The 114,009-nt window shown below is 71.6% G+C and carries 101 protein-coding genes and 1 pseudogene (1 of these 102 cut by a window edge); 46 read left to right on the top strand and 56 right to left on the bottom strand.

Annotation, left to right across the window (positions count from 1 at the left end; translation table 11 throughout):
- The 3 genes from atpD to ACH4TL_RS01960 form a co-directional block, all read left to right on the top strand.
- Positions 1-969, top strand: the 3' portion of a protein-coding gene (gene atpD, locus ACH4TL_RS01970; protein WP_398313408.1) for a F0F1 ATP synthase subunit beta. The gene continues 474 nt to the left of window position 1, outside the view; only the last 969 of its 1,443 coding nucleotides appear in the window; the start codon falls outside the window, past its left edge; the stop codon is at positions 967-969.
- Between the two features lie 112 nt (positions 970-1,081).
- The gene (locus ACH4TL_RS01965) at positions 1,082-1,459 is read left to right on the top strand and encodes a F0F1 ATP synthase subunit epsilon (protein WP_398313410.1); all 378 of its coding nucleotides are present in this window, start codon (positions 1,082-1,084) and stop codon (positions 1,457-1,459) included.
- A gap of 121 nt (positions 1,460-1,580) precedes the next feature.
- The gene (locus tag ACH4TL_RS01960) at positions 1,581-2,030 is read left to right on the top strand and encodes a DUF2550 domain-containing protein (protein ID WP_398313411.1); all 450 of its coding nucleotides are present in this window, start codon (positions 1,581-1,583) and stop codon (positions 2,028-2,030) included.
- A 9-nt stretch (positions 2,031-2,039) separates the two neighbouring features.
- Here the strand turns inward: ACH4TL_RS01960 and ACH4TL_RS01955 are convergent, their stop codons facing one another.
- Together ACH4TL_RS01955 and ACH4TL_RS01950 are read right to left on the bottom strand one after the other, a co-directional pair.
- Positions 2,040-2,708, bottom strand: coding sequence for a response regulator (locus ACH4TL_RS01955; protein WP_398313413.1), 669 nt, complete (start codon positions 2,706-2,708; stop codon positions 2,040-2,042).
- A gap of 31 nt (positions 2,709-2,739) precedes the next feature.
- Positions 2,740-3,945 (bottom strand): sensor histidine kinase, encoded by a 1,206-nt coding sequence (locus ACH4TL_RS01950; protein ID WP_398313415.1) that lies wholly within the window; start codon positions 3,943-3,945, stop codon positions 2,740-2,742.
- Positions 3,946-4,104: 159 nt separating this feature from the next.
- Here ACH4TL_RS01950 and ACH4TL_RS01945 point away from each other — a divergent pair, with 159 nt between their 5' ends.
- The gene (locus ACH4TL_RS01945) at positions 4,105-4,659 is read left to right on the top strand and encodes a hypothetical protein (protein WP_398313417.1); all 555 of its coding nucleotides are present in this window, start codon (positions 4,105-4,107) and stop codon (positions 4,657-4,659) included.
- 455 nt (positions 4,660-5,114) lie between these two features.
- Here the strand turns inward: ACH4TL_RS01945 and ACH4TL_RS01940 are convergent, their stop codons facing one another.
- Genes ACH4TL_RS01940 through ACH4TL_RS01930 form a run of 3 tightly spaced genes read right to left on the bottom strand, consistent with a single transcriptional unit; the run spans position 5,115 to position 7,263 of the window.
- Positions 5,115-5,687 carry a cob(I)yrinic acid a,c-diamide adenosyltransferase gene (locus ACH4TL_RS01940; protein WP_398313419.1) on the bottom strand — a complete coding sequence of 191 codons (573 nt, stop codon included), beginning with the start codon at positions 5,685-5,687 and terminating at the stop codon, positions 5,115-5,117.
- Between the two features lie 23 nt (positions 5,688-5,710).
- Entirely contained in the window at positions 5,711-6,466 is a 756-nt protein-coding gene (locus ACH4TL_RS01935; RefSeq protein WP_398313421.1) for an ABC transporter permease, read from the bottom strand.
- 14 nt (positions 6,467-6,480) lie between these two features.
- Positions 6,481-7,263: an ABC transporter ATP-binding protein gene (locus tag ACH4TL_RS01930; protein ID WP_398313423.1), complete on the bottom strand. Its 783-nt coding sequence runs from the start codon at positions 7,261-7,263 to the stop codon at positions 6,481-6,483.
- A gap of 80 nt (positions 7,264-7,343) precedes the next feature.
- Between ACH4TL_RS01930 and ACH4TL_RS01925 the strand changes: the two genes are divergently transcribed.
- The 4 genes from ACH4TL_RS01925 (at position 7,344) to ACH4TL_RS01910 (ending at position 12,123) form a co-directional block, all read left to right on the top strand.
- Positions 7,344-7,985 (top strand): TetR/AcrR family transcriptional regulator, encoded by a 642-nt coding sequence (locus ACH4TL_RS01925; protein ID WP_055547663.1) that lies wholly within the window; start codon positions 7,344-7,346, stop codon positions 7,983-7,985.
- 89 nt (positions 7,986-8,074) lie between these two features.
- Positions 8,075-8,923, top strand: coding sequence for a 3-hydroxyacyl-CoA dehydrogenase family protein (locus ACH4TL_RS01920; RefSeq protein WP_398313425.1), 849 nt, complete (start codon positions 8,075-8,077; stop codon positions 8,921-8,923).
- Between the two features lie 158 nt (positions 8,924-9,081).
- On the top strand, positions 9,082-9,405 hold the full coding sequence (locus ACH4TL_RS01915) for an STAS domain-containing protein (protein ID WP_398313427.1): 324 nt from the start codon (positions 9,082-9,084) through the stop codon (positions 9,403-9,405).
- Positions 9,406-9,546: 141 nt separating this feature from the next.
- A complete protein-coding gene (locus ACH4TL_RS01910) occupies positions 9,547-12,123 on the top strand; it encodes an ATP-binding protein (protein ID WP_398313429.1) in 2,577 nt (858 codons plus the stop codon).
- Between the two features lie 309 nt (positions 12,124-12,432).
- Here ACH4TL_RS01910 and nucS read toward each other — a convergent pair whose 3' ends face one another.
- On the bottom strand, positions 12,433-13,095 hold the full coding sequence (nucS, locus tag ACH4TL_RS01905) for an endonuclease NucS (protein ID WP_039937600.1): 663 nt from the start codon (positions 13,093-13,095) through the stop codon (positions 12,433-12,435).
- A gap of 211 nt (positions 13,096-13,306) precedes the next feature.
- On the opposite strand from nucS, the gene ACH4TL_RS01900 reads away from it, so the two are divergent.
- Entirely contained in the window at positions 13,307-13,699 is a 393-nt protein-coding gene (locus ACH4TL_RS01900; RefSeq protein ID WP_398313431.1) for an SCO5389 family protein, read from the top strand.
- Between the two features lie 37 nt (positions 13,700-13,736).
- Here ACH4TL_RS01900 and ACH4TL_RS01895 read toward each other — a convergent pair whose 3' ends face one another.
- On the bottom strand, positions 13,737-14,768 hold the full coding sequence (locus tag ACH4TL_RS01895; protein ID WP_398313433.1) for an LLM class flavin-dependent oxidoreductase: 1,032 nt from the start codon (positions 14,766-14,768) through the stop codon (positions 13,737-13,739).
- 206 nt (positions 14,769-14,974) lie between these two features.
- Between ACH4TL_RS01895 and ACH4TL_RS01890 the strand changes: the two genes are divergently transcribed.
- Positions 14,975-15,292: an ATP/GTP-binding protein gene (locus ACH4TL_RS01890; RefSeq protein ID WP_398313435.1), complete on the top strand. Its 318-nt coding sequence runs from the start codon at positions 14,975-14,977 to the stop codon at positions 15,290-15,292.
- Between the two features lie 27 nt (positions 15,293-15,319).
- On the opposite strand, the gene ACH4TL_RS01885 is transcribed toward ACH4TL_RS01890, so the two are convergent.
- The 6 genes from ACH4TL_RS01885 to mce form a co-directional block, all read right to left on the bottom strand.
- Positions 15,320-16,330 (bottom strand): ABC transporter permease, encoded by a 1,011-nt coding sequence (locus ACH4TL_RS01885; protein ID WP_398313437.1) that lies wholly within the window; start codon positions 16,328-16,330, stop codon positions 15,320-15,322.
- Positions 16,330-17,568 (bottom strand): ABC transporter ATP-binding protein, encoded by a 1,239-nt coding sequence (locus tag ACH4TL_RS01880; RefSeq protein WP_398313439.1) that lies wholly within the window; start codon positions 17,566-17,568, stop codon positions 16,330-16,332. The genes ACH4TL_RS01885 and ACH4TL_RS01880 overlap by 1 nt, the downstream gene beginning before the upstream one ends.
- A 68-nt stretch (positions 17,569-17,636) precedes the next feature.
- Positions 17,637-18,398 carry a hypothetical protein gene (locus ACH4TL_RS01875; protein ID WP_398313441.1) on the bottom strand — a complete coding sequence of 254 codons (762 nt, stop codon included), beginning with the start codon at positions 18,396-18,398 and terminating at the stop codon, positions 17,637-17,639.
- Between the two features lie 114 nt (positions 18,399-18,512).
- Positions 18,513-19,451 carry a cellulose-binding protein gene (locus ACH4TL_RS01870; protein WP_398313443.1) on the bottom strand — a complete coding sequence of 313 codons (939 nt, stop codon included), beginning with the start codon at positions 19,449-19,451 and terminating at the stop codon, positions 18,513-18,515.
- Positions 19,452-19,647: 196 nt separating this feature from the next.
- Positions 19,648-23,649 (bottom strand): polarized growth protein Scy, encoded by a 4,002-nt coding sequence (gene scy, locus ACH4TL_RS01865; protein WP_398313445.1) that lies wholly within the window; start codon positions 23,647-23,649, stop codon positions 19,648-19,650.
- Between the two features lie 251 nt (positions 23,650-23,900).
- Positions 23,901-24,341: a methylmalonyl-CoA epimerase gene (gene mce, locus ACH4TL_RS01860; protein ID WP_398313446.1), complete on the bottom strand. Its 441-nt coding sequence runs from the start codon at positions 24,339-24,341 to the stop codon at positions 23,901-23,903.
- A gap of 155 nt (positions 24,342-24,496) precedes the next feature.
- Between mce and ACH4TL_RS01855 the strand changes: the two genes are divergently transcribed.
- The 4 genes from ACH4TL_RS01855 (at position 24,497) to ACH4TL_RS01840 (ending at position 28,795) form a co-directional block, all read left to right on the top strand.
- Positions 24,497-25,672, top strand: coding sequence for an acetyl-CoA C-acetyltransferase (locus ACH4TL_RS01855; RefSeq protein ID WP_398313728.1), 1,176 nt, complete (start codon positions 24,497-24,499; stop codon positions 25,670-25,672).
- A 59-nt stretch (positions 25,673-25,731) separates the two neighbouring features.
- Positions 25,732-26,697 carry a methylmalonyl Co-A mutase-associated GTPase MeaB gene (meaB, locus tag ACH4TL_RS01850; protein WP_398313448.1) on the top strand — a complete coding sequence of 322 codons (966 nt, stop codon included), beginning with the start codon at positions 25,732-25,734 and terminating at the stop codon, positions 26,695-26,697.
- Between the two features lie 63 nt (positions 26,698-26,760).
- Entirely contained in the window at positions 26,761-27,417 is a 657-nt protein-coding gene (locus ACH4TL_RS01845; RefSeq protein ID WP_398313450.1) for a response regulator transcription factor, read from the top strand.
- Positions 27,410-28,795, top strand: a complete 1,386-nt coding sequence (locus ACH4TL_RS01840) for an ATP-binding protein (protein WP_398313452.1) — start codon at positions 27,410-27,412, stop codon at positions 28,793-28,795. The genes ACH4TL_RS01845 and ACH4TL_RS01840 overlap by 8 nt, the downstream gene beginning before the upstream one ends.
- 6 nt (positions 28,796-28,801) lie before the next feature.
- Here ACH4TL_RS01840 and ACH4TL_RS01835 read toward each other — a convergent pair whose 3' ends face one another.
- From ACH4TL_RS01835 to ACH4TL_RS01815, 5 genes are all read right to left on the bottom strand, one after another.
- Complete coding sequence (locus ACH4TL_RS01835) at positions 28,802-29,278, bottom strand: MarR family winged helix-turn-helix transcriptional regulator (protein WP_398313454.1); 477 nt, start codon at positions 29,276-29,278, stop codon at positions 28,802-28,804.
- Positions 29,279-29,391: 113 nt separating this feature from the next.
- Positions 29,392-31,029 carry an IS200/IS605 family accessory protein TnpB-related protein gene (locus ACH4TL_RS01830; RefSeq protein WP_398313456.1) on the bottom strand — a complete coding sequence of 546 codons (1,638 nt, stop codon included), beginning with the start codon at positions 31,027-31,029 and terminating at the stop codon, positions 29,392-29,394.
- Positions 31,030-31,200: 171 nt separating this feature from the next.
- Positions 31,201-31,881 carry an AIM24 family protein gene (locus ACH4TL_RS01825; protein WP_398313458.1) on the bottom strand — a complete coding sequence of 227 codons (681 nt, stop codon included), beginning with the start codon at positions 31,879-31,881 and terminating at the stop codon, positions 31,201-31,203.
- On the bottom strand, positions 31,878-32,528 hold the full coding sequence (locus tag ACH4TL_RS01820) for an AIM24 family protein (RefSeq protein WP_398313460.1): 651 nt from the start codon (positions 32,526-32,528) through the stop codon (positions 31,878-31,880). Before ACH4TL_RS01820 ends, ACH4TL_RS01825 begins: the two co-directional genes overlap by 4 nt.
- Positions 32,528-33,166 (bottom strand): AIM24 family protein, encoded by a 639-nt coding sequence (locus tag ACH4TL_RS01815; protein ID WP_398313462.1) that lies wholly within the window; start codon positions 33,164-33,166, stop codon positions 32,528-32,530. Before ACH4TL_RS01815 ends, ACH4TL_RS01820 begins: the two co-directional genes overlap by 1 nt.
- 138 nt (positions 33,167-33,304) lie before the next feature.
- On the opposite strand from ACH4TL_RS01815, the gene ACH4TL_RS01810 reads away from it, so the two are divergent.
- From ACH4TL_RS01810 to ACH4TL_RS01785, 6 genes are all read left to right on the top strand, one after another.
- Positions 33,305-33,649 (top strand): DUF3817 domain-containing protein, encoded by a 345-nt coding sequence (locus tag ACH4TL_RS01810; protein ID WP_398313464.1) that lies wholly within the window; start codon positions 33,305-33,307, stop codon positions 33,647-33,649.
- Positions 33,646-33,939, top strand: coding sequence for an MTH1187 family thiamine-binding protein (locus ACH4TL_RS01805; RefSeq protein WP_398313466.1), 294 nt, complete (start codon positions 33,646-33,648; stop codon positions 33,937-33,939). The genes ACH4TL_RS01810 and ACH4TL_RS01805 overlap by 4 nt, the downstream gene beginning before the upstream one ends.
- Positions 33,940-33,985: 46 nt before the next feature.
- Positions 33,986-35,296, top strand: coding sequence for an MFS transporter (locus ACH4TL_RS01800; protein WP_398313468.1), 1,311 nt, complete (start codon positions 33,986-33,988; stop codon positions 35,294-35,296).
- Between the two features lie 21 nt (positions 35,297-35,317).
- A complete protein-coding gene (locus ACH4TL_RS01795) occupies positions 35,318-35,827 on the top strand; it encodes a MarR family winged helix-turn-helix transcriptional regulator (protein ID WP_398313470.1) in 510 nt (169 codons plus the stop codon).
- Between the two features lie 213 nt (positions 35,828-36,040).
- Positions 36,041-36,379, top strand: a complete 339-nt coding sequence (locus ACH4TL_RS01790; protein ID WP_398313472.1) for a DUF3817 domain-containing protein — start codon at positions 36,041-36,043, stop codon at positions 36,377-36,379.
- 104 nt (positions 36,380-36,483) lie between these two features.
- Positions 36,484-38,220: a methylmalonyl-CoA mutase gene (locus ACH4TL_RS01785; protein WP_398313474.1), complete on the top strand. Its 1,737-nt coding sequence runs from the start codon at positions 36,484-36,486 to the stop codon at positions 38,218-38,220.
- Here ACH4TL_RS01785 and ACH4TL_RS01780 read toward each other — a convergent pair.
- Complete coding sequence (locus ACH4TL_RS01780; RefSeq protein WP_398313476.1) at positions 38,196-38,885, bottom strand: TetR/AcrR family transcriptional regulator; 690 nt, start codon at positions 38,883-38,885, stop codon at positions 38,196-38,198. The genes ACH4TL_RS01785 and ACH4TL_RS01780 overlap by 25 nt on opposite strands.
- A gap of 135 nt (positions 38,886-39,020) precedes the next feature.
- On the opposite strand from ACH4TL_RS01780, the gene ACH4TL_RS01775 reads away from it, so the two are divergent.
- The 7 genes from ACH4TL_RS01775 to ACH4TL_RS01745 all read left to right on the top strand — a co-directional run bounded on the left by ACH4TL_RS01775 (position 39,021) and on the right by ACH4TL_RS01745 (position 46,596).
- Entirely contained in the window at positions 39,021-39,983 is a 963-nt protein-coding gene (locus ACH4TL_RS01775) for a tetratricopeptide repeat protein (protein WP_398313478.1), read from the top strand.
- Between the two features lie 565 nt (positions 39,984-40,548).
- Complete coding sequence (locus tag ACH4TL_RS01770) at positions 40,549-41,166, top strand: DUF6230 family protein (protein WP_398313480.1); 618 nt, start codon at positions 40,549-40,551, stop codon at positions 41,164-41,166.
- Between the two features lie 142 nt (positions 41,167-41,308).
- Entirely contained in the window at positions 41,309-41,839 is a 531-nt protein-coding gene (locus ACH4TL_RS01765) for a DUF6114 domain-containing protein (RefSeq protein WP_398313482.1), read from the top strand.
- Positions 41,817-43,169: a hydrogenase expression protein HypF gene (locus tag ACH4TL_RS01760; protein ID WP_398313484.1), complete on the top strand. Its 1,353-nt coding sequence runs from the start codon at positions 41,817-41,819 to the stop codon at positions 43,167-43,169. Before ACH4TL_RS01765 ends, ACH4TL_RS01760 begins: the two co-directional genes overlap by 23 nt.
- A gap of 188 nt (positions 43,170-43,357) precedes the next feature.
- On the top strand, positions 43,358-43,714 hold the full coding sequence (locus tag ACH4TL_RS01755) for a hypothetical protein (protein WP_398313485.1): 357 nt from the start codon (positions 43,358-43,360) through the stop codon (positions 43,712-43,714).
- A gap of 2 nt (positions 43,715-43,716) precedes the next feature.
- A complete protein-coding gene (locus ACH4TL_RS01750) occupies positions 43,717-45,018 on the top strand; it encodes a tetratricopeptide repeat protein (RefSeq protein ID WP_398313487.1) in 1,302 nt (433 codons plus the stop codon).
- A 3-nt stretch (positions 45,019-45,021) separates the two neighbouring features.
- The gene (locus ACH4TL_RS01745) at positions 45,022-46,596 is read left to right on the top strand and encodes a Clp protease N-terminal domain-containing protein (RefSeq protein WP_398313489.1); all 1,575 of its coding nucleotides are present in this window, start codon (positions 45,022-45,024) and stop codon (positions 46,594-46,596) included.
- 50 nt (positions 46,597-46,646) lie between these two features.
- Here ACH4TL_RS01745 and pyk read toward each other — a convergent pair whose 3' ends face one another.
- From pyk to pta, 3 genes are all read right to left on the bottom strand, one after another.
- The gene (gene pyk / locus ACH4TL_RS01740) at positions 46,647-48,074 is read right to left on the bottom strand and encodes a pyruvate kinase (protein ID WP_398313491.1); all 1,428 of its coding nucleotides are present in this window, start codon (positions 48,072-48,074) and stop codon (positions 46,647-46,649) included.
- A 67-nt stretch (positions 48,075-48,141) separates the two neighbouring features.
- The gene (locus tag ACH4TL_RS01735; RefSeq protein WP_398313493.1) at positions 48,142-49,287 is read right to left on the bottom strand and encodes an acetate kinase; all 1,146 of its coding nucleotides are present in this window, start codon (positions 49,285-49,287) and stop codon (positions 48,142-48,144) included.
- On the bottom strand, positions 49,284-51,410 hold the full coding sequence (gene pta, locus ACH4TL_RS01730) for a phosphate acetyltransferase (protein WP_398313495.1): 2,127 nt from the start codon (positions 51,408-51,410) through the stop codon (positions 49,284-49,286). Before pta ends, ACH4TL_RS01735 begins: the two co-directional genes overlap by 4 nt.
- A gap of 200 nt (positions 51,411-51,610) precedes the next feature.
- Between pta and ACH4TL_RS01725 the strand changes: the two genes are divergently transcribed.
- From ACH4TL_RS01725 to ACH4TL_RS01715, 3 genes are all read left to right on the top strand, one after another.
- Positions 51,611-52,636 carry an ATP-dependent 6-phosphofructokinase gene (locus ACH4TL_RS01725; RefSeq protein WP_398313497.1) on the top strand — a complete coding sequence of 342 codons (1,026 nt, stop codon included), beginning with the start codon at positions 51,611-51,613 and terminating at the stop codon, positions 52,634-52,636.
- 75 nt (positions 52,637-52,711) lie between these two features.
- Entirely contained in the window at positions 52,712-54,010 is a 1,299-nt protein-coding gene (locus ACH4TL_RS01720; RefSeq protein WP_398313499.1) for a hypothetical protein, read from the top strand.
- Positions 54,001-55,128 (top strand): hypothetical protein, encoded by a 1,128-nt coding sequence (locus ACH4TL_RS01715; RefSeq protein WP_398313501.1) that lies wholly within the window; start codon positions 54,001-54,003, stop codon positions 55,126-55,128. The genes ACH4TL_RS01720 and ACH4TL_RS01715 overlap by 10 nt, the downstream gene beginning before the upstream one ends.
- Here the strand turns inward: ACH4TL_RS01715 and ACH4TL_RS01710 are convergent.
- The 3 genes from ACH4TL_RS01710 to ACH4TL_RS01700 form a co-directional block, all read right to left on the bottom strand.
- Positions 55,118-55,942, bottom strand: coding sequence for a carbohydrate ABC transporter permease (locus ACH4TL_RS01710; protein WP_398313503.1), 825 nt, complete (start codon positions 55,940-55,942; stop codon positions 55,118-55,120). The genes ACH4TL_RS01715 and ACH4TL_RS01710 overlap by 11 nt on opposite strands.
- Before the next feature lie 118 nt (positions 55,943-56,060).
- Positions 56,061-57,503, bottom strand: coding sequence for an LCP family protein (locus ACH4TL_RS01705; protein ID WP_398313505.1), 1,443 nt, complete (start codon positions 57,501-57,503; stop codon positions 56,061-56,063).
- Positions 57,504-57,621: 118 nt separating this feature from the next.
- Positions 57,622-59,706, bottom strand: coding sequence for a glycosyltransferase (locus ACH4TL_RS01700; protein WP_398313507.1), 2,085 nt, complete (start codon positions 59,704-59,706; stop codon positions 57,622-57,624).
- A 433-nt stretch (positions 59,707-60,139) separates the two neighbouring features.
- Here ACH4TL_RS01700 and ACH4TL_RS01695 point away from each other — a divergent pair, with 433 nt between their 5' ends.
- Positions 60,140-61,009 carry a serine hydrolase gene (locus tag ACH4TL_RS01695; protein ID WP_398313509.1) on the top strand — a complete coding sequence of 290 codons (870 nt, stop codon included), beginning with the start codon at positions 60,140-60,142 and terminating at the stop codon, positions 61,007-61,009.
- A gap of 64 nt (positions 61,010-61,073) precedes the next feature.
- Here the strand turns inward: ACH4TL_RS01695 and ACH4TL_RS01690 are convergent, their stop codons facing one another.
- The gene (locus tag ACH4TL_RS01690; RefSeq protein ID WP_398313511.1) at positions 61,074-62,015 is read right to left on the bottom strand and encodes an RNA polymerase sigma-70 factor; all 942 of its coding nucleotides are present in this window, start codon (positions 62,013-62,015) and stop codon (positions 61,074-61,076) included.
- Positions 62,016-62,150: 135 nt separating this feature from the next.
- On the opposite strand from ACH4TL_RS01690, the gene ACH4TL_RS01685 reads away from it, so the two are divergent.
- Positions 62,151-62,639, top strand: a complete 489-nt coding sequence (locus ACH4TL_RS01685; RefSeq protein WP_398313513.1) for a carboxymuconolactone decarboxylase family protein — start codon at positions 62,151-62,153, stop codon at positions 62,637-62,639.
- Between the two features lie 20 nt (positions 62,640-62,659).
- Here ACH4TL_RS01685 and ACH4TL_RS01680 read toward each other — a convergent pair whose 3' ends face one another.
- A complete protein-coding gene (locus tag ACH4TL_RS01680; protein ID WP_398313515.1) occupies positions 62,660-63,304 on the bottom strand; it encodes a dihydrofolate reductase family protein in 645 nt (214 codons plus the stop codon).
- A gap of 82 nt (positions 63,305-63,386) precedes the next feature.
- A complete protein-coding gene (locus tag ACH4TL_RS01675) occupies positions 63,387-63,962 on the bottom strand; it encodes a TetR/AcrR family transcriptional regulator (RefSeq protein WP_398313517.1) in 576 nt (191 codons plus the stop codon).
- A 70-nt stretch (positions 63,963-64,032) separates the two neighbouring features.
- On the opposite strand from ACH4TL_RS01675, the gene ACH4TL_RS01670 reads away from it, so the two are divergent.
- The gene (locus ACH4TL_RS01670) at positions 64,033-64,623 is read left to right on the top strand and encodes a dihydrofolate reductase family protein (RefSeq protein WP_398313519.1); all 591 of its coding nucleotides are present in this window, start codon (positions 64,033-64,035) and stop codon (positions 64,621-64,623) included.
- Between the two features lie 79 nt (positions 64,624-64,702).
- Here ACH4TL_RS01670 and ACH4TL_RS01665 read toward each other — a convergent pair whose 3' ends face one another.
- From ACH4TL_RS01665 to ACH4TL_RS01655, 3 genes are all read right to left on the bottom strand, one after another.
- Positions 64,703-65,164, bottom strand: coding sequence for a hypothetical protein (locus ACH4TL_RS01665; RefSeq protein ID WP_398313521.1), 462 nt, complete (start codon positions 65,162-65,164; stop codon positions 64,703-64,705).
- Between the two features lie 149 nt (positions 65,165-65,313).
- Positions 65,314-66,126 (bottom strand): DUF1963 domain-containing protein, encoded by an 813-nt coding sequence (locus ACH4TL_RS01660; protein WP_398313729.1) that lies wholly within the window; start codon positions 66,124-66,126, stop codon positions 65,314-65,316.
- Positions 66,026-66,505, bottom strand: a complete 480-nt coding sequence (locus tag ACH4TL_RS01655) for an ATP-binding protein (RefSeq protein WP_398425157.1) — start codon at positions 66,503-66,505, stop codon at positions 66,026-66,028. The genes ACH4TL_RS01660 and ACH4TL_RS01655 overlap by 101 nt, the downstream gene beginning before the upstream one ends.
- Positions 66,506-66,794: 289 nt before the next feature.
- Here ACH4TL_RS01655 and ACH4TL_RS01650 point away from each other — a divergent pair, with 289 nt between their 5' ends.
- Both ACH4TL_RS01650 and ACH4TL_RS01645 read left to right on the top strand, forming a co-directional pair.
- The gene (locus ACH4TL_RS01650) at positions 66,795-67,676 is read left to right on the top strand and encodes a helix-turn-helix domain-containing protein (protein ID WP_398313525.1); all 882 of its coding nucleotides are present in this window, start codon (positions 66,795-66,797) and stop codon (positions 67,674-67,676) included.
- A gap of 3 nt (positions 67,677-67,679) precedes the next feature.
- Positions 67,680-67,895, top strand: a complete 216-nt coding sequence (locus ACH4TL_RS01645; RefSeq protein WP_398313527.1) for a DUF397 domain-containing protein — start codon at positions 67,680-67,682, stop codon at positions 67,893-67,895.
- Here the strand turns inward: ACH4TL_RS01645 and ACH4TL_RS01640 are convergent.
- The gene (locus ACH4TL_RS01640; protein WP_398313529.1) at positions 67,874-68,668 is read right to left on the bottom strand and encodes a leucine-rich repeat domain-containing protein; all 795 of its coding nucleotides are present in this window, start codon (positions 68,666-68,668) and stop codon (positions 67,874-67,876) included. The two genes, ACH4TL_RS01645 and ACH4TL_RS01640, sit on opposite strands and share 22 nt — an antisense overlap.
- 708 nt (positions 68,669-69,376) lie before the next feature.
- On the opposite strand from ACH4TL_RS01640, the gene ACH4TL_RS01635 reads away from it, so the two are divergent.
- Positions 69,377-70,090 (top strand): Tn3 family transposase, encoded by a 714-nt coding sequence (locus ACH4TL_RS01635; protein ID WP_398313531.1) that lies wholly within the window; start codon positions 69,377-69,379, stop codon positions 70,088-70,090.
- Positions 70,091-70,152: 62 nt separating this feature from the next.
- Here the strand turns inward: ACH4TL_RS01635 and ACH4TL_RS01630 are convergent, their stop codons facing one another.
- A complete protein-coding gene (locus ACH4TL_RS01630) occupies positions 70,153-70,788 on the bottom strand; it encodes a TetR/AcrR family transcriptional regulator (RefSeq protein ID WP_398313533.1) in 636 nt (211 codons plus the stop codon).
- Positions 70,789-70,855: 67 nt separating this feature from the next.
- Between ACH4TL_RS01630 and ACH4TL_RS01625 the strand changes: the two genes are divergently transcribed.
- Complete coding sequence (locus ACH4TL_RS01625; protein WP_398313535.1) at positions 70,856-71,875, top strand: NAD-dependent epimerase/dehydratase family protein; 1,020 nt, start codon at positions 70,856-70,858, stop codon at positions 71,873-71,875.
- An 18-nt stretch (positions 71,876-71,893) separates the two neighbouring features.
- Here the strand turns inward: ACH4TL_RS01625 and ACH4TL_RS01620 are convergent.
- Positions 71,894-71,995 (bottom strand): annotated as a pseudogene (locus ACH4TL_RS01620) (IS5/IS1182 family transposase); the annotation flags it as partial.
- Positions 71,996-72,398: 403 nt separating this feature from the next.
- On the opposite strand from ACH4TL_RS01620, the gene ACH4TL_RS01615 reads away from it, so the two are divergent.
- On the top strand, positions 72,399-73,091 hold the full coding sequence (locus tag ACH4TL_RS01615) for a recombinase family protein (protein ID WP_398313537.1): 693 nt from the start codon (positions 72,399-72,401) through the stop codon (positions 73,089-73,091).
- A 272-nt stretch (positions 73,092-73,363) separates the two neighbouring features.
- Here ACH4TL_RS01615 and ACH4TL_RS01610 read toward each other — a convergent pair whose 3' ends face one another.
- The 5 genes from ACH4TL_RS01610 to ACH4TL_RS01590 form a co-directional block, all read right to left on the bottom strand.
- Positions 73,364-73,756 (bottom strand): glycosyl hydrolase, encoded by a 393-nt coding sequence (locus ACH4TL_RS01610; RefSeq protein WP_398313538.1) that lies wholly within the window; start codon positions 73,754-73,756, stop codon positions 73,364-73,366.
- Positions 73,757-73,847: 91 nt separating this feature from the next.
- Positions 73,848-75,326 carry a rifampin monooxygenase gene (gene rox / locus ACH4TL_RS01605; RefSeq protein WP_398313540.1) on the bottom strand — a complete coding sequence of 493 codons (1,479 nt, stop codon included), beginning with the start codon at positions 75,324-75,326 and terminating at the stop codon, positions 73,848-73,850.
- A 207-nt stretch (positions 75,327-75,533) separates the two neighbouring features.
- A complete protein-coding gene (locus ACH4TL_RS01600) occupies positions 75,534-76,298 on the bottom strand; it encodes an alpha/beta fold hydrolase (RefSeq protein WP_398313542.1) in 765 nt (254 codons plus the stop codon).
- A gap of 118 nt (positions 76,299-76,416) precedes the next feature.
- The gene (locus ACH4TL_RS01595) at positions 76,417-77,583 is read right to left on the bottom strand and encodes an alkaline phosphatase PhoX (protein ID WP_398313544.1); all 1,167 of its coding nucleotides are present in this window, start codon (positions 77,581-77,583) and stop codon (positions 76,417-76,419) included.
- Between the two features lie 161 nt (positions 77,584-77,744).
- Entirely contained in the window at positions 77,745-78,659 is a 915-nt protein-coding gene (locus ACH4TL_RS01590) for an NmrA family NAD(P)-binding protein (RefSeq protein ID WP_398313546.1), read from the bottom strand.
- Between the two features lie 81 nt (positions 78,660-78,740).
- On the opposite strand from ACH4TL_RS01590, the gene ACH4TL_RS01585 reads away from it, so the two are divergent.
- Positions 78,741-79,529: a TetR/AcrR family transcriptional regulator gene (locus ACH4TL_RS01585; RefSeq protein ID WP_398313548.1), complete on the top strand. Its 789-nt coding sequence runs from the start codon at positions 78,741-78,743 to the stop codon at positions 79,527-79,529.
- 12 nt (positions 79,530-79,541) lie between these two features.
- On the opposite strand, the gene ACH4TL_RS01580 is transcribed toward ACH4TL_RS01585, so the two are convergent.
- On the bottom strand, positions 79,542-80,423 hold the full coding sequence (locus ACH4TL_RS01580; RefSeq protein ID WP_398313550.1) for an NAD(P)H-binding protein: 882 nt from the start codon (positions 80,421-80,423) through the stop codon (positions 79,542-79,544).
- A 95-nt stretch (positions 80,424-80,518) separates the two neighbouring features.
- On the opposite strand from ACH4TL_RS01580, the gene ACH4TL_RS01575 reads away from it, so the two are divergent.
- From ACH4TL_RS01575 to ACH4TL_RS01565, 3 genes are all read left to right on the top strand, one after another.
- On the top strand, positions 80,519-81,235 hold the full coding sequence (locus ACH4TL_RS01575) for a TetR/AcrR family transcriptional regulator (protein WP_398313552.1): 717 nt from the start codon (positions 80,519-80,521) through the stop codon (positions 81,233-81,235).
- Positions 81,236-81,320: 85 nt separating this feature from the next.
- A complete protein-coding gene (locus ACH4TL_RS01570; protein ID WP_398313554.1) occupies positions 81,321-81,953 on the top strand; it encodes an RNA polymerase sigma factor in 633 nt (210 codons plus the stop codon).
- Entirely contained in the window at positions 81,950-83,017 is a 1,068-nt protein-coding gene (locus tag ACH4TL_RS01565) for a CU044_5270 family protein (RefSeq protein ID WP_398313556.1), read from the top strand. The genes ACH4TL_RS01570 and ACH4TL_RS01565 overlap by 4 nt, the downstream gene beginning before the upstream one ends.
- A gap of 137 nt (positions 83,018-83,154) precedes the next feature.
- On the opposite strand, the gene ACH4TL_RS01560 is transcribed toward ACH4TL_RS01565, so the two are convergent.
- The 5 genes from ACH4TL_RS01560 to ACH4TL_RS01540 form a co-directional block, all read right to left on the bottom strand.
- Positions 83,155-84,063, bottom strand: a complete 909-nt coding sequence (locus ACH4TL_RS01560) for a carbohydrate ABC transporter permease (protein WP_398313558.1) — start codon at positions 84,061-84,063, stop codon at positions 83,155-83,157.
- Positions 84,063-85,427, bottom strand: a complete 1,365-nt coding sequence (locus ACH4TL_RS01555; RefSeq protein WP_398313560.1) for an extracellular solute-binding protein — start codon at positions 85,425-85,427, stop codon at positions 84,063-84,065. The genes ACH4TL_RS01560 and ACH4TL_RS01555 overlap by 1 nt, the downstream gene beginning before the upstream one ends.
- 132 nt (positions 85,428-85,559) lie before the next feature.
- Positions 85,560-86,576, bottom strand: coding sequence for a chitinase (locus ACH4TL_RS01550; protein ID WP_398313562.1), 1,017 nt, complete (start codon positions 86,574-86,576; stop codon positions 85,560-85,562).
- Positions 86,577-86,703: 127 nt separating this feature from the next.
- The gene (locus tag ACH4TL_RS01545) at positions 86,704-87,417 is read right to left on the bottom strand and encodes a response regulator (protein WP_398313564.1); all 714 of its coding nucleotides are present in this window, start codon (positions 87,415-87,417) and stop codon (positions 86,704-86,706) included.
- A gap of 161 nt (positions 87,418-87,578) precedes the next feature.
- Positions 87,579-89,198, bottom strand: coding sequence for an ATP-binding protein (locus ACH4TL_RS01540; protein WP_398313566.1), 1,620 nt, complete (start codon positions 89,196-89,198; stop codon positions 87,579-87,581).
- 164 nt (positions 89,199-89,362) lie between these two features.
- Here ACH4TL_RS01540 and ACH4TL_RS01535 point away from each other — a divergent pair, with 164 nt between their 5' ends.
- Positions 89,363-90,808 carry a cation:dicarboxylate symporter family transporter gene (locus tag ACH4TL_RS01535; RefSeq protein WP_398313568.1) on the top strand — a complete coding sequence of 482 codons (1,446 nt, stop codon included), beginning with the start codon at positions 89,363-89,365 and terminating at the stop codon, positions 90,806-90,808.
- Between the two features lie 142 nt (positions 90,809-90,950).
- Here ACH4TL_RS01535 and ACH4TL_RS01530 read toward each other — a convergent pair whose 3' ends face one another.
- On the bottom strand, positions 90,951-91,145 hold the full coding sequence (locus tag ACH4TL_RS01530) for a hypothetical protein (protein ID WP_398313570.1): 195 nt from the start codon (positions 91,143-91,145) through the stop codon (positions 90,951-90,953).
- A 146-nt stretch (positions 91,146-91,291) separates the two neighbouring features.
- Between ACH4TL_RS01530 and ACH4TL_RS01525 the strand changes: the two genes are divergently transcribed.
- Positions 91,292-94,162 carry an AfsR/SARP family transcriptional regulator gene (locus ACH4TL_RS01525; RefSeq protein ID WP_398313572.1) on the top strand — a complete coding sequence of 957 codons (2,871 nt, stop codon included), beginning with the start codon at positions 91,292-91,294 and terminating at the stop codon, positions 94,160-94,162.
- Here ACH4TL_RS01525 and ACH4TL_RS01520 read toward each other — a convergent pair.
- The 9 genes from ACH4TL_RS01520 to ACH4TL_RS01480 form a co-directional block, all read right to left on the bottom strand.
- Positions 94,155-95,585, bottom strand: a complete 1,431-nt coding sequence (locus tag ACH4TL_RS01520) for a glycoside hydrolase family 16 protein (RefSeq protein WP_398313574.1) — start codon at positions 95,583-95,585, stop codon at positions 94,155-94,157. The genes ACH4TL_RS01525 and ACH4TL_RS01520 overlap by 8 nt on opposite strands.
- A 99-nt stretch (positions 95,586-95,684) precedes the next feature.
- Entirely contained in the window at positions 95,685-97,877 is a 2,193-nt protein-coding gene (gene glgB / locus ACH4TL_RS01515) for a 1,4-alpha-glucan branching enzyme (RefSeq protein ID WP_398313731.1), read from the bottom strand.
- Between the two features lie 382 nt (positions 97,878-98,259).
- Positions 98,260-99,750 carry a maltokinase gene (locus ACH4TL_RS01510; protein WP_398313576.1) on the bottom strand — a complete coding sequence of 497 codons (1,491 nt, stop codon included), beginning with the start codon at positions 99,748-99,750 and terminating at the stop codon, positions 98,260-98,262.
- Between the two features lie 648 nt (positions 99,751-100,398).
- Positions 100,399-102,138: a maltose alpha-D-glucosyltransferase gene (gene treS / locus ACH4TL_RS01505; protein ID WP_398313578.1), complete on the bottom strand. Its 1,740-nt coding sequence runs from the start codon at positions 102,136-102,138 to the stop codon at positions 100,399-100,401.
- A complete protein-coding gene (locus tag ACH4TL_RS01500) occupies positions 102,135-104,129 on the bottom strand; it encodes a maltotransferase domain-containing protein (protein WP_398313580.1) in 1,995 nt (664 codons plus the stop codon). The genes treS and ACH4TL_RS01500 overlap by 4 nt, the downstream gene beginning before the upstream one ends.
- A gap of 338 nt (positions 104,130-104,467) precedes the next feature.
- A complete protein-coding gene (locus tag ACH4TL_RS01495) occupies positions 104,468-105,664 on the bottom strand; it encodes a S8 family peptidase (RefSeq protein ID WP_398313582.1) in 1,197 nt (398 codons plus the stop codon).
- Between the two features lie 147 nt (positions 105,665-105,811).
- Complete coding sequence (locus tag ACH4TL_RS01490) at positions 105,812-106,624, bottom strand: pectate lyase (RefSeq protein WP_398313584.1); 813 nt, start codon at positions 106,622-106,624, stop codon at positions 105,812-105,814.
- A gap of 131 nt (positions 106,625-106,755) precedes the next feature.
- Positions 106,756-107,547: a pectate lyase gene (locus ACH4TL_RS01485; protein WP_398313586.1), complete on the bottom strand. Its 792-nt coding sequence runs from the start codon at positions 107,545-107,547 to the stop codon at positions 106,756-106,758.
- A gap of 53 nt (positions 107,548-107,600) precedes the next feature.
- Entirely contained in the window at positions 107,601-109,526 is a 1,926-nt protein-coding gene (locus ACH4TL_RS01480; protein WP_398313733.1) for a rhamnogalacturonan lyase, read from the bottom strand.
- Between the two features lie 146 nt (positions 109,527-109,672).
- On the opposite strand from ACH4TL_RS01480, the gene glgP reads away from it, so the two are divergent.
- On the top strand, positions 109,673-112,312 hold the full coding sequence (gene glgP, locus ACH4TL_RS01475) for an alpha-glucan family phosphorylase (protein WP_398313588.1): 2,640 nt from the start codon (positions 109,673-109,675) through the stop codon (positions 112,310-112,312).
- A gap of 116 nt (positions 112,313-112,428) precedes the next feature.
- A complete protein-coding gene (locus ACH4TL_RS01470; protein ID WP_398313590.1) occupies positions 112,429-113,127 on the top strand; it encodes a hypothetical protein in 699 nt (232 codons plus the stop codon).
- 202 nt (positions 113,128-113,329) lie between these two features.
- Here ACH4TL_RS01470 and ACH4TL_RS01465 read toward each other — a convergent pair.
- A partial coding sequence (locus ACH4TL_RS01465) for a DivIVA domain-containing protein (protein ID WP_398425128.1) occupies positions 113,330-114,009 on the bottom strand: 680 nt, incomplete at its 5' end.

Below are 114,009 nucleotides of genomic sequence, written 5' to 3'. Positions count from 1 at the left end.
GGCGGCAAGATCGGTCTGTTCGGCGGCGCGGGCGTCGGCAAGACCGTCCTCATCCAGGAAATGATCATGCGTGTGGCCAAGCTGCACGAGGGCGTTTCCGTGTTCGCCGGTGTCGGCGAGCGCACCCGTGAGGGCAACGACCTGATCGAGGAGATGGCCGAGTCCGGCGTGCTCCCGCAGACCGCGCTGGTCTTCGGCCAGATGGACGAGCCCCCGGGCACCCGTCTGCGCGTCGCCCTGGCGGGTCTGACCATGGCGGAGTACTTCCGCGATGTGCAGAAGCAGGACGTGCTGTTCTTCATCGACAACATCTTCCGCTTCACCCAGGCCGGTTCCGAGGTCTCGACGCTGCTCGGCCGCATGCCCTCCGCGGTGGGCTACCAGCCGAACCTGGCCGACGAGATGGGCATCCTCCAGGAGCGCATCACCTCGACCCGCGGTCACTCGATCACCTCGATGCAGGCGATCTACGTCCCCGCGGACGACCTCACCGACCCGGCCCCGGCGACCACCTTCGCGCACCTCGACGCGACCACGGTGCTCTCCCGGCCGATCTCGGAGAAGGGCATCTACCCGGCGGTGGACCCGCTGGACTCGACGTCCCGGATCCTGGACCCGCGCTACATCTCGCAGGACCACTACGACTGCGCCTCGCGCGTGAAGTCGATCCTCCAGAAGTACAAGGACCTCCAGGACATCATCAACATCCTGGGCATCGACGAGCTCGGCGAGGAGGACAAGCTCACCGTCTTCCGCGCCCGCCGCATCGAGCGCTTCCTGTCGCAGAACACCCACGCGGCGAAGCAGTTCACCGGTCTCGACGGATCGGACGTGCCGCTGGACGAGTCGATCGCCGCGTTCAACGCGATCGCCGACGGTGAGTTCGACCACTTCCCGGAGCAGGCGTTCTTCATGTGCGGTGGCCTGGACGACCTGAAGGCCAAGGCCAAGGAGCTGGGCGTCTCCTGAGCCCTGTGCTCATGGGAGAGGGGTGGGCCCGGTCCCGCCCCTCTCCGCACGCCCGTTATTCTTTGACGAAAGCCCTGTCGTTCCCGGCAGGTTTCAGACCCGAGGAGCCACGTTGGCTGCTGAGCTGCACGTCGAGATGGTCGCGGCGGACCGTAGTGTCTGGTCCGGCACGGCCACCTTGGTCATCGCGCGCACCACATCGGGTGACATCGGCGTCATGCCCGGCCACCAGCCGCTGCTCGGTGTGCTGGAGTCCGGCCCGGTGACCATCCGTACGAGCGACGGCGGGACGGTCGTCGCCGCGGTGCACGGCGGGTTCATCTCCTTCTCGGACGACAAGCTCTCGGTGCTGGCCGAGGTCGCTGAGCTGTCCGACGAAATCGATGTCAAGCGCGCGGAGCGGGCGCTGGAGCGCGCCAAGTCGGCGGCGGACGCCGCCGCCGAGCGGCGCGCCGACGTCCGGCTGCGTGCGGTGACGGGAGTGCGCTGAGCCTGTCACGTTACGGTCGTAAAGCCTCAGCCGCGGACCTCGCTGGAGTTCCCCTTCAGCGGTCCGCGGCTGAGGCGATGCAGGTGCGGTTTTTCCGGATGAGGCGAGGAGGTCGGTGAAGATGGTCCTCGCTCTGCTCGTGAGCGGCGTGGTCGTCGCGCTGGTGGTGGCGGGACTCTTCGTCTTCGGACTGCGGCGGCGGCTGATCCAGCGGTCCGGCGGCACCTTCGACTGTTCGATGCGCTGGGGCGCGCCCGGATCCGAGGCGGAGCCCAGCGGCAAGGGGTGGGTGTACGGGATCGCCCGCTACAACGGTGACCGGATCGAGTGGTTCCGGGTCTTCTCGTACGCGTTCCGCCCCCGGCGGACGCTTGAGCGCGCCTCGATCGAGGTGCTGGAGCGGCGTACGCCCAAGGGCGAGGAGGAGCTGGCCCTGCTCTCCGACGCGGTCATCCTGGCCTGCCGGCACAGCGGTACGCGGCTGGAGCTGGCGATGAGCGAGGACGCCCTGACCGGGTTCCTGGCCTGGCTGGAGGCCGCCCCGCCCGGCCAGCGCGTCAACGTGGCCTGAGGGTTTCGTTCACACACCCAACTCCTGCGCCAGCACGGCCGCCTGCACCCGGCTGCGCAGCTCCAGCTTGCCGAGCACCCTGCTGACGTGGGTCTTCACGGTTGCCTCCGCCATGGTGAGGTGCGTGGCGATCTGCGCGTTCGACATCCCCCGGCCCAGGCAGCCCAGCACCTCCCGCTCGCGCGGGGTGAGCGCGGCGAGCACCGCCGGATCGGCCGTCGCCGGGCCTTCCGTCCGGGCGAACTCCGCGATCAGGCGGCGGGTCACCGCGGGCGCGATCAGCCCCTCGCCGCCCGCGACCGTACGCACCGCCTCGACCAGCCGTGCCGCGTCGCTGTCCTTGAGCAGAAACCCGGCCGCCCCGGCGCGCAGCGCCCCGAACACGTACTCGTCCAGGTCGAAGGTGGTCAGCACCAGCACGTCCGCCAGGCCCTCGGCGACCACCTGCCGGGTCGCGGAGACCCCGTCGAGCCGCGGCATCTGGACGTCCATCAGCACCACGTCGGGCCGCAGCTCCCGGGCCAGCGCCACGGCCTGCTCCCCGTCGACGGCCTCGCCGACCACCTCGATGCCGGGCGCCGACCGCAGGATGAGCACCAGCCCCGAGCGCACCGCGGCCTGATCCTCGGCGACGAGCACCCGGACGGGCTCCTCGGGCGTGTGCTCTACCTGGTTCACCGCGGCTCCTGTGTGCTGTGTGCTGTGTCGGTCATGGCTGGTGGTCCCCCAGCGGCAGCGCGGCCCGTACCCGCCACACCGTGCCGGAGGGGCCGGGGACGGGGCCCGCGTCGAGGGTGCCGCCGAGCAGCGTCACCCGCTCCCGCATCCCGATCAGCCCGGTGCCCGTCCCGGGCACCCGTGGCGTGGGGCGGTCGTCGCCGTACGGACTGGTCACGCTGACCTCCAGCGCGCCGTCCGCACCGTCTGCGGGGTGGGTCAGCGTCACGTCAACCCTGCCGGGTGCGGCGTGCTTGAGGGCGTTGGTCAGGGACTCCTGGACGATGCGGTACGCGGCCAGCTCGACCGGTGCGGGCAGCGGGGCGGAGCCCGCCGGGCGCTCGTCGTACAGCACGAAGTCCTGCCCACCGGTCCGGGGGCTGGTGCCCCTGGCCCGCTCCAGCAGGGCATCCAGCGCACCGAGGGTGGGCGCGGGCGCCGGCTGGTCCTCATCGTCACGCAGCAGGCCGATCAGCCGCCGCATCTCGGCCAGCCCGCGCACGCTGTTCTCCCGGATGACGCCGAGTGCCTCCTCCGTCGCGGCCGGGTCCTTCAGGGACTGGGCGGCGGTGGAGTGGATGGCGATCGCGGAGAGGTGACCCGCCACCATGTCGTGCAGCTCGCGGGCCATCCGGGCCCGCTCCGCGGTGACCGCCTCCCGGCGGTCCAGCTCGGCCAGCAGCGCGACGCGTTCCGCCTCCAAGCGGGCGGCCTCGGCTTCCTCCCGATGGTTGCGCACCAACACCCCGGTCCAGGCGGGGCTGATGGTGAACACCGCGACGAGCATGCCGATCAGCAGCGCCCAGGCTTCGCGGACCACCGCCAGCGGTACGACCGTCGCCACCGCCGTGGCCAGCACGCACAGCCGGGGCAGACGACGGGCGGTGGCGGGGCTGCCGTACATGACGCACGCGTAGATCAGGTCCGTGTACATCAGCAGCGTCGACGCGAGCCCCCCGCTGCACAGGTCGGCGGCCACGGCCGCGGTTCCGGCGCAGAGCCCCGTGACCGGTGCCGTACGCCGCAGCAGTTCGGCCCCCGAGACGACGACCATGGCCACGAGGCCGAGCCACTGGGGCGTACCGAAGAACGGCGGGTTGTTGTGCAGCCCCAGCGCCCACAACAGCCCCCCGCCGAGCACCCCGGCGAGGCCGATGAGCATGTCGTCGCGGTGGGGGCGCGGCAGGCGGTGCGGCATGCCCCCATCACAGCACGCCCCGCGCCCTGGGCCCTCCCCCTCCGGACCGGTCCTCCTCGCCCCCGTCGTACATCGAACGATGCACCCGGGTCTCGTCACGGACGACGAGGCGAACGCCCGGATCGCACGGGACGGTGAGGGGGAGCGAGAGGAGAGACCGTGATTGTCGCGCTGATCATCGCCTGTGAGGTCGGCTTCTGGGTACTGCTGGCCGTGGGGCTGGCACTGCGGTACGTGGCGAAGATGCCGCGGGCGAGCGTGGCGGTGCTGCTGTGCGAACCGCTGCTGGAACTGGTCCTGTTCGTGGCCACCGCGATCGACCTCAAGAACGGCGCCGAACCGGACTTCAAGCACGGCATCGCCGCGGCCTACATCGGCTTCTCGATCGCCCTCGGCCACCAGACGATCCGCTGGGTCGACGAGCGGGTCGCCCACCGCTTCTTCGACGGCCCGCCGCCGGTGAAGCCGCCGAAGTACGGCATGGCGCGCGCGGCCCACGAGTGGAAGACCGCCGCCCGCTGGATTCTGGCCGCGGCCATCGCGATGGCCCTGCTCCAGGGTGCGATCTGGTACGTCGGCGACGACGGTGACATCGGTTCGCTGCGCGACTGGCAGGGGAAGATGCTGTTCGTGATGGGCATCAACGTGATCATCGCCCTGACGTACACCCTCTGGCCGAAGCGCGACCCCGCCGCGTCAGACGTGCGGTCGTAGCCTCCGGCGGAATTTCCCCACCCCGCCCCTACCCGAACCGGGGGACACCCCCGGCCCCCCACGGGACCGCGCGCCCCGAACCCCGGTTGGGGGCACGCACCCCCGGCCCCCGCAGGCGCCAGGGGCCTCGTGGGGTTGCCTCCCGCGCCCCGATTCGGCGGTCGCGTCCCCGGTGTCCGGCTCAGGGTTGCGCTCCCGAACTCGGCGGGGGCGCCCGGACCCAGCCCGGGGCTCCGCCCCGGACCCGGCGGGCTGCGGTGTGCCCCGTTCGGAGTCCCCGGTCCGCCTGGGGCAGTGTTCTCGCTCCGGCTGGGGTGGTCCCCGGGCTCCTCGTTGGGCTTCTGGCCTGGCAACTCAGCCGCCGCAGCCTGGGCTGCGTGGGGTCCGGGGCTTGCCCCGGGTTCGGGAAGGGGCGGGGTGGGGGAGGCTCCGCGCAGCGGGGCTTGGCGGGGGTGTCAGCGGTTTTCGCCGGGGACCCACAGGACGTCGCCGACGGACTTGTTGGCCGTGCGGGCCAGGATGAAGAGCAGGTCGGACAGGCGGTTGAGATAGGTCGCGGTGAGCGGGTTCATCGTGTCGCCGTGTCCGGCGAACGCCGCCCACGTCGCGCGCTCGGCGCGCCGCACGACCGTGCACGCCTGGTGCAGCAGCGCCGCGCCGGGCGTGCCGCCGGGGAGGATGAAGCTGCGCAGCTTCTCCAGGTCCGCCAGGAAGCGGTCGCAGTCCGCCTCCAGCTTGTCGATGTAGCTCTGCTCGACCCGAAGCGGCGGATGCTCGGGGTTCTCGACCACCGGGGTCGACAGGTCGGCGCCCACGTCGAACAGGTCGTTCTGGACCCGGGTCAGCACCTCGGTGATCTCGTCCGGCAGCGAGCCCAGCGCGATGGCCACCCCGAGCGCGGCGTTCGCCTCGTTCGCGTCGGCGTACGCGGCGATCCGCAGGTCGGTCTTGTCGGTGCGGCTCATGTCGCCGAGGGAGGTGGTGCCCTTGTCCCCGGTGCGCGTGTAGATGCGGGTGAGATTGACCATGGGTCCGAGCCTACGCGCAGCCCCTACGCCCCGGCCTGCCGGAACAGGCGCGTGCCGAGCGTGACGGCGACGGCGGCGAGCCCGGTGGCGACCAGGCAGGCGAGGCCGATCTTGCCGTCGCCGTAGTCCCCGGCGAAGGCGGCCCGTACGCCGTCCACGAGGTAGCGGAACGGCACGAAGTGCGAGGCGATGTCGAGCCAGCGCGGGCCGAGCGACATCGGCAGCAGGATGCCGGAGAGCAGCATCGCGGGCATGGTGACGGAGTTGATGACGGGCCCGAACCCCTGCGGCGACTCCACCCGCATGGCCAGCGCGTACGAGAGCGACGCGAGCGAGACGGTGAGCGCGGCGACGAAGGCGAAGCCGATCAGGATGCCCGGCACCGGCGCGCGCAGCCCCATGGCGACGGCGACGAGGACGACCACCACGGACTGGAGCAGGAGCTGGACGACGTCCTTGAGCACCCGGCCCATGAGCAGGGCCAGTCGGCTGACCGGCGTGACCCGCATCCGCTCGACGACGCCCAGGCGCTTTTCGAAGATGATGCCGACCCCGGCGAACGAGGCGCTGAACATGCCGAGCTGGATGAGGATGCCGGGGACGATGGTCTGCCAGGAGTTGCCCTCGCCGCCCAGCGGTATGTCGGTGAGCAGCGGGCCGAAGAAGACGAGGAACAGCAGCGGCTGGACGAGGCCGAAGAGCATGGCGGGTCTGGAGCGCAGGGTCGCGCGGACGTGACGGCCGAAGATCAGGGCCGTGTCGGAGATGACGTGAGGCATGAGGGGTCCCGGGGTCAGACGGCGAGCGGGGCGGGGTCGCGCGGTGCGGTGCGGCGGCCGGTGATGGCGATGAAGGTGTCCTGGAGCGTGGCGTCGGGCGAGCCGCCGTACTCGGTCTTGAGCTGCGCCGCGGTGCCCTCGGCGGCCACCCGGCCCTGGTCGACGACGACGAGCCGGTCGGCGAGGGCGTCCGCCTCGTCGAGGTAGTGGGTGGTCAGGAAGACGGTCGTGCCGTGTTCGGCGCGCAGCCGCCGGATCAGGTCCCACAGGTCGGCGCGCCCGGCCGGGTCGAGCCCGGTCGTCGGCTCGTCGAGGAAGAGGATGCCGGGCCGGTGGACGAGGCCGAGCGCGATGTCCAGGCGCCGCCGCTGCCCTCCGGAGAGGGCGGCGCACGGCCGGTCCAGCAGCTCGGTCAGGTCCAGGTCGTGGGCGAGTTCGTCGGCGCGGGCCCGGGCTTCGTCCTTGGGGAGCCGGTAGAGGCGGCCCTGGGTGACCAGTTCCTCCCGTACGGAGACGGTGGGGTCGACTCCGCCGGACTGGGCGACGTACCCGATGCGGCGGCGCACCCCGGCCGGGTCGGCGGCGAGGTCGTGACCGGCGACGGTGGCGCTGCCGCCGGTGGGCGGGAGCAGCGTGGTGAGCATGCGGAGCGTGGTGGTCTTGCCCGCGCCGTTGGGGCCGAGGAAGCCCAGGATCTCCCCGGCCTCGACGGTCAGGTCGATGCCGCGGACGGCCTCCACGGGGCCGCGTTTGGTCCGGAAGGTGCGGGCGAGCCCGCTCGTGGTGATGAGTGGCATGCCACCAAGAAAAGCAGGGTCGCTTAAAGTTTGCAATGACTCCAAAAATAAAGTCAGCCCAGCGAAGCTAGGATGAGGGCATGGCGGAAGGGCTCAGGGAGCGGAAGAAACGGCAGACCAGGCAGTACATCTCGGACGTGGCGACCGGGCTGTTCATGGAGCGCGGCTTCGACGCGGTCACGATCGCGGAGATCGCCGAGGCGGCCGAGGTCTCGGTCAACACGGTCTACAACTATTTCCCGACCAAGGAAGACCTCTTCGTCGACCGCGAGGACGAGGTCGTCGACCGCCCCTCCCGCCTCGTACGGGAGCGCGCGGTCGGCCAGTCGGCGGCGCGGGCGCTGCTGGAGCAGCTGCGCCAGGACATCCGCGAGCGCCAGCCCTATGTCGGGCTGAGCGAGGGCTACGAGCGGTTCCGTCAGGTCATGGTGGACTCGCCGACGCTCATGGCCAGGCTCTTCACCATGCAGGGGAAGACGGTCGGCCATCTCGGAGTGACCCTGCGCGAGGAGGCGGCCGCCGCGCCGCAGGACCCGACCCCCGAGTTCATCGCCCACCAACTCGTCGGACTCCAGAACGCCGTTCAGCGCTCCATCATCCGCGCCCTCGCGGAAGGCGGCGGGACCGACGAGGTCGCCGAGGACGCCCTGCGGGCCGTCGACGTCATGGAGTCGCTTCTCAGCGACACGGTGCTCAACTATGCGGTGAAGAACACACCGTGACGCGCCTTACTAAGGGCTGCCCCAAGGGGTGAACGGGCGTTAAGGTCCACGCACACCGAATACCGAATGCCGACGAAAGGGTGTGTGTCGTGGCCAAGAAGCTCGCGGTCATCGGAGCCGGACTCATGGGGTCCGGCATCGCGCAGGTCTCGGCCCAGGCGGGCTGGGACGTCGTGCTGCGCGATGTGACCGATGAGGCGTTGCGCCGCGGCACCGACGGCATCCGCGCCTCCTACGACAAGTTCGTCTCCAAGGGCAAGCTGGACGCGGGCGACGCCGAGCAGGCGCTGGCCCGCATCACCACCACGACCGACCTCGACGCCGCCGCCGACGCGGACGTCGTGGTGGAGGCCGTCTTCGAGAAGATCGAGGTCAAGCGGGAGATCTTCCGCACCCTCGACGGACTGGTCAAGGACGACACCATCCTCGCGTCCAACACCTCCGCCATCCCGATCACCAAGATCGCCTCGGCCACGGAGCGCCCGGAGCGGGTCGTCGGCACCCATTTCTTCTCGCCGGTGCCGATGATGCAGCTGTGCGAATTGGTGCGCGGCTACAAGACGAGCGGTGAAACGCTCGCCGCGGCACGGGAGTTCGCGGAGGGCGTGGGCAAGACCTGTATTGTCGTCAACCGTGATGTCGCGGGCTTCGTCACCACGCGCCTGATCTCGGCACTCGTGGTCGAGGCCGCCAAGCTCTACGAGTCCGGGGTCGCCACGGCCGAGGACATCGACATCGCCTGCAAGCTGGGCTTCGGCCACGCGATGGGACCCCTCGCGACGGCCGACCTCACCGGCGTGGACATCCTGCTGCACGCCACCGACAACATTTACACCGAGTCCCAGGACGAGAAGTTCGCGCCACCGGAGATCATGCGCCGGATGGTCGACGCGGGTGACATCGGCCGCAAGAGCGGTGGGGGCTTTTACCGCTACTGAGGGCCCTGGTGCGGCGCCAGGCCCGTAACTCACCCTGACGGGTGAATTCGGTATCGGTTCGCTTACAGACGGCAACTTCCTCGGGTGCGAGGCAGTCAGTTCTGTAGAGAGAAATGGCGCATTGACGACATGACGACGCACCATCCAGGGGAGCGCATATGCACATCAGGGGCGACCACGCCGAGCTGGTCGTCGGGGGCCGACTGGACGTCCGGAGCGCGGCGGACGCCCGTACGGCCCTGCACACCGCCGTTGATTCCGGCGGCGGAGACCTCGTACTCGACCTGAGCGAGCTGGACTCCTGGGACGCCACCGGACTCGGCGTGATCATGGAGGCGCACCGGAGAGCGGGCCGGGCGGGCAGGCGGCTCGTCCTGCGCGGGGTGCCGCCCCAGATGCAGCGGCTGCTGGTGGCCACCCGGCTGCACCGCATCCTGGCGATCGAGGGCGGGCTCGAGGCGGAGACACTGCCGCGCGTCTGAATGCATGCCCTGAATCCCCGGGGTGGCGCGGGCCGTTCCGGGGCCGGTGGATACTGTGACGAGGTCTTGTCCGGCACTCGCCGGACATCATCCCTACGGCGGCACACACGGGCGCGCCACGCATCTGGGGGGCACAGGGCCATGGAGCAGCACAACCGCGCACCGCACGAGCACGGTCACGACGACCCGGGCCCGCGTTCCGCGGACGCCGCCGCCGCGCCGCAGCCGCCGCGGGACGCGGACGGGCCCGCGGCGCTGCCCGCCGTGCCCGCGCCCCGGCCCGCCCTGCCCGTCCGGGGCGGCGGTTCGGCCGCGCCGGAGGGGGCGGAGGACACCGCGGAGCCCGGGCCCGTCCGTACCGTACGCATCGTCACCGGCGACCATCTGCTGACCGTCAACCCGGTCGACGGCAGCGAGATAGAGCCCTGCCCGCCCCGTGAGCGCCCCGCCAGGCCCGAGCGGCACACCCCCGACCAGCGCGCCGAACTGCGCCGCGCCGCGGCCGCGCCCCGGCCGTCCGGCACGGTGGTGCCCGACCTGCCGATGCTGGAGCGGGACGAGGAGCGCGAGCGGCTGGCCCGGCTGCTGGCCCGCGGCCGCTCCGTACGGGTCACCGGGCCCTCCGGCGCCGGGCGCAGCGTGCTGCTGGAGGCCGTCGCCGCCGACTGCGAAAGCCTGGCGCCCGACGGCGTCGTACGCCTCTCCGGCTACCACCGCACCCCCACCGACCTGCTGTACGACCTCTACGCCGCCGTCCACCGCGCCCCGCTGTACCGGCCCGAGCGGGCGGAACTGCTGGAGGCGGTGCGGGAGATCGGCGCGGTCGTCGTCCTCGACGACATCGAGTTCGGCGGCACCGCGCTCGACGAGTTCCTCGACGCGACGCCCGAATGCGCCTTCCTGATCTCCGCCACGCCGGACGTCGCGGCCCCGTCCGCCGATTCGCACCTCGAAGAGGTCTTCCTGCCGGGGCTGAGCCGCACCGCCGGTCTGGATCTCCTGGAGCGGGCCCTGCGGCGCCCGTTGGCGGAGGACGAGGCGAGCTGGGCGGCGGATCTGTGGTTCGAGTCGGAGGGGCTGCCGTTGCGGTTCGTCCAGGCGGGGGCGCTGCTGAGGGCGCGCGAGGCGGCCGCCGCGGGGTCTGACGGCGCCGATGCCGAGGATGCCGGGCCGCGCGACGCCGAACCGCATGACGTGACCCCCCTGCCCTCGATCCCCGAGGCCGCGGCTCCGGCCGCGCTGCTCGCCGCGGGGCTGGGCGAAGCGGCCCGCGACGCCCTGCGGTTCGCGGTCGCCCTCGGCGGTGAATGCCCGCACCCGGCCCATCTGCCCGCCCTCACCGACGATCCGCACGCCGACGCCGCCCTCGGCGAACTGCTCGCCCACGGCCTGGTCACCACCGTCGGTCCGCACTACCGGCTGGCGGCCGGGGTGGCTGCGCAGCTCGCGGCGGACGGGTACGCGGGCGATGCGGCCGAGTCCGCCGGGCGCGCCCACACCGTGGCGACGCACTACACCTGGTGGGCCGGTCACCCCTCGGTGGCCCCCGAGCGGGTCGCCGTCGAGGCGGACGCGGTACTCGCCGCGATGGCCGCCCTGGTCTCCGACCGGGAGGCCGGGCACGCCGACGCCGCCGTGGCGCTGGCCCGGGCCGCCGCCCCCGCCTTCGCCGCCGCGCTGCACTGGGGCGCCTGGGAACGCGCCGTCCGGCACGGCCAGGAGGCCGCGCGGCTGGCCGGACAGGTCGCCGACGAGGCGTACTTCCACCACGAGCTGGGCGTCCTCGCCCTGTGCACCGGCAACCTCGACCGGGCCCGCGCCGAACTGGAGGCGTCCATCGGGCTGCGCGGCGCCCTCGCCGACAAGCGCGGCACGGTCGCGGGGCGCAGGGCGCTGGCGCTGGTGAGCGACCGTACGGGCGCGGCGATGACCGACGCGTTCGGCCCCGGCGTCGTACGGACGCGTCCGGCCGCTGCCGAGACCGAGCACGCGACCACGGTCGTCACGCCGGCCGTGGACGAGCCCGAGACGACGAAGATACCCCCGGTCGCCGTCACGACGGCGCTCCCGGCCGTGCCCGCGGCGGAGGCCGAGCCGCAGGTCAAGTCGTTCGCCGTGCCGCCCGCCGACTCGCCCGCCAAGCGGAAGGGGCTGCGCGCTCTCGCGCTGACCGGCGCCCGCCGCAACCTGGTCGCCGCGGGGGCGGGGGCGCTGCTGGTGGCGGTGCTCGGCGTCGTGGTCACGCTGGGCGCGCTGGGCGGTGACGACGGCAAGGACAAGCCCGACCGGGTCAAGCCGCGCGAGTCGTCCTCGCGGCAGGACGACAACAAGGATCTGACGGCGGACGAGCCGTCGGAGGCCCCGAGTAACGGGGCGCCGCAGCCGGGGCTGAGCAATGTGCCGCTGTCGTCGCCGTCCTCGGTGCCGACGAACGGTGGGACCCCGAGTGGTCCGGCGGATCATCCGTCCACGAGCGGTGGAACGTCGCAGCCGCAGAGCCCGTCGGCCCCGTCGTCGCCGCCGACCACCGATGGCCCCACGCACCAGCCGACGACCCCGCCGACGGGTGGTCCGACGACCGGCGGCCCGACGACACCGCCTCCGTCTCCCACGCAGACCAGGCCCACCACCCCGCCCACGACGGCAACGTCCACCTCCACCACGGCCAGCGGCACGCCGTCGGCGGGCAACTCGGCGTCGTCGACCGTCTCCACGTAGCCGGGCACCTTTCCCCACCCCGCCCTTCCCGAAACCGGGGGCTTGCCCCCGGCCCCCCGGGCCGCGCCGCGGCCCCGTACGCCCTCCGGGCGTGTCCTCAAACGCCGGACGGGCTGGAATTTCCAGCCGGTCCAGGGGGCACCTCCCAGCGGTAGCTGGGGGAGTTTGAGGACCGGGGTCCGGGGCGGAGCCCCGGCGGGGGTCGGGGGCGGAGCCCCGCGTATCGGGAAGGGGCGGGGTGGGGGACAGGCGCCGGAAACCGGCCAGGGGCTCATGGGCACCGTGGCCGGAATGGGTGGGTCCGGGGTGTCAGAAGAGGCGGAGCTTGTCGTCCTCGATACCGCGCAGCGCGTCGTAGTCGAGGACCGCACACCCGATGCCACGGTCGGTGGCGAGAACCCGGGCCTGCGGCTTGATCTCCTGGGCCGCGAAGACGCCCTTCACCGGGGCCAGGTGCGGATCCCGGTTGAGCAGTTCGAGATAGCGCGTGAGCTGCTCGACGCCGTCGATCTCACCACGCCGCTTGATCTCGACCGCGACCGTCGTGCCGTCCGCGTCCCGGCAGAGAATGTCCACGGGGCCAATGGCAGTGGGGTATTCACGCCGAATAAGCGTCCAGCCATCGCCCAGTGTCTCGATACGATCGGCGAGCAGCTCTTGGAGGTGGGCCTCGACGCCGTCCTTGATCAACCCGGGGTCGACGCCGAGCTCATGCGAGGAATCATGGAGAACGTCCTCCATGGTGATGATGAGCTTCTCGCCCGCTTTGTTCACGACCGTCCACACATTGTCATCGCCTTCCTTCAGCGTGCACGGCGGAGACATCCAGTTGAGGGGTTTGTAGGCCCTGTCGTCCGCGTGGATGGACACACTGCCGTCGGCCTTGACGAGGATCAGGCGGGGTGCCGAGGGAAGGTGGGCGGTGAGGCGGCCGGCGTAGTCCACGGAGCACCGGGCGATGACGAGACGCATGGTCCGCAACGCTACTCGACCACGGAGGCTCCACGCGATTCGTCCGGCGATGGACCCGTTCAGCATTGGCTGGTTGTGTGCCCGTATCGGTGGTGCGGGCACAGTGGCCGGAATACCTTTGAAGCGGGCGGTCGCCGGGCGCGTACGCTGCGTCGCCGTCCGCCCATCCCATCCCTGAGACCCCGCACACGGGGTCGCGAGAGGAGAACCCATGTCGCTCGACGTCTCACCGGCCCTTCTCGAACAGGCCGAGCGAGGCGAGGTCGACGAAGCCGAGTTCGTCGACTGCGTCCGGAACTCCCTACCGTACGCATGGGAGATGATCAGCTCTCTGGTGGCCCAGCTGAAGGTCGACGGCGGGGAGTTCGCCGACAACCAGACGCCGCCGCCGGACGAGCAGGCCCGCGGGCAGCTGCTCCGCGCGCTGGCGAGTGACGCGATACGGGGCGCGCTCCAGCGCCACTTCGGGGTGCGGCTGGCCTTCCAGAACTGCCATCGGGTGGCGGTCTTCCCGCTCGACGCTTCGGCCGACGACCGCCTGGCCCGCTTCACCTCGGTCCGGGGACAGCTGCTGAACCAGTCGCCCACGCTGCGCGACTGCTGACGCGATGTCCGCTGCCGCTCCACCAGGGGGAGGTGTGTCAGAGCAGGAGCGGCAGCACTTCACCACCGAGCCGCCGCACGTTCTGCTCCGTGGCCGCCAGATCGCCCGAGCCCTCCACCATCAGCGCGAAGCGCGTGATGCCGGTGCGCTCCGCGGTGGCCGCCAGCCGGTCGGCGCACAGCCGGGGCGGGCCGACCGGATGCAGTGAGCACAGCAACTCCGCGTAGTCGAGCGGGTCGCGCATCCGGCGCTCCCGGCCGTCGACGGTGACATGGGCGCCGAGGCCCTGGCGCAACCATCCCGGCATCGCCTTGGTCAGGGTCTCCGTCGCCGCGGGGCGCGCGTCCTCGATCTGCACCACCCCGGCGGAGACGTGCTCCGCCGCCAACGCCGCGACCTCGTCCGGGGAACGGCCCGTGGCCAGCGCGGACTTCTTCCACAGCGCGACCGCCTCGGCCTTCTCCTCGTCCCCGCAGTGCATGCCGAGCAGCATGGGCAGTCCGCGCTCGGCGGCCATCCGCACGCTGTGGGGCGAGATGCACGCCATGACCATGGGCGGGGTGCCGGTCGCGGCGGGGTCGTCCGGGCGCGGTACGACCGGGACCTCACGGAAGGCGAAGCGCTCGCCGTCCGCCCCCACCCGGGACTCCCGCAGCCAGCGCAGCAGCAGGTCGAGTGCTTCGGGATAGCCGTGTTCGTACGCCCCGAGACCGGTGCCGAAGACCTCCAGGTCCACCCAGGGCCCGCCGCGGCCGACGCCGAGGGTGAACCGGCCACCGGAGCTGAGATGCAGCAGTGCCGCCTGCTCACCCAGCGCGACGGGGTGGACCGTTGGAAGTACGCTCACCGCAGTACCGACGCCTATGCGCCGGGTGCGCCCCAGCAGCAGGGCGGCCAGGGTGACGGCGGACGGGCATACGCCGTACGGCACGAAGTGGTGCTCGGCGAGCCAGACCGCGTCCAGCCCGGCGTGCTCGGACAGTTCGGCCGAGCGGACCGCCCGGTGCAGCGCCTCCTCCTGTCCTTGGCCCGGAAATTGAGCGGCCAGAATGAAAGCCCCCACACGCATTGCCATCTGCCTCCTTGTCGCGGCTCCATCGCCGACATGGGCATCCCCCTCACTGGCAATAACGTCTGACACGTGCCAAGGGCACGGCCTGGCAAGTATTTTTCATGATGATCTGAGAGTGGTTGTGGACGACGACTTACCGAGTGCGTGACCGTAGCGCGTACGCTGGTCACAGTCAGTAGCTCCCAGCCCTGTCGAGGTGCCCCGTGTCTCCACGCCGAAACCGCCCGCGAGGTGGCGAGAAGCCAGTCGACCGCCCGGGCACGGACCGTTACGGGCTGGAGCGCACCGAGACCTGGCAGGGCGAGGAGTGGGTGGTGCGGCTGGTGGGCGGCGGGGCCGCCGCCAAGCACTACCGGTGCCCCGGATGCGACCAGGAGATCCCGCCCGGGGTGCCGCATGTGGTGGCCTGGCAGCAGCACATGGGCGTGGACGACCGGCGCCACTGGCACAAGGCGTGCTGGAACGCGAGGGACCGCCGGAGCGCCAGGCTCCAGCGGTCCCGTAACGCACCGCGGTACTGAGCCCGCGGGTCCTGTCGAGCGCTGCCGTTACACGTCCCGCTTCTCCAGCAGCACGAACGCCCCGACGAACGCCGCCGCGGTGATGCCGCCCAGCACGCCCAGCTGCGACCAGCCGGAGCCCACCGAGTCGTCGATCTGGAAGAGCGCGGCCAGCGCGAAGGGCGAGGAGTACTTCTGCATCTGCGTCCCCAGATCCGCCAGGCTCGGCGACATCATCAGGAACGCCGGGAGGATCGACGGGAGCAGCACCACACCCAGCATCGTGGTGATCGCACCGGCCGAGTGCCGCAGCATGCTGCCGACCGCGAGCGAGAGCAGCCCGAGCAGGGACACATAAAGCCCGACGCCGAGGGTCGCGCCGATCAGCTGGTCGTTGTTCGGCTGCGTGACCCCCGGGCCGCTGTGCATCCCGGAGCTGATGAAGGCCACGAGGGCGAGCGAGAGGGTCGTGGTGACGAACGAGAGCGTGAAGAAGACCAGCGCCTTGGCGGTCAGCACCCGGGAGCGGGCCGGGGAGGCGGTGAAGGTGGTGCGGATCATGCCGGTGCCGTACTCGGACGAGACCACCAGCACACCGAGGGTGACGATGCACAGCTGACCGAGCAGGGCGCCGAAGAACCCGGGGAGGGTGGTGGGGGCGCTGGAGTAGTCGCTGTCGTTGGTGCTCGCCGACGTCAGGAAGCCGATCCCGACGACGAGCGCGGCCATGACGCTCAGCGTCCAGATCGTCGAGCGCACCGACTTGATCTTGGTCCACTCGGAGGCGATGGCGTTCCCGAGGTGGGTGCGCTGGATCGGGATCGGCGAGGTGTAGGTGCCCACGGCGGCGTACGGCTGCGCGGGGGCGCCGGGCGGCGGCGAGACGTACCCCGGCGGGATGTGCGGTGCCTGGTGCTGCGGCGGCGGCTGCTGCGCGTGGGGCGCCTGCTGTGCGTGGGGCTGCTGCGCGTGCGGCGGCGGGGGCGGTGCCTGGGGCGCCTGGGGCGGAGTCTGCGGCGGGACGGGTGCCTGGCCCTGCTGCTGGTACGGCGTCGTCATCAGGCGTCCTCGTTGTCGCGCTTGGTCAGGTCGGCGGGTGCGGAGGCGGGCGGCCGCGCCGGGGCGGCGGGCGGCTGGACCGGGGGAGCGGCCGGGGGCTGCGCGGGCGCGGCGACGGGCGGCTGCGCCGGGGCGGCGCCCTGCGGCGGCGCGGGCGGCTCGGCGTACCCCGGCATCACGGTCCCGGGCGGGTAAGGACCGGGCTGCTGCCCCGGTACGCCCGGCTGTCCCGGTGCACCGGGCGCGCCCTGCGCGTAGCCGTACGCCCCACCCTGCGGCCCGTACCCGGCGGGCGGCTGCTGGAGCCCGGTGCGCTGGTCGGCCGTCGAGCGGTAGTCCACGGCGCCCTGCGTCATCCGCATGTACGCCTCCTCCAGCGACGCCTGGTGCGGGGACAGCTCCCACAGCCGGACGTTCGCCGAATGCGCCAGGTCGCTGATGCGCGGCAGCGGCAGCCCGGTCACCCGCAGGGCGCCGTCCTGCTCCGGCAGCACCTGGCCCCCGGCCTCGCTCAGCGCGGCGGTCAGCTTCTCGCGCTGCTGCGGCTCGCTGTCGGGGGTGCGGACCCGGGCGAAGTCCGCGGAGTTGTACGAGATGAAGTCCTTGACGCTCATGTCAGCCATCAGCTGCCCGCGGCCGATCACGATCAGCTGGTCGGCGGTGAGCGCCATCTCGCTCATGAGGTGGCTGGAGACGAAGACCGTGCGGCCCTCGGAGGCCAGCTGCTTCATGAGGTTGCGGACCCACAGGATGCCCTCGGGGTCCAGGCCGTTGACCGGCTCGTCGAAGAGCAGCACCTGCGGGTCGCCGAGCAGCGCGGCCGCGATGCCCAGGCGCTGGCCCATGCCGAGCGAGAAGCCCTTGGAGCGCTTGCGGGCGACGTTCTGGAGGCCGACCACACCCAGCACCTCGTCCACCCGGCGGGCCGGGATGCCGGACAGCTGGGCGAGGCACAGCAGGTGCTGGCGGGCGCTGCGGCCGCCGTGCACGGCCTTGGCGTCGAGGAGCGCGCCGACCTGGCGCGGGGCGTTGGGCAGCTTGCGGAAGGGGTAGCCGCCGACCGTGACGTGTCCGGCGGTGGGCTCGTCGAGTCCGAGGATCATGCGCATCGTCGTCGACTTGCCGGAGCCGTTCGGCCCAAGGAAGCCGGTGACCGTGCCGGGCCGCACCTGGAACGACAGGTTGTACACGGCCGTCTTGTCGCCATAGCGTTTCGTCAGGCCGACTGCCTCGATCATGCTCCGCCCCTCGTGCGAATGGGTCGGGGCGCCTCGCCCCCGTGAGACTTAGGAGCTTAACGGCCGGGTTACGGTTCCCGTGAAAGCAGGGTTGAGAGCGGATCGTGACTCCGCGGCCGGGCCCAGCCCTCCTCGTGGAACAGCCGGGTGCCCGCCGTCCGCACCGCCGCGTCCGAGCCCGCCCGGCCGACCCAGGCGGCGGGATCGGGCCCGAGGAGGTCCCGCAGCCGCGCGGACGAGGCGAGCAGCCGGGCCAGCAGCGCGCTCTGGTCCCCGCCGCCGGGCAGCGGCAGCCCGCCGTCACCGGGCGCGGTGAGCACGCCGTGGGTGCTGACGTAGAGGTACGCCGCGTCCAGCCGCTCCCCGGACGGCATCACCATCGGGAAGTCCGTCCCGGGCAGCCGGACCCGGCGGTAGTTGGGCACCTCGGTGCGGTCGACGGCGTCGAGCTGCGCGTCGTCGAACCAGCTGACGACCAGCGGCGTGCGGGCGGCGGGGTCGCCGTACGGCGCGGAGGCGACGTACCCGTACCGCCCGATGTGTGCCGAGCAGCCCACCGCGACGCCGTGCACCCGGACCGGCACCATGGGCACGGTGGCGGGCCGCCCGGGGCGGCTGAGCTTGTGGTGCAGCTGGGCGGGGGAGGCGTTGGACCCGACCGCGATGACGGGGTGCCGGTCCCGGTACCGCTCCAGCAGCCCCGGATCCAGCGGGTGCAGCTCACCGCCGGTCAGCAGCGAGGGCGTGGTGACGGGCCGCCCGGGATAGCACAGCGGCGCCTTCGCGGGCACATCACCGAACCCGAGCGCGGCAAGGCTGAGGTCGTCCACGCTGCCGACCCTACGCGACCGCCCCGGCCCAACGGCGGGGACCCGGACGTGCGGGTGCCCCGCGCCGCTCTTGCTGGCGGCACGGGGCACGGAGCGCTAAGTCGTGACCGAGGGTCACCGGGTCTGCTGGGCCGGGACGCCGCGGGTGGCGGCCTCTTCCTCGCCCGGGTTCCCGGCCGCGGCCACCGCCGCACCGGTCAGCGTGGCCAGCATCTCGCGGACGTTGGTCAGCTGGGCGTTGATGCTGTCGCGGCGGTTGGTGAGCGCCGCCAGCTCGCGCTCGGACTCGCTGCGGATGCGGTCGGCCTTGGCGTTGGCGTCGGCCACGATGTCCTCGGCCTGGCGCTGGGCGGTCTCCACCGTCTGGCGGGCCCGGCGCTCGGCGTCGGTGCGCAGCTTCTCGGCCTCCAGCCGCAGCTGCTCGGCGCGGTGCTCGATCTCGGCGAGCCGCTTCTCGGCCTTGGCCTGACGGGAGGCCAGGTCGCGCTCGGACTGCTCGCGGCGCTTGGCCAGGTTCGTCTCGAAGTCGGCGGCGGCCTGCGCGGCCTTGGCACGGGTCTCCTCGAAGAGGGAGTCCGCCTCCTCGCGCTTGGACTGGGCGTCCTTCTGCGCCTCCTGACGCAGCGTGGCGGCTTCGCCCTTCGCCTTCTCGACGATCCGCGCGCCCTCGTCCTCGGCCTTGGCCTTGCGGTCGGCGGCGAACGCCTCGGCGTCGTTGCGGACCTGCTGGGCGGAGGACTCGGCCAGCTCGCGGTGCTGTTCGGCGGCCCGGCGGGCCTCCTCGCGCAGGTCCTTCGCCTCTTCCTCGGCGAGGCGGAGGATCTTCTCGACCCGGGCGCCGAGCCCCGCGTAGGACGGCTCCGCGTCGTTGATCTGGGCCTGCGCGTTCTGCGTTTCGAGGTGCAGCTCCTCGATGCGCTTCTCGAGCGAGGTGATGCGGGACAGCGCGCTGTCACGGTCGGCGATGAGCTTGGTAATGCGGTCGTCCACCTGACCGCGGTCGTACCCACGCCGCACGAGCTCGAAGCCGAAGGGGGAGGAAGTGTCGCTCATGGGGTTCCTGTCGAAAGAGACCGGTGAGGTGATAGAGCAAATCCTAGGGGGCCGGACGGCGTGTCATCGAGTCAACGTCCGTTTGATCTGGAGAATGTCCAGCCTTTTGAGTGGACGTAAGACGGAGACCTTGTCACTCGTCGGGATGATACGGACACGACACGCCGCGTGCAGCTAGCCGTCGGACCGTGTTCCCCTACCCATCGGACCGCTTTCCACTCGACCGCGTCGCCCCGGCACCCGCCCCCGTCTTCACCGCGCCGTTCTCCTTGCCGCCCGCGCCGCCCGACGCGGGGGTCTCGAAAGATTCCAACGCTTCCAGGACGTCCTGGACACGGGTGATTTCCGCGTTGATGTCCTCGCGGCGCCGCTTGAGCAGTTCCAGCTCGCGCTTGCCCTCGTCGACGATCTCCTTGGCCTCCGCCGTGGCCTCGGACTTGGTGCGCTCGGCGTCCTTGTCGGCCTCGACCCGCTTCTGCTCGGCCTCCTTCAGCAGCCCCTCGGCCTTCTTCACGGCCTGGATCCGCACCCGGCTGGCCTCCGACTCGGCCTCCGAGACCAGCGACTTCGCCTTCTCCTCGGCCTTCATCAGCTGCGCGGTCGCCGCCGCGACGAGCTTGTCGACCCGCTCGCCGGTCGCCTTCATCTGCTCCGCCGACTCCCGGCGGGCCCGCTCGTGCAGCTCCTCCACCTCGGCCGCGGTCGTCGCCCGCAGCTCCTCGGCGCGCTCCCGGATGGCCGTCGCGTCGCCGCGGGCCTCGGCCAGCATGGTGTCGGAATCCGTACGGGCCTTCTCCACCTGGGCATTGGCCTGCGCGGTGGCCTCGGAGACCAGCCGCTCGGCCTCCTGGCGGGCCGCGCCCACCATGACGTCCGCCTGCTCCTCGGCCGCCGCGGTCGCCTGGAGCGCGGACTCCTGGGCCTCCGTGGTGAGCCGCTCGGCCTCCGCCGCGGACTCGGTGACCAGCCGGTCCGCCTGCTCGGCCGCGTCGGAGCGGCGCTTGTTGGCGTCGGTGCGCGCCTGGTCGACCAGCCGGTCGGCCTCGTTCTGCGCCTCGGTGCGGATGCGCTCCGCCTCGGCCGCCGCGTCGGCCGCGATCCGCTCCGACTCGGCGCGGGTGCGCTGCGCGTGCTGCTGTGCCGAACCGACCGTCTCCGCGGCCTCGGTGCGCAGCCGCTCGGCCTCGGCACCGGCCTCGGCGCGCAGCCGGTCCGCCTCGTGCGACGCCTCGGTGACCAGCCGGTCGGCCTGGGCCGCCGCCTCCGAGCGGATGTTGTTGGCGTCGCCGCGGGCCTGCGCCCGGGTGCGTGCCGCGTCCTGCTCGGCGGTCGCCCGCGCGTCCGCCGCCTCCGTACGCAGCGCCTGCGACCGCGCGGTGGCCTCGGCGACGATCCGCTGGGCCTCCTCCGTCGCGCCGCTGACCAGCGTGTCGGCCTGCTCGGCGGCCTCCGCGCGGGTCTTGTTGGCGCTCCGGCGGGCCTCGTCCAGCGTCTCGTCGGCCTCCGCGCGCAGCCGCTCGGCCTCGTGGTTGGCCTCGCCGAGCAGCCGGTCCGCCTGCTCCGCGGCGTCCGAACGGCGCCGGTTGGCCTCGTCGCGGGAACGGGCGCCCAGCTGCTCCGCCTCGGCGATCGCCTCCGCGACCGTGCGCTCCGCGAGCGCCTTGGCGGCCTCCGACTCCTCGTGCGCGGCCCGCCGCACCCGTGAGGCGTCGACCGAGGCGCGCTCCCGCTCCGCGTACGCGTCCGAGCGGACCCGGTCGGCCTCCTCCTGCGCGTCGGTGCGGGTGCGCTCCGCCGCGTGCTCGGCGGCCTGCCGCAGCCCCGTGATCTCCGCCTCGGCCTGCTCGTGCAGCCCCGCGACCGAGTCCCGTACGGACTGGGCGTGCTGCTCGGCGGCCGACACCAGGTCCTGCGCGTGCTGCTCGGCCTCCTCGACCAGCCGCTGCGCCTCGGCCTGCGCCTCGCTCACCCGGGTCCGGGCCGCCGCCAGCAGCTCCTCGCTCTGCTCGCGCGCCGCCGTACGCTCCCGCTGGGCCTCCTCGCGGGCGTCGCCCAGCAGCTCCTCGGCCTCGCGGCGGCGGCGCGCCGCCTCCTCCTGGGAGGCGGCCAGGGCCTCGGCGGCCTCGGTGCCGAGCCGCTCGGCGGCGCTCGCCGCCTCCGCCCGCACCCGGTCCGCGGTCTCCTGCGCCTCGCCGCGCAGCCGCTCGGCCTCCGCGGCGGCCTCGCTGCGCAGCCGTACCGCCACCGACTCGCCCTCGGCGCGCGCGTTGGACGCGTCAGCTGCGGCCTCGTCGCGCAGCCGGTCGGCCTCCTCCTCGGCCTGCTGCCGCAGGGCCTCCAGCCGCTCGGCGGACTCGGCGCGCTGGCGCTCGATGTCCTCGCCGGCCTCCCGGCGCAGCCGCTCGGCCTCGGTCCGCGCGTCGTTCAGCTCCTGCTCGGCGGAGCCGAACCGGGCCTCCGCCTCCTCGTGCCGCCGGGTCAGCTCGGCCTCGGCCTCGCTGCGCCGCGCCTCGGCGGCCTGCTCGGCCTCCTCGCGCAGCTCATCGGCGGTACGGGCCGCCTCCTCCTTGACCCGCGTGGCCTGCTCCTCGGCGGAGGTGACCAGTTCCTCGGCCTCGCCGCGGGCCCGCTTCAGCAGCTCGTCGGCCTGCCGGCGCAGCGCGTTCGCCCGCTCGATCGCCTCGGTGCGGACCCGCTCGCTCTCGGTGGTCGCGCCCGAACGCGTCTCCTCCGCGTCCTGCTTGGCCTTCGTCAGCAGGTCCTCGGCGGTGCTGGCCGCCTCCTCGATCTGCTCGACCGCCTCGCGGCGCGCCTCGGCCCTGATCCGCTCGCCCTCGGCGACCGCCTCCGACCGCTGCTGCTCGGCCTCGCCGCGCAGGCGGCGCGCCTCCTCCTGGAGCTCGGCGGTCTTGGCGCGGTACTCCTTGGTGTCGTCCTTGGCCGCGCCCTTGAGCTGGTTGGCGGTGTCGTGCGCCTCCGAGCGCAGCCGGTCGGCCTCCGTCTCGGCCTCGCGCCGGATGCGCTCCGCCTCCTCGGCCGCCGCCTTGGTGGTGGCCTGCGCCTTCTCCGAGGCGCGGGACAGCACCTCCTCGGCGCTGCGCGCCGCCTTGGCCAGCTGCGCGGCCGAGTCCTCGGCGACCCTGGCGCGGGCGTCGTCACCGGCCTCGGAGAGCAGCCGCTCGGCCTCGGCGCGGGCGTCGTCCCGCAGCTGCTCGGCCTCGGCGCGGATGACCTCGGCTTCCTTGGTGGCCTCGCCGACCAGCCGGGCGACCTCCGCCTTGGCGGTCCGGGCGCGCTGCTCATTGTCCGAATCGGTGGCCGAAACCCGCTTGGCCGCCGCGTCCTTCGCCTCGCTGAGCACCTTCTCGGCCTCGGCGCGCGCCTCGCGCAGCGCCGTCTCGGCCTCCAGCATCCGCGCCTCGGCGGCGCGGGTCTGCTCCAGGGCGTGGCGGCGGGCCTGGTCCGACTCCTGGGTGGTGGAGGTGCGCAGCTGTTCGGCGCGCTCGGTGGCCTCCTGGGCCTGTGCCCCCGCCTTGTTCAGCAGCCGCTCGGCGTCGGCGCGGGCCCGGCGCAGGATCGCCTCGGCCTCGGTACGGGCCGACTCCGCCTCCGAGCCCAGCCGGTCCCTGGCCTGGTCGGCGAGGCGCTGCGCCTCGGCGCGGGCGGCGGCCAGCGCCTGCTCGGCCTCGGCCCGGGACTCCTCCAGCAGCCGCCGGGCCTGCGCCTCGGTGCGGTTGCGCAGCTGCTCGGCCCACGCGACGTTCTCGTTGACGTGCGACTCGACGGTGGCGCGGCGCTCGGCCAGCTCCTGGTCCAGGCGCTGACGGCGGGCCACCGCCTCGGCGTGCAGCTCGGATTCGAGCCGGGCCTGCTGTTCGGCCTGCTCCTGGAGCAGGCGCTGGGTCTGGGCCCGGGTCTGCCGCAGCTCGCGCTCGGCGTCGGCGCGCACCTGCTCCGCCTGGAGCTGGGCGTCCCGCAGCAACTGCTCTGCCTGGTAGCCGATGTTGCCGCTGTCGTAGGCAGGACGGCTCGCCAGCGCGCGCCGCACCTCGTGCAGCTTGGCGCGCAGCACTTCGACCTGGTAGCCGAGGTCGTCGGCGTGCTGGACGGCCTTCTCCCGCTCGTTCTTCAGCCGCTCCATCTCGGCCTCGAACTTCGAGAGGTGATCGTCAGGCTCGTAGCGGTCGTAGCCCCGCACTGCGCGGTCCCATCCGTCCCCTGGTCGCGGTGGCAGCCGGCTCCGTACCGCGCGGTTCCTGGCAGTCCCTTGCGGTCCCTCGCGGCCCCGACCCGGCATGATGCGTGCCGGGCGGACCGGAGCTGGCCCTTCCGAAGAAATGGTGTCAGATCATCGGCTCAGCCCGGGCCGGACCCCGATCCCTTTCGATTCCGTACCCCGGCCGAGCCTGCACTCTACCGGCCGGGGAAGGGGTAGGTCAGTGGTCCGCTTCAGTGGTCACCTTCACCGGGTGTCGCCGCGGTCACGAGTTCGGTCAGGACACCGTGGCAGTCCTTGGGGTGGAGGAAGGTGATGCGCGAGTCCATCGACCCACGTCGGGGCTGTTCGTACAGGACCCGGACCCCCTTGTCGCGGATGGCCTCGGAGTCGGCGTCGACGTCGGCGGTGCCGAACGCGATGTGATGGACGCCCTCGCCGTTCTTCGCCAGCCACTTGCCGACCGCGGAGTCCTCCCGGGTCGGCTCCAGCAGCTGGAGGTACGAGGCCCCGCCGTCCGAGGTCTCGTTGATCTTGAGCATGGCCTCGCGGACGCCCTGTTCCTCGTTGACCTCGGTGTGGAACACCTCGAAGCCGTACGTGGCACGGTAGAACTCGACGGTCTTGTCCAGGTCGAAGCAGGCGATCCCGATGTGGTCGATTCTCGTCAGCATGGGCTTAGTGCACCGCTACACGGCCGGTTACGCAACGTGCGCGCGATCACACCGATGGGGCGGTGACCGGGCGGGTACTCGTCAGTACATTGACGATAACCCTCGTTAACTTCCTTCTCCCCGTGGAGGGACGCACCATGACTCGTACGACATCCGTGATTGTGGCGGGAGCCCGTACTCCCATGGGCCGCCTGCTCGGCAGCCTGCGCTCGTTCTCCGGTACCGACCTCGGCGGATTCGCGATCAAGGCCGCGCTGGAGCGGGCCGGGGTCACCGGTGACCAGGTGCAGTACGTGATCATGGGGCAGGTGCTCCAGGCCGGGGCCGGGCAGATCCCCGCACGTCAGGCGGCCGTCAAGGGCGGTATCCCGATGAGCGTCCCCGCCCTCACCGTCAACAAGGTGTGCCTGTCCGGACTGGACGCGATCGCGCTCGCCGACCAGCTCATCCGGGCCGGGGAGTTCGACATCGTGGTGGCCGGCGGCCAGGAGTCCATGACCAACGCGCCCCATCTGCTCCCCGGCTCCCGCGACGGCCACAAGTACGGCGCGATCCAGATGCTCGACGCCATGGCCCACGACGGGCTGACCGACGCCTTCGAGAACGTCGCCATGGGCGAGTCCACCGAAGCCCACAACACCCGGCTCGGCATCGGCCGCCCCGAACAGGACGAGATCGCCGCCCGCTCCCACCAGCGCGCCGCCGCCGCCCAGAAGAACGGGCTGTTCGACGCCGAGATCACACCGGTCGAGATCCCGCAGCGCAAGGGCGACCCGGTCGTCTTCGCCAAGGACGAGGGCATCCGCGGCGAGACCACCGTGGAGTCCCTGGCCAAGCTGCGCCCGGCCTTCGCGGGCGACGGGACGATCACGGCCGGGTCGTCCTCACAGATCTCGGACGGGGCCGCCGCCGTCGTCGTCATGAGCCGGGCCAAGGCCGAGGAGCTGGGCCTGGAGTGGATCGCCGAGATCGGCGCCCACGGCAATGTGGCCGGACCCGACAACTCGCTCCACTCCCAGCCGTCCAACGCGATCGCGCACGCGCTGGGCAAGGAGGGGCTGACGGTGGACGATCTCGACCTGATCGAGATCAACGAGGCGTTCGCCGCGGTCGCCGTGCAGTCAATGAAGGACCTGGGGCTTTCCGCCGAAAAGGTGAACGTGAACGGCGGCGCGATCGCCCTCGGCCACCCCATCGGCATGTCAGGCGCCCGCATCGTGCTGCACCTGGCGCTGGAGCTCCAGCGGCGCGGCGGCGGTGTCGGGGCGGCGGCGCTGTGCGGTGGGGGCGGCCAGGGCGACGCGCTGATCGTCCGCGTGCCGGGCGCCTAGCCAGGGCATGACCACGCCTGTGCAGTCCGTCCGTACGAGTGATGAGGAGCGCGGCACCCATGGCTGACGCTGATGTGCCCACGCTGGTGGAGCAGGCCCGGCAGGGGCGGCCGCGCGCCGTCGCCCGGCTCATCTCGCTGATCGAGGGCGACTCCCCGCGGCTGCGCGAGGTGATGGCCGCGCTGGCGCCGCTGGCGCAGGGCGCGTACGTGGTAGGGGTGACCGGTTCGCCGGGGGTCGGCAAGTCCACGTCGACCTCCGCGCTCGTCTCGGCGTACCGGAGGGCGGGGAAGCGGGTCGGGGTGCTCGCCGTCGACCCCTCCTCGCCGTTCTCCGGCGGCGCGCTCCTCGGTGACCGGATCCGGATGTCCGAGCACGCCTCGGACCCCGGCGTCTACATCCGCTCCATGGCCACCCGCGGCCATCTGGGCGGGCTCGCCTGGGCCGCCCCGCAGGCCATCCGGGTGCTGGACGTGGCCGGATGCGACGTGGTGATCGTGGAGACGGTCGGCGTCGGCCAGTCCGAGGTGGAGATCGCCGCGCAGGCCGATACCACCATGGTGCTGCTCGCCCCGGGCATGGGCGACGGCATCCAGGCGGCCAAGGCCGGAATCCTGGAGATCGGCGACGTGTACGTGGTCAACAAGGCCGACCGGGAGGGCGCCGAGGCCACCGCGCGCGAGCTGAACCACATGCTGGGCCTCGGCGAGGCCCGGGCGCCCGGGGACTGGCGGCCGCCGATCGTGAAGACCGTGGCGGCCCGCGGCGAGGGCATCGACGAGGTCGTCCAGGCCCTGGAGAAGCACCGGGCGTGGATGGAGGAGCACGGCGTGCTGGCCGAGCGCCGGATGCGGCGGGCGGCGGGCGAGGTCGAGACGATCGCGGTGACCGCGCTGCGCGCCCGCATCGGCGATCTGCACGGCGACCGCCGCCTGGGCGCGCTGGCGGAGCGGGTCGTGGCGGGCGAGCTCGACCCGTACGCGGCGGCGGACGAGCTGGTGGCGGGGGTCACCGAGGGCTCGTAGCGGAATCGGCGTTCCAGGGCCCACCTGAAGTTTTCTTCAGGTGGGCTCTGCGACGCTGACCCCATGCGTTTGCTGATCGTGGAGGACGAGCGCCGGCTCGCCCTGTCGCTCGCCAAGGGGCTGCGGGCCGAGGGGTTCGCGGTGGATGTGGTGCACGACGGGCGGGAAGGGCTGCACCGGGCCCAGGAGGGCGCGTACGACCTGATCGTCCTCGACATCATGCTGCCCGGGCTCAACGGCTACCGCGTCTGCGGCGCCCTGCGGGCCGCCGGGAGCGAGGTGCCGATCCTGATGCTCACGGCGAAGGACGGCGAGTACGACGAGGCGGAAGGTCTGGACACCGGCGCCGACGACTATCTGACCAAGCCGTTCTCGTACGTCGTGCTGGTCGCCCGGGTAAGGGCGCTGCTGCGGCGGCGCGGCGCCGGGGCCTCGCCCGTGGTGCGGGTGGGGGCGCTCGCGGTGGACCGGGGCGCGCGCCGGGTGGAACGGGACGGGGACGAGGTGTCCCTGACCGCCAAGGAGTTCTCGGTGCTGGAGCACCTGGCGACGAACGGCGGGGACGTCTGCTCCAAGGCGGACATCCTGGAGCACGTGTGGGACTTCGCGTACGACGGCGACCCCAACATCGTCGAGGTGTACGTCAGCACGCTGCGCCGCAAGCTGGGGCCCGGGTTCATCGAGACCGTGCGGGGAGCGGGGTACCGGCTCCGTGGGTAGGGCGTTCGGTTCGGTACGGTCGCGGGCCGCGCTGGGCGCGACCGTGGTGGTGGCCGTGGCGCTGGTGGCCGCGGGGCTCGCGGTGCTGAAGGTGCTCCAGGGCAACCTGGCGGACCAGGCCGGGCTGCACGCCCAGGTGGAGGCACGCGAGGTGGCGTCGAAGATAGCCGCCGGGACCGGCTACCGCGATCTGGACCTGGACGACGACACCCCCGTGCAGGTCGTGGACGACAAGCGCCGGGTGCGGGCCGTCAGCGAGGAACTCCAGGCCGTGACGGGGACGGCGACCCCGTCGGTGCGCCCGGTGTCCGTGGCGCCGGACGACGAGCGCGAGGAGGGCGAGGTCGACGGCGACGTGCGGTACGCCGACGGCTCGGCCCGGATCGACGGCACGACCGCCGACTACCGCTGGGCGGCCGTGGAGGCCACCGACCCGCACGGCGAGGACGTCACCGTCTACGCGGGCGCGCCGCTGGCCACCGAGCGCGACGCGGTCGGCACGGTACGGCAGGCGATGCTGATCGGGCTGCCGCTGCTGCTGCTCGTGGTGGCCGCCGTGACCTGGCTGGTGACGCGGCGCGCGCTGCGGCCGGTGGAGGGCATCCGGCGGGAGATGTCCGCGATCACGGCGAGCACGGACCTGTCCCGGCGGGTGCCGGAGCCGGACTCGCACGACGAGGTGGCGCGGCTGGCCCGGACCACCAACGAGACGCTGACCGCGCTGGAGGCGGCGGTGGAGCGGCAGCGGGCGTTCGTGGCCGACGCCTCGCACGAGCTGCGCTCCCCGGTGGCCTCGCTCCGTACCCAGCTGGAGGTGGGCGTCGCCCACCCCGAACTGCTGGACCTGCCGGGCGCGGTCGAGGACGTGGTGCGGCTCCAGCGGCTGGCGGCCGATCTGCTGCTGCTGGCCCGGCTGGACGCGGGGGAGCGGCCCCGCGCGGACACCAGGGTGGAGCTGGACGCGCTGGTGCGGGAGGCGGTGGAGCAGCGGACCGGGGACCGGGTGCCGGTGCGCACCGACCTGGCGGCGGTGGCCGCCACGGGCTCGCGCGGGCAGCTGACGCAGGTGCTGGGCAACCTGGTCGACAACGCGCAGCGGCATGCGCGCGGTGAGGTGCGGGTGTCGCTGCGGGCGGACGGCGCCGAGGGCGTGGTCGCGGTCGCCGACGACGGCGCGGGGGTGCCGGAGGCCGAACGGGAGCGGATCTTCGAGCGGTTCGTACGGCTCGACGACGCCCGCAGCCGCGACGACGGCGGGGCCGGGCTCGGCCTCGCCATCGCGCGGGACGTGGTGCTGCGGCACGGCGGCACGCTGACCGTCGGTGAGGCGCCGGGCGGCGGCGCCCTGTTCGAGGTGCGGCTGCCGCTGGCGGGCTGACGTGCTCTAGACCCGGCCGCGCTGGGTGCGCAGATGGTCGGCGACGGGCACCAGCGACCCGTACAGCGCCTCCAGGTCGGCCGGGGCGAGCAGGTCGATGAAGTGCTTGCGCACCGAATCGACATGGTGGGGCGCGACCTTGCGCATGGTGTCCCAGCCCTGCTCGGTGAGGACCGCGTACAGCCCGCGCCGGTCGGACTCGCAGTTCTCACGGCGGACCAGCCCGGCGTTCTCCATCCGGGTGATCTGATGGGACAGCCGGCTCTTGGACTGGAGCGTCGCGGACGCGAGGTCGCTCATCCGCATCCGGTGCTCTTCCGACTCCGAGAGGTTGACCAGGATCTCGTAGTCGTTCATGGTCAGGCCGAACGGCTGGAGGTCCCGTTCGAGCTGGTAGGTCAGCAGCCTGCTGACATCCAGGTGGGTGCGCCAGGCGCGCTGTTCGTCGTCGCTGAGCCAGCGCGTGCCGTTCTCGGTCTCCATGGGATGTATTCTACCTATAGAAGTTGAATTCCGAACCAATGGATGTATCGGGCTAGAGGTCACCTGTTCGACGTTACACTCCGCGTCTTCGCACTCACGAACCGGTACCGTTCCTAGAGGCGGAGCGGGAGTGAATCCTGTTGCCAGGACTCATGCTCAGCCGAACGCCCCGCACGGTGTTGAGCGTTCTGGTCGCCCGCATTCGCTCCGTATCCGGTCCGCGCGGATCGTGTCCGTCGTCCGGGAATACGGGGGCGGGTTTCCTCACGCCACGGGGTGGCTGGTCCGGCCTGGACGGTCCGATGCCCGCACCCATCGCTCTGGTGGGTGCGGGGCGGTGCCGTCCGTCGCCGGATCGGGTGTCCCAGGGCGCGTCTTCCGATCGCCACGGCTGCCGCGTGGTGGCGAGTGGTCTTCCTGGTGGTGCTGGTGAGGGGTTTCTGCCAGTGCTGGGCACCCCACCGGGAGGTGTAGGCCGGGTCCACGGCGACGACAGTTATACCCAGTTCGGCGGCCATGCTGACCAGCCGGGCCCGCAGTCCGGCGACGGGCAGGCCGGAGATCAGCTTGCGGAACCGCTTGTTGCGGCCGTGCTTCTCGCGGGTCTTCTCCGCTTGGAAGTCGAGATCCTCGACCGCGATCGCAAGGCCGTGCCGCTGGGCCCAGTGCAGCAGGTGGATCAGGGCATGCCGGACCTGGGCGTCCCGGTGGGAGGCGGTGCCGGACAGGTCGTAGCCGAAACGGAGTGGTTCACCGACGGGGTTGCCGTGCCGGTCCAGGCGCCAGGCGGCCAGGTGATCGGCGTTGGTGTCGACCCCGACCAGGCCGCCCGCACGTGCCGCTGCCAGCGGCACGGTCTGGGTCGGTGGGATCGTCCAGGACGCTGTCAGGTACCAGCGCCCACGCTGCACGTCCTCGTGGACGCGGTAGGCCACAGCCCGGTTGGCGGTAACGCGGTCGGCCCACTGCCGACCCCGGTGCGCGAACGCCACGCGTGCGGTGAGGACGTACCGGCCATTCGGGGCGTTCGCCAGGTGCACCAGCGGTGCGGGGAGCTTGAGCGAGATCTCACCGTCGGGGCTGACGCGGATGGTCTCGTTGCCGGACCGTTTGCCCGACTCCCCGTCCGCCTGCAGAAACCGGCGCCGGGCCTCCCACCGCGCACGCCACCGCTCTTCGGTGAGCTGCGCCTGCCGCAGGTGGTGGCGGGTGTTCAGCAGTCGTCTGCCGCCCCGCACCACACGCACCACCCCGGCCTCCCGGTCGGCCCGCGCCGCCCGGAGCCGGTCTTGGAGCAGGTGCAGACGGCGGGACTTGGCGAACCACTCGCTCGGGGTGCCATAGCCACCGGGAGCCTTCTTCTCGCCCTTCTCCCCGACCGGCAGGGACAGCCGGTGCGCGATCGTCCTGACACCGGCTTCCAGGCTCTGGATGTGGGCGAGTTGGCCACGCCGGGCCAGCGCCCACTGGTCGTGGGTGGCCTTCGTGATCGACCCCGCCCAGCGGGAGGAGGACTCCTCGGTCAGGACACGCTTGCGCCGCGCCCACTGCTCACTGTCGTGCCCCAGCCCGGTCGCGCACCGCGCCTTCAGGTCCCGGGATGCCAGCGAGCCCAGATGGTCACCGACCAGACGCAGGACCCGCAGGACCCTCTCCTCTGCGGCGGTCAGGCCCTTGAGCCGGGTACGGATCGCGACCCCCGAGGGGCCGGGTACCACGAACGACGCCGCCATCTCCCGCAACCCACCCACGCCCGTCACCCCCACCGGATGCAGCAGAAACCGTCACCATCATCAACGACCACAATCGGGAAAGGTCACGCAGTTCGATGCAAGAACTTCCGTTCCCATCCACGGGGCGGACCTGTCCTTGCCCGGAAACTCATTCATACGCACCAGAACACACTCATGCGCCGTCGATCCCTACCTGTTCACAGGGCCGGTCGCGCCGACGGCTATCTCCTCCATCAGCTCCTCCGTGGACTGGAGCAGCACGGTCCCCGCCCCCACGAACTCGAACTGGTGCTCCTCGCCCGACGTCCCCCCGAGCCCGGTGTGCGCCCGGATGCCGCCCATGACCCCGCGCAGATACTCGTGGTCGTAGTGGTGGTTGGGGGTCGGGCAGTCCGCCCAGCCGACCAGCGCCTGCGGATCGACCCGTATCGGCGGCTCCATGAAGACCACGGGCCCATTGGACGCCGCGACGAACTTCCCCGTGCCGATGAGCGTCAGAAAGCCCGGCACGATCGACTGCTTGAGCGCCAGCGACGGCTGGAACGCGAGCAGATTCCCCGACCGGATGGTCAGGTTCCCCTCGTCCAGGTCAAAGGAGTTGACGTCGAAGGCGCGGTGCGCGAGCACCATCTTGCCCTTGCCCTCGGCCACCACCCACTCGGCGGCGTGCAGCGGCGAGTGGAAGCTCCCCGCGACGAGCCGGTCGAGCCGGCCGAGCCCGATGCCCTGGAAGCCGATCTGCCCGTAGTAGGCGACCATCTTCCCCTTCTGGAGGAACCACTGTCCGTCCAGCTCCACGCTGAAGGCGTACGGATTGACGTTGTCGTCGGCCGGCAGAGTGTAAGCGTCGTGGATGACGGGGCCGTTCAAAGCTTCTCCTCCGATGCCTGGACGTAGACCGTGCCGGTGCCGGACAGCTCCAGCTGGAAGGCCTCCCCCGAGCCGCGGCCCACCATGTCGCGCCAGCCGAGGGCCGTCGAGAGCTTATTGCGAACATCACCCCGGTGGGCTACATAGGCTTGCGGATCGACGTGGACCGGACGGCCCGGCTGGATCGGCAGCTCGATCACGCCGCCGTGTGCCATCACCGCCGCCGAGCCCTGCCCCTCCAGCGTGGTCGTGAACAGCCCCTGTCCGGTCACCTGGCCGCGCACCATGCCCATCACCCCGCCCTGCGACCCCAGGAACACCGTGCCCTGGCGCAGCGAGCCGTCGAAGGCCAGCAGCCGGTCCGCCTCCACGTACAGGGTGTCGCCGGTCAGGTCGATCACGTGCACATGGTGTCCGCCGTGGCCGAACATCACGGTGCCCTGGCCCTCTATGGTCATCAGCGGCGTCGCCTCGTTGGCGACCCGCCGCCCGATCATGCCCATCACCCCGCGCTGGCCGCCGGTGATGCTCGGGGTGAACCGCACCTGGCCGCGGTACGCCAGCATCGCGCCGCGCTGGCTGAACAGCGTCCGGCCCGGCATCACCTGGGCCTCCACCATGCGGGAGGTGAGTGTGGTGAACGGCATCAGATCTCGCCCCCGATCGTGTTGCGCTCGCTGGGCTGCACGTACACAAGGCCCTCGCCCTCGAAGCGGATCTGGAACGCCTCGCCCCCGCTCTCGCCTATCAGCGCGCGGAAGTTCACGCCCGACTGGAAGTGCTGCCTGAGGTCGCCGGAGTGCGCCACGTACGCGCCCGGGTCGACCTGGAGCGGGGTCTGCGGGGTGACGCGCAGCACGATCGCCGTGCCGTCCGAGACGATCGCGGCCTGGCCGGTGCCCTCCACGGTCGTGGTGAACAGCCCGTTGCCCTGTGCGGAGCCGCGCAGCCCGGTGAAGGAGGTGCCGGTGCGCAGGGCCGCGTCCGTGCACAGCAGGTTCCCGGCCTCCACGTACAGCTTCTCGCCGTGCAGCGACACCAGGTTGATCTCGCTCGCCCGGTCGGCGAAGTAGCAGGTTCCGTGCCCCTTCACCTCCATGACTTCCATCTGCTCGCCGGTGAGCCGCCGGGTCACCATCCCGCGCAGTCCCTCGCCGCCGCCCGTCCTCTTCTTGAAGGTCATGTCCCCCTCGTACGCGACCATCGCGCCGTTCTTCGCCTTCACGGAGTCGCCGGTCAGGTCGACGGCGAGCACCCTGGATCCCTGGAGCCGAAAGTGAGCCACGGAGCCGACGGTATCGGTCCCGCCACCCTGGAGAAATGATCGCGGGCGGGGCTGCGACAATAGGAGGCGCTTGTGCATCGCTTCACAAGCGCCCCTTTCTGATCCGTTGTCCGTGTCTCCTCATGCGAAGGTGCTCTCGTGGACTTCAAGACCGCCACCGCGCTGCGCCGGCTCCGCCTGGTCTCCGCGCCCGAGGCCGTGTCCTTCCTGCTGCTGCTCGTCTGCTCGGTGCTCAAGCGCACCACGGACTTCAACGCGGTGCCGGTCATGGGCATGGTGCACGGGGTCCTCTTCATCCTCTACGTGGTCTTCTGGGCGGACGCCTGGAACCGCACCAAGTGGGGCTGGCAGACCGCCGCGCTCTACTTCGTCCTCTCCGTCCTGCCCACCGGCGGCTTCTTCGCCGAGCGCAAGCTCAAGCGCGAGGCCGAGGCCGGTGTGATCGCCGCGCGGGCCCGCCGCGAGGGCGTGGTCAACGTATGATCGTCGCCTTCTCGGTGACCCCGCTGGGCGTCGGCGAGGACGTGGGGGAGTACGTCGCCGACGCGGTGCGCGTGGTGCGGGAGTCGGGCCTGCCCAACCATACGGACGCGATGTTCACCTCGATCGAGGGCGACTGGGACGAGGTGATGGCCGTCGTCAAGCGCGCCGTGGCGGCCGTGGAGGCGCGCGCCCCGCGCGTCTCCGTCGTCCTCAAGGCCGACATCCGCCCGGGCGTGACGGACGGCCTCACCTCCAAGGTCGACACGGTGGAGCGCCACCTCTCGGCGTAGCGCACGCCCTCTGGAACCGGGCCGCCCGTCCGGGCAGGCTGTGCCCATGACGACGACTTCGGAGTCCGAGGCGGCAGACCCGTCCGCGTTACGCACCGGGTACGGCGCGGTCTTCGCCTTCCCCGAGTTCCGCACGGTCTTCGCCGCGCACCTGATCTCGATGCCGTGCGAGATGGCGGGCGGGATCGCGCTCTCCGTCCTCGTCTACCGGCTCACCGGATCGCCCCTCCTCAGCGCCCTCACCTTCGCGACCGCGCTGCTGCCGTACGTGATCGGCGGCACGCTGCTGTCCTCCGTCGCCGACCGCTACCCGGCCCGCCGGGTGCTCGTCGTGTGCGACCTGGTGCACGCGGGCTGTGTGACCGCCATGGCGGTGCCGGGGATGCCGGTGGCCGTGCTGCTCGCGCTGCGCTGCGTGCCCGCCGCGATCTCGCCCGTGTTCAGCGGTACCCGGGCGGCCACGCTCAACGACATCGTCGGCGAGGGCGATCTGTTCGTGCTGGGCCGCTCGGTCATCCGGATCACCGCGCAGAGCGCCCAGCTGGCCGGGTTCGCGGTGGGCGGGCTGCTGCTGACCGCCGTGTCACCGCGCACCGTGCTGGTGATCATGGCCGCGGCGCTGTGCTGCTCGGCGCTGCTGCTCCGCTTCGGCACCCGCCACCGCCCCGCGCGCCGCACGCCCGGGCAGGGGGCGGGCGGCGCGGCGCTGCTCGGGGACTCGCTGCGGGGCGTACGGCGGCTGTTCGCCGACCGCCGCGTGCGGGCGCTGCTGCTGCTCTCCTGGGTGCCGCCGATGTTCGTGGTGATGCCGGAGGCGCTGCTGACGCCGTACGCGGATGCCCAGGGCCTCGACTCGGTCGGCCTCGGGCTGCTGATGTGCGGGGCGCCGGTCGGCGCGGTGGTGGGCGAGGTGCTGACGGGCTCCCTGCTGGGGCCGCGGGGGAGGGCCCGGCTGACGCTGCCGGTGGGGGTGATCGCGGCGCTGCCCGCCGTCGGGTACGCCGGAGATCCCTCGTTCGGCTGGGCGCTGGCCCTCCAGGTGGTGACCGGCTTCGGGATCGCGTACACCCTCGGCCTCGACCAGTGGTACCTGGCGGCGGTGCCGGAGGAGCTGCGGGGCCGGGCGATGACCGTGCTGACGGCCGGGCTGATGACCGCCCAGGGCCTGGGGATGGCCGTCTCGGGGGCGGTCGCGGAGTTCGCGCCGGTGCACGTCGTGGCGGCCCTGGCGGGCGGCGTCGGCGCGCTGTGCTCGCTCCTGGTGGCGCTGGAGGTGCGGCGTACGGCGCGGGGGCGGGCGCCGGGGCCGGGGCCGGGGCCGGGTTCGAAGGGTGAGACCGGGCTGACCGCGATATGACCGGCCGGTAGGGTCGGTACCGTGCCGAAGCCGCTCAGTCTTCCGTTCGACCCCATTGCCCGCGCCGACGAGCGCTGGAAGCAGCGATGGGGGTCCGTGCCGTCGATGGCCGCGATCACCTCGATCATGCGGGCCCACCAGATCCTGCTCGGCCAGGTCGACGCGGTGGTCAAGCCGTACGGACTGACCTTCGCGCGCTACGAGGCGCTGGTGCTGCTGACCTTCTCCAAGTCCGGTGAGCTGCCCATGTCCAAGATCGGTGAGCGGCTGATGGTGCACCCGACCTCGGTCACCAACACGGTGGACCGCCTGGTCAAGTCGGGTCTGGTCGACAAGCGGCCCAATCCGGCCGACGGCCGCGGCACCCTCGCCACCATCACCGACCGGGGCCGCGAGGTGGTCGAGTCGGCCACCCGCGACCTGATGGCGATGGACTTCGGGCTCGGGGTGTACGACGCCGAGGAGTGCGGGGAGATCTTCCGCATCCTGCGTCCGCTGCGGATCGCCGCGGAGGACTTCGAAGGCGAGTGAGCCGGAGGGGCGCGCCTCTGTCGAAAAGGAGAGCGCGCGCAGGCCGCGAGGAACGAGTGGCCGAGCACGGTCGACTGTCGACAGGGGCTTTGGCGCCCCGGAGGCGAACCGAGCCCAAAAAGGAGGACACCGGGCACGAGGGCGGGCAAGGGCCCGCGTGACCGGCCGGGGGCGGCGAAGATCGCCCCGGAACGGACGGTTACGCTCAGCCGCATGAAAAAGAGCGTCCTGACCCGCTATCGGACGATGGCCTACGTCACCGGTGTGCTGCTGGTCCTGCTGACCCTCGGCGTGATCGCCAAGTATCTGCTGGACGTGTCCGGCGCGGCCGGTTTCACCAGCGTCGTCGGCATCGCGCACGGCTGGCTGTACGTCCTCTACCTGGTCTTCGCCTTCGACATGGGCTCCAAGGCGAAGTGGCCGTTCGGCAAGCTGGCCTGGGTGCTGCTCGCGGGCACGATCCCGACCGCGGCCTTCTTCGTCGAGCGCAAGGTCTCGCGTGAGCTGGAGCCCCTGATCAGCGGCTCCGAACCGCAGACCGCGAAGGCCTGACCTCCGCTCCGACCTGCGGCAACGGGCCGATCGCTCACCCGGTCGGCCCGCCCGGCGGCCGTCAGCCATCGACAATTAGTAGGACGTCCTAGTAAATTTGAAGCATGGACGTCGAAGGCATTGAGGCAGGCCGCCGTCGCTGGCAGGCCCGGTACGACGCGGCACGCAAGCGTGATGCCGCCGGGGGTTTGGGGGCGAAGCCCCCAAGGGATTGGACCCGCACCACCCTGTCCGGGGACCCGGTCGAGCCGGTCTACGGCCCGGCGCCGGGTGACACGGTCGAGGGGTTCGAGCGCATCGGCTGGCCCGGGGAGTTCCCGTACACCCGGGGCCTCTACGCCACCGGCTACCGCGGCCGCGCCTGGACGATCCGCCAGTTCGCGGGCTTCGGCAACGCCGAGCAGACCAACGAGCGCTACAAGATGATCCTCAAGGCGGGCGGCGGCGGTCTTTCGGTCGCCTTCGACATGCCGACGCTCATGGGCCGCGACTCCGACGATCCGCGCTCGCTCGGCGAGGTCGGCCACTGCGGCGTCGCCATCGACTCCGCGGCCGACATGGAGGTCCTCTTCAAGGACATCCCGCTCGGCGACGTCACCACCTCGATGACGATCAGCGGCCCGGCCGTCCCCGTGTTCTGCATGTACCTGGTCGCCGCCGAGCGCCAGGGCGTGGACCCCGCGGTGCTCAACGGCACGCTCCAGACCGACATCTTCAAGGAGTACATCGCGCAGAAGGAGTGGCTGTTCCCGCCCGAGCCCCATCTGCGGCTGATCGGCGACCTGATGGAGCACTGCGCGCGCGGCATCCCCGCGTATAAGCCGCTCTCGGTCTCCGGCTACCACATCCGCGAGGCGGGGGCGACGGCCGCGCAGGAGCTGGCGTACACCCTCGCCGACGGCTTCGGCTACGTCGAGCTGGGCCTGTCCCGGGGCCTGGACGTCAACACCTTCGCGCCCGGCCTGTCCTTCTTCTTCGACGCCCATGTGGACTTCTTCGAGGAGATCGCCAAGTTCCGGGCGGCCCGCCGCATCTGGGCCCGCTGGATGCGCGACGTCTACGGGGCGACGTCCGAGAAGGCGCAGTGGCTGCGCTTCCACACCCAGACCGCCGGGGTCTCGCTCACCGCCCAGCAGCCGTACAACAACGTCGTACGGACCGCCGTGGAGGCGCTGTCCGCCGTGCTCGGCGGCACCAACTCGCTGCACACCAACGCCCTGGACGAGACCCTGGCGCTGCCCAGCGAGCAGGCCGCCGAGATCGCCCTGCGCACCCAGCAGGTGCTGATGGAGGAGACCGGCATCCTCAATGTGGCGGACCCGCTGGGCGGTTCCTGGTACGTCGAGGCGCTGACCGACCGGATCGAGGCCGACGCCGAGAAGATCTTCGAGCAGATCAAGGAGCGCGGCCGCCGGGCCGTCCCCGACGGGCAGCACCCCATCGGGCCGATCACCTCCGGCATCCTGCGCGGCATCGAGGACGGCTGGTTCACCGGGGAGATCGCCGAGTCCGCCTTCACCTACCAGCGGGCGCTGGAGAAGGGGGACAAGAAGGTCGTCGGCGTCAACTGCCACCACGGCTCGGTCACCGGCGACCTGGAGATCCTGCGGGTCAGCCACGAGGTCGAGCGCCAGCAGGTGCGGGTGCTGGGCTCCCGTAAGGCAGGGCGGGACGAGGGCGTGGTCGCCGAGCGGCTGAAGGCGCTGATGGCCGCCGCCCGGGACGGCTCCAACATGATCGAGCCGATGCTGGAGGCGGTGCGCGCCGAGGCGTCGCTCGGCGAGATCTGCGACGCGCTGCGCGAGGAGTGGGGGGTCTACACCGAGCCCGCCGGGTTCTGACCGCCCTCGCCGCTTTCCGGTCCGCTCTCCGGTGACGCATCACAGCCGGGGAGCGCCGCCGCGGTCAGCCCGTGCAGCAGCAGCGTCGCGAAGCCCTGCGCCCACTCCGTGTCCACCGGCTCCGCGCTGACCAGCAGCCGGTGCACCACCGAGCCCGCGATCACATCGAAGATCAGGTCCGCGTTGCGGGCCGCCGTGCCCGGATCCTCCTCGCGCGGCAGTTCGCCGCGCAGCTGCGCGCGCTCCCGGCCGATCAGCACCAGCCGCTTCTGCCGGTCCACGATGGCGGACCGGACCCGGGCGCCCAGCGCCTCGTCCTGGGTGGCCTCGGCGATCACGGCCATCAGCGCCGTCTTGGTCTCGGGCAGCTCCAGCAGCTCGGCGAAGCGCACCACCACGTTCTCGATGTCGGCCCGCAGGCTGCCGCAGTCGGCCGATCGCAGATGCTCGTCGAAGACCGCCGCGACCGCGTCCACGACCAGCTCGTTCTTGCCCGCCCAGCGGCGGTAGAGGGTGGTCTTGGCGACTCCGGCGCGGGCCGCGACGTCGCCCATCGTGAGTTTTCCCCAGCCCAGCTCGACCAGGGCGGCACGCGTCGCCCCGAGGATGGCACGGTCGGCCTCGACGCTGCGGGGGCGCCCGGTGCGCCTGCTGGGCGGGCTCATGGCGCATGACCCTACTCGCAGGTAGACGCGGATGTCCCGGCCGGTTACGCTACGGCTCGTAGCGTAAGACGGGCCTGTCCGAGCGGCCGCCGAGGCGCTTTTCCATTCACCGCGCCGAGAGGGGAGGATAGGACCATGCAGCCACGGAACATGTCCATGAGTGGAGTGGTCGACCTCGCCGCGGTGAAGGCGGCCGGGGAAGCGAAGCAGAAGGCGGAGAAGGCGCGGGCCGACGCCGCCCGCACGGGCGCGCCCGCGCCCACGCGCCTGGTCTTCGACGTCGACGAGGCGGGTTTTCAGCAGGAGGTCCTCCAGCGCTCCACCGAAGTACCGGTCGTCATCGACTTCTGGGCTGAGTGGTGCGAGCCGTGCAAGCAGCTCGGACCGATCCTGGAGAAGCTGGCCGGGGAGTACGCGGGGAAGTTCGTCCTCGCGAAGATCGACGTCGATGCCAACCAGATGCTCTTCCAGCAGTTCGGCGTGCAGGGGATCCCCGCGGTGTTCGCGGTGGTCGCCGGGCAGCCGGTGCCGCTGTTCCAGGGCGCGGCCCCTGAGGCGCAGATCCGCCAGGTGCTGGACCAGCTGGTGCAGGCCGCGGAGCAGCAGTTCGGCATCGTCGGCGCGCCGGTCGAGGCGGCGGCCGCGGAGGGCGCCGAGGAGGAGGCCCCGGAGCCCGAGGGCCCGTACGACAGCGCGCTGGCCGCGGCCCATCAGGCGCTGGACGCGGGCGACCTGGGCGGTGCCGTCCGCGCGTACCAGAACGTGCTGAACGACGACCCGGCCAACGCGGAGGCCAAGCTCGGCCTGGCCCAGGCGCAGTTGCTGGAGCGGGTGCAGGGTCTGGACGCGCAGCAGGTGCGCAAGGAGGCCGCCGACAGCCCGGCGGACCCGAAGGCCCAGATCGCGGCGGCCGACCTGGATCTGGTGGGCGGTCATGTGGAGGACGCCTTCGGGCGCTTGGTCGACACGGTGCGGCGCACCGCGGGGGAGGACCGCGAGGCGGCCCGGCTCCATCTGCTCGGCCTCTTCGACGTGATCGGCGTCGACGATCCCCGAGTGGTCACGGCGCGTAGCGCGTTGGCGCGCGTCCTGTTCTGACTTCGCGGCTCTCAAACGGAACAGCGGCCGCGCTTTACCAAAACTTGGTAAACGCGGCTGCTGTTACTGCTAGTAAGGCCGCTCGGGGGCTATGTCCATTCTTGATGTCAAATCTCCCCCTCTTTTCGGGCGTTGAGTGACGACCCTGAGTGCCCGGCCTCGACCGACCTGCCGCAGATCGGTTATCGGTCCGTTACTCGCTAGTAACGAACCCCTTGTGCCCCGGCCGTGAATGGACCACGATCGGCCAAGCTCGGTCCATCTTCAACGAAGCCCGGCAACCGGTCGGTGCGGTGCTGCGGGTGGGTCCCCACCGGGCAGGCCGGCGGCAGTGGCGCCGGCCGTGGACAGGGGGGTCCCCGCCAACAGGCGGGGCCTGTCCAGGAGGTTGCGCGAGAAGCGTGGCCAGTGGTTGTCGCTCGGGGGTGATCGCCGGTGTTTCGGCGGGTGCAGTGCGCGCCTGTGAGACGTGGGCGCTCTCCTTCCCGAGGACGTAGCACTTCTCCCATCCCAGTTCGGGGCCGCGGCCCCGGCCGGAGATGTACGTCCGAGAAGGAGGAAAGTCATGGAGTCCCTGGCTCGTGGCGGGACCAGATGGAAGCGGTTCGCCGTTGTCATGGTCCCGAGCGTTGCTGCCACCGCCGCGATCGGCGTCGCCCTGTCACAGGGTGCGCTCGCGGCCTCGTTCAACGTGTCAGGCCAGCAGTTCAAGGTCGCGGTCGACCGGCTCGACGGTACGGGCTTCGCCCAGTACGGCGCGATAGACACCCAGCACGGCGGGAAGAACATCCCCGTCGCGGTGTCGGCGTTCAAGAGCGCCAAGCTCAAGGGCCTGTGCCAGTCGGTGGTCGTCCCGGTCCCGGTCTTCGGCGATGTGTCGCTGAAGCTGACGGCCGGTAACGGCAGCAAGACCGTCGAGGCGAAGAACCTCTTCATCGACCTCGATCAGCTGGACGCCGACGCGACGTTCCGCGGCATCGACATCGGTGTGGCGGCGGGTGACGCGAACAAGGGTCCGGGGATCAACAAGGGTGACAAGGCCCTTCCCGGCTCGTTCGCGCAGCAGGCCGATTCGGCGACGCTGACCGGCGTGAAGCAGACCGCCTGGGCGACCAGTGCGGGCACGTTCAAGCTCTCCGGACTTTCGATGAAGGTCAGCAAGGGCAAGAGCGAGTGCTTCTGAGGCGCTGAGCTGGAAGGGTGGGGGGCCGCGGCGCTGCCCCTCACCCGGCATCGCTCAGCAGCGCTGACGCGCCGCGCAGTTCAGTACCGCAGTAGAACGACTTGCGATCGCCTAGATCGCCAGCCCCAGGGAGCTGTTTTCAATGAGTGCCGAGTCGCCGGGGGCGCGTGACCGAACCAGCCATTGGCGGAAGACCTTCAGGGCATGGCGCTGGCAGCGCCCGTTCTGGGCGGGGCTGCTCACCACCTTGGCCGGGCTGCCGATCATGTACTTCCCGTACAACAGCCTCAACGCGGGCGGGTTCACGATCAACCTGTCCACCACTGCCGGATCCGCCTCGCTCATCATCGGCGTACTGCTGGTGATGCTGGGTCTGACCATGTGGTTCCAGCCCATGGTGCGGGTGTTCGCGGGCGTCGCCTCGATCCTGCTCGGCCTGGTGTCGCTGCCCGTGTCCAACATCGGCGGCTTCCTGATCGGATTCCTGCTCGCCCTCTTCGGCGGCGGCATGGGCGTCGCCTGGGCGCCGGGTGAAACCCCCACGGCACAGCCCGCCGAGGGGCCGGGAACCGCGCCCGAGGACGGCGCTGACGATGGCGGTGTGCCGGAGCCGGCCGGGGCCGGACCCGCGCCTGACCAGGAAGCCACGAATGGGAGGCACCGTGCGGGGTGAAGAGGAGCAGGCGGCGGACGGAAGTCCGCGCCGGGCCAGAACCGGACCGCGGCACGCGGCACCGAGAAAGTCGATGCTCACTCGCCTTCAGATGCCCGCGGGGAAGGCGATAGCGCTGGCCGCCATGCCCACGGCGGTGCTCATGGGCATGGGGCTGACCCCGCAGCTCGCGTCGGCCACCACGCGGGCCGAGGACAAGTACAAGGCCGGACCGTGCGTCTCCCAGCCGGACGAGGCCGACAAGGACGCCAAGGACAAGCAGGACGCGTCCGACAGCAAGGACAAGGACGCCGAGGGCTCGAAGGACAAGGGCAAGGGCTCCGGGGACCAGGGCGGTACGTCCGGCTCCGCGACCCCGTCCGACTCCGCCACGGGCGGTGACACGGGCGGCGACGCCGCACCGTCGAAGCCGACGCAGACCCCGAGCCCGACCCCGTCCGGCACCTCCGGTTCCGGGGACGACAAGGAGTCCGCGGAGCCCAGCGCCTCGCCGAGCCCGTCGGAGTCCGAGACCAAGAACCCGCTGGACCCGCTGGGCATCGGGGACAAGCTGCACGACATCTTCACCCCGGACGACGCCGACAAGGCGGACGGGAGCGACGCCTCGGCCTCGCCGAAGGCCACGCCCAGCCCGTCCGCGTCCTCCGCCACGCCGAGCCCCTCCGCGTCCACCGAGAAGAAGGACCCGGTCAAGGACACGGTGGACAAGGTCGGCAAGGGCGCCGAGGACACCGTTGACAAGGCGAAGAAGGCCGCCGAGGACGCCAAGGACAAGGCCGACAAGGCCCTGCCGAAGCCCTCGCCGTCCGCCAGTGACGACGCCACGGACGGCGGCAAGGTGGGCTACCCCTGCCCCGAGTTCGACGCCGACGCGTACAAGAACGCCGACGCCGAGCCGACCGCCAATCTGCTGCCCGACGACCCCTGGACGCTCCGGAGCACGCTGCTCTCGCTGCACGGCCTGGACTACAAGGGCATCGTCGAGGTCAAGACCCACAACGGCCAGACGAAGAAGGTCCTCAAGTTCACCGCCGACGGCGTGGACATCAAGGATCTCCACCAGCTGGTCAAGGGTCCGGGCGGGACCACCACCAACGTGGCGGCGCGCGAGGGTTCCACCTCGACGTTCCGCAACGGCACGGTGACCATGTACACGGAGGAGCTGAAGGGCAACCTCCTGGGCATCATCCCGATCACCTTCAGCCCGAAGACCCCGCCGCCGGTGAACATCCCCGAGGTGTTCTTCACCGATGTGACGGTCACCCAGGCCGGTCAGTTCGGCGGCGAACTGACCATCCCGGGAATGCACGTGTACGGCACCGGGGGATAACCCCGGAAAACCACATACCTGTTCGGGAGCCGCAGGCCCTCCTCGGAGGGCGCCGCCCGCGGGCACCGGGTCGAGCGCCCGGTGCCCGCGGGCGCGTTTGTCCGCGCCGGGCTCTATCATTACCTTGAGTGTTCGCGTGGACGCGCACCATGCCGCTTGGCGCGCGCCGGGGGGAAACGGGGGCAGCGGTGGAGAGCCATATTTCGGTCGGGGGCCCGGAGCCGGACGAAAGCCTGGAGCAGCTTGCCGATTGGCTGCGCGGCGAGCCCGAACTGGCCGGGCGGGTGAAGCCGAAGGCGCCGCCGCCGCGCGACGGCGAGATGGGGTCGGCCGCGCAGCTGCTCGTGGTGTCCCTGGGCGCGGGCGGTGCCCTCTCCGTCCTCGCGGGCTCGCTGCGGGCCTGGCTGTCCCAGCCGCGCCGCTCCGGCATCAAGATCACGGTCCATCGCCAGGACGGGCAGCGGCTGGAGATCGACGCCCGGCACGTCACCAAGGAGTCCGTCGAGGAGATTCTCCGGCAGGCGCTGCGCGCAGAAGAGGAATAGCCATGCGATTGCCCGATTCCCAGCGTTCCCGGGCGGTCCTGATCGGCACGAGCCGCTATTCCGATCCGGAGCTTTCGGACCTTCCGGTGGTGCGCGACACCATCGAGGACCTGGCCGCGACCCTCACCGATCCGGCGTACGGGGGCCTCGCGGACGGGCATTGCACCGTGCTGCTGGACCAGGGCGACATCCAGCGCGTGGGCCGTTCCTTACGGGCGACGGCGGCCGAGGCGGAGGACCTGCTGCTGGTCTATTACGTCGGCCACGGCCTGATCGCGCCCCGGCGGCACGACCTGTATCTGTCGCTGGTCGACAGCGAATACGGGAACCCGGAGTTCGGCTCCCTCGAATACGGCAAGCTGCGCGACGTCGTCCTCGACAGCCGCGCCACCTCGAAGGTCATCATCCTCGACTGCTGCTTCTCCGGCCGCGCGCTGAGCGGCACCATGGCCGGGCCGGAGGGCGCCGTGATGGGGCAGGTCGACGTGGCGGGCACGTACGTCATGGCGTCATCCCAGGGCAACGAGCCCTCCCTGATCCGGGACGGCGAGAAGAACACGGCGTTCACCGGCCGGCTGATCCGGCTGCTGCGGGACGGTGTGGCGGGCGGGCCCGAACTGCTCAGCATCGACGAGGTCTACCGGCGGCTCCAGACCACCATGACCGCCGAGGGCCTGCCCGCGCCCCTCCAGCGCGGCTCGCGGAACGCCGCCCTGCTGGCCCTCGCCCGCAACCGCGCCCACCGGCTCCCCGACGACCCCGCCCGGCATGAGGCCGCGGTGGCACTGTGCGAGGCGGAGAAGTACGAGGAGGCGGCCGAGGCGTTCGGCGCCCTGCTGGAGGAGCAGGAGCGCCTGCTGGGCGCCGACCACGCGGCCACGCTGCGCACCGGTCAGTGGCTCGCGCACACCCGCGGCGGTGCCGGTGCGCCCGCGGAGGCCGCGGAGCGGCTGCGGGAGATCCACGCCCGGCAGACCCGGCTGCTGGGCGATCACCACCCGGACACCCTGCGCAGCCGCCAGTTCCTCGCCGTCAATCTGGGCGAGTCGGGGCGGCGGCCGGAGGCGATACGGATACTGCGGGTGCTGCTGCTCGCCCGGCAACGTCTCCTGGGTCATGACGACGTCGCGACGATGCGCACCCGCCATGTCCTGGCCCACAACCTGGTCCGGACGGGCGAGTACGACGAGGCGGCGGCGCTGCTGCGCGAGCTGGTCGCGGACCGGGAGCGGGTGCTGGGCCCGGACCATCCGCACACGCTGCGGGCCCGGCGGGATCTGTCCGTACTCCAGGCTGTGGGGTGAGGGATGTTCGAGCGCTTCACGGACCGGGCGCGCCGGGCGGTGTGGATGGCCCAGGAAGAGGCCCGGGACCACAACCACGACTGGATCGGCCCGGAGCACATGCTGCTCGGCCTGATCCGCGGGGACCAGAGCCCCGGTGCCGAGTTCCTGGAAGGGCTCGGGGCGCCCGCGGCCGGGGTGCGCGAACAGGTGGAGCGCACCTTCACCCGGGGCACGACGACCCCGATCGGCCATATCCCCTTCACCTCCGCGGCCAAGCAGGCGCTGGCGGACGCGCTCGCGGAATCCACTGGTCTCGGCATGAACCACATCGGCCCGGAGCACCTGGTGCTCGGTCTGCTGCGGGAGCCGGACGGCATCGCCACCCGGGTCCTGGGGGCGTACGGCCTCGGATCGGAGGCCGTACGGGAGCGGATCCGCAGGCCCGCCGTCTCGGGGAGCGAGTTCTTCGAGCGGTTCACCGACCGGGCGCGCCGGGCCCTGGTGGAGGGGCAGGAGGCGGCGCGGAGGCTCAACCACAACCACCTGGGGACCGAGCACATCCTGCTGGGCCTGTTCGCGGCGGAGGGCATCGCCGCGACCGCGCTGCACACCTTCGGCATCACGCATGACGCGGTCCGGGAGCGGTTGATCAGGAGCGTCGGGTTCGGCACCAAGCCCCCGACCGGCTACATACCGTTCACGCCCCGGGCCAAGAAGGCGCTGGAGCTGGCGCTCAGGGACGCGCTGACGCTGGGCCACCACTACATCGGTACGGAGCATCTGCTGCTGGGGCTGATGCGCGAGGGCGAGGGGGACGGGGCGAAGCTGCTGAGCTCGTTCACCACGCAGAAGAAGGTGCGGGACGAGGTCATCCGCCTCCTGACCGTACCGGCCCCGGAGCCGCCGCCCGTGGTCGTCGGGCGCGAGGAGGAGATCCAGCGCATCATGCACATCCTGATGCGCAAGTCCCGTCATCACGCCCTGCTGGTGGGGGAGCCGGGCACCGGGCGCACCTCGATCGTCTCCGGGCTGGCCCAGCGCATCGCCCGGGGCGAGGTACCGGAGAGCCTGGCCGATGTGCGGCTGCGGGCCGCCGACATCGCCACGGCCGCCCAGGAGACGGTGGACGACCCGGACCGCACGGTGCTGTTCGTGGACGACATCTGGGCGGGCAATGTCGACGCGCTGCGCGCGCTCGCGCGGGGGAAGCCGCGGGTCATCGCCGTCACCGATCCGGAGACCTGCGCGGAATTCCCGGACCTCGGCGCGTACTTCCAGACGGTCCCGGTCAGTGAGCCCAGCCATCAGGAGGCCGTCGGCATCCTGCGGCAGCTGCGCCGCGAGTACGAGGCCCACCACCAGGTCACCATCACCGATGACGCCCTCGACGCCGCCGTCCGGCTCTCCGCGGAGCACATCACCGACCGCGTGCTGCCGGGGAAGGCGGTGGAGGTCCTGGACGAGGCGGGAGCCAGGGCGCGGATGACCGACGGGGCCGAACGGATCGTGGACGCTGGGGACATCGCGGAGCTGTTCGCGGGCCGGGCCGGGAGCGAGTCGTTCGTCGACGACCGCTCCATCTGGGCCATGAGCTGAGCGGCCGGGCCCCGAAGGACCCGGCCGCTCAGCTCACTTGAGGCGCGGTGTTACCGGCTCTCGCCGCCCAGGTGGTGCACCCGGACCATGTTGGTGGTGCCGGGGACGCCGGGGGGCGAACCCGCCGTCATGATCATGATGTCGCCCGCGCTGTAGCGGCCGAGCTTCGACAGCTCGGCGTCCACGAGGTCCACCATCGCGTCGGTGTGCTCCACATACGGCACCACGAAGGACTCCACGCCCCAGCTCAGCGTCAGCTGGTTGCGGGTGTCGGGCTCGGTGGTGAAGGCCACGATCGGCTGCTGGGCGCGGTAGCGGGAGAGCCGCCGCGCGGTGTCGCCGGACTGGGTGAAGGCGACCAGCGACCTGGCGCCCAGGAAGTCGGCGATCTCGCACGCCGCACGGGCCACCGAACCGCCCTGGGTACGCGGCTTCTTGCCGGGCACCAGCGGCTGGAGACCGCGCGAGAGCAGCTCCTCCTCGGCGGCCTGGACGATGCGGGACATCACCTTGACCGTCTCGATCGGGTACGAGCCGACCGAGGACTCGGCGGAGAGCATGACCGCGTCCGCGCCGTCCAGGATCGCGTTGGCGACGTCGGACGCCTCGGCGCGGGTCGGCCGGGAGTTGTCGATCATCGACTCCATCATCTGAGTCGCCACGATCACCGGCTTGGCGTTCCGGCGGCACAGCTCGATGAGCCGCTTCTGCACCATCGGGACCTTCTCCAGCGGGTATTCCACCGCCAGGTCGCCGCGGGCCACCATGACGCCGTCGAACGCCGCGACGACGTCCGCCATGTTGGCGACCGCCTGCGGCTTCTCGACCTTGGCGATCACCGGCACCCGGCGGCCGACCTCGTCCATGATCCGGTGCACATCGCGGACGTCGGCCGCGTCCCGGACGAAGGACAGCGCGACCATGTCGCAGCCCATCGTCAGGGCGAACCGCAGGTCGTCGATGTCCTTCTCGGACAGCGCGGGCACGTTGACCGCCGCGCCCGGCAGGTTGATCCCCTTGTGATCGGAGATCACCCCGCCCTCGATGACGATCGTCCGCACCCGGGGACCCTCGACCGCGGTGACCCGCAGCTCGACGTTGCCGTCGTTGATCAGGATCTGGTCGCCCTTGGAGACGTCGCCCGGCAGCCCCTTGTAGGTGGTGCCGCAGATCGTCCGGTCACCCTCGACGTCCTCGGTGGTGATGATGAACTCGTCCCCGCGGACCAGCTCGACGGGTCCGTCCGCGAAGGTCTCCAGCCGGATCTTGGGGCCCTGGAGGTCGGCGAGGACGCCGACCGCGCGCCCCGTCTCCTCGGACGCCTTGCGAACGCGGTGGTAGCGCTCCTCGTGCTCCGGGTGGCTTCCATGGCTCATGTTGAAGCGGGCCACGTTCATCCCGGCCTCGATCAGCGACTTGAGCTGGTCGTAGGAGTCGACGGCGGGGCCCAGCGTGCAGACGATTTTGGAACGGCGCATGAGGCTGATCCTATCGGTTTTGTTTCGGAGCGGAATATTTGAGCGCGAGTCGAAGCCGATCCGAAGGTTAGTCGCTGACCAGATCGAACGTCTGGCTCGCGATCTCCAGCTCCTCGTCGGTCGGCACCACCGCGACCGCGACCCGGCTGGTCCCGGCCGAGATCAGCCGCGCCGCCGAACCGCGCACCGCGTTGCGCACCGCGTCCACCTCGATGCCGAACGCGGGAAGATCGCGCAGCGCGGCCTCCCGCACCGCCGCCGAGTTCTCCCCCACACCGGCCGTGAACGCGATCGCGTCCAGCCGCCCCAGCACCGCGGTGTACGCGCCCACGTACTTCCGCAGCCGGTGGATGTAGATGTCGAACGCGAGCTGTGCCGCCGGATCACCCTCGCCCATCCGGCGTCCGATCTCACGCATGTCGTTGTCCCCGCACAGGCCCAGCAGTCCGCTGCGCTTGTTGAGCAGGGTGTCGATCTCGTCCGTCGACATCCCGCCCACCCGGGACAGATGGAAGATCGCCGCCGGATCCAGATCCCCTGAACGGGTACCCATGACCAGGCCCTCCAAGGGGGTCAGTCCCATCGAGGTGTCCACGCACACCCCGCCGCGCACGGCGGAGGCGCTGGCGCCGTTGCCCAGGTGCAGCACGATCGTGTTCAGCTCGGCGACGTCCTTGCCCAGCAGTTCCGCCGTCGCCCGGGTAACGAACGCGTGCGAGGTGCCGTGGAAGCCGTACCGCCGCACCCCGAACCGGTCGGCGGTGTCGGTGTCGATCGCGTACCGGGCCGCCGACTCCGGCATCGTGGAGTGGAACGCGGTGTCGAAGACCGCGACCTGCGGCAGGTCCGGGCGCAGCGCCCGGGCCACCTTGATGCCGGTGACGTTCGCCGGGTTGTGCAGCGGTGCCAGCGGGATCAGCTTCTCGATCTCCTCGACCACCTCGTCGGTGATCAGCGCGGGTTCGGTGAACCGGGTGCCGCCGTGCACCACCCGGTGGCCGATCGCGGCCAGCTCGGGAGAGTCCAGGCCCAGGCCCTGCCCGGCCAGCTCCTCGGAGACCTGCTTGAGCGCCGCCGTGTGGTCGGCGACGGGCCCCTCACCGATCCGCTCCACCAGGCCTGAGGAGAGCCGGGCGCCGTCCGCCATGTCCAGCAGCTGGTACTTGACGGACGAGGAGCCGGAGTTGAGGACGAGGACGCGGGAACCGTTCACGCGGACTGCACTTTCTGTGTCGGGCCCGCCGGACCGGCGGGGGTGGTCGGGGGAGTCTGGGACTGGGCCTGCACGGCGGTGATGGCGACAGTGTTCACGATGTCGGAGACCATCGCCCCGCGGGACAGGTCGTTCACCGGCTTGCGCAGACCCTGGAGCACCGGGCCGACGGCGACGGCGCCCGCCGAGCGCTGCACGGCCTTGTAGGTGTTGTTGCCGGTGTTGAGGTCCGGGAAGATCAGCACGGTGGCCTTGCCCGCCACCTCGGAGTCGGGCAGCTTGGTCGCCGCGACCGCCGCGTCCACCGCGGCGTCGTACTGGATCGGGCCCTCGACCAGCAGATCCGGGCGGCGCTCGCGCACCAGGTCGGTCGCCTTGCGCACCTTGTCGACGTCCGCGCCGGAGCCGGAGGTGCCGGTGGAGTACGACAGCATCGCGATCCGCGGCTCCACCCCGAACCGGGCGGCCGTGGTCGCCGACTGGATGGCGATGTCGGCCAGCTGCTCGGCGTCCGGGTCCGGGTTGACCGCGCAGTCGCCGTACACCAGCACCCGGTCGGCCAGGCACATGAAGAAGACGGACGAGACGATCTGCGCGCCCTCCGCGGTCTTGATGATCTCGAAGGCGGGCCGGATGGTGGCGGCGGTGGAGTGCACCGCGCCCGAGACCATGCCGTCGGCCAGGCCCTCCTGGACCATCAGGGTGCCGAAGTACGAGACGTCGGCGACCACGTCGTACGCCTCCTCGTACGCGACGCCCTTGTGGGCGCGCAGCTTCGCGTAGCTCTCCGCGAAGCGTTCCCGCAGCGGCGAGGTCACCGGATCGACGATCTGCGCCTCGGCGAGCTGGATGCCCAGCTCGGCGGCGCGCTTGCGGATCGCGTCCTCCTCGCCCAGCAGTGTGAGGTCGCACACATCGCGGCGCAGCAGCACGTCGGCGGCGCGCAGCACCCGCTCCTCGGAGCCCTCGGGCAGCACCACCCGGCGACGCCCTGACCGGGACCGCTCGATCAGCTCGTGCTCGAACATCATCGGCGTGACCCGGCCGGAGCGGGCCACCGCGATGCGGTCGGTCAGCGCGGTGGTGTCCACATGGCGCTCGAAGAGGCCGAGGGCGGTCTCGGCCTTGCGCGGCGCGCCCGCGTTCAGCTTGCCCTCGATGGCGAACAGCTCGGCCGCGGTCGGGAAAGAGCCGCCGGCCACCGCCGCCACCGGGGTGCCGGGGGCCAGCCGGCCCGCCAGCGCCAGGATGTCGGGCCCCGGCCGCTCGTCCAGGGTGAGCAGCACCCCGGCGATCGCGGGGGCGCCCGCACTGTGCGCGGCGAGCGCGCCGACGATCAGGTCCGCGCGGTCGCCGGGCGTCACCACCAGGCAGCCCTCGGTGAGGGCGGGCAGGAAGTTGGGCAGCATGGCGCCGCCGAAGACGAAGTCCCGGACGTTCCGGGAGAGTCCGGCGTGGTCGCCGAGCAGGACGTCGGCGCCGAGGGTGCGCACGATCTGGGAGACGGTGGGCGCCGACAGCTCCCCGTCCTCGGGCAGGACGTAGCCGGGCACCGGGAGCCGGGCGGCCAGCCGCTCGGCGATCTCCGCGCGGTCGCCGGGGGCGGCCCGGTTGACGACGACGGCGACGACGTCGCAGCCCTGCGCCTCGTACGCGCGGTAGGCGTTGTGGGCCTCGGCGCCGACGGCGTCGGTGTTCTGGTCCTGGCCGCCGACGACCGTGATCACGGTGGCACCGAACTCGTTGGCGAGCCGGGCGTTCAGCCCCAGTTCGTCCGGGAGGCTGGTGTCCGCGTAGTCGCTGCCCAGCACGAGGACGTACTCGTACTCGCGGGCCATCTCGTGGAAGCGGTCGACCAGCCGCGAGACCAGCTCGTCCGAGCCCTTCTCGGCCTGGAGGGCGGCCGCCTCCTCGTAGCTCATGCCGCTCGCCGAGGCGGGCGGCTGGCTGAGCCGGTAGCGGGCCCGCAGCAGATCGAAGAGGCGGTCGGGGTCGTCGTGCACCAGGGGCCGGAAGACGCCGACCCGGTCGACATGGCGGGTCAGCAGCTCCATGACCCCCAGCTCGACGACCTGGCGGCCGTCACCCCGTTCGATCCCGGTCACGTACACGCTGCGCGTCACGCGTGCTCTCCGTTTCCTCGGCGTCGTCCTTCATGCATCCTTTCGGACGCAAATTGGCCACTTTCTGCGGCCCAGTCCTCTTGACAATACCTTCGGCCGTGGTTAAGGCGCTCGGCAGCGTGCGGGACACAGCACTACCCCGCTCATGAAACAATCGGACTGGCTCACATCTACCCGTAGGGAGCAGGAGACACAGCACGATGCGCATCGGAGTTCTCACCGCGGGCGGAGACTGCCCCGGCCTCAACGCTGTGATCCGGTCGGTCGTGCACCGTGCGGTCGCCGGCCACGGGGACGAGGTGATCGGCTTCGAGGACGGCTTCAAGGGACTCCTCGACGGCCGTCACCGCAAGCTCGACCTCGACGACGTGAGCGGCATCCTGGCCCGCGGCGGCACCATCCTCGGCTCCTCCCGGCTGGAGCGCGCCCGGCTGCGCGAGGCGTGCGAGACCTCCAAGGACCACGCCCGCGACTACGGCATAGACGTGCTGATCCCGATCGGCGGCGAGGGCACCCTGACCGCCGCCCGGATGCTGTCGGACGCGGGGCTGCCCATCGTCGGCGTCCCCAAGACCATCGACAACGACATCTCCTCCACCGACCGCACCTTCGGCTTCGACACCGCCGTCGGCGTCGCCACCGAGGCCATGGACCGCCTCAAGACCACCGCCGAGTCCCACCAGCGGGTCATGGTCGTCGAGGTCATGGGGCGGCACGCGGGCTGGATCGCCCTGGAGTCCGGCATGGCGGGCGGCGCCCACGGCATCTGCCTCCCGGAGCGGCCCTTCGAGGTCGACGGGCTGGTCAAGATGGTCGAGGAGCGCTTCGCGCGCGGCAAGAAGTTCGCGGTCATCTGCGTCGCCGAGGGCGCGCACCCCGCAGAGGGCGCGATGGACTACCAGAAGGGCGAGATCGACCAGTACGGGCACGAGCGGTTCGCCGGGATCGGCAACCGGCTCGCGGCCGAACTGGAGCGGCGGCTCGGCAAGGAGGCCCGCCCGGTCATCCTCGGCCACGTCCAGCGCGGCGGCACGCCCACCGCGTACGACCGCGTCCTGGCCACCCGCTTCGGCTGGCACGCCGTCGAGGCCGCCCACCGCGGCGACTTCGGCATGATGACGGCGCTGCGCGGCACCGACATCACCATGGTGCCGATCGCCGAGGCGGTCACCGAGCTGAAGACCGTCCCCGCCCACCGCATGGACGAGGCCGAATCCGTCTTCTGAGCCACCACCTCGTACGGTCCCCGCCTGACCCGGGGGGACGGAGTCGATCAGGGGGGGTAGGGAGTCACCGGCGGGATGGGCGGGTTAACGGACCGGGCGTGGCTGCGCTACGCGACCCTCTTCGCACTGATAACGGCGCTGGTCACCGGCGCCGTCATCGCGATCGGCGGCAACGGCGGCGGCCATCTCGCCGCCAACCGCGACCAGTTACGGAGGGCCTGCGACGGCGCCCTGCCGTACGGCGACCTCGAAGGGCTGGTGCGCGACGCCCGGCCCGGTGAGCTGCGGCAGCACGGCACGATGCTCGCGCCCGGCCAGGACAGCCGCTCCCTGCTCGACTGCTCGCTCTCCTGGGGCGGCGGCAACGCGGTCCGCGTCCACGCCGAGGCGCTGGTCTCGGACGTGCCGCAGGGCATGGAGACCCGCCAGATCGTGAACCCGGGCCCCGGCGGCACGTTCACGGCACCCGGCACCACCGGCCGGTACGGCGCGCGCGGCGCCTGGCTGGTCGCCGACTGCCAGGACGGTCTTGACGGCCGGGTCCGGCCGACGACCGATCTGTACGTCACGGCCAGGATCACCGACGGAAGCGCCGGAGGCGCGGGCGACGCCGACCGCAGAACCGCGCTCACCGGTTTCCGCACCGCCGTTCATGTCGCCAACACCATCACCCGGGCGCAGCGCTGCGGCGGGCCCCCGCTGAACCCGCCGTCCCAGGTCGTGGCCACGGCTCCGGACCGGGGCGGGTACCAGGGCGGCGGCCTGACCGGACCCGCCTCGCGGCGCTGCGACTGGATCAGCCCGTCCTCGGTCCCGGGGCTCAGGCCCGGGGCGTGGACCACGCGCGGCGACGCCCAGGACTCCACCTCCTTGAGCGCCTGCACCGGCGACTGGGACCCCGACGCCCGGCCCAACCAGGGCGAGACGCCGCAGGAGTGGCAGATCACCGGGGTCGAGGCGGCCAGCTGGACGGGGGTCCTGGGCCGGTCCGCTTACGACTCGTACGAGCGCGAGGGTCATGTGCCCGGCTGGGGCGCGGACGAGGAGAACCGGCTGGCGCAGGCCGAACCCCCGGGCAACGAGGATGCGGGGGACCGGGTGGACCGCGTCCCCTCCTACCTCACCCACCCCCAACTCGCGCTGTGGGCCCAGTCGGTGTGCGGCGGCCGGGTCACCTACCACCGCGTCTCCGTCCTGCCCCGGCTGCGCATACCCGACGGCGAGACGGTCCCGCTCGGCCCCGAGCGGCGCGCCGCGCTCTCCGAGACCGCGCACACCCTGCTGGCCCGCTATCTGGGCGCCGAGGACGGCTGGCCGAAGACGGCGGGCTGCCGCGACACCAAGGTGCTCGGGGAGGTGGAGGAATGGCACTGACGATCGGGCCGCGGTCGCTGGTCACCCGGCGGCAGGTGCGCGGCTTCGCGGCGAGCGCCCTCGTACTGGCCGTCCTCGCCGGAGTGATCGTCTGGTTCGCCGGCCGCGACGACCGGGCGCTGGACCAGGCGTGCGGCGGGGCTCTCGCCGCGGACGAGGTGCGCGCGGTGCTCGGCGACAGCGGCATGGACGTCACCAGCCGCACCGAGGGCGCCTTCGACAGCCGCCGCGGCACCTCCCTGGCGGTGCGCTGCGAGGTGACCGCCGAGGACAAGGGCCGCGTCGACGTCACCATCTCCGGGGCGCCGCGCCCCCGCGCCGAGTACGGCACCGGCGAGCTGTACACGGCCGTACCCGCCCGCGACACCCTGCCCGTCCCCCTGGGCCACGGCTGGTCCGGCCTCTTCGCCACCGACAACGCCCGCCAGGGCGACCGCGGCGACGGCAAGGCGACCACCGCCGTGCTGCTCGACTGCGCCGGGGGCGGCCGCAGTCTGCTGATCACCGTCGAGACCGCGCTGAACGGCGCCACCCTGGACGACCCCGCCACCCGGCCCGCCTTCGTCCGCACCGCCCTCGCCACCGCGCGACGGGCCGACGACCACTGGAGCTGCGGCGCCCGGCTGGGCAAGCCGGTCCGCAGTGTGGACCTGCCGGTGAACGAGGACGAATACCAACCGCTGCTCGGCGCCACCGGCACCTGCGCGACCGTCCCCACCGCCGCCCGCTCCGCCGTCTCCACGGCCCGCGAGACCGCCCGGGCCCGCGCCCCGCGCGAGATCTGCGCCCTCGGCGACCGCGACGGTTCGTCCCGCTACCGGCTGGACGCGTACTACGGGCCGTACGCGGAGGACGCCCGCGCCCAGTACACGCGGAACGGCGGCGACGAGGGCGTCACCCCCGCCGAGAAGCCCGCCGGGCGGCTCGGCCAGAGCGCGTACTGGGCCGGGGCGGACTGTCCGGACGGCGCCCCGCGCGCCCTGTATCTGATCCGCGCCGACGACGCGGACGGCGATGTCCGCGTCCGCCCGGACCTCGGCTACGAACGCGAGGCACTGAAGGCGTTCGCCGCCCGGTCCGCCCAAGAGCATGGTTGTGAAGCGCCGTTCACCCCTTGACGGCACCGCCGAGCGTGAAGCCGCCGCCCAGTCGCCGGGCGATGAGCACGTACAGCAGCAACACCGGGGTGGAGAAGAGGACGGAGAACGCGGCGAGTTGCCCGTAGACGATCTGCCCGTGGTTGCCGAAGAAGGTGAAGATGGAGACGGACGCGGGGAGTTGTTCGGGCGTGAGCAGCAGCATGAAGGGGACGAAGAAGTTGCCCCACATCATGATGAAGCTGTAGATCGTCACGACCGTCATGCCCGGGCCCATCAGCGGCAGGATGACCCGCGTCAGGCTCTGCGCCCAGGACGCGCCGTCCGTCCAGGCCGCCTCCTCCAGGATCACCGGCACGCCGTCCATGAAGTTCTTCATCAGCCAGATGGCGAAGGGGAGTTGCGAGGCGGCGAGGAAGAGCGCGGTGCCGGACATGGTGTCGATCAGGTCGACCTGGACGAAGAGCCCGTAGACCGGGACCATGATCGCGGTGATCGGCAGACACGTCGTGAACAGCACGGTCATCAGATACGGCCGCACCAGCCGCGACCGGAACCGCGACAGCGGATACGCGGCGAGCGCCGCGCACGCGACCGTCAGCGCGGTGGCGCTGCCGCACAGCACCAGGCTGTTGAGCATCGGCGTGAACGTGATCTCGTCCGTCCACACCGCCGAGAAGTTGTCCAGCGTCGGGCTGCCGGGCACCGACACCCGTAACGTCGCCTCGCCGTCGACCGAGGCGAGCACCAGCCAGGCCAGCGGGAGGACGAAGGCCGCCGCGACGACCAGCAGCGCGGCGTCCGCCGCCAGCCGACGGCGTGAGTGCACGGACACCTGGGACCTCCTCGCGCGCTCGCGAGCGCAGTCGATCAGCGCCGTCGATCAGCACCGCCGATCAGCGTCCCGTCCATGAAACCGTCCGCCCCGCCGGGAGGGAAGACGGCGACACCCCCTAAGGCTGCGGCGCCGCTGCCGGGCGGCCGGGCAGCGATGAGGGCACGGACACCGGCTGGTCGTTCTGGATCTGGCCGAAGAGCCGCTTCGCCTGCGCGGTGTCCCACAGCACGGCGCTGCCCTTGGAGGTCTTGAGGTTGGTGTTGGACACCGGGACGTTGAGCTGCTTGCCCTTGCCCGAGGTGACTCCCTTCATCGCCTCGAACAGCGACATCAGGGTCTGGAGGTTCATCTTCTTGTCCACGATGAGCGTGTCCAGACCCGCGCTGACGGTCGGGAACGCCGCGAACGGGTTGGCCAGCACGCCCGGGGTGGCGGCCTTCTTCGCCAGGGCGGCCAGGAACTTCTGCTGGTTCTGGGTGCGCCCCAGGTCGCCGTTGGCCTCCTGCTTGCGCTGCCGTACGAAGGACAGCGCCTTGCCGCCGTCGAGGGTCTGGCAGCCCTTCTTCAGGTCCAGCCCGGACTTCGGGTCCTTGATGTCGCGGTCCACGCACATCCGTACGCCGCCGACCGCGTTCACGATGTCCACGAAGCCGCCGAAGCCGATCTCCGCGTAGTGGTTGATGTGGACCCCGGTGTTGCGCTCGATGGTCTGGACGAGGAGGTCGGGGCCGCCGCGCGAATAGGCCGCGTTGAGCTTGTTGTTCTCCTCGCCGTAGCGCTTGCCGGTCTCGGGGCGCACGTACGACGGCACCCGCACCCAGGAGTCGCGCGGCAGGCTCATCATCGTGGTGCCGTTGGCGCCGGTGTGCAGCACCATCATCGAGTCCGTGCGGCCGCCCTCGGCCGAGCCGGTGCTCAGGCTCTGCTTGGCCGAGGCGGACAGACCCGCACGGCTGTCGGAGCCCACGATCAGGTAGTTGGTGCCCTTGCCGAGCGGCGGGCGACCGGTGGCCTTGTCGAGGTCGACCTGCCGGTTCATCTGGGTGTCGGCCCAGACGTAGGCGCTGCCGGTCGCGACGAGCAGCGCCGACACCGCGACGAGCGCGATCCGGGTCAGGCGGCGGCGCCGGCTGAGCGGTTCCTTGGGGGCGCGGCGCCGTACGACGGGGGGCTCGGCGTCGGTCTCGTCCCGGAACAGGGGCCGCTGGTCGGGACCACCGGCCGCGCGCCTCGTCCCCGTTCTGCCCGGACCCACCCCGCCCCCGCCCGGAATCCCGCCTCCGCCCGGGACCGGCCCGGCGGCACCCGGAATCCCGCCTCCGCCCGGGACCGGCCCGGCGGTGCCCGGAGTCGGGGGCGGGGGCGGCGGTGGGTTGGGGGCGGGCGGTACGACGGGGAACGACTCGGTCGGTGCGTTGGCCGTCTCGTAGGCCCGGGCCGCTCCCGGCGTCTCCTCCGACTGCCGCGTCGGCTGCTGCCGGAGGTAGGCCGCCGTCCCCTGCTGCCGCTGCTCTCCCTGCCGGTTCGCGTCTGCCCACCCTTCCCGCCTGTCACTCACGGGGGCAGCCTCCCTTCGGATGGAAACGTCCGTATGCCTGTGCCTGCTGACTACTGATACGGCTGCGGCCGCCCGTTATCTCGATGCGAGGCCCTGTGATGTCAGGCGCTGCGAAAAGTCAGGCTCTCTGGTACGCGGCCGGGTCGCGGAGCGTCTCCCCGGCCGTCCCGGAGCGCTGGATGCGGTGCCACTTCAGCCGGGCGCCGAGCAGCAGGGCGACCACGGACTGGATGACCACCAGATACATCAACTGCCGGTAGGCGAACAGCTGGAACGGCAGCGACCACAGGGTCCGCATCCGCTCCCCGTCCAGCCGCAGCGCGTATCCGGCGCACACCGTCTGGATGCCCAGGTACGCGAGCCACACCCCGGCCGACTCCGTGGGGTCCTGGAAGAGGATGCCGTACAGCGCGAAGAGGTCGATCACGGGCGCCAGCAGCGGCAACACGACCTGGAAGAGCGCGAGATACGTCAGCCCGCGGCGGCCGAACCGGCCCATCGGGCCCAGCGAGATCATGGCGCGGCGGTGCTTCCACATGGCCTGGAGGGTGCCGTAGCCCCATCGGTAGCGCTGCCGCCACAGCTGGCGCAGCGAGGTGGGGACCTCGGTCCAGGCGACCGCGGTCTCCTCGTACACCACCTTCCAGCCGGCCCGCCACAGCGACATCGTGAGGTCGGTGTCCTCGGCGAGGGTGTCCTCGCTGACCCCGCCGACCGCCATCAGCGCCTCCCGCCGGAACGCGCCGATGGCGCCGGGGACGGTCGGCATGCACTCCAGCACCTCGAACATGCGGCGGTCGAGGTTGAACCCGAAGACGTACTCCAGGTGCTGCCACCGCCCCAGCAGGCTGCGCCGGTTGCCGACCTTGGTGTTCCCGCTGACCGCCCCGATGGCGGGCTGGGCGAGCGGCTGGATGAGCTGGCGGATGGCGTCCGGTTCGAAGACGGTGTCGGCGTCGACCATGACCACGATGTCGTGCTTGGCGTGCGCCAGCCCGGTGTTGAGCGCGGTCGGCTTGCCCGAGTTGGGCTGGCGTATCACCAGCACCCGGGAGTCGTTGCTCGCGGCGGCGATCTCGGCGGTCCGGTCGGTCGACCCGTCGTCGATCACGATGACCTGGAGCTTCTGGTGGGTGGAGGCGAGCAGGGACTGGATGGTGCCCTCGATGCCCGCCTCCTCGTTGTACGCGGGGACCAGCACCGTCACCGGGTCGTTGACGATGGGCGGCGGGTCGTCGGGCCGGTAGCGGGTGATCCGCCGGACATGGGCGCGGGCGAACACCACCAGCAGCACCAGCCGCAGCACGCCCAGCGCGCCCGCGATGCCCAGCACCCACGTCATGATGGTCACGAAGGCGCGGCCCACGGCCGCCAGCGAGATCAGGGCGGTGCCCTGCCAGCGCTCCATGGTGGACGAACGGGTCTCCACCGGCGGCACTCCGAGCCCGCCCGTCACCGTCGTGAACCGCTGCACCCGCGGGTTCTTCAGCAGCCTTTCCGTCTCCTGGTACGCGGTGTCCGTCTGCGCGAGCTGCCGGACCAGCCCCTGCGACGGCCGCCGCGTCGGCTTGTCCGCGGCGACCAGCGCGTACCCCTTCGTGGCGACCTTGCGCGCCGCCTGCCACTCGACGCCGCACAGCGTCTCCACGTCCGTGGTCAGCGGCATCCGCATCAGCCGCGGCTCGGCACCCACGGTGCCCGCGAGTGCCGACTCGGTCAGCGACAGCTCCATCGAGGAGCGGACGGAGGACGCCGTGCCCATGTCGGCGCCGGTGTAGGTGTTCGAGCCGATCTCATGGCCCTCGGCTCTGATCCGCCGCACCAGCTCCGGATGCTCGGCCGCCTTGGCGCCGTTGAGGAAGAACGTCGCACGGGCCTTGTTGCGGCGCAGCAGATCGAGGATGCGCGGCGTCCACTCGGGGTCGGGGCCGCCGTCGTAGGTGAGTGCCACCGTGCCGGGCGGCATGCTCACCGTCTTCACCTGGCCGTTGTTGATCTGCACCACCGGACCGCCGCCGACGATGCTCTTGGGCACCGGACTGGTGCACGCGGGCCGCGACTTCGCGGCGTCGACCTCATGGGTGGTCCAGCCCTGGAACATCAGCAGGCCGAACATGAGGGGAAGGCTCAGGGAGAGCAGCAGCCAGTGCGCGCGCGGGTCACGGGACCGCTTGTGTCGGCCTCCTCGGATCGGGTGGCTCATCGGCTTGATCGTCCCCCAGGGGTCAGGGTCGCATGAGCCACGGCCAACGTGGCACGTCTTCGGTCGATGGTCGGAGGAGCCGTCGCGGCGCGGGCCGTCGCCGGCGCGGCTCGGACGGTCTCACCGTAGTGAGGGCGGCTCAGCACCCCTGCCGAACCGGCGGCAACGGATAAGAATCCGCCGACGCCGCCCTGTGGGCTGCCTGATCACGTATCGTCGGTCGGCGGCCCGGCCTTGTCCGCTTCGTTTACCGGCCCCGGGGTGCCGGGCCCATCGTGGAGTGATCCCGTGAGACTCGGACGCGTCATTGAACCCAACCCCGCCTTTGACCATGGCGTCTTACCGAGCCAGAACGCCGGGTGCCGTCGGCCGACGCACGGAGCGAAGGCACCCGCGTGGCGAACCGCACCACGAACGAATGGGCAAGCACACCATGAGGCGACACCGACGTATATCCCGGCTTACCCGTACCACCCTGGCGTCAAGAGCCGTGCTGGCCGTTGGCGCGCTCGTGCCGACGCTGACCTCGGCGGGGGCAGCTCAGGCAGTTCCCCGGCAGCCGGTGAACTGCACCTCGGACAGGCCGGACCTCGCCGACCAGCTCTCCGAGGACATCGCGTCGGCACTGGACGACTCCAAGGCCACGACGGCGATCAGCCTCCACGACAGCACCACGAACACCACCTGCACCCTGGACGCGGACCGGAAGTTCGACTCCGCGAGCACCGTCAAGGTGACCGTGCTCGCCACGCTGCTGTGGGACGCGCGTAAGGACGGCCGCGCCCTGACGCAGAAGGAGAAGGAGCTGGCCACCGCCATGATCACAGAGTCCGACAACAGCGCCACCACCGCGCTGTGGGACCAGCTCGGGCCTGACGAGGTCAACGGATTCCTGCGGGCCGCCGGAATGACCGACACCACCCTCGACGGCGAGGGCCACTGGGGGCTCACCCAGATCACCGCCCGCGACGAGGCGAAGCTCCTCCAGCTCGTGACCCACGCGAACCGTGTGCTCGACGACGATTCCCGCGCCTACATCCTGAAGCTGATGGGCGAGGTCATTCCCTCGCAACGCTGGGGCACCCCGGCCGGCGCGCCGAGTGACGCCCAGGTGCATGTGAAGAACGGCTGGCTGGAGCGGGCCACGAACGCCTGGCGCGTGCACAGCCTCGGCGCCTTCACCGGCGGTGGCCACGACTACACGATCACGGTGCTCTCGCAGGGCAGCGCCACGATGGACGAAGGCGTCGCCACCATCGAGGGCGTCGCCCGCGCGGTCCACACCGACCTCAACGCGCGCTGACCGGAACGGGCCGCGGAACCGGGGACGCCCTGGTTCCGCGGCCGCCGCCGGTACGGGGCCCCCTTCAGCGTCGGAGGACGTTCGCTTCCCGCATGCGCGACAGCTTCTCGGGGTTGCGTACCGCGTACAGCCCGGTGATCAGGCCGTCGTCGATGCGCACCGCCACGACGGTGTCGACCGCGCCGTCCGGGCCGCCCTCCCGGAGGATCAGCGCCGGGTGGCCGTTGACCTGCGTGGGCGTCAGCGACCCCACGGTGGCCATCCTGCCCAGACCGGCGGCCAGCAGACGGCCCACCTTGTCCGCCCCCACGATCGGCCGCGGGACGGCCTGCTTGATGCCGCCGCCGTCACCCAGGAAGACGACGTCCGGCGCGAGGATGTCGAGCAGGCCCTGGATGTCGCCCGTGTCGGCCGCCCGCTGGAACGCGTCGAGCGCGCCGCGCGCCTCCGCCGGGGACACGGTCCCGCGCGGACGCCGCGCCGCCACATGTGTCCGCGCCCGGTGCGCGATCTGGCGCACCGCGGCCGGGCTCTTGTCGACGGCCTCCGCGATCTCGTCGTACCCCAGGTCGAACACCTCGCGCAGCACGAACACCGCCCGCTCGGTCGGCGCCAGCGTCTCCAGCACCAGCAGCATCGCCATCGACACGCTTTCGGCCAGCTCGACGTCCTCGGCCACGTCCGGGGCGGTCAGCAGCGGCTCGGGCAGCCAGGGTCCGACGTACGACTCCTTGCGGCGGCCGAGCGTACGCAACCGGCTCAGCGCCTGGCGGGTGGTGATCCGGACCAGATACGCGCGCTGGTCCCGCACCACGCCGAGATCGACGCCCGCCCACCGCAGCCAGGTCTCCTGGAGGACGTCCTCCGCGTCGGCGGCCGAGCCGAGCATTTCGTAGGCCACCGTGAACAGCAGATTGCGATGGGCGACGAACGCCTCGGTGGCCGTGTCCTCTGTGCGCTTCACCGGCTGCTCCTGCCTGCTCGTCCTCCACGATGCCACGCGCATGAGACGCCGGTCGCCGAGGCTTTGTGACACCTGTCGCCGGTGGCGCACGTCACACGGCCGCCCCTGTCACAGGGAGCGGCGCGCAGACATCTCGTGTGCATCCAGTTCCACGCCACGAGATGAGAGGACGACCTCATGACCTCCTCCCGCTTCAACCTCTTCGAGAACCAGCTCGGCGCCAAGTTCTCCAAGCGGTTCGCCAACGCCGCTCTGCTGATCCACCAGTCGTCGCTGCCACGGTCCACGCAGGAGCTGGTGTCGCTGCGCGCCAGCCAGATCAACGGCTGCGGCTGGTGCGTCGACATGCACACCAAGGAGGCCGCGGCAGCCGGAGAGACCGCGGTCCGGCTGGGCCTGGTCGCCGTCTGGCGCGAGTCCACTGTCTTCACCGAGGCCGAGCAGGCCGCCCTGGCCCTCGCCGAAGAGGGCACCCGGCTCGCCGACGCCGACCCCGGCGTGTCCGACGAGACCTGGGCCCGGGTGCGCGAGCACTACGACGACGACCAGATCGCCGCGCTGGTCTCGCTGGTCGCCCTGATCAACGCGGCCAACCGGATGGCCGTGATCGTGCACCAGCGGGGCGGCTCGTACGAGCCCGGCATGTTCGCCGCCGCGCTCAGCTGACCCGGGCCGGGCCCTTCGCGTCACTTCCGCCAGAACAGGTGGTGGATCACCCCGCTCGGGCTGGGCACGACGTCGAGGTGGAACCGGTCGCGCAGCTCGTCGGGCGACTCCCAGAGCCGTTCCCCGGCCTTCAGCTCCACCGGCGCGACCACCACGTGCAGGGTGTCGACGAGGTCGGCGTCGAGGAACGCCCGGACGGTGCTGACCCCGCCGCCGAGCCGTACGTCCTTGCCCTGTGCCGCGTCCCGCGCCCGCGCGAGGACCGAGGCCGGATCGCCGCCGACGAAGTGGAACGTGGTGTCGGAGAGCGTGAACGAGGGGCGCGGGTGGTGGGTCATGACGAACACCGGCGTGTGGAACGGCGGCTCGTCACCCCACCAGCCGCGCCACTCGTGGTCCTGCCAGGGCCCGCGCTGCGGCCCGAACTTGTTGCGGCCCATGATCTCGGCGCCGATGTTGCGGGCGAAGTCCCGCGTGAAGTAGTCGTCCAGCCCGCGGCTCCCACCGGGATCGGTGCGCCCGGGCCAACTCGCCGTGGCCATGGCCCAGGCCATCAGCTGCCCGGGATCGGCGTGGCCGAACGGTCTCTCCAGGCTCTGGTGCTCACCGGCGCCGAATCCGTCCCGCGAGACGGTGAAGTTCTGGACTCTCAGCAGCTGCGTCATGCGGCTCCTCCTGTGGGTGTCGACGACGGTTGGACCGCCCGGCCCGGAGAAACTCATCGCCGCGGCGACGACTTTCTGCGTCTCACGGCGTGACGACGCGTTCGACGGCCGCCGCGACGAGGGCGTCCCGCTCGGCCTCCGAGAGCACGTCAGGCAGCGTGAGCTGCTCGACGATCAGCCAGTTGAGCGCCAGATACAGCAGCCGGACCGCCGTCGCGTCACCGGGCAGGCCGGACTCCTCGTGATACGCCACGTTGGCCGCCAGGTCGGCGCGGACGCGCTCGGTCAGCACCGCGCGCAGGGCGGGCCGCCGGGTGGCCTCCAGACGGAGTTCGAGGAGCGCCAGATAGCCGGTGCGGAAGGCGCTGATCCGGCCGACCAGCTCGCGCATCAGCGCCGCGTACCCCTCCCGGTCCCGGGTGCTCGCCTGCTGCCGGGCGATGGTCTCCTCGTCGGGCTGGAGCCGTTCGTAGACCCGGGCCCCGGCCTGGGTGAGCAGGTCGTCGCGGTTGGCGAAGTAGTTGGAGGCCGTCCCGGCGGGCACGGCGGCCTCGGTGTCCACCGCCCGGAAGGTGAGGCCCCGCGCGCCCTCGGCCGCCAGCACCTCGATGGCGGCGTCGACGAGGGCCGCCCTTCGCTCGTCGTTCCTGCGCACCATTGACACCACTCCAGCTGTAGTACTACGTTCACACCGCCTCAAGAAGAGTACTACGACTGGAGTGGTGTGCATGCGAGAACTGGTCTACTACGTCGCCGTCAGCATCGACGGCTACATCGCCGGGCCGGGCGGGGAGTACGACTTCTACCCCTCCGGCGACGAGGCGCAGACCGCCGCGTACCGGAACTCGATGAACCAGCGCTACCCCGAGACCGTCCCCACCGCCGCCCGCGCCGCCTACGGCCTCACCGACGCGCCCAACCGGCACTTCGACACCGTCCTGATGGGCCTCGGCGCCTACCGCCCCGCGCTGGACGCGGGCATCACCAGCCCGTACGCCCATCTGCGCCAGTACGTCGTCTCCACCACCCTCGGCCCCAGCCGCGACCCGGCCGTGACCGTGGTCGACGGCGACCCGCTCACCCTGGTCCGCGACCTCAAGCGGGAGGAGGGCCAGGCCATCTGGCTGTGCGGCGGCGGCCGCCTCGCGGCCACGCTGCTGCCCGAGATCGACCGGCTGATCGTCAAGAGCTACCCGGTGGTCGCGGGTGCCGGAATCCCCGCGTTCCACGGCGCGTTCGACCCCACCGTCTTCCGGGCGACCGACCGCGAGTCCTTCGACGGCGGCCCGACGGTCACGTGGTTCACCCGCCGCCGCTGACCCGGACACCACGACGCCCCTCCGCTTCCCGTCGTCGGGGAGGCGGAGGGGCGTTCGTGCGGGCCGGGCGGCGCCGGGGTTACGCGGTGACGCTGACGGGCGAGAGGCAGGACTCCCAGTCGCCCTTGACCAGGCAGACCTTCATGGTGTGCCTGGCACCCTCGGCGAGGTTGCCGGTCTTCCAGGCGCTCCAGTAGGGCGAGCCGTGACCGCGCGTCGAGGCCACGCGACCGGTGTCGAGGCGGGCCTCGATCCCCAGGCCGTCGGCGGCGCCGTCGTAGGCGATGAGGGCGTCACCGGGGTCGGTGGCGCCGTCCCCGTTGATGTCGCCGCCCGGGTCCTGGCTCCAGATGCCCGTCCCGGCGTAGGCGCCGTCGGCGTAGATGTCCACCCCGACGTACGGGCTCTGGGCCACCTGCGATCTGAGGACGTAGGTGAGCTTGGGCTTCCCGTCGTCCGCCTGGGCGGTGGCCTGAGTGGCCGCCACGGTGCCCAGTGCGAGCAGAGCGGCAACGCCAACCTTAATGATCTTTCGAGTCATATATCCCCCTTGTGTCTTGAAATCCCCCTGCGAATCAGGGAGCACCATGCTTAACCGGGCGGTGACGTGCAACAAGTGCGATTTCGGCCGCCGGTGACGGAGGTATAGGCCATTCCGCTGTCGGCTGTGGATGGCCTATGAAGGGGCTGTCACCAGATGTCCGGGGTCGGGATCGCCTGGGTGAAGTCGCCCGCCCGCAGGGCCTCGGTGGGGATCGACCAGTGCATCCAGCCGCCGTCGCCGCCGATCCACCACTCGTCCTGGCCGGACAGCTGGAGCAGGTGGTGGTAGAGGTTCGGGTCCTCGTGGTTCGGCAGCATCGGCGAGCTGCCAGTGGGGAATTCGGGGCGGCCGAAGGCGATGTCCTCGGAGTCGAGCGCGCCGGGCCGTTGCGACCACTCGGTCAACAGGCCCTCCAGGTGCATGGCGGGCATGGCCCGGGCCATGTCGTCAACGTCGGGCCCAAGGTCGAGGGCGTTCCAGGCGGGGTCCCAGCTGTCGGGGAAGGCGAACCCGGGCGACACCGCCCACGGGACCGGATCGAAGACGCTGGACCGGGCGGGCGGGGCCGCTTCGACGGCGTGCGCCGAGCGCGCCGCGATCACCGCCCCCAGCTCAGGGGCGAGGCAGCCGTACTTCAGCGACAGCTCCATGGCTTCCGGGTCGGACCGGTCGGAGTCGCTGTCGAGGGAGAAGAAGTTGAGCAGGCCCGTCCCGGCCGGGAGGACGCCGTCGAGCCAGGGCGCGAGGGCGTCGGTGTCGAGGACGGCGAGCAGGCTCAGCGGGAGACCGTCGCAGGTCGGCCAAGGGGTGCCGGGTTCGAGCATGGCCCGCCCACCGAAACGGCTGTGCCCCGCGGCCTCACCCGGCTCGGCTTCGGTGAGTGCGAAGCCTGGACGGGCGAGGCGGACGAAGCGGTCTGCGAGGTCCGCGCCGAGACGTTCGGCGCAGAAGTCGCGCAGGGCGGTGAGCGTGGCGTTCGGTTCCATGCGGGGGATTCAAGCAGCCGGGTGTGACACCGCGGTCATGGCGTGGCCAGGTCGAGTTCGGCCCAGATCTCCTTGCCGACGTGCGCTCGCGTACGCCCCAACGGGCGGCAACCGCACGGACGATGAGCAGCCCCCGGCCGTGCCGGTCGTCGGGGGACGGCTGGCGGGGCTGGGGGAGACGTTCGCCCTTGGGGTCGGCGACGGCGATGCGCAGTGTGGTTTTCGTCAGCGTGAGGTGGACGCGGAACAGCCGCCCACGGATGCGGCCGTAACGCACGGCGTTGGTGGCCAGCTCGGAAACGATGAGCGCGGCGTCGTCGGCGACGCCGGGGTGCCCCCACTCGGCGACCATCCGTGCGGCGTGCTGGCGGGCGCGGGTCACGCTTATCGGTGCCGGGACGTAGTCGACGCGGTCCTCGTTGATGACGGGGTCTTGGGGTGCGATCGGCATCGCGTACCTCCGTGCGGGCAGGGCGGAGTGCATCCGCCAACTGACGTCCCTGTGCAAGCGGTTCATTACGGAAGGTAGTGCGACGGCTTTGATTCATTCAACCTCTGCCCGTGAAATATCCACCGATCATGGTTGCGGTGGGGCGACGGGCGCACCAAACTGGCGGCACATCACGCAGAAGGAGCGATCGGTGACAGGGGGTCCGGCCAAGCAGGGGAACAGCACATCCAGTGTCTTGGGGCGGAGGCTGGGCGGGGAGCTGACCAAGCTCCGCACCGCAGCGGGCATGACCCAACCCCAAGCTGCGAAGGCCCTCAGCGCTTCGACCGCGAAGGTCACGAAGATGGAGCGCGGTTGGGTGCCGGTGCGTGATCCGGACATCCGTGCGCTGTGTGAGCTGTACGGCGTGAAAGACCCGGCGGTCGTCGGCGGACTGCTGGAGTTGGCGAGGGTCGACCGCGAGCGCCGCAAGGCCAAGGGCTGGTGGAACGAGTTCCCGAACCTCGGGGACATGCAGGAGTACGTCGCGCTGGAGAATGCGGCGACGGCAACGAGGACGTGGCAGCTCTGCCTTGTTCCCGGTCTGCTTCAAACGCCCGGATACGCACGTGCCCTGGCGATGGGCAGTTCGACGCAGGGCCACCCCGATGACGGCGAAGCGCTGGTGGCCAGCAGGGTCGAACGGCAGCGGCGGCTCACTGAGGCGCCCACCCTGGATCTGTGGGCGGTGATCCATGAAAGCGCTCTGCGGCATCGCGTCGGTGGACCGGAGGTGATGCGCGAGCAGTTGGAAGGCCTGGAGGCGGCGACCCACCAGGCGAACATCACCGTCCAGATCTTGCCGTTCGAGGTCGGTGAGCACTTGGGCATGGGAGGCGCCTTCAACGTCATCTCGTTCGCCGAGCCGGGCGCCATGGATGTGGTGTATACAGAGACTGCCTTCGGCCAGCTCTGGGTTGAGGGAGGTGACGAAGCCGCGCAGCACCAGGAGCTGTTCGTGGGAATCGCCCGCCGCGCCCTCACCGAGCCGGAGAGCAGGTCATTCATCCAGGCGCTCCGAGGAGAGATCTGAGAAGTGGCAGCTCTTGAGTTCCGGAAGCCCAGCTTCAGCACTGCTGATCGTGAGTGCGTCGAGGTGGCCACGAACGTGCCCGGCACCGTCGCGATACGCGACTCCAAGCGGCCTGGCGGGCCGATACTCCGCCTGGCCCCCGCCGCATGGGCGGACTTCCGGGTCGCCCTCGTCGGTGGGCGGATCGCGTCGGCCCCTCACTCACCCGCACTGACGTAGCGCTGCGTGGGGCCGTTGTCATCGGCGTCTCGCTCGGCGTCGTCCTGGGCGAGGTCCACCTCGACGCCCGCGGGTTCGAGCGCTTGGCGTATGCGCTGCCGGACGGGCTCGCTCAGGTAGTTGTGGTGCAGGTCGAGCTTCGTGAGGTGGGTCAGCGGCTGGCCGCTGAGGAGGGCGGCGGCGCCGACGTCGCTCAGGGTGCCCATGGACAGGTCGAGCACCTTGAGCCGGGCGACCACCGGAGCAGACGCCACGGCGGCGGCGACCTCGTCCTGCATCTCGCTGTTGCGCAGGGCCAGGTGCCGCAGCCGGGGCAATCGGGCGCCGGTCAGGATCGGCTCCAGATCGGCGGCCTTGCAGTCGGCTCCGTACTCCGAGGTGCCCAGCCACAGATCGAGGTGCTCCAGCGCGGGCAGTTCGCTCGCCCCCACACCGCGGACGACGTTCACCGGCAGCCCGCCGCTCTGCACCGTCAGTCTGCGCAGCGCGTCGTGGCGCAGGGCGGGGAACTCCAGCCTCAAGGTTTCTCCGTCGGAGGGATCGGTGTCTTCCGGGTCGTCCCAGAGGCCGACGATCAGGGCACGGACTCGCCTGGTGTCGACCTCGGCGCAGAAGCGGCCGAAGGCGCTCTCCCACATTTCCGAGGGGTCGTACCTCATGGTGATCCGCCAGGCCACGGCGTCGGGTACGGGCAGCCCCATCGCCTCACCGGGGCCGGGAAACGTGAAGGCGGGCAGGCCGTGAAGCTCCTCGAGGTGGTCATGGAATCCCATCCGGGCTGCTCCTGTCGTGCGACGCGTCAGGGGGCGATGCGTGCGGCCGTTCTACCAACAGCGACTGACAACACACCTGTTGAGCCGGTGAGGTGGGGGCGCCGTCAGCCGCACTAGGACCGGGAGCAGCGTGTTCGTCGACCGGGTGTACGTACCGGATGGCCTGGCGCCCGGCCCTGCCGAGCGCGGGCGGTGGCCGTTCACCGTGCCTGCCGTGGTTCACCCGGCCGGTGACGTTCCTGGTGGGGGACAACGGTTCGGGCAAGTCGACTCTGGTCGAGGCGGTCGCGGAGAGCTTCAAGCTGGACGCCTACGGCGGGCGACTGGCCCGGGTCACCGGTCGGCCCGATGCGACGAAGACTCCGCTGGGTGAGGTGCTGCGGGCGGACACCACCCGGGCCGGGGCGCGGATGCTCGCCGGGCCCCGCAAGAACAAGAAGGGCTTCTTCCTCCGGGCCGAGACCGCGTACGACATGACCGAGAACCTCGGCGGCGTGCCGGGCTACTGGGCCGAGGACACCAGCCGCATGAGCCACGGCGAGGGCTTCCTCACCATGTTCGCCGCGCCCGGTTTCTACGTCATGGACGAGCCGGAGGCCGCGTTGTCCTTCACCTCCTGCCTCCAGGTTTATCGGGGCCCTTCAGAAGCGGCTGAGGGAGGCGCTGACCCGCTTCGACACGGCGCTGGAGCTGGGGACCACGGGCGGGGTGGACATCGTCAAGCGGCACGGCGAGCCGTGGATCAAGGTCTCGCCGCTGGGCAAGCAGGAGGAGCCGGAGAACCTCGTCGTGCTGAAGGCGGAGATCGAACGCCGCTGGGGCGCCATCGACCTGATCGACATCCTCAAGGAGGCCGAGTTCGCCACCGGCTTCACCGGCGAGTTCACCTCGGTCGCCACCAGGGAGGCGGTCCCGAAGGCGGTGCTGCGGCGCTTCACCCGCGGCGGGCCCAAACACCCGACCTACCAGGCGATCGAGGAGCTGGGGCGTGCTGTGAGGACGGCGTTCATCTGCGACTATCTCGCCGACGCCGAGCTGCGGCGCGAGATCCACGAGGGCCTGCAAGTCGTGGAGAACTGGAACTCCGCCAACCACGACCTGTTCTACGGCAAGGACGGCGACCTGACCGGCGACGACAAGGAGAGCCAGGGGATCTCCATGCTGGCCCTCCACCTGGTCCAGGCGGCCCTGGTCCACGTCAACACGCTGCTGCTCCAGGATGTGCTGGCCGAGCCGAAGTGGGCGGAGAAGCTCACCGACGCCGACCGGCGGGCCCTGTTCCCGCTGTTCTGGACCCACGTGAACCCCTACGGCCGGTTCGAGCCGGACATGAACAACCGGCTCGGTCTCGCCCTGCCCACCCTGCCCGGCCCGCGTCGCGCGGCCGACGACGCCGCCCGTCCTGCCGGGTCGGCATCATGAGAGCCATTGTCCAAGGCATGGACCGGCAGTTGTCCGGTGGATCAAGGCTTAGCCGCGACGGTCTACGGGTCACGGTCGGTCGGGGACACATCGAGGAGCCGCAGCATCGCGGGGAGCAAGTCGCTCGTCAATGGATCTGAGGTGTCTTCGTCGATCGCGCCCTCCAGCGCGAGGCTTGTATAGCCGTGCACGAGTGACCACACTGCGTAGCTCGGCACCAGCGCGGGGTCCGCACTGTCCGGTAGCTGCGCATCCTGGCCGCGCAGGCCACGGTCCAGGGCGCGGAGCGCCCGGTGCTTCTGCTCGACCAGGTCTGGATCGTTGAAGTCGAACTGGGTCATGCGCCACATGAGGTCGAACAGCGCGCGGTTGTCCCGGGCGAACGCAACATATTCGGCAGAGAGCGCCGCGACCCGCTCCCGCACATCGCGCCCGACGACCTCCACCGCCTCCAGCCGGTCGCAGAGCTGGCGGTAGGCGCGCGTGGCGAGCGCGCCGAGCAGCCCGCGCGCGTCGCCGAAGTGGTGCTTGGGAGCGGACTGCGACACTCCCGCCCGCCGCGCGGCCTCGCGCATGCTGAACCCGGCGACACCGCACTCGGACAGCACTTCCAGCGCGCTGTCGAGCAGCGCCGCGCGCAGATTGCCGTGGTGGTAACGATCGCCGGCCCTCGGCTCTTCGGTCATCATCAAGTCCATATCTTGACAGTGAGCAGACCCCACGTAAACTGCTCACTGTCAAGATAAGGCGATCATTGGGTTAGGCATGACAGGCACGGTCCTTGTCACGGGTGTCTCGGGGTTCATCGGCGGTCACACAGCGGCAGAGCTTCTGCGGCGCGGATACGCGGTCCGCGGGTCGGTGCGGTCACCGGCCCGCGCCGCCGAGGTGCGCGCTGCGATGGCCGAGGCAGGCGCAGACGACACGTTGTTGGAGATCCTGCAGCTCGATCTGCTGTCGGACGAGGGATGGGCGGCAGCGGCCGCGGGCTGCCGGTTCGTACTGCACGTCGCTTCCCCCTTCGTCACGACGAAGCCGAAGGACCCGGAGGACTTGATCCGCCCCGCCGTACAGGGCACGACGCGGGCAATCGACGCGGCGCTCGATGCAGGCGTGGAGCGCGTGGTCGTCACCTCCTCCCTCGCGGCGGTGCAGTACGCCCCGGCGCGCAGAGATCACCTCTTCACGGCATCCGACTGGACCCCACTCGACCGCCGCGGCCTCGGCGCCTACGCAGTTTCGAAGGTCCGGGCCGAGCGCGCGGCGTGGGACATCGCCGACCGACGCGGCGTGCGCGACCGGCTCGCCGTCATCAACCCGGGCGCGGTCATCGGGCCCCTCCTCTCCGACGACCCCGGAACCTCGGTCTCGGCGATCCAGCAGATCATGGCCGGCGCGCTGCCGATGGTCCCAGACCTGCGGCTCCCGTGGGTACACGTGCGAGACGTCGCCGACGCGCACATCGAGGCCATGACCTCCGAAACGGCGGGCGGGGCTCGCACGATCGTCGCGACCGACCCGTCCTCGCTCATCGACGTCGCCGCGGTGCTCCGCGAGAGGCTTCCCGAGGCGAGCGGGAAGATCCCCACACGGGCGATGCCGACATGGCTCACCTGGGTCGCGAGCGTGTTCGAACCTCAGCTGCGCGACAACCGGTGGCTCATCGGCTCGGCGCAGCGCTTCGACCACGACCCCGCCGAGGCGCTCCTGGCCCGCCCGCTCCACTCGGTCCCCGACACGATCGAGGAAACCGGCCGCAGCCTCGCCGAGCGCGGACTCGTCTGAGGCCGCCCCTGAAAACCACGACATGATGCGGGTTGTACTGCAGCGGGGCTTGCGCAGCAGCCGCCAGGTCTTGAGGGTAGCCATCGCTTGCTCGCCCAAGGCGGGGATCTTGGCATGGGAACTTCTTCCAGCCGGCGGCGGCATGACAGCTGAGGCGGCCTGGTGCGCCGCAGCGGCCACGGCCACCTGAACTGGCTGGTGTGGGGCACGGGTGCCGCGGTCACCACCATGCCGCTCATCACCCGCGCCACCACGGAAACGAGACCCGAGCCGGTTGAGTCGAACCGGCCCCCTGCCCCGATTCTCATAAACGATCCTTTGCGCGAGCAAGATCAATCAGCAACCGCCGAACCCCCGCCGAACTCGGATTCGTTCTCAGAACCCATTCTCACTCAAAAGCGGAACAAACCCCCTTCTGAGACTTGCGTTGTGCGAAAATCCGGGGCCATGACGGGCCCTCAGCAGCCCTACCCGACCGACCGGTCGGACGCCCACGACGTCGAGGCGCGCGCCTGTCCGAGGTGTGACGCGCAGCCCGGTTCGCCGTGCCGCTCGCGCGGCGGCGCGGTCGCCTCCGCCTACCACACCCGCCGCTTCACCCAGGTGCCCCGACGGCATCCCGAGGGACAAGATCTTCAGCGAGAAGATCAGCACCCGCGTCCGGGTCCGCCCCCGGTTCGATGAAGCGCTGCGGATCGCGCGGGAGGTCAAGGCGCACGCACCGCACTGCCGCGTCATCTTCACCGTGTGCGAGATGAAGCGCCTCGGCCGTGACGCCGCCGAACTCACCGTCCTGGCAGACCGCCTCACCGCGCACGGCCTGGTGCTGGAGATGCTCGCCGGTCCCCTACCCGGCATCTACGACCCCACCGGGCCGGGCAAGCTGCTGTTCGCGTTCTTCGCGGCGATGGCGGAGACCGAGCGGGAGAACATCCGGGAGTCGACGCTGGAGGGGGTCGACACCGCGGCCCGAAAAGGCAAGCACGGCGGCCGGCCGCCGGTCATCACCGACGACATGCTGCACACCGTGCTGCGGCGCCGTGCGAACGGCGAGTCCGCCGAGCAGATCCAGCCCGACCTGATCATCCCCACCGGCAAGCGCAAGGGACAGAGCCCGTCCGTCGCCAGCATCTACCGGGCGCTCGCCGAGCACGCCAAGCATGAGGCATACCCCGAAGCCGTCGAACAGGCCCACGCCGACTTCGCCGCCCTCTAGGCCGGCGGACTCCCCAGCCCCGCCTTGCCCTCCCTGGCCGAGCGTCACTCTGAATACGGAGAGCTACTTGTCACTTCGCCGTAGCTTCGGGAGAACAGGGCCTCCACCGGGTGCGTTGGGAGGACCTGGAGGTGGTCGACCACTGGCGTCGCTACATGAGCAACCCGAACGCCTACCTGCGGCACATCGTTCCGTGATCGCCGCCCCTGCCAAGAGGGAGGCCCGTGGTGTCCGCTCCGGCGGACGCCACGGGCCCCAGGGACTCCCTCAGGTCACCACCACCTGGTGCAGACGACGTCGGGGAAATTGCTCGCCTTGCCGCAGGCCCGCATCAGGTTGCCCTTGTTGTTGAACGCGTCCGTGTGGTTGCTGCCCCCGGTGTTGATTTTGGTGGGGCTGAGCTTTTCCCACGTCCGGCCGCGGTCGAAGCTGCGGTCGACCCAGACCTCGTCGCCCGGGGAGCCGAAGATGCGGCCCCAGGCGCAGGTGCCGTTGTAGCGCAGTTCGATGCCGCGGGAGTGGGTCGAGACGGTGGCGACCGTCCGGGCGCCGTTGGTGTTGCAGCCCTCGGCGGCCTGCGCCGGAGCCGGGGCCACGGCGGTGAGCAGGGCTCCGGTGAGACCGGCGGTGGCGAGGTTCCCGAGGAGGGCTTTACGCGTACGCATGACTGGCGTCCTTCCGGTTGATCGAATCGCTCGTCCAGCGACAAACAGGAGTAAACCGGGAGGGTGTCGGGACCGGTCCCGCCCCGCGGAATCAGCCGGCGGGCTCGCCGAACCAGCGGGAGAGGTGGTCGTCCAGGTCCTGCTGATCGTCGCCGATCCAGGCGACGTGGCCGTCGGGGCGCAGCAGGACGCAGGGGACATCGAGTGCCGCGGTGGCGTCCGGGAGGTAGTCGACCCGGTCCGACCAGGCGCCGACGGTCAGGCGTTCGGTGCGGTCCAGCAGCAGGCCGCGGCCGCGGTGCAGCAGACCGTAGAGGTGGCCGTGTTTCACGTCGATGTCGGGCAGGCGGCGGCCGAGCAGGTCGGGGCCTTCGCCGAAGTCGTAGCGGATGCCGATCGCGGTGATCTTCTCGATGAGGTGGCGGTTCACCTCGTCGAAGTCCATCAGTTCGGTGAGCAGTCTGCGCACGGCCCGCGGACCCGGTTCGGTGGAGAGCAGTTCCATCTGGGCGCGGGTGTTGTCCAGCACGTCCTCGGCGACCGGATGGCGTTCGGCCTGGTAGGTGTCCAGCAGCGTTTCCGGCGCCCAGCCGCGGATGTGTGCGGCCAGTTTCCAGCCGAGGTTGAACGCGTCCTGGACGCCCAGGTTGAGGCCCTGTCCGCCGGTGGGTGGGTGGATGTGTGCCGCATCGCCGGCCAGCAGCACCCGCCCGACCCGATAGCGTTCGGCCAGCCGGGTGGCATCCCCGAAGCGGGACAACCAGCGCGGGGAGTGCACGCCGAAATCGGTTCCGGCGATGGCGCGCAGCTGCTGTGTGAAATCGTCGAGGGTGGGTGGCTCCGTGCGGTCGCTGACTCCCGCGGCGGGGACGACGACGCTGTAGACCCCTCCGCCGAAGGGCCTGAGCCAGAACCGCTTATTGGTCGCGCCGATTTCGGCCACCTTGGCGGCGATCTCCTCCTGCGGCGCACCCACTTCCATCTCGCCCATCAGCGTCTCGGTCCGTGAGGGCTCGCCGGGGAAGCCGACGCCGAGCAGTTTGCGCACCGTACTGCGCCCGCCGTCACAGCCGACGAGATAGCGCGAACGCAGCCGTTCGCCGTCGGCCAGCTCGACGGTCACACCCTCGTCGTCCTGCTCGAAACCGGCCACCGCGCAACCACGCCGGACCTGTGCGCCCAGCTGGGTCGCATGCTCTTCCAGCAGGCGAACGATGACCGGCTGCGGGATGCCCAGCAGATAGGCGTGCGCGGAATCCAGGTCCTGGGGCGCGGGCTTGTTGATGGCGGCGAAGAATCCGCTGGCCGGACGCTGCCTTCCGTGTTCGCGCATGCGATCCAGCAGGCCGCGCATGGCCATCAGCTCGAGACTGCGAATGTGCAGACCGACGATGCGGACGAACGAAACGGGCTCGGTTTCCTTCTCCAGAACGAGTACCCGCACATCGTGCAGCCGCAGCTCGGCGGCCAGCATCGCTCCGGTCGGTCCGCACCCGGAAATGATCACGTCGAAGTCGTGCTCAACCGCATCGTTCGACGACGGCTCGGCGGTGAACTGTGGAGAGTACATAGGTGTGGCCTTTCGGGAGTGCCTGTGGTGGAGGCGCTCCCGGCGACACCTACGTCAATCGCCGGCCGTGACGGGAAAGGGGGAGCACCCACGTCGATACAGCGTTCATGGGTCTCACCTCCTCGGGCGGTGTCACAGTCAACGTGAAGCTATAAGCCCGGGCATCACCCCGTCCAATCATTTTCCCAGCCATGTGATCACCGTGGGTCAGAGACAGGCGGCGGCCGTGGCGCGGGCGAAGGCGTCGGGGTTGTCGAGCATGATGTTGTGGCCGCAGTCCGGGATCGGGACGACGGACACCCCCGCTTCGGTGAGCGCGTCGGCGCCGGGGAGGGGGCCGTCGGCCTCGGGGAGCAGGCAGGTGCGGGGGATCGTGAGGTCCAGCAGGAGTTCGCGCATCGTGGGGACCGTGCCGCGGATGAGGTTGACCGCGCTGCGGTGCAGGGCCTCGCGGCCCGCCAGGCGCATGGTGGACCACCAGTGGGGGCCGACCCGGTCGCGGACCTCTTCCCAGCCACCGGCCAGGAACTCCGGCTCGGAGTACGCGGCGATGCCGCTGCTGCCGCCGGAGGCGGGTACGCGGGGGAGCGGGTCGAGGTTGGCGTCGACCAGGACCAGGCGGGAGACGAGGCGGGGGTGGCGGGCGGCCAGGACGATGGCCACCGAACCGCCCATGCTGTGGGCGATCAGCTCGGCGCCGGTGACCCCCGCGTGGTTCAGCGCCTCGGCGAGGGCGTCGGCGTGTGCCTCCAGGGTGTAGTCGAAGCTCGTCGGGCGGTCGCTGATGCCGTGCCCGAGCAGGTCGATCAGCAGGGAACGGTGGCCCGCCAGCAGCGGGTGGACCGCGATCTCTGCGAAGTACGCGGGCGACGTGGCGCCCAGGCCGTGGACGTAGACGCGGGACGGTTCCCGCCCCGGCAGCTCGACCCAGCGGATCTGGTCACCCTCGGTCGTCACAGCGGCGTTGCGCACAGCACGGCTCCCCGTCGGTCGGCTCGATAGCTTCGATAGAGAGGATGAGCGTAGACGGCGGCACGCGAGGAGCCCGTGGCGTCCGCCTCCCCGGACACCACGGGCCACCGGATCTCGATCAGGCCGTGGCGCGGAACGGCCCCGTGACCTCGTAGGTGATGCCGCCCGATGAGCTGCCCGTCGTACCGCGCTGGCTGGAGAAGTACAGCCGCTTGCCGTCAGGGGAGAACGCCGGGCCGGTGATCTCCGAGCCCGACTGGCCGCTGATGCGCAGGAACGGCGCGACGATGTCGTCCGGGGTGATGACGCAGATCTCCATGTTGCCGCCGTCCTCGGCGACGAACAGGTCGCCGGAGGAGGAGCCGGTGACGTTGTCGACGCCGGTCAGCGGGGCGGGGCCGGGGTTGACCAGGCTGTCGTCGTAGGCCAGCTCGTAGGTGCTGTTGGCCAGGTCGAGCTGCCAGACGCGGTTGTCGCCCTTGGTGGTGAACCAGACGGTGTCGTTGGCGTAGTGGCACCCCTCGCCGCCGTTGAAGATCTTGGCGGACGCGACCTGGTCGCGGGTGGCGGTGGGCGAGCCGTCCGGGTCGGGCACGTTCGTCCAGCTGAACGACCCGGAGGTGCCGGTGCCCGCGACCAGCACCTGGAGCGTGCCGGAGGACAGGTTGCCCCAGGTGGTCGGGACGAACCGGTAGAAGCAGCCGTCCGTCTCGTCCTCGGTCAGGTAGATCACCTTGCGCGCCGGGTCGGCGGCGGCCGCCTCGTGCTTGAACTTGCCCATGGCGTCGCGGCGGACGGCGGCGTTCACGCCCCACGGGTCGGTCTCGTAGACATAGCCGAGGGACACCTCCTCGCAGGACAGCCAGGTGTTCCACGGGGTGGCACCGCCCGCGCAGTTCTGCCGGGTGCCGGACAGGATGCGGCGGGCGCCGGTGACGGTGCCCGAGGAGTTGAACGTGACGGCGCTCGCGCCGCCACTGGGGTTGATCTCCGAGTTGGAGACGTAGATCCACCCCGTGCCGTCGGCGAAGCAGGCGCCGCCGTCGGGGGCGTTGTGCCAGGTGTACGAGGTGCCGGGCACCGACTGGCCGGACCGGGCGATCACCCGGCTGGTGAAGCCGCTGGGCAGCGCGATGCCGTTGGCGTCGGCGGCTTGCAGAGCACCGTACGGGCCGGGGCCGTTCTGGGCAGGGGCCGCGTAGGCGGCGCCGCGCGTGAGCGTGCCGCCGAAGGCGGCGGCGGAGGCTCCGATGACTGCTCCGCGCAGGAAGACGCGACGTTCCACAGCTACTCCTTCGTCAAGTAGGCCGAATACACGGCTAGTTGGGCGTCGCCGACTGGTCACGGGGAAGAACCTAGGGCCACCTCACCTGGCCGATCAGGCCCCTCTTGGCGAACTCTTTACGACCAACTGGTGAGTCACATCGCGCGCAAACGATCGGTTGATCACGCGTTCAGCAGGGCCTTGAGGCGGGTCGCGCCGGACGTCGTCAGCCAGGCATCGAAGGTGAGCAGGTCGGGGTGGAGGGCGCGGAGGGGGCCGATGTCGACCAAGGGGTAGAGGCCGTCGTTGAGGGACTGGATTCCGCGGGCCGCCTCCTCGCTCCGGGCGCGTACGGCTTCGAGGGGGATGTGGACGTACGGGACTTCCTGGCCCGTGGCCCGGCTGATGGCGGCGGCGGTCTCCGGCGGGGTGAGGACGTCGCCCGCCAGGTCGAAGGCGCGGGAGCGGAAGCCGGCGGGGTCGGCGAAGGCGAGGGCGGCGAAGGCCGCGATGTCGGTGAGCGCGATGAACTGCTGGCGGGTGTCCGGGTTGAAGGGGGTGGCCAGGGCGCCGCCCTGGAGGCCCCAGGTGGGGTGGAGCAGGTTTTCCATGAAGGACGTGGGGCGCAGGACGGTCGCGGGCATGCCGATCGCGCTGATGTGCTCCTCGATGCGCCGCTTGTTCTCCAGCGTCGACAGTCCGCTGTCATCGTGGGCGCCGAACGCGGAGGCGTAGACGAGGAGTTGGGCTCCGGCGGTCAGCGCGGCGTCCGCGACGTTCCGGCCTCGCCGCACCTCGTCCTCCGGTCCGTACTCCTCGGGCGCCCCCGACACGCCGGGAGTGGGCTGGACGCTGAAGACGCCATGGGCTCCGCGGGCCGCCACGTCGAGCGAGGCGCGGTCGTCCAGGTCGCCCGCGACCAATTCGGCGCCCGCCGAGGCGAGGGCGCGGGCCGCGGGGCCGGCGGTGTCACGGGTGAGCGCGCGGACGTGCCAGCCGTCGCCGAGCAGGCGTCGCGCGGTGGCGCCGCCCTGGTGACCGGTCGCGCCGGTCACCAGGATGGTGCGTTTCGACGGGGAGGAGGTTACGGGGGTCATGGACACGGCTCCTGGATAGAATCGGAACGAGTGACCCGGTTAACGTACCGGAATGGCCGACCCGTTTGTCAATCAGGAGTGATGGTGAAGGACGCGGCAGAGGGGGAGGGGGCGCTGCCCTCGCGGGCCGACGCGCGGCGGAACAGGGCGCGGGTGCTGGCCGCGGCCAGGGCGTCGTTCGCGGCGGAGGGCCGCATGGTGCCGCTCGGTGTCATCGCCGAGCGGGCCGGGGTGGGTGCCGGAACGGTGTACCGCCACTTCCCCTCCAAGGAGGACCTTTTCGCGGCGGTGATCGCCGAAAGCGTGGCGGGCTTCGTCACGGAGGGGCGGGCGCTGGCCGCGGCCGAGGATCCGGGGGCGGCGTTCTTCGGCTTCCTGGGGCGGGTGATCAGGGAGGCGTCGTTCAACCGCGCGCTGTGCGAGGCTTTCGCGCGGGAGGCGCCCGGCCGTTCACCCGATGATGAGGCGGCGGTCGCTGCCAGGCGCGAGTTCGGCGAGGTGCTGGGCGTGCTGCTCCGGCGTTCCCAGGAGGCCGGGGCGGTGAGGGCGGACGTCGAAGCGGCGGACGTGCGGGCGCTGGTGGCGGGGTGTGCGGCCATGGAGCAGGGGCGGGGCCACGGGCCCGGGGTGCTGACGGCGGTGATGTGCGACGGCCTGCGGCCGGAGCGGGCCGTAACGAAAATCCGTAACGTAATGGGGGAGGCGGAGAGGGAGGCCGACGGTCCGCGTGACGAAATCGGGCGGTGTGAGATGTGTGGCGGCCGACTGCCCGGCGACCGTACGGGCCGCGCGGGTCGCCCCGCGCGCTTCTGTGGGGCGGCATGCAGGCAGAAGGCCCACCGGCAGCGCGCGCGTGTGAGTGGTGACTGACCACCCGCCGGCTCACCCGGTCGGCGTGGCCGCCTCTTTCAGGGCCACGCTCAGGACGTCCTCCAGGGGCGTGGCCGGCCGTCCCAGCAGGCGGGCGAGCGTGGGGTCGGCCGGGGCGAAGTCGCCACGGCGGCTCGCCGCGAACAGGCCGACGAGCAGGTCGGCCCGCGCCTCGGGCAGGCCGTGGTCCAGCAGGCGGGCGCGGTAGTCGGCGTCGGGGACGACGACCCGGCGGACCGGGCGGCCCGTCAGCCGTGCGGCGAGGGCCGCGACACCGGCCAGGTCGATCGCCCCGGGGCCGGTGAGCGCGGCGGTGGGGCCGTCGAAGCCGTCGCCGCCGGTGGTGAGGGCGAGCGCCGCCGCCTCGGCGAGGTCGGCGTGGTCGGTCCAGGCGACCGGCCCGTCCTCGGGCGCGACCAGTTCGCCCGTGTCGAGCGCGCCGCCGAGCAGCGTCAGGGTCGTCGAGGCGTAGAACCCGTTGCGCAGCGAGGTGAAGGGGACGCCGGACTCCCGCAGCGCCGCCTCGGTGGCGGCGTGGTCGGGCATCGGGGCGAAGGGCGAGGACGGGTCGGCGCCCATGTGGCTCGTGTAGAGGATGCGGCTCGCCCCGGCCGCGGCCGCGGCCTCGATGGCCGCGCGGTGCGCGCGCAGGGCCGCCTCGCCGGTGGTGTCCGTGGAGACGATCAGGACCCGCGCGGCGCCCTCGAAGGCGTGGGCGAGGCCCGCCGGGTCGGTGAAGTCGCCGTGGCGGACGCGTACGCCCCGGTCGGCGAGGTCGCGCGCCTTCTCCGGGGCGCGCACGCTGGCGCCGATCTCCTCGGCGGGGACGCGTTCCAGCAGCCGCTCGGCGACCGCCCGGCCGAGGGTGCCATTGGCTCCGGTGACGATGATCATCAAGAACTCCCCATCGAGATGTTTCCGGTGATAACACGTGGAGCGTAGCACCGGAAACGAAGAGGTGATAACGCGATTCTGTTATCGTTGGAAACATGGAGAACGAGGACGTCACCGCCGCCGACGGCCACCGGGAGCGCATCGTCGCTGCCGCCGCCCGGCTGCTCGCCGAAGGAGGGTCCGACGCGGTGTCGACCCGGGCGGTGAGCACCGCGGCCGGGGTGCAGCCGCCGACCATCTATCGGCTCTTCGGCGACAAACAGGGTCTGCTCGACGCCGTCGTCGCGCACGGCTTCGCGGTCTACCTGGCCGACAAGACCGCCGCTGAGCCCACCGGCGACCCGGTCGAGGATCTCCGGGCCGGCTGGGATCTCCACGTAGGGCTCGGCCTGGCCAACCCGGCGCTGTACCGGCTGATGTACGGCCAGCAGCGCTCCGGGGCGTCCTCCCCGGCGGCGCTCGCCGCCTTCGACGTGCTCGCCGGGCACATCCGGCGCATCGCCGAGGCGGGCCGGTTGCGCATCCCCGAGGGCCGGGCCGCGGCCCTCGTCCACGCCGCCGGATCGGGTACGACGCTCGCGCTCATCGCCACGGCCGAGGACGCGCGCGACCCGGAGCTGTCCCGCACCGCTCGCGAGGCGGTCCTCGCGGCGATCACCACCGACGCGCCCGCCGCACCCGCCCCTGAGCCCGGGCCCGCCGCGGCCGCCGTCACCCTTCGTGCCGTACTGCCGCGGACCGACGCCCTGACCGCGTCCGAAAGCGCCCTCATGCGGGAGTGGCTGGACCGGATCGCCGACCGGGCCCGCTGATTGCCCGCCCGGGGCGCCCCGGCTGTGACGCATGTCACCGGAACTCGCCAGCCTCCGCAGGCCAGTTGAGAGTGTGACCACAGATATGCGAACCCGGGTACGGGCCGGGGACCCCGACGCCTTCGCGGAGTTGTTCGACGACTTCGCGCGCGCCGTGTACAACCACGCCTTCCGGCTGACGGCCGACTGGTCCGTGGCCGAGGACGTGATGTCGGCGACGTATATGGAGGCGTGGCGGCGGCGTGCCTCGGTGGAGGCCGAAGGGGGTTCGCTGCGGCCGTGGTTGCTGGGGATCGCGACCAACATCGCCCGCTCGCACTGCCGCGGCAACCGGCGGTACCGGGCCGCGGCCGCCGCTGCCGCCTCGGCGGGTCCGGAGGCCCAGCGGATCCCGGACCACGCCGAGGAGACGGCGGGCCGGGTGGACGACCGGCGGCGGATCAACGCCACGCTGACCGCGCTCGGTTCGCTCAAGCGCGCCGAGCGCGAGGTGCTGGTGCTGTGTCTGTGGGAGGGCATGGAGTACGCGGACGTCGCCCGCACCCTCGGCATCCCCCTCGGAACCGTCCGCTCCAGGCTGTCCCGGGCCCGTACGAAGCTGCGCAAACTCGCCGATGCCGAACTCGTCAGGAAAAAACGGGAACTCGCCTCTCCCAGCCGGCAGACAAGAGGCGATCGCGGCTACGCGATCCGGTCCGCAGAGGAAGGAAACCGATGAACGCCAGCCCCTCCCAGCCGCACCCGGCTGAGTGGCCGGAGACCCGGGAGTTCCGGGACACCGAGGAGCGGGGTCTGCCGGCGGGCCGCCATGCGCTGCACAAGGAGCATCTGATGGCCCAGATCCGTGACGACATCCGCGACACCACCGCGCCCGCCGCCCCCGCGCGGCAGCGCAACCCGTTCCTGCGCCGGACGATCCTGCTGCCCGCCGCGGCCTGCGCCCTGGCCGGGGCGATCGTGGGTGGCGTGGCCCTGTACGGAAGCGACAGCGGGGACGGTACGACGCCCCTGGCCACCGGGCCCGCGCTGACGACCCAGATCGGCACCGCCGACGCCAAGGGCGCCCCCCAACTGCTGGACCGCATCTCGCTGGCCGCCGCCGACGCCTCCGGGCCCACGGTGCGCGACGGCCAGTTCCTCTACATCGCCTCGAAGGTGGCCAGCACCTACCCCAAGACGGTGGACGACAAGACCACGGTGGTCAGCCAGGAGCTGCACGACCGCCAGGTCTGGCAGTCCCCCGACGGGAAGGACGGCTGGCTGATCGAGGCGGGCGAGACGAGCGAGACGGGCATGACACTGGCCGGCAAGTACCCGGCGAGTTCGGCGTACGACCGCCTCGCCGCGCTGCCCACCGACCCCGACGCGCTGCTGAAGAAGATCAACCAGGAGGCCGCCGAGAACCGGGACAAGGAGGTCCCCCAGGACCAGGCGGCCTTCGTCGCCCTCGGCGATCTGCTGACCGAGAGCTACCCGCCCGCGAAGCTCACCGCCGCGATCTACCGGGCCGCGGCCAAGATCCCCGGGGTCGTGAAGGTGGACGACGCGGCCGACGCCACGGGCCGGCACGGGGTCGCGGTGGCGCGGCTGAACGAGCAGGACGGCCAGCGCACCGAGTGGATCTTCGACAGGAAGACCCTGCGATTCCTCGGCGAGCGCAGCGTCCAGGTCAAGCCCGACGAGAGCGGGCTGTTCAAGGTCGGCACCGTCACCTTCACCAGCGCCATCACCCAGCGCGCGGTCGTCGACGGCAACAAGCAGAGCCCGACGAAGGCGGGCTGACGCGATGCCGTCGAAGATTTCCACGGCGGCGGTGTGCACCCTGCTGGTCTCGGCGGCGCTGACGGGGGCCGCGCTCGCGGCCCCCGGCTCCGGCCTCGGCGTACGGAAGACGGGCACGGTCACCGCACCGGCGGAGGTCAGACCTCTTCGCGCATCAACCGCAGATACACCACCGAGAACGCCGCCCCCACCAGCAACAGCAACAGCGCCACCGCCGTGCCGTAGCCGATCAGGGACTTGTTGAACGCCTGGTCGTACATGAACACCGGCAGCGTCTGGCTGCGGGTGCCGGGGCCGCCGCGGGTCATGGCCCAGATGAGGCCGAACACCGACAGGGTCTGCAAGGTGTTCAGCATCAGATTGGTGCCGATGGAATGCCGGATCATCGGCAGCGTCACATGCCAGAAGCGGCGGAGGCCGCCCGCGCCGTCCACCTCCGCCGCTTCGGTGATCTCCTGGGGGACCTCCGACAAGGCGGCGGAGTAGACGAGCATCGAGAACGCCGTACCGCGCCAGACGTTGGCGAACGACACGGCGAGGATGGGCAGGGTGTACAGCCAGTTCTGGGACGGCAGGCCCAGCCCGTCCAGGACGGCGTTGAGCGTGCCCTCGCGGCGGAAGAAGGCGTACAGCAGGAAGCCCGCGACGATCTCCGGGACGACCCACGCCGCGATCACGACCGACCCGATCAGCGTGCGCACCGGCTTGGAGGCGCGCCGCATCAGGGTGGCCAGGGCCAGGCCCAGGGTGTTCTGGCCGAGGAGGGACGAGACGACCGTGAAGACGAGGGTGAGGACGACCGCGTTGCGGAAGTCGTCGTCCCCGGAGGCGCGGCGGAAGTTGGCGAGGCCGATGAAGTCCGTGGTGGACGTGCCGGTGAGCTGCATGTTCGTGAAGGCGATGTAGCAGCAGTACGCGATCGGCCCGCCCAGGAAGAGCAGCAGCAGGACGGTGGCGGGGGCGAGCGGGAGCCAGCGCAGGGGGCGGCCCCGGCGGCGTACGGGGGTGACCGCCGCCGGGGGAGCCGCCTCGGTCGCGGTGGCCATCAGCCCACGGCGCCGTCGGTGACGGACTTCAGCTGCTCGTCGTACCCCTTCGCCGCGCCGCTGGGCGAGGAGTCACCCGTGGTCGCCGCCTCCATGGCCTCGCCGATGGCCGAGGAGACCTGCGGATAGACGGGGAGTGCCGGGCGATAGTGGGTGTACGGCACCAGCCCGGTGAAGAAGCGGATGCCGGGCATGGAGGAGAGGTATTCGGGGTCCTTGGCGACGTCCTTGCGGACGGCGATCTGGGCGTTGACGATGGTCCACCGGACCGCGTTCTTCCTGGTCTGGAACTGCTCGATGAACTTCCACGCCAGGTCGGGGTTCTTGGACTTGGCGCTGATCGCCCAGGTCCAGCCGCCGGACATGCTGACCTTGCCGGGCGCCTGCCCATGCTGGGTGGGCATCGGGGCCTGGCCCAGGGTCTTGGACCACTCCGGCCAGGGTTTGCCGCCGGTCTTCAGCCAGTTCTGGCCGAGCCACGAGCCGTCGAGGGCGATGGCGAGCTTGCCCTCGGGGAGCCATTCGCTGAAGACGGTGGTGCCGACGTTGGGGTCGAGGGCGTCGGAGAGGTCGGGGCCCAGCTTCTCGCCGTACACGGTCTTCAGGAACGCGAGCGAGTCCCGGAAGCCCTGGCCGCCGGTGGCCCACTTCTTGGTCTCGGGGTTGTAGAGCGGTTCGCCGTCCGCCGCGCCCGTCCCGTACAGCAGCATCTCGAAGCCCTGCATGACGGAGGTCTCGCCCGGGGCCTTGCCGGTGTAGACGTTGAGCGGGGTGACGCCGGAGACCTTCTTCTTGATGGTGCGCGCGGCCTTGAGGATGTCGTCCCAGTTCTTGGGCGCCCAGTCGGCGGGCAGCCCGGCCTTCGCGAAGATCTCCTTGTTGAACCACAGCCCGCGGGTGTCGGTGCCGTCGGGGACGCCGTACGTCTTGCCGTCCTCGGCCCTGGCCGCCGTCTTCGCCGTGTCGACGAACTGGTCCCAGGTCTTCCACTTGGCGAGGTAGTCGTCCAGCGGCCGCAGATAGCCCGCCTTGATGTCCGCGTTGATCCGGAAGGTGTCCTCGTAGACCAGGTCGGGCGCGGTCTTCGGGGACCGCATCATCTGCTGGACCTTGGTGGCGTAGTCGTTGTCCTGCGCCTGGATCGGGATCAGCTTGACCTTCTTGCCGGGGTTCGCCTTCTCGAACTGCTTCTTCACCTCGGCGAGGTGGTTGTCCTTGAAGCGGATCTTGTTGTCGGTGGAGCGGTTGTACGCGACCTTGACGGTGTCCGGGTCGCTGCCCGAGCCGCCACCGCAGGCGGTGAGCCCGGCGGTGGCGACGAGGGCGGCGGCGGTGAGGATCAGTGGGGCGGTGGTGGGGCGCACGGCACGACCTCCTTGCTGGCCTCTGTGGGCTGCGGGCCGACCGTAAGGTCGCCGTCAACGCAGGGTCAATCCCCGTACACGGGGATGTGGTTGGCCGCCGGGCGCTCGAACGTCAGGCGCAAGAAGAGGAGTTCAGCCCGTGTAGCCCGCGAGCGCCTTGGTGAAGTCGTACGTCCCCTGGTTGATGCCGCTGCACGCGTCAGCGTCCGTGCCGGAGCCGCACTTGCGGTCGCGGTTGAGGGACCAGAAGCTGGCGCGGGCAAGGTGGTGGCTCTTGGCGTACGAGAGCATGGAGTTGAAGTCGGCCAGGCTCACCGTCTCGCCCGCGACGTCCGTCTTGCCGTTCATCGAGGAGAAGCCGACCTTGCGGTAGGCGGCGTCCGGGGAGAGGCCGTACGCGCTGGCGACTGTGTTCTTGAGGCCGTCGACCGCCGATTTGGTGGCCGCCGCCATGTCGACTGAGCCCTGTCCGAAGTCGAACGGCATGACCGTCCAGCCGTCCACGTCGACCCCGGCCCTGGCGCCGCGCTTGACCAGGTCCGTGCCGTTGCCGTCGGGGCCGGTCGTGGTGGTGCCGAAGGTGACGTAGACCTTGATGCCGCTGTTCTTCTGCTTGACGGTCTTCAGCGCGTCGATGACCCGCTGCCGGACCGTCGCGTTCTCGAACTCGGTCGATTCGATGTCGATGTCGATCGCCTTGAGCTGGTACGCGTCGATGACCTTCTGGTACGCGGCGGCGAGCGCGGACGCGGACGAGCACTTCTCGCCGAGCTTGTTGCCGCTCCAGCCGCCGAAGGAGACGGTGACCTCGCCACCGGCCGCGCGTATGGCGTTGATGGTCGACTGGTCGGTGCCGCCGGTGAGCGCGCGGGAGCCGTCCCACTTGGGGGCGCAGCCGCCGTCGGAGAGCATGAACGCCATCGTGAACTGCTTCGTGCCGGTCGCCGACATCACGTCCGTGGCCTTGGGCGGATTGCCCCAGCCGAGATAGAGGTACGGACCGGTCTGGCCGACGGCGGCGGCCGCGGTAGCCGTACGAGGTGGCGGCGGCGTGGCCTGGGCGGCGGTGGCCGCGCCCGTGGTGAGCAGGGCGACCAGACCGGTGGCGGCGGCCAGCGTGCGTCTGTGGTGGCGCGGGGAGAGCTGCATGACGGGCGTCCTCCTGGGGGATGTGCGGCTGAACCTAGCGAGCCGTCATGCTCGCGACAAGATGTCAGATAGGAAACTTTCCTAATGGTGCCCCCGCGGGGACGCCCGGTGCTTGCTCAGCGCTCGCTCAGTGCTCGCTGAGCCAGCGGTAGACCAGCTCCGGGCGGCCGATCTGGCCGTAATGCGGTGCCCGGTCGGCGCGGCCCGCCTCCACCAGGTGCTCCAGATAGCGGCGCGCGGTGATCCGCGAGATCCCCACCGTCTCCGCCGTCGCCGCCGCCGAGATGCCGTCCTCGGCGCCGCGCAGTACCTCGGTGACCGCGTGCAGGGTGGCCTGGGTGAGCCCCTTGGGCATCGAGGCGGGCTGCGGCGCGCGCAGCGCGGCCAGCGCCCGGTCCACCTCGTCCTGCCCGCTGGCCTCGCCCGCGGTCGACCGGAACTCGGCGTACCGCTGGAGCCGGTCGCGGAGGGTGGAGAAGGTGAACGGCTTCAGCACGTACTGGACGACCCCGAGCGAGACCCCGTCCCGGACCACGGCGAGGTCCCGGGCCGAGGTGACGGCGATGACGTCCGCCCCGTGCCCGACCGCCCGCAGCGCCCGCACCAGCTGGAGGCCGTGCCCGTCGGGCAGGTAGAGGTCCAGGAGGATGAGGTCGGTGGGGGTGCGCTCCAGCAGCCGCTGGGCGTCACCGCCGGTCCGCGCGGTGCCGACGACGGCGAATCCGGGGACGCGCTCGACGTACATCCGGTGCGCGTCCGCCGCGACGGGGTCGTCCTCGACGACGAGCACCCGGATCGGCTCCGGGGTCGGGGTCGCCGAGTTCGCCTGCGGCGGGCTCATGGGTCGGGTTTCCTCTCGGGGCATGGCGTCCGGGGTGGGGCGGTCGGGCAGATCAGGGGCACGGGCGAAAGCTCGGGGCCCTAATTTACGGAGCGTAATGAAGAGTGGCCAGGGTTACCGCCCTGTGAATCCGCCGCACCCGGTCATCGTCCGGCCGCCGCTCACGGCACGTGGGCCGCGGTGGCCAGCGGCAGGGTGACGGTGAACTCGGCGCCGGAGCCGGGCGCCCCGGCCACGTCCACGGTGCCCGCGTTGCGCCGTACGGCCTGCTGGACCAGGGCCAGCCCCAGGCCCCGGCCCGCCGCCTTGGTGGACCAGCCGCGCCGGAACGCGTCCTCGGCCGCCGCCGGGTCGAGACCGGCGCCGGTGTCCGCGACGCACAGCGTCAGCTCGCCGTCGTCCGCGCGGACGGTGACCGTGACGCGGGCGCTGCGGGCGGCGCCGCTGCCGACGCCCTCGGTGGCGGCGTCGATCGCGTTGTCGATCAGGTTGCCCACGATGGTCACCAGGTCGCGGGCGGCGAGCCCGGGCGGCAGCAGACCGTCGTCGATGCGGCTGTCGGGGGTGAGGACGAGTTCGACGCCGCGCTCGCTGGCCTGGGCCGCCTTGCCCAGCAGCAGCGCGGCCAGCACGGGCTCGGCGACGGCCGCCACCACCTGGTCGGTGAGGGCCTGGGCCAGCTCCAGCTCCGCCGTGGCGAACTCGACCGCCTCGTCCTCGCGGCCCAGCTCGATCAGCGAGACCACGGCGTGCAGCCGGTTGGCCGCCTCATGGGCCTGGGAGCGCAGCGCCTCGGCGAAGCCGCGTACGGAGTCCAGCTCGCCGGAGAGCGCCTGGAGCTCGGTGTGGTCGCGCAGCGTGACGACCGTGCCACGCCGTTCGCCGCTGCTCACCGGGGAGGTGTTGACCACGACGACCCGCTCCGCGGTCAGATGCAGTTCGTCCACGCGCGGCTCGGCGGCCAGCAGGGCGCCGGTGAGCGGGGCGGGCAGGCCCAGCTCGGACACGTAGGCCCCGACCACGTCCCCGGACAGCCCGAGCAGTTCCCGTCCGCCGTCGTTGATGAGCGCGATCCGCCGCTGGCCGTCCAGCATCAGCAGCCCCTCGCGCACCGCGTGCAGCGCCGCCTCGTGGTAGTCGTGCATACGGCTCAGCTCGGTGGCGTTCATGCCGTGGGTGTGGCGGCGCAGCCGGGCGTTGATGACGTACGCGCACAGGCCCCCGGCGGCGAGCGCGGCGGCGGCCACGCCGAGCAGGGCCAGCAGCTGGCGCCGCACCTGGGCGCTGATGGTCTCGACCGTGATCCCGGCGCTGACCAGCGCGGTGATCCGGCCCCCGGCCCTCGGGTCGCGCACCGGGGCGATCACCCGCACCGAAGCGCCGAGGGTGCCGGTGTAGGTCTCGGGGAAGATGCGGCCGCGCAGCGCGGGCTCGATGTGGCCGAGGTAGCGCTCGCCGATCCTGTCCGGATCGGGGTGTGTCCAACGGATGCCACGCGGGTTCATGATGGTCACGAAGGTGACGCCGGTGTCCCGGCGCACCTTCTCCGCGTACGGCTGGAGCCGGGCGCTGGGGTCGTCGGTCCGCACGGCGTCGGCCACCGAGGGGGAGTCGGCGATGGCGGCCGCCGTGGCCGTGGCCTGGCTGCGCGCGGCGACCGTGGCCTGGTCGCGGTCGGTGATGTACGCGAAGACGGCGCATCCCGCCACGAGGGCGGCGACCAGCACGACCTGCATCGCGAAGAGCTGCCCGGCCAGGCTCCGCGGGTGGGGGATGCGCATGTCCATCAGTCTGCACACGAATCTTTGTGTGAACGAAATGAACGGAAGGGTGACCCCCGTCACAGCCGTGGGGCATAGTCGCCGGAACCGTTCAAGGCGGTGTGCGAGCCGCACACGGTACAGCGCCGGGACAGTTGGACGGCCGAAGAGAAGGAGGCAGCACCGTGGCTGCGGAGATCACGCCGCCCGCATCGGGACGTACAGAGCCGGAGCGGCCGAAGGCGAAGAAGAAGGAAAAGATCCACTACCTCTACCTCGCCGTGATCGGCGCGGTGGCGCTGGGGATCCTCGTGGGCTTCGTCGCCCCCGACACGGCGGTCGAGCTGAAGCCCATCGGCGACGGCTTCGTGAACCTGATCAAGATGCTGATCTCGCCGATCATCTTCTGCACGATCGTGCTCGGCGTCGGATCGGTGCGGAAGGCCGCCAAGGTCGGCAAGGTCGGCGGCCTCGCCCTCGGCTACTTCATGGTGATGTCGACCGTCGCGCTCGGCATCGGTCTGGTCGTCGGCAACATCCTGGAGCCCGGCAGCGGGCTGCACTTCAGCCAGGAAGTGGCGAAGGCCGGTCAGGACCAGGTCGACAGCAGCACCAGCGAGGGCCTGTCCGGGTTCCTGCTGAGCATCATCCCCACCACCCTGGTCTCCGCCTTCACCTCGGAGCAGGTGCTGCAGACCCTGTTCGTCGCCCTCCTCGTGGGCTTCGGCCTCCAGGCCATGGGCAAGTCCGGTGAGCCGGTGCTGCGCGGCATAGGCCACATACAGCAGCTCGTCTTCAAGCTGCTGTCGATGGTCATGTGGCTGGCCCCGGTGGGTGCCTTCGGCGCGATCGCCGCGGTGGTCGGCCAGACGGGTCTGGACGCGCTCAAGGCGCTCGCCGTCATCATGATCGGCTTCTACACCACCTGCCTCCTCTTCGTGATCGTCGTCCTCGGCACGATCCTGCGCCTGGTGGCCGGCGTGAACCTGTTCCTGCTGCTGAAGTACCTGGCGCGGGAGTTCCTGCTGATCCTGTCGACGTCCTCCTCGGAGTCCGCGCTGCCGCTGCTCATCGCCAAGATGGAGCACGCGGGCGTCAGCCGCCCCGTCGTCGGCATCACCGTGCCGACCGGCTACTCCTTCAACCTGGACGGCACCGCGATCTACCTGACCATGACGTCGCTGTTCATCGCCGACGCCATGGGCAAGCCGCTCGCGATCGGCGAGCAGATATCCCTGCTGGTCTTCATGATCGTCGCCTCCAAGGGTGCCGCCGGTGTCACCGGCGCCGGTATGGCGACCCTCGCGGGCGGTCTCCAGTCGCACCGGCCCGACCTGGTCGGCGGTGTCGGCCTGGTCGTCGGCGTCGACCGCTTCATGAGCGAGGCCCGCGCCCTCACCAACTTCGCGGGCAACGCGGTGGCGACCGTCCTGGTCGGCACCTGGACCAAGGAGATCGACAAGGACCGGATGAAGCAGGTCCTCGCCGGAGAGCTGCCGTTCGACACGGCTGCCTTCGCGGCGAACGGCGGCGGCCACGGTCCGGCCGCCGACGACTCCGACGGCGCCGACACCAAGGCGCTCCCCGAGCAGCGTGACGGTGACACGGCCAAGGAGCACGTGCCTGCCTGACACCCCACGCCCACGCGGCCCTGCCCTCCTGAATCGGGGCAGGGCCGCGGTCGTGTTCCCGTCCGGGATGTCCACGACGCGTCGGTGCCCCGCGTCCTCCCCCCGTGGCAGAACACGGGACACCCGTCCAGGGAAGGGCTGGTCAGCCCTCTCCGTCCGCCGCCGGACGCAACTGTTCAGGGAGCGCGGTCCATTCGGGGCCGCCGTGCCGGGGTTTGACCCACGCGACGTTGCCACCGGTGTCGATATAGGCGACGCGGCCGATGGTTTCGCGCTCGATGTCGTAGACGAGGTCGCCTATCCGGGGTCTGCCGCGGGTGCGTCCGGCCGTGGTCATGACGCCCAGCGTCCTACGAGCCGCTGATATCCCGCTGATGCGTCGCTGACCTGGCCCTGTGGGTAGGCTGCGGGATGGTCACATGAATTCTCTGGTACCGACGGGGGCAGCGCGTGGACGGGACCGGGTTACGCCTCTTGGGGCCCGTGGGCATATGGCGGGCCGACCGGCTGCTGGGCCCGACCGCCGCCCAGCAGCGTTCGGTGCTGGCGATGCTGCTGCTGGAGCCGGGCCGGGTGGTCTCCGTCGACCGGCTGGTCATGGCCATCTGGGGCGAGGACCCGCCGGGTTCGGCGCGCAACGCCGTCCAGGTCCAGATCTCCAAGCTGCGCCGCATCCTCGCCGCACTGCCCGACACCGAACTGACCACCTCCGCCAAGGGCTACTGCCTCACCGCCCCGCGCACGGCCGTCGACCTGCACCGCTTCCGGGACCTGGTGCGCGAGGCCCGCGCGGAGAAGGACGACCGGGCCGCGGAGCTGCTGCGCGCCGCGCTCCAGCTGTGGCGCGGACCCGCGCTCGCCGACGTGGCGGGCGGCTGGCTGTCCGACACCGTCGGCGCCGGACTGGAAGAGGAGCGGCGGGCCGCCGTCGAGGAGTGCGCCGCGATCGACGTACGGGCCGGGCGCCACCACGAGGCCGTCGTGCGGCTGTCCGCGCTGGTCGCCGAACACCCGCTGCGCGAGCGCTCGGTGGCCCTGCTGATGGAGGCGCTCCGCAGGTCAGGGCGGCGGGCCGACGCCCTCGCGCTGTTCCGCGCCACCCGGCAGCGGTACGCCGAGGAGCTGGGCATCGAACCGGGGGAGGAGCTGCAACGGCTGCACCGCCAAGCGCTCGACACCCGGCCCGAGACCCCGTCGGACACCCATGAGGCGCCCGACGCCGCCGATGTGCCCGGGGACCCCGACGACACCACCGCCACCCCGGTCTCCGCCGCTGCCGTGCCCCAGCAACTGCCGCCCGACGTGGCCCACTTCACCGGCCGCGAGCGCGAACTCGCCGGTCTGGACGCCCTGCTGCGCACCGGCGACGCCTCCGCCACCGGCCGGGCGCCGACCGCCGCCGTGATCGGAGTGATCGCGGGCAGCGGCGGCCTCGGCAAGACCACCCTCGCGGTGCACTGGGCGCACCGGGTCCGCGACCGCTTCCCCGACGGGCAGCTGTACGTCAACCTGCGGGGCTTCGGCCCCACCGGCTCCGCGATGACCGTGGCCGAGGCCGTCCGTGGCTTCCTCGACGCCTTCCAGGTGCCCGCGCACCGCATCCCCGCCACCGTGGAGGCGCAGACCGCCCTCTACCGCAGCCTGCTGGCCGACCGCCGGGTGCTGATCCTGCTCGACAACGCCCGCGACGCCGAGCAGGTACGCCCGCTGCTGCCCGGCTCGCCCGGCTGCCTGGTGGTGCTGACCAGCCGTAACGAACTCACCGGCCTGGTCGTCGCGGAACAGGCCCGGCCGCTGCCGCTGGATCTGCTCGGCCGCGCCGAGGCGCGCGACCTGCTCGTGGGCCGCATCGGCGCCGAGCGCGCCGCCGCCGAACCGCGGGCCGTGGAGGACGTCGTCACGGTGTGCGCGGGGCTGCCCCTCGCGCTCGCCATCGTCGCCGCCCGCGCCGCCACCCACCCCCGCTTCCCCATCGCCGCGCTCGCCGCCGAGCTGCACGACGCGCGCGGCAGCCTCGACGCGTTCGAGGGCGGGGACGCCACCACCGACGTCCGGGCCGTGTTCTCGTGGTCGTACCACACCCTCGGCGACGACGCGGCCCGGCTGTTCCGGCTGCTCGGCGTCCACCCCGGCCCGTACATCGCCGCCCCCGCCGCGGCCTCCCTCGCCGGGGTGGACCTGACCCAGGCGCGCAGGCTGCTGGGCAGGCTCACCCGGGCGCATCTGATCGCCGAGCGCAGCCCGGGCCGGTACGCGTTCCACGATCTGCTGCGCGCGTACGCCATGGAGCTGACCCAGGAGTACGACTCGGCCGACGAGCGCCGGGCCGCGCTGCACCGGGTGCTCGACCACTCCCTGCACTCCTCGTTCGCCGCCGGGCGCGCCTTCACCCCGCACCGGGAGCCGATCCCGCTGGCCCCGGCGCGGTCCGGGGTCACCGTCGAGACGTTCACCGAGCACGCCCAGGCGCTCACCTGGTTCAGCGAGGAACACCCGGTGCTGATCGCGGCCCTCCAGCGGGCCGCGGACGCCGGGTTCGAGACCCACGCCTGGCAACTGGCCTGGTCGCTCATGGAGTTCCTGGACCAGCTCGGCCACTGGCACGACCAGCGCACCGTCCACCGCATCGCCCTGGGCGCCGCCCACCGCGTCGCCGATCCGGCCGGACAGGCCTACGCCTGCCACGGGCTCGGCCTCGCCGATCTGCGGATGGGCCTGTACGACCGGGCCCGCAGCCATCTGCTGCGCGCGTTCAACCTGCACGGCCAGACCGCCAACCACATCGGCCAGGCCCGCATCCATGTCGCGCTCAACATGACGGCCGAGCGCCAGGGCCGCGACGACGAGCTGCTGTACCACGCCCGGCGCTCGCTGGAGCTGTACCAGGTGGCCGGGCACCGCAAGGGCGAGGCGTACGCCCTCAACAACCTGGGGTGGGCGTACGCCAGGCTGGGCGACTTCCAGCAGACCCTGGTGCACTGCGGGAAGGCCCTCGCCCTCCTGAGGGAGGCGGGCGACGGGCGCGGGGAGTCGGCCGCCTGGGACAGCCTCGGGTACGCGCATCACCACCTCGGCGACCACCAGCAGGCCATCAGCTGCTACCGGCACGCGGTCGCGCTGCGGCGCGGTCTGGACGAGCGGGTGCGGGAGGCCGAGTCGCTGCACCGGCTGGGCGACGCCCAGCGCACCGCGGGGGACGTGGCCGGGGCGCGGATGAGCTGGTGCGCGGCGCTGAGCCGCTTCGACGCCCTCGGCCACCCGGACGCGGACCGGGTACGGGACGAACTCGCCCGGCTGGGCGAGCCCGGTCCCGACCCCGACCCCGGTTCCGGTCCCGTTTCCGGCCTTAGTTGAACGGGATGCGGACGGTGGACTGGTTGCCGGTGCCGAGGGTGCTGGAGCCGTTGCCGATGGCGTTCCACACCTCGACCCGGACCTTCCCATTGCTCATGTTGCCGAGCGAGCCGGTGGCGGATTTCAGGCCGCGGGCCTGTGTGTAGTGCTCGTAGCCCGGAGCCGGATCGGTGGCGAAGTACTGGTAGGTCTCGGTGCGGTCCCAGCTGCCGTCGCCCGTGAGGTCGTAGGAGATCCGCACCTGCTGCCCGTTGGCCACGGTCGTGCCCGCGTCCACGAACAGGTCGAAGGCCGTCGAGCCGCCGTTGTACGTCCGGGTGATGCCGGACGAGGTGAAGGTCTGCGGCTGGTACGGCGTCCCGTCGTGGTTGGTGCCGCCCGCCGAGGCCAGGGTCGTGGCGCTCGCGGACGAGGAGGCCGCGCCGAGGGCGCCGCCCGGGCCCGGGTAGAGCGTGGCGGAGCCGCCGGGGTCGGTGCCGCCGCCTCCGCCGCGGGTCCAGACCGCCACGTAGTCCACCAGCATGGGGCGGCCGGAGACGGTGGCCGCGGTGGGCGTGGCCGCGCCGTGGACGCCGTTGGGGAAGGCACCGCCCATCGCCACGTTGAGCAGCAGGAAGTAGCCCGCGTGGTCGGTCATGTTCGACCAGGTGGTGGCGTCGACCTGGTTCTGGCTGACGCTGTGGAACTGCTGGCCGTCCACGTACCAGCGGAGCTGGTTCGGGCTGGTCGAGCGGTCCCATTCGAAGCGGTAGGTGTGGAAGGCGGACTGGCAGGTCGAGCCCGGGCAGGCGCGGTTGGCGCCGATGCCGGTGCTCTCGTTGCAGGCGCCGCCCGGATTGACGCCGCAGTGCAGCACGCCCCAGACGGAGTTGATCCCGTTGACGTTCTCCATGATGTCGAACTCGCCGATGCCCGGCCAGTTCTGGTAGTTGCCCCGGTACGGACTGCCGAGCGCCCAGAACGCGGGCCAGTAGCCGAGGGCGGCGTCGCCCGTGACGTTCGGCATCTGGATGCGGCCCTCCATGCGCAGCACGCCACCCGCCGGGGCCTTGAAGTCGGCGCGCTTGGTCTCGATGCGCGCCGAGGTCCAGTTGCCCGAGCCGTCGCGGAGCGGGGTGATGCGGAGGTTGCCGCTGCCGTCGAGGGCGAGGTTGCTGGTGGAGTCGGTGTAGCGCTGGATCTCGCCGGTGCCCCAGTTGCCGGGGCCGCCGGGGTAGCTGTAGCCGGTGTCGATCTGCCAGTTGGTGGCGGAGGGGAGGGTGTTGGCGGAGCCGGTGAAGTCGTCGCTCCACTGGAGGTTCCAGCCAGTGGGCGTGGGCGGCACGTCGGCCCGTGAGGACGTGGCGCCGAGAAGGGCGACGGCGGTGGCGGCGAAGGCCGCTAAAGCCGTTCTGAGCACGGATCTGTGTCTGCGGGGGCGCATGGACGTACCTCCTGAAGGGGGTGTGAGAGCGCTCTCACACCCTCTTTAGGCGTGTCCACGTCACTCGTCAACCTTTTGAACACAGGCTGGTGCGCGGGCTCAGGCCGGGCGCAGCCAGATCGTCGCCAGCGGCGGCAGTGTCGGCAGCAGGCTGGCCGGGCGGCCGTGGGCGGCCGTCGGCTCGGCCTTCAGCGGCTCCGGATTGAGGACGCCGCTGCCGCCGTACCGCTCGTCGTCGGTGTTCAGCACCTCCCGCCACAGCGGGACCGCGTCCGGTACGCCCACCCGGTAGGCGTGCCGTACCACCGGCGAGAAGTTGCTGACCGCCAGCAGCGGGGAGCCGTCCGCGTCGAAGCGGAGGAACGCGAACACGTTGTCCTCGTGCCCGTCCCCCTCCACCCATGCGAAGCCCTCCGGCACCGTGTCCCGCTGCCACAGCGGCGGTGTCGCCGCGTACACCCGGTTGAGGTCGCGCACCAGATCGCGCACCCCCCGGTGGTCGGGGGCGGCCGCGTACGAGGGGTCCAGCAGCCACCAGTCGGGGCCGTGGCGCTCCGACCACTCCGCGCCCTGCGCGAACTCCTGGCCCATGAAGAGCAGTTGCTTGCCCGGATGCGCCCACATGAAGCCGAGGTACGCCCGGTGGTCGGCGCGCTGCTGCCACCAGTCGCCCGGCATCTTGCTCACCAGCGCCCGCTTGCCGTGCACCACCTCGTCGTGCGAGATGGGGAGGACGTAGTTCTCGCTGTACGCGTACACCATCGAGAACGTCATCTCGTGGTGGTGGTACTTCCGGTGCACCGGCTCATGGGCCAGGTAGCCCAGCGAATCGTGCATCCAGCCCATGTTCCACTTCAGCCCGAAGCCGAGCCCGCCGAAGCCGCTCGCCCCCACGTGGTGGGTGGCCCGGGTGACGCCGTCCCAGGCGGTGGACTCCTCGGCGATGGTCACCACGCCCGGGCAGCGGCGGTAGACCGTCGCGTTCATCTCCTGGAGGAACGCCACCGCGTCCAGGTTCTCCCGGCCGCCGTGCGCGTTGGGCGTCCACTGGCCGGGCTCGCGGGAGTAGTCGAGGTAGAGCATCGACGCGACGGCGTCCACGCGGAGGCCGTCGATGTGGAACTCCTCGCACCAGTAGACCGCGTTCGCGACGAGGAAGTTGCGCACCTCCGTGCGGCCGTAGTCGAATTCGAGGGTTCCCCAGTCGGGGTGCGCGGCCCGCAGCGGGTCGGACGGCTCGTACAGCGGCCGGCCGTCGAACTCCGCCAGCGCCCAGGCGTCCCGTGGGAAGTGCGCGGGCACCCAGTCCACCAGCACCCCGATGCCCGCCTGGTGCAGGGCGTCGACGAGGTACTTGAAGTCGTCGGGCGTGCCGAGGCGGGCCGTCGGCGCGTAGAACCCGGTCACCTGGTAGCCCCACGAGCCGCCGAACGGATGCTCGGCCACCGGCATCAGCTCGACATGGGTGAAGCCGAGGTCCTTGACGTACGCGGGCAGCTGCTCGGCCAGCTGCCGATAGGTCAGCCCGGGCCGCCACGACGGCAGATGCACCTCGTACACCGAGAACGGCCGCTCGTGCACCCGCCCGCCGTCCCGCCCCGCCATCCACGCGTCGTCGCCCCAGTGGTGGTGCGAGGCGTGCACCACGGACGCCGTCGCTGGCGGGCACTCGGTGCGCCGCGCCATGGGGTCCGCGCGCAGCGCGCGGCTGCCGTCGGGGCGGGTGATCTCGAACTTGTACAGCGCGCCCTCGCCGACGCCCGGCACGAACAGCTCCCACACGCCGCTGGAGCCGAGCGAACGCATGGGGAAGCCGGTGCCGTCCCAGTAGCAGAAGTCCCCGGTGACCCGCACCCCGCGCGCGTTCGGCGCCCATACGGTGAACCGCGTCCCGGCCACCCCGTGATGCGTCATCGGCTGCGCGCCGAGCGCCCGCCACAGCTCCTCGTGGCGGCCCTCGCCGATGAGGTGCAGATCGAGGTCGCCGAGCGCGGGCAGGAACCGGTACGGGTCGTGGACCTCCACCTCGGTGTCGTCGTACGCCACGAGCAGCTGATAGTCCGGGATGGACGCCAGCGGCAGCACGCCCGAGAACAGCCCGTCCCCCTCGGCCCGCAACCGCGCCCGCAACCCGGCGCCGACGACGGTGACGCCACGGGCGTACGGCCGCAGCGTCCGGAACAGCACCCCGCCGCGGACCGGATGCGCGCCGAGCAGCCCATGCGGGTCGTGGTGCCCCCCGCAGAGCAACCGCCGCCGCTCCTCACCCCCGAGCGCGGGCGCGGCCCGCACCCCGTGGTCGTCGTACGGCTCGGGCTCCGGCCCGGGCGGGGGTGTCGGTCGCGGCGCGACGGCTTCGTCCGCCGCGGGCTCCGCCGCCACCCGAGGCGCCCGGGGCTCGGGCGGCGCCCCGTACGACGGCCGCGAGGTGGGCTTGATGCCCGCGGACTCGGGCGAGTGGGGATCCTGGCGGGGCGATGCGCCCTCGCGCAGCCCGGCCCCGACGCCCGGGGCGTCGGCCGCGCCGTGCTGCGGGCCCCGGGCCGTGGCTCGGGCCGACCGGAACGTGGGGGGGACCGCCGGGTCCGGGCCCGGGCCCTCGTCGGACGGGTGCTGGCTGGACGGCGGTCGTGCGGTCACGGGGTGGTCCTCCCGGAAGTATGGGCGGGCGGGGTCAGTGGACGGCGGCGGCCAGTCGGCGGATGGCGGTCATCGGGACCGGCAGCCAGTCGGGGCGGTGGCGGGCCTCGTACAGGACCTCGTACACCGCCTTGTCGGTCTCGTGGGCGCGCAGCAGCTCCGGCTCGTCGCGCGGATCCGTACCGGCGGCCTCCGCGTACCCCGCGCAGTAGGCGGCGCGCATGCGCCCGGCCCAGTCCTGCGGGGTGTCGTGGCCGCCCACGGCCGCCGCGTAGTCGAAGGAGCGGAGCATGCCCGCGATGTCGCGGACCGGCGGCTGCGGGCGGCGGCGTTCGGCGAGCGGACGGGACGGCTCGCCCTCGAAGTCGATCAGCGACCACTGCCGTTCCGCCGTCAGCAGGGCCTGCCCCAGGTGCAGATCGCCGTGGATCCGCTGGGCCGCCCAGGTGCGCCCGTCGCGCCCGAGGGCGGCGACGTCCTCGTACGCGGCGTGCAGCGCGCCCCGGTACGGCTGGAGCGCGGGCACCGCGGCGGCGGCCGAGTCGAGGCGTTCGCTCATGGCGGCGGCGAGGTGTTCGATCTGCGGGCGGCGCAGTACGGAGACGGGCAGCGTGCGCGCCATCGCGAGGTGCACCTCGGCGGTGGCGCGGCCGAGGGCGTGCGCGGCGTCGGCGAAGTCGGTGCGCACGGCGAGGGCGTCGAGGGCGAGCTGCCAGCCGTCGGTGGACCCGGCGAGGTAGGGCTGGAGGACGCCGAGCGTGAACGGCTCCGGGCGCGGCCCTGGCCCCTCCGGCGGCGGCGCGGCCTCGAACCAGGCGGCGGGCGCGGGCACCCGGGTGCAGCCGGTGCGGGCGAGGGCGAGGGGGAGTTCGAGGTCCGGGTTGGTGCCGGGGCTGACGCGCCGGAAGAGCTTCAGGATGAACGTATCGCCGTACACCACGGAGGAGTTGGACTGCTCGGCCGTCATCAGCCGGGGCGGCAGCACGGACGGGATGGCGCTGGACGGTTCGCGTACGAAGCGGAGGGGGCCCAGGCGGCCGGGTACGCGGAGCCGCTCCAGGAGGAGCGAGGCGAGGCGGGGGTCGGCCAGCGCCTCGTACACGGTACGGCCGTGCAGCGGACCGCCGCTCGGGTGGCCGATGAGCGCGGGGGCGAGGGAGGGCGGCAGGGTCGTGCGGACGCCGAGCAGCATCTGGTAGCAGTCACTGGCGGCCGCGCCACGGCGGTGGCCGCAGCCGAAGCCGTGGCGATGGCCGGGCGGTTCCGGCTGCTGGGCGCGGATGAGGAGATGGAGCAGCCCGGGGGTCGTGCCGCCCGGCGGGCAGGGCAGTATCTCGGTCGCGGAGACGAGGGCGAAGCCGGTGACGGGGCGGCCCTTGCCCGCGAACCAGCGCTGCCGGGGGAGCCACTCGGCGAGTAACGGCCCGAGCGAGCCGAGCAGCCCGGCCCCCGGCCCGTCCGTGGCGGCTGATGCGGTAGCGGTCGGCGGGTGGTGTGCCCCCCGGGAGAATGAAGCTTCCGGCATGGCGTCGCGTCCTTTCCCCGGGCACACGACAGATCAGGGCAAAGTGTCCCGGATTGCGGCGTTGACTGTGCGACGGTGCGGGACGTGTCGGGCGAGGATCGTCCGTACGGCGAGTACGGAGTACGCGATCGGCTCCGCCGGTGGCGGTACGTAGTCAGAGTGCCCATGAAGCCCTGACGAAAACGCCCGGGGTGAGCGCAGAGGCCGCTTTTCCCCCACCCCGCCCCTTCCCGAACCCGGGGACCCGTCCCCGGACCCCGGCCCCTCCGGCGCCCCGCAACAACCACGCCACCCCCGCCCTTTGGGTGCCGAACTCCAGTGCGAAGCGAGCCCCGCGCCCCCGCCTCCGCGAGACCCGACGCACAGCCCCGAGGCGGGGCCGGGCCTCTGGCGCAGCCCAAGCCGGGAGCCAAGGCGAAGCCTCGGGGCGGGGTCCGGGGCGCAGCCCCAGACCGGAGCGGGGCCTTGGCTCGGATTCGCCCGGGACGCCGGGGGCCGGGGCTGGCCCCGGTTTCGGGAAGGGGCGGGGTGGGGGACAGTGTCCGGGCCCCGCAGGCGACGTTCGAGGCGCGGCCCCACGCACCTGCCCCGGCCCGCCCCGTCTCGGGCCGGGGAGCGCTGCCGGGTTGGGGGCCCGGCCCCCTGCGGTCAGAGCTTGGGGCGGTGTGGGGGTGGGTCTGCTGGGCGGAGGCGGAACCAGTAGAAGCCGTGGCCCGCCAGGGTGAGCAGGTAGGGCAGCTCGCCGATGGCGGGGAAGCGGACGCCGCCGATCAGCTCGACCGGGTGGCGGCCGGCGAAGGACTGGAGGTCCAGCTCCGTGGGCTGGGCGAAGCGCGAGAAGTTGTGCACGCACAGCACCAGGTCGTCCTCCCCGTCCCGGGTCCGCGGGGCCTCGCGGAGGAAGGCGAGGACGGCGGGGTTGGAGGAGGGCAGCTCGGTGAAGGAGCCGAGCCCGAAGGCCGGGTTCTGCTTGCGGATCTCGATCATCCGCCGCGTCCAGTGGAGCAGGGAGGACGGCGAGGACATGGCGGCCTCGACGTTCGTCACCTGATACCCGTAGACCGGGTCCATGATCGTGGGCAGGAAGAGCCGCCCGGGATCGCAGGAGGAGAAGCCCGCGTTGCGGTCGGGGGTCCACTGCATGGGCGTCCGCACCGCGTCGCGGTCGCCGAGCCAGATGTTGTCGCCCATGCCGATCTCGTCGCCGTAGTACAGGATCGGCGAGCCGGGCAGGGACAGCAGCAGGGCCGTGAACAGCTCGATCTGGTTGCGGTCGTTGTCCAGCAGCGGAGCGAGCCGGCGCCGGATGCCGATGTTGGCGCGCATGCGCGGATCCTTGGCGTACTCCGCGTACATGTAGTCGCGCTCTTCGTCGGTGACCATTTCCAGCGTCAGCTCGTCATGGTTGCGCAGGAAGATGCCCCACTGACAGCCGGACGGAATCGCCGGGGTCTTGGAGAGGATCTCCGAGACCGGGTAGCGCGATTCACGCCGCACCGCCATGAAGATGCGCGGCATGACGGGGAAGTGGAACGCCATGTGGCATTCGTCGCCGCCCGCTTCGTAGTCGCCGAAGTAGTCGACGACGTCCTCGGGCCACTGGTTGGCCTCGGCCAGCAGCACCGTGTCCGGGTAGTGGGCGTCGATCTCGGCGCGGACGCGCTTGAGGAGCTGATGGGTGCGGGGGAGGTTCTCGCAGTTGGTGCCCTCCTCCGCGTACAGATACGGCACGGCGTCGAGCCGGAATCCGTCGATGCCGAGGTCCAGCCAGAAGCGCAGGGCGGCCAGTACTTCTTCCTGGACGGCCGGGTTCTCGAAGTTGAGGTCCGGCTGGTGCGAGAAGAAGCGGTGCCAGTAGTACTGCTTGCGTACCGGATCAAAGGTCCAGTTGGACGCCTCGGTGTCGACGAAGATGATGCGGGCGTCCTGGTACTGCTTGTCGTCGTCGGCCCAGACGTAGTAGTCGCCGTACGGTCCGTCCGGATCGGTGCGGGACTCCTGGAACCACGGATGCTGATCGCTGGTGTGGTTCATGACAAAGTCGATGATGACGCGCATGCCGCGCTGGTGCGCGGCGTCCACGAACTCGACGAAGTCGGCGAGATCCCCGAACTCCGGCAGCACGGCCGTGTAGTCCGAGACGTCGTAGCCGCCGTCGCGCAGCGGGGAGGCGAAGAAGGGCGGCAGCCAGAGGCAGTCCACGCCGAGCCACTGGAGGTAGTCGAGTTTGGCGGTGAGGCCCTTGAGGTCGCCGACGCCGTCGCCGTTGCTGTCCTGGAAGGAGCGGACCAGCACCTCGTAGAAGACGGCGCGCTTGAACCAGTCGGGGTCACGGTCCTTGGCGGGCGTGTCCTCGAAGGTGTCGGGTACGGGCTCGTTGACGATCATGTTGTGGGTGACCCTCCGATCGGTGAGGACGGTCGCAGGGAGAGCACGTGCGCGGGAGCCATGTCACGGCCCGGCTCCAGGCGTACGTAGTTGTCCCTGCCCCAGTGATAGGTCTCGCCGGTGAGCTCGTCGCGCACCGGGACGGACTCGTGCCAGTCGAGGCCGAGTTCCGGCATGTTCAACGAGACCGTCGCCTCCTGGGTGTGGTGGGGGTCCAGGTTGACGACGGTGAGCACGCACGAGTCGCCCGTGCGCTTGGAGTAGACGATGACGGAGTCGTTGTCGGCGTGGTGGAATCGCAGGTTGCGCAACCGGCGCAGGGCGGGGTGCCGCCGGCGCAGCCGGTTGAGCCGGGTGAGGAGCGGGGTGAGCGTCCGGTCCGTACGCTCCGCGCCCGCCCAGTCGCGCGGGCGCAGCTGGTACTTCTCCGAGTCCAGGTACTCCTCGCTGCCGGCGCGCAGCGGGGTGTTCTCGCACAGCTCGTAGCCCGCGTAGACACCCCAGGTGGGGGAGAGGGTGGCGGCGAGGACGGCCCGGGCAGCGAAGGCCGGGCGGCCGCCGTCCTGAAGGTAGGCGTGCAGGATGTCGGGGGTGTTGACGAAGAAGTTGGGCCGCATCCAGGCGGCCGCGTCCCCGGACAGCTCGGTGAGGTAGTCGGTCAGCTCCTGCTTGCCGTTGCGCCAGGTGAAGTACGTGTACGACTGCTGGAAGCCGATAACGCCGAGCGTGTTCATCATCGCGGGCCGGGTGAACGCCTCGGCGAGGAAGATGACATCGGGGTCGGTGCGGTTGATGTCCCCGATCACCTTCTCCCAGAAGACGACCGGTTTGGTGTGGGGATTGTCGACCCGGAAGATCCGCACGCCGTGGGACATCCAGAACCGCAGCAGCCGCTCCGTCTCGCGGACGAGGCCGGGGAAGTCGGCGTCGAAGGCGATGGGGTAGATGTCCTGGTACTTCTTGGGCGGGTTCTCGGCGTACGCGATCGTCCCGTCCGCGCGCCGGTGGAACCACTCGGGGTGTTCGGTGACCCAGGGGTGGTCGGGCGAGCACTGGAGCGCGAAGTCGAGCGCCACCTCCAGGCGCAGCTCCTGGGCCCGGGACACGAAGTGGTCGAAGTCGTCCAGGGTGCCGAGGTCGGGGTGGATCGCGTCGTGGCCGCCGTCGGGGGAGCCGATCGCCCAGGGGGAGCCGACGTCGAAGGGACCTGCGGAGAGGGCGTTGTTGGGGCCCTTGCGGTACGCGGTGCCGATGGGGTGGACGGGGGGCAGATAGACGACGTCGAACCCGGCGGCGGCGATGGCGGGCAGCCGCTCGGCGGCGGTGCGCAGCGTACCGCTGACCGGCCGCCGCCCCTCGGTGACCTTGGCGCCCTCGGAGCGCGGGAACAGCTCGTACCAGGAGCCGAACAGCGCGCGCTCCCGCTCGACCTGGAGCGGCATCGGGTGCGAGGCGGTGACGAGTTCGCGCAGCGGATGGCGGTCGAGGGCGTCGGTGACGTCGGGGGCGAGGGCGGCGGCGAGCCGGTCGGCGACCGGGCGGCGCTCGTCGCGCAGCCCGTCGACGGCGGCCAGCACCGCCTCCCGGCCGTCGTTCTTGGGCACTCCGGCCGCGGCTCTCTCGTGCAGCCGGGCGCCCTCCTCCAGCACCAGATCGGTGTCGATCCCGGCCGGGACCTTGATCCGGGCGTGGTGGCGCCAGGTGGCGACGGGGTCGCTCCACGCCTCGACCGTGTACGACCAGCGGCCGGGCGCGGTGGGGGTGACCTCGGCGCCCCAGCGGTCCGTGCCGGGGGCGAGTTCGGTCAAGGGAGTCCACGGGCCGGACCGTCCGGCCGGATCGCGGAGGACGACATTGGCGTTGACCGCGTCGTGGCCCTCCCGGAACACGGTGGCACTGACCTCGAAGGTCTCGCCCACGACCGCCTTGGCGGGGCGGCGGCCGCAGTCGATCAGCGGACGGATATCCAGAAGGGGAATACGACCGATCATAGGATCACCTGACGGCGTTGCGGGCTGATGAGCGGAGGGCGCTTGATGGTCGGCGGCGGCCTGTGTCCTTTGTATAGGCTTTACCGCCGGGCGATGGGTTGCGGGCATGACAGCTCCTGTCCGCGTTCACTCTGGTGGGCGGATGGGGTCGGCCATGGGGGGCGCGTTCGGGAAGCCTTCCCACCGGACACCGGGAGACAATCCGGGTTCCCGTTAACTACCGGTTCGTAACGCGGGGTGCATGGTTCGGCCCCGCGCGTATCCGTGCGGGGCCGATGATATGACCGCGATCGTGCGTTATTAAGTGTGCGTTTTCGCCCCAGGAGTTCTACGGGGCGTCAGTCCGCCACGCGCAGCAGCCGGTTCGGCGAGCCGCGCCCCGCGTTCCGTACCGCGCCCTTGACCGCCTCGGCCGTGAGCGCCGCGGTCACCTGGGCCGGGGTCGCCGAGCGGTGGGCGGCGAGGTAGAGCGCCGCCGCGCCCGCGACGTGGGGCGCCGCCATCGACGTACCGGACAGCGTCGCCGCCGCCGTGTCGCTCGTACGGGAGGCCGAGACGATCCGGTCGCCCGGCGCGAACAGGTCAACCGCCGGGCCCCAGTTGGAGAACGGGTCGCGACGGTCCGCCCGGTCCGTCGCGCCCACCGTGATCGCCTGCGGCACCCGGCCCGGCGAGTACGCCCCGGCCGGCCGGTCCGCGTTGCCCGCCGCGACCGTGAAGGTGAGACCGGCGCGCACTCCGGCGCGAACGCCTGCGTCCCACTCCGGGACCGGCCCCGCGACCGGCGACCCCAGGCTCAGATTGACCACCGCCGGCTTCCGGGCGTGCTTCAGGACCCAGTCCAGACCGGCCAGCACCTCGGCGCTGGTGCCCTCGCCGCGGTCGTCCAGCACCCGTACGGCGACGACGTCCGCCTTCTTCGCCACGCCGTACTGCGTGCCCGCGGCGGTCGCGGCCACATGCGTGCCGTGGCCGTTGCCGTCCTGGGCGACCGGGTCGTCGTCCACGAAGTCCCAGCCGGAGCGGGCCCGGCCGCCGAAGTCCCGGTGGCTGGTGCGCACTCCGGAGTCGAGGACGTAGATCGTCGTCCCGCGCCCGCCGTCCGCCGGTGCCGTGTACGCGCCGTCCAGCGCGGTCCCGGCGGGCTGATCGATCCGGTCCAGGCCCCAGGACGGCGGATACGGCTGGGTCGTGGTGCCGCGCAGCGACACCTCGGCGTCCCGGGTCACCGAGGCGACGCGCGGGTCCGCCGCGAGCCGTCTCGCCTGCGCCGCGTCGGCCCGTACGGCGAAGCCGTTCAGCGCCCTGCTGTACGTACGGCGCACCGTCGCCCCGTACCGCTCCACGATGCCCCTGCCCTGCCCGGACGACGCCGACGGCGTCCCCGTTCCCCGTTGCAGCGTCACGATGTAGGTGTGGTGCGCCGCCGCGCCCGCGGCCTGGGCGGGCAGCGCCCCGCCCGCGCCCAGCACCACCGCGGCGGCGGCCAGCGCCCCGGCCGTCCGGCGGCGGCCTCTGCTCCTTCTGTGCGCCATGGTCCGATCCCCTCCCCGGTGCGAACGGCGTCAGGGTCTCGTGGGGACCGGACCCCGACAAGTGCGCATCAGGGGGCGGAACCGGCGCTGTGCGCCCGCCCCCTGACGCGGGGGCGGGCGCGGCGCGCGGTGGAGCCGTTCCGGCGCCTACTTGTAGGTGATGTCGGACTCCTTGTAGAGGCAGGTCTTGCTGTCAGGCCCTGAGCCGGTCTCCTCGGGCTCCTCACCGGTGTCGTTGCCCTGGAAGCGGACGCACGGGTCGATCTTCTTCTTGGCGTCCCCGATGATCGTGACGTTGCTGAGCTTCGCGGTGTCGCCGAAGTTCTCGTTGACGCCGACCAGCGACTTGCCCGGGGCGGTCACCTCCACGCCGTCCACCACGACCGCGCGCTTCTGCTGCTTGGAGCAGTTGCCGCACGAGCGGTAGAGCTTGCCGAAGTCCTGCACGGCGAAGTCGCGGATGGTGAGGGTGCCGCCGCCGTTGTGCTGGAAGACCTTGTCGTCGGCCTTGCGCGCGCCGCCGCCCTTGACGGTGTACGTGGCTTTCGCGCCGCCCAGGAAGGTGGCGGCGTCCTCGCCGACGTCCTCCCACCAGACGTTCTGGAGCGTGCAGCTGCCCTTGCAGTGGATGCCGTCGGCGGCGGGGGAGCCGATGACGACGTTCTTGAGCGTGGCGCCGTCGGCCAGCTCGAACATCGCGGGCTGGCCCTCGTCCTGGCCGCCGTCGCCGAGTTCGCCCTCGCCGATGAAGCGCCGCATCTTGCCGTCGACGACGCCGGAGACCTTCTGCGTCGAGCTGACCGGCTTGTCGTCACCGGGGGTGGGCCATTCGGCGGACGCCGAGGCCGAGGAGAGCAGCGTCCCCGCCGTGATCGCGCCGACCGTGAGGGCGGCGGCGCCGAGGCCGCCGATCAGGGCGCGCTTGCGGGTGGGACGCGGTCTGTGGTGCTGCGGTGCCATGTGTATCCATTCCGTGGGGGGAGTGGGGGGATCATGTACGCCCTGAAGTCGCCGCCGCACCGGAAGACGTTGCCGCCCGGCCCGCGAAAAAATCACGGACCGGGCGGCGGGACCTCACCTGCGCGTGGCGCCTACTTGTAGGTGATGTCGGAGCTGCTGTACTTGCAGTACGTGCCGTCGGCGTCGCTGCCGTTCTTGGTCGGCTCCTTGCCGGTGTTGTTCCCGATGTACTTCTGACACGGGACGATCTTCTTGCTGCTGTCCCCGACGATCGTGACCTTGCGCAGGGTCAGCGAGTCCCCGTAGTTGGTGTTGATCCCGCCGATGACCTTGCCCGGCGCGGTGATCTCGGTGTTGCTCACGTTGATCGTGCGCTTGTACTGGCTGGAGCAGTTGCCGCAGGAGCGGACGAAGGTCGAGAAGTCCTGTCCGGCGAAGTTGGAGATGTTGAGCGTGCCGCCGCCGTTGAACTGGAAGATCTTGTCCGATGCCTTGCGGGCGCCGCCCCCGATGACGTTGTACGTCTCGCCGGTGCCGCGGAAGGTGGCGGCGTCCTCGCCGACGTCCTCCCACCAGACGTTCTGGAGGGTGCAGCTGCCCTTGCAGTGGACGCCGTCGGCGGCCGGGGCGCCGATGATGACGTTCTTGAGCGTCGCGCCGTCGGCCAGCTCGAACAGCGGGCCCTGGTCCTCGTCCTGGTTGTCCGAGCCGAGGTCGCCGGAGCCGTAGTAGCGCTTCATGCCGCCGTCGGTGGTCCCGCTGACCGGGATCGTCTTGGTGACCGCCTGCGGGCTGCCGCTGGGCGAGGGCCAGGTGGCGGCCGACGCGGCCGACAGGGAAAGACCGGTGGTGATCGCGCCCGCGGTGAGGGCGATGGCGCCGATGGCGCCGCCGATCGCCCGCCGTCTCATGCGTAACTCCATGTCACAGCTCCTTGTGCGGAAGGGGGATTTCGGGGTGGTGCGGGGGTGGTGCGTCAGGGGGTGGTGATGGACGGCCGCGGAGGGGTGGCCATCTTGTTGCCGATGAAGAAGCTGGGGTGCGGCGGCTGGTTGTAGCCGGTGTTCTGCCAGGCCAGCGCCTCCCGGTACTGCCGGTCGTGCAGCAGCGTGGTGATCCGCCGGTCGGTCTCGTAGGGCGTGGAGTAGATCCGCAGCGCCTTGTTGTCGCTGGTCGGCCAGATCACCTCCTCGCGCCAGTCGCCGAGGATGTCGCCGGACAGCGACGGAGTGGCCTTGGTGCCGTTGTTGGAGTGCACCCCGGAGGCGGTGAGCTGGCGGGTCTCGCCGGACGTGCCGTACTTGTCGATGCGCGTACCGTCCAGCAGCTCGCGCACCGGGTCGCCGTCCCACCAGGACAGGAAGTTCATGGACGACGGCTTGCGGCCCTTGGCGGCGCCGGAGGCCGAGCGGATCTGGTCGTCCTTCGCGGACCACATCTCGGCGCCGTCGTTGCCCGCCCAGATGTCACCGGCCACGCCGCGCCCGTTGTCGCCGCTGGCCGGGGTCGTCCACAGCACCTGGCCGGTCTTCGCGTCGGCCAGGTACGAGGACGGCTTGGAGGAGTCCTCGTCCACCTTGAAGTACTCCAGGCCCGGCCGGGACGGATCGAGGTCGCCGAGGTGGGCCGCGTCGCCGTGGCCGTTCTTCGTCGTCCACAGCCCGGCGCCGTTGTCGTCCACGGCCATCGAGCCGTAGACGATCTCGTCCTTGCTGTCGCCGTCCACGTCGCCGATCGCCAGCGCGTGGTTGCCCTGCCCGTCGTAGCCCTTGCCGCTGTTGGTGGAGCTGTTCGTGTCGAACGTCCACTTGCGGGTCAGCTTGCCGCCCTTGAAGTCCCAGGCGGCGATGACGCTGCGGGTGTAGTAGCCGCGCGCCGCGATCAGGGAGGGCGTGGAGCCGTTCAGATACGCCGTACCGGCCAGGAAGCGGTCCACCCGGTTGCCGTACGAATCGCCCCACGAGGACACCGTGCCGCGCGCCGGGACGTAGTCCACGGTGTCCAGCGCGGCGCCGGTGCTCCCGCTGAACATCGTCAGGAACTCGGGCCCGCTCAGCACGTAGCCGCTGGAGTTGCGGTAGTCGGCGGACGCGCTGCCGATCGTCTTGCCGGTGCCGTCGACCGTGCCGTCCGCGGTCTTCATGGCGACCTCGGCCTTGCCGTCGCCGTCGTAGTCGTACACCTGGAACTGGGTGTAGTGCGCGCCGGAGCGGATGTTGCGGCCCAGGTCGATGCGCCACAGCCGCTTGCCCTGGAGGGTGTAGCCGTCCACGATCGTGTTGCCGGTGACGCCGGACTGCGAGTTGTCCTTCGCGTTCGTCGGCTGCCACTTGAGGACGAGGTCCAGGTCGCCGTCGCCGTCCAGGTCGCCCACGGAGGCGTCGTTCGCCTCGTACGTGTAGTCGGAACCGGCGGCCGGGGGCGAGATCGGGACATCGAGGTAGCCGGAGCGGAACGCGAGGGCCGCGGGCGACGCGGCCTGCTCGGTGCCGCCCACCACGGCGCGCACCGTGTAGGTCTCGGTGGCCGCCGCGCCCTTGTCCAGGTAGTTGGTCGAGCCCGTGATCGGGGACGCGTTGACCTTGGTGGAGCCGCGGTAGACGTTGAAGGCGACATCGGACGGATCGGTGGCGAGCCAGCGCCAGCTGACCAGGTTGTCGTTGCCCGAGCGGACGCTGACCAGGCCCCGGTCCAGCTTCTCCAGCTGCGCCGCCGCGGCCTTCGCCCCGGCCCCCTTCCCCGTCGCGTTCTCCGTCTCGGCGGCACCCGAGACGCTCGCCAGACCGGTGACGGCAAGGCCGCCCACCACGACCGCGGCGACCAGCGTCCGGGGGCGGGCGAGCCGCTCGCGCGCGGCGTGTCCGGGCGGATGACCGGGTGGGGGCTGCGATCTGTCCCAGATGGGCACGGGGCCTCCAAGGCATGGGGGGAAGTGAACGCCCCCTAGTCGTCGCCCTGGCCGGAAAGGTTGCCGCCTCCCGACCGAACTTCGCGGGGCTCGAACGAAACAGCCGAAACGGGGGCGCGTCGGCCGCTACCGTCGAAGGTGTGAAGGCCATCCGTCGCTTCAGCGTGCGTCCCGTGCTCCCGGAACCCCTACGACCGCTCCACCGGCTGGCGCGCAATCTGCGCTGGTCGTGGCATCCCGAGACCCGCGATCTGTTCGAGTCCTTCGACCCCGGGGGCTGGCGGGAGTCCGGCGGCGACCCGGTGCGGCTGCTGAGCGCCGTCCCCGTGGCCCGCCTGGCGGAACTCGCCGCGGACCGCGCCTTTCTGCGGCGCCTCGCGGCGGTCGCCGAGGACCTGGACGACTATCTGACCGGCCCCCGCTGGTACCAGGGCCGCACCGCGGCCGCCCCGGACCGCCCGGACGCCTCGGCGGGACCGGACGCCGCGGGGACCGGACTCCCCGACGCCGTCGCCTACTTCTCGCCGGAATTCGGCATCACCGCCGCCCTGCCGCAGTACTCCGGCGGGCTCGGCATCCTCGCCGGGGACCACCTCAAGGCCGCCAGCGACCTCGGCGTGCCCCTCATCGGCGTCGGGCTGCTCTACCGGCACGGCTACTTCCGGCAGTCGCTCTCCCGCGAGGGCTGGCAGCAGGAGCAGTACCCCGTCCTCGACCCCAACGAGCTGCCGCTCACCCTGCTGCACGAGCACCGGCCGGGGGCGGGCACGGGCCGTCCCGCCAGGGTCACCCTCACCCTCCCCGGGGGCCGTCCGCTGCACGCGCAGATCTGGCAGGCCCAGGTCGGCCGGGTGCCGCTGCTGCTCCTCGACTCCGACGTGGAGGGCAACGGCCCCGGCGAGCGCGACGTCACCGACCGGCTCTACGGCGGCGGCAGCGAACACCGGCTGCTCCAGGAGATGCTGCTCGGCATCGGCGGGGTGCGCGCGGTGCGCGCGTACTGCCGCATCACCGGGCACGCCGCGCCCGAGGTGTTCCACACCAACGAGGGCCACGCCGGGTTCCTCGGCCTGGAGCGCATCCGCGAGCTCAGCGAGGCGACCGGGGCGGACTTCGACGCCGCCCACGAGACCGTGCGGGCCGGGACCGTCTTCACCACCCACACCCCCGTCCCCGCCGGGATCGACCGGTTCGACCGCGACCTCGTCGCCCGCCACTTCGGGGACGACGGCGAACTGCCCGGCATCGGCGTCGAGCGCGTCCTGGCCCTCGGCACCGAGACCTACCCCGGCGGCGATCCCGGCGTCTTCAACATGGCCGTCATGGGGCTGCGGCTGGCCCAGCGCGCCAATGGGGTCTCCACCCTCCACGGCCAGGTCAGCCGCGAGATGTTCGCCGGGCTCTGGCCCGGCTTCGACGCCGACGAGGTGCCGATCACCTCCGTCACCAACGGCGTCCACGCGCCCACCTGGCGCGCCCCCGAGGTGACCCGGCTCGGCGCCCGCCAGTTCGGCCACCTCCCGGCCGGGGAGCTGTGGGAACTGCGCCGCACCCTGCGCAAGCAGCTCGTCGCCGAGGTACGCCAGCGGCTGTACGCGTCATGGCGGCAGCGCGGCGCGGGCACCGCCGAACTGGGTTGGATCGACTCCGTCCTCGACCCCGACGTCCTCACCATCGGCTTCGCCCGCCGCGTCCCCTCGTACAAGCGGCTCACCCTGATGCTGCGCGACCGCGATCGGCTCACCGAGCTGCTGCTGCACCCCGAGCGGCCGGTCCAGATCGTCGTCGCGGGCAAGGCCCACCCGGCCGACGACGGCGGCAAGCGCCTCGTCCAGGAGCTCGTCCGCTTCGCCGACGACGCCGGGGTGCGGCACCGGCTCGTCTTCCTGCCCGACTACGGCATGGGCATGGCGCAGAAGCTCTACCCCGGCTGCGACGTCTGGCTCAACAACCCGCTGCGCCCGCTGGAGGCGTGCGGCACCAGCGGCATGAAGGCCGCCCTCAACGGCTGTCTCAACCTCTCCGTCCTCGACGGCTGGTGGGACGAGTGGTACGAACCCGACTTCGGCTGGGCCATCCCCACCGCCGACGGCTCGGCCGTCGACGAGGACCGCCGCGACGACCTGGAGGCGACCGCCCTCTACGAGCTGCTGGAGAACCGGATCGCACCGCAGTTCTACGACCGCGGTCCCGACGGCCTCCCCGGCCACTGGATCGACATGGTGCGCCAGACCCTCACCACCCTCGCCCCCAAGGTGCTCGCGGGGCGCATGGTGCGGGAGTACGTCGAGCGGCTCTACGCCCCGGCCGCCCATGCCCACCGCGCCCTCGACCCGGGCACGGCCGGGGAGCTGTCCGCCTGGAAGGCCCAGGTCCGCGCGGCCTGGCCGCGGGTCACCGTCGACCATGTCGAAACCCAGCTCACCCCGCCCGCCCCCGGCGGTGCCGCGGAACTCGGCTCCGCCCTCTCCCTCCGCGTCCAGGTCCGCCTCGGCGGCCTCGACCCGGTGGACGTCGAGGTCCAGGCCGTGGCGGGGCGGGTGGACGAGACCGACCATCTGACCGACACCACCGCCATCCCCCTCAAGCCCACAGCGGGCCCCGACGACGAGGGCCGCCACCTCTACGAAGGCCCCCTCGCCCTCGACCGCACCGGCCCCTTCGGCTACACCGTCCGCATCCTCCCCACCCATCCCCTCCTGGCCACCCCCACCGAACTCGGCCTCACCGCCCTCCCGTCGGAATCCACCTCCGAGGGCGCGGGGGTGCTGATGCGCTGAGGCCGTTGAACTCGGGACGAACATCTGGTGAGACCTGAGCCACCTCGCTCTCGTACGCGAGAGGGGCACGTACATTCGCCTCCCTGAAGCCATTCGTGTACGGGGGGGGGTACGCCATGAAGTGGCTGGAACAACTGATGGCTCCCGAGAATCTGCTGGCCCTCCTCGGCGTCGCCGTCACGGTCGGTGGGCTGTCGTACGAGCGGCTGATCCCGGGGCGGAAGCGCATCGGGTACCGCGTGCAGATGGACACGCTGATCGACGACAGCGCCGAGGACGGGCAGATCCATCAGCGGCTGGGGATGCTGGAGAACACCCCGGATCTGGCCGGGGCCTCACTCGTGCTGCTGCGGATCGAGAACGACGGCTTCCGCAGCATCGACGCGGACGACTACATCACCGCGCCGGCGACGAACCACCGCGGACTCACCGCCACCTTTCCCAATCGCACCGTGCGGGACGTGGCGGTCACCGAGCCCAGCCACCCCGATCTGCTGCGGCATCTGCCGCAGCGCGGAACGCCGGAGAGCCCCGGACTCGTCTGCGCGGGCAATGAGATATCCCTTCCGCGCGTGCCGCTCAACAAGGGGGACCACTTCAAGCTGCTGGTGCTGCTCACGGGCGCCGGGACCGACAAGCCGCCGCATGTGGGCGGGCGCATCCGGGAGGGCCGGATCCGGAACAACGAGCGGCGGGCCCGATCTGCCGGTGCGGCTGATCAGCCGGGACGCGAAGTCGGGCACGCGCGGCGTGTTCGAGGGGCGGGTGCTGGGCGGCAACGAGTACCTACACCGCACCGCCCGCCAACTCCCTGACCTCGAAGTTCCTCGACTATCTGGCGGGCGACACCGGGCGGAACGTCATCGAGGAACACGGCCATCTGCCGTGTTCCGTCCCCGAGAACCAGCGGGCCTGCCAGGCGGCGGCCGAGCCCCGCTGAGTCCGGCCGGGCGGGTCCCGGGGCCCCGCTGAGCCCGGCGGAAGGGATCGGCGATAGAGGGCGATCGTGCGGGAGCATTACATCGACGCGGCGCCCGCGTGGTGAATGAGGTGCTGGAGCATCGTGATGTAGGCGTCGACCTGCTGTCTGTCGTAGCCCCCGCGCAGAACGGTGAATCCGGGCGGCGGGGCAACAGCTCCGGACCGGAGCCGCCTCAGGTAGGTGTCGACCTCGGCGGGGTCGTAACCCCTCCGAGCCGACTCGAAATGGGGCTTCGGCAGTGCGCGCTCCAAGGGGCTGTCGGTGCCGGTGAGCAGGGCGAGCAGCTCGTGGACGTTGGCGAGCTGGGCGCTGGCTGCTTCGTGGCGGTGGGAGAGCTCTGTGAGTTCGGCCCGGATCCTGTTGGCTTCGGTGTCGGCGGTGGCGGCCATGACCTGGGCCTCCCGCTGCGTTCGCGCAGCGTGTCCTTCGATCTGGGCCAGCCGCTTCTCTGCCTTGGCCTGTCGGGAGACAAGGTCGCGTTCGGACTGTTCGCGGCGTTTGGCGAGGTTGGTTTCGAAGTCGGCTGCGGCCTGGGCGGCCTTGGCGCGGGCCTCTTGGAAGAGGGCGTCAGCCTCCTCGCGCACGGTCTGCGCCTCCTGCTCGGCCGAGAGGATGTCTGCCTCTGCCTTGGCCTGTCGGGAGACAAGGTCGCGTTCGGACTGTTCGCGGCGTTTGGCGAGGTTGGTTTCGAAGTCGGCTGCGGCCTGGGCGGCCT

It is taken from the genome of Streptomyces sp. NPDC021115 (assembly GCF_044333065.1).
Taxonomy (GTDB): domain Bacteria; phylum Actinomycetota; class Actinomycetes; order Streptomycetales; family Streptomycetaceae; genus Streptomyces.
Note: the sequence above shows the minus strand (reverse complement) of the source record. Positions and strands in the feature narration are given on the sequence as shown.

Coding starts and splice junctions, on each gene's coding strand:
- ACH4TL_RS01960 (WP_398313411.1), top strand. CDS start 1,581: ATGGTCCTCGCTCTGCTCGTGAGCGGCGTGGTCGTCGCGCTGGTGGTG.
- ACH4TL_RS01950 (WP_398313415.1), bottom strand. CDS start 3,945: ATGCCGCACCGCCTGCCGCGCCCCCACCGCGACGACATGCTCATCGGC.
- ACH4TL_RS01940 (WP_398313419.1), bottom strand. CDS start 5,687: ATGGTCAATCTCACCCGCATCTACACGCGCACCGGGGACAAGGGCACC.
- ACH4TL_RS01935 (WP_398313421.1), bottom strand. CDS start 6,466: ATGCCTCACGTCATCTCCGACACGGCCCTGATCTTCGGCCGTCACGTC.
- ACH4TL_RS01930 (WP_398313423.1), bottom strand. CDS start 7,263: ATGCCACTCATCACCACGAGCGGGCTCGCCCGCACCTTCCGGACCAAA.
- ACH4TL_RS01925 (WP_055547663.1), top strand. CDS start 7,344: ATGGCGGAAGGGCTCAGGGAGCGGAAGAAACGGCAGACCAGGCAGTAC.
- ACH4TL_RS01915 (WP_398313427.1), top strand. CDS start 9,082: ATGCACATCAGGGGCGACCACGCCGAGCTGGTCGTCGGGGGCCGACTG.
- ACH4TL_RS01910 (WP_398313429.1), top strand. CDS start 9,547: ATGGAGCAGCACAACCGCGCACCGCACGAGCACGGTCACGACGACCCG.
- nucS (WP_039937600.1), bottom strand. CDS start 13,095: ATGCGTCTCGTCATCGCCCGGTGCTCCGTGGACTACGCCGGCCGCCTC.
- ACH4TL_RS01900 (WP_398313431.1), top strand. CDS start 13,307: ATGTCGCTCGACGTCTCACCGGCCCTTCTCGAACAGGCCGAGCGAGGC.
- ACH4TL_RS01895 (WP_398313433.1), bottom strand. CDS start 14,768: ATGCGTGTGGGGGCTTTCATTCTGGCCGCTCAATTTCCGGGCCAAGGA.
- ACH4TL_RS01885 (WP_398313437.1), bottom strand. CDS start 16,330: ATGACGACGCCGTACCAGCAGCAGGGCCAGGCACCCGTCCCGCCGCAG.
- ACH4TL_RS01880 (WP_398313439.1), bottom strand. CDS start 17,568: ATGATCGAGGCAGTCGGCCTGACGAAACGCTATGGCGACAAGACGGCC.
- ACH4TL_RS01870 (WP_398313443.1), bottom strand. CDS start 19,451: ATGAGCGACACTTCCTCCCCCTTCGGCTTCGAGCTCGTGCGGCGTGGG.
- mce (WP_398313446.1), bottom strand. CDS start 24,341: ATGCTGACGAGAATCGACCACATCGGGATCGCCTGCTTCGACCTGGAC.
- meaB (WP_398313448.1), top strand. CDS start 25,732: ATGGCTGACGCTGATGTGCCCACGCTGGTGGAGCAGGCCCGGCAGGGG.
- ACH4TL_RS01845 (WP_398313450.1), top strand. CDS start 26,761: ATGCGTTTGCTGATCGTGGAGGACGAGCGCCGGCTCGCCCTGTCGCTC.
- ACH4TL_RS01835 (WP_398313454.1), bottom strand. CDS start 29,278: ATGGAGACCGAGAACGGCACGCGCTGGCTCAGCGACGACGAACAGCGC.
- ACH4TL_RS01820 (WP_398313460.1), bottom strand. CDS start 32,528: ATGCCGTTCACCACACTCACCTCCCGCATGGTGGAGGCCCAGGTGATG.
- ACH4TL_RS01805 (WP_398313466.1), top strand. CDS start 33,646: ATGATCGTCGCCTTCTCGGTGACCCCGCTGGGCGTCGGCGAGGACGTG.
- ACH4TL_RS01800 (WP_398313468.1), top strand. CDS start 33,986: ATGACGACGACTTCGGAGTCCGAGGCGGCAGACCCGTCCGCGTTACGC.
- ACH4TL_RS01790 (WP_398313472.1), top strand. CDS start 36,041: ATGAAAAAGAGCGTCCTGACCCGCTATCGGACGATGGCCTACGTCACC.
- ACH4TL_RS01785 (WP_398313474.1), top strand. CDS start 36,484: ATGGACGTCGAAGGCATTGAGGCAGGCCGCCGTCGCTGGCAGGCCCGG.
- ACH4TL_RS01780 (WP_398313476.1), bottom strand. CDS start 38,885: ATGAGCCCGCCCAGCAGGCGCACCGGGCGCCCCCGCAGCGTCGAGGCC.
- ACH4TL_RS01775 (WP_398313478.1), top strand. CDS start 39,021: ATGCAGCCACGGAACATGTCCATGAGTGGAGTGGTCGACCTCGCCGCG.
- ACH4TL_RS01770 (WP_398313480.1), top strand. CDS start 40,549: ATGGAGTCCCTGGCTCGTGGCGGGACCAGATGGAAGCGGTTCGCCGTT.
- ACH4TL_RS01765 (WP_398313482.1), top strand. CDS start 41,309: ATGAGTGCCGAGTCGCCGGGGGCGCGTGACCGAACCAGCCATTGGCGG.
- ACH4TL_RS01760 (WP_398313484.1), top strand. CDS start 41,817: ATGGGAGGCACCGTGCGGGGTGAAGAGGAGCAGGCGGCGGACGGAAGT.
- ACH4TL_RS01750 (WP_398313487.1), top strand. CDS start 43,717: ATGCGATTGCCCGATTCCCAGCGTTCCCGGGCGGTCCTGATCGGCACG.
- ACH4TL_RS01745 (WP_398313489.1), top strand. CDS start 45,022: ATGTTCGAGCGCTTCACGGACCGGGCGCGCCGGGCGGTGTGGATGGCC.
- pyk (WP_398313491.1), bottom strand. CDS start 48,074: ATGCGCCGTTCCAAAATCGTCTGCACGCTGGGCCCCGCCGTCGACTCC.
- ACH4TL_RS01725 (WP_398313497.1), top strand. CDS start 51,611: ATGCGCATCGGAGTTCTCACCGCGGGCGGAGACTGCCCCGGCCTCAAC.
- ACH4TL_RS01720 (WP_398313499.1), top strand. CDS start 52,712: ATGGGCGGGTTAACGGACCGGGCGTGGCTGCGCTACGCGACCCTCTTC.
- ACH4TL_RS01715 (WP_398313501.1), top strand. CDS start 54,001: ATGGCACTGACGATCGGGCCGCGGTCGCTGGTCACCCGGCGGCAGGTG.
- ACH4TL_RS01700 (WP_398313507.1), bottom strand. CDS start 59,706: ATGAGCCACCCGATCCGAGGAGGCCGACACAAGCGGTCCCGTGACCCG.
- ACH4TL_RS01695 (WP_398313509.1), top strand. CDS start 60,140: ATGAGGCGACACCGACGTATATCCCGGCTTACCCGTACCACCCTGGCG.
- ACH4TL_RS01690 (WP_398313511.1), bottom strand. CDS start 62,015: ATGCGCGTGGCATCGTGGAGGACGAGCAGGCAGGAGCAGCCGGTGAAG.
- ACH4TL_RS01685 (WP_398313513.1), top strand. CDS start 62,151: ATGACCTCCTCCCGCTTCAACCTCTTCGAGAACCAGCTCGGCGCCAAG.
- ACH4TL_RS01680 (WP_398313515.1), bottom strand. CDS start 63,304: ATGACGCAGCTGCTGAGAGTCCAGAACTTCACCGTCTCGCGGGACGGA.
- ACH4TL_RS01675 (WP_398313517.1), bottom strand. CDS start 63,962: ATGGTGCGCAGGAACGACGAGCGAAGGGCGGCCCTCGTCGACGCCGCC.
- ACH4TL_RS01670 (WP_398313519.1), top strand. CDS start 64,033: ATGCGAGAACTGGTCTACTACGTCGCCGTCAGCATCGACGGCTACATC.
- ACH4TL_RS01665 (WP_398313521.1), bottom strand. CDS start 65,164: ATGACTCGAAAGATCATTAAGGTTGGCGTTGCCGCTCTGCTCGCACTG.
- ACH4TL_RS01655 (WP_398425157.1), bottom strand. CDS start 66,505: ATGGTCGCCGAGTGGGGGCACCCCGGCGTCGCCGACGACGCCGCGCTC.
- ACH4TL_RS01640 (WP_398313529.1), bottom strand. CDS start 68,668: ATGGGATTCCATGACCACCTCGAGGAGCTTCACGGCCTGCCCGCCTTC.
- ACH4TL_RS01630 (WP_398313533.1), bottom strand. CDS start 70,788: ATGGACTTGATGATGACCGAAGAGCCGAGGGCCGGCGATCGTTACCAC.
- ACH4TL_RS01625 (WP_398313535.1), top strand. CDS start 70,856: ATGACAGGCACGGTCCTTGTCACGGGTGTCTCGGGGTTCATCGGCGGT.
- ACH4TL_RS01610 (WP_398313538.1), bottom strand. CDS start 73,756: ATGCGTACGCGTAAAGCCCTCCTCGGGAACCTCGCCACCGCCGGTCTC.
- rox (WP_398313540.1), bottom strand. CDS start 75,326: ATGTACTCTCCACAGTTCACCGCCGAGCCGTCGTCGAACGATGCGGTT.
- ACH4TL_RS01590 (WP_398313546.1), bottom strand. CDS start 78,659: ATGACCCCCGTAACCTCCTCCCCGTCGAAACGCACCATCCTGGTGACC.
- ACH4TL_RS01585 (WP_398313548.1), top strand. CDS start 78,741: ATGGTGAAGGACGCGGCAGAGGGGGAGGGGGCGCTGCCCTCGCGGGCC.
- ACH4TL_RS01580 (WP_398313550.1), bottom strand. CDS start 80,423: ATGATCATCGTCACCGGAGCCAATGGCACCCTCGGCCGGGCGGTCGCC.
- ACH4TL_RS01575 (WP_398313552.1), top strand. CDS start 80,519: ATGGAGAACGAGGACGTCACCGCCGCCGACGGCCACCGGGAGCGCATC.
- ACH4TL_RS01570 (WP_398313554.1), top strand. CDS start 81,321: ATGCGAACCCGGGTACGGGCCGGGGACCCCGACGCCTTCGCGGAGTTG.
- ACH4TL_RS01565 (WP_398313556.1), top strand. CDS start 81,950: ATGAACGCCAGCCCCTCCCAGCCGCACCCGGCTGAGTGGCCGGAGACC.
- ACH4TL_RS01560 (WP_398313558.1), bottom strand. CDS start 84,063: ATGGCCACCGCGACCGAGGCGGCTCCCCCGGCGGCGGTCACCCCCGTA.
- ACH4TL_RS01550 (WP_398313562.1), bottom strand. CDS start 86,576: ATGCAGCTCTCCCCGCGCCACCACAGACGCACGCTGGCCGCCGCCACC.
- ACH4TL_RS01545 (WP_398313564.1), bottom strand. CDS start 87,417: ATGAGCCCGCCGCAGGCGAACTCGGCGACCCCGACCCCGGAGCCGATC.
- ACH4TL_RS01540 (WP_398313566.1), bottom strand. CDS start 89,198: ATGCGCATCCCCCACCCGCGGAGCCTGGCCGGGCAGCTCTTCGCGATG.
- ACH4TL_RS01530 (WP_398313570.1), bottom strand. CDS start 91,145: ATGACCACGGCCGGACGCACCCGCGGCAGACCCCGGATAGGCGACCTC.
- ACH4TL_RS01520 (WP_398313574.1), bottom strand. CDS start 95,585: ATGCGCCCCCGCAGACACAGATCCGTGCTCAGAACGGCTTTAGCGGCC.
- ACH4TL_RS01510 (WP_398313576.1), bottom strand. CDS start 99,750: ATGCCGGAAGCTTCATTCTCCCGGGGGGCACACCACCCGCCGACCGCT.
- treS (WP_398313578.1), bottom strand. CDS start 102,138: ATGATCGTCAACGAGCCCGTACCCGACACCTTCGAGGACACGCCCGCC.
- ACH4TL_RS01500 (WP_398313580.1), bottom strand. CDS start 104,129: ATGATCGGTCGTATTCCCCTTCTGGATATCCGTCCGCTGATCGACTGC.
- ACH4TL_RS01495 (WP_398313582.1), bottom strand. CDS start 105,664: ATGGCGCACAGAAGGAGCAGAGGCCGCCGCCGGACGGCCGGGGCGCTG.
- ACH4TL_RS01490 (WP_398313584.1), bottom strand. CDS start 106,624: ATGGCACCGCAGCACCACAGACCGCGTCCCACCCGCAAGCGCGCCCTG.
- ACH4TL_RS01485 (WP_398313586.1), bottom strand. CDS start 107,547: ATGGAGTTACGCATGAGACGGCGGGCGATCGGCGGCGCCATCGGCGCC.
- ACH4TL_RS01470 (WP_398313590.1), top strand. CDS start 112,429: ATGAAGTGGCTGGAACAACTGATGGCTCCCGAGAATCTGCTGGCCCTC.